The following is a 115,343-nucleotide window of genomic DNA, read 5'->3' as shown; positions in this document are numbered from 1 at the left end:
ATCCCGATGGTGAGCGTCTGGTGGTGGCGTCCCGGTGCATTTCTGCACATATGTGCGGGGAGGAAAATGTCGGCTGGAACCTGTGGCGCGTGAACCTGAACGGGCTTGAACCGCCTCAGAAACTGACTGAGCCCCAAAAGGGTATGATCCGCTGGAAGCCCTATATCTCGCAGGACAACACCGTTTATTACGTTGTGGTTGAAGAGGGGGGCTATATCATTAACAATGCAAGCGCCATTGCCAAACTGGATCCTAATGGAAACGAGGTCGCAGTTTTTCCAAGTGATGCTTTTGAATTTGAAACCGGTTTTTCTTATAGGAAAACGGTGTTTTTACGTGGGGTGTTCCTCCAACAACTTTCTATAATTTATGTGTCCAAAGACGAACTATTATTTAAAGGTCGGGCTATGAATCGTCTGAGCTTAGAAACGCTTGAAAGGTACAAGAAATATAAACGGGGACCAGATCAAATAGCTTGGAACTATAAACCCAAAGACCCACGAGTTCTAAAGCTGTCGGCATGGATGCGCGGTCAGGAGCAAACAATCGCGCAATCGGATGCCATTATGTCGGTAAATGAAACCAAGATGACCCTGTTTGAGGTGACAGCCGATACCGCCAAGCGGTCTGATCTTATCAGTCCCACGCTACAAAATCGCCTTGGGCAGCGTGATTTATTTAGCTTTAGACTTGGAGACGTTGCAGGAAGCCATTTTGGAAAATCAGGTTTTGTTCAGCGACCCCGGGATTGGTGAAACTATGCATACCCTTTGGGGCGTTGAAAATGGTGAGATTGAAGCAATTACCAAAATCCCAGATACATATTTTATTGAAGCCTCACAAAATGATCGATTGATCGCGGTCAGCAGGATCCCCACCTGCAGAAAAGAGGGAAGTTATTACGGCTATGGGTATGCCCCACTGGTTATCCTTCAGGATCGAGAGCATTTAAGCGATAAATTCCTTATCACCATTTTGGAGAAACTCGAATGACTGCCAAGCGTTGCTGATATAAATCTGGATAAAAAGACCAATGGGCTGGATACCGGATCAAGCTTACGTTTGAGTTTAGTTTGGCCTGTAAGCAAACACCAGCGTCACTCCGCACTTGATGCGGAGCCCAGTTTCATCCGAGTTAGAAAGTGATTTCCTATAGGTTCCAGATAATGCGGCTTGGTTATTAGAATTACATGGAGTTGTTATGCTGCGAGTAGTCGAGCTTTTTGGGGACGTCTTTTTTTGCGAACAGGACCATTTCGCGGGGGAGGCGGTAGCCGTCGGGGTAGTCTTTGACTTCATCCAAAGCGGTGCTTGGGTCGAAGTTCAAGGGCCAGTCGAAGACGTTTACTTTCCTGAAAGCCCCGCTCACAATGTTCTTGTTGGCCACATTGTTGTGCTCGGTATAGGTGTTGATCGCTAGGTATTTGTAGTTGGCGCTGGATAAGTTGGTGAGGAACTTGCCAATATCTTTGAATGAAAGATGAATGAGCAGATCTCTAACAATTAGAAGGTCACAGTCCGGCAGAGGGTCTTCGCAAATATCGTTGCATTGAAAGCTGATGTTTTTGCTTGGGAACTTCTCTTTATTTCGTTCAATCAGGGCTTCCACGATATCAACGCCGTAATAGTGTATGTCCTTGTGTTCAGTGAAATGCTGCATCCAGTTAAAGTCACCGCACGGCGCGTCCACAATACTGTGAATGTTGTGGGCCTCGATGACGTGATCAAGCCATTTTCGCAGCCGCTCTGTAAACTCTTTTTCAGAACCTATTCCGCTGGTTGATTGCTTATTTTCCCCCGCATTTTCCTCGTATTTTTTTGTAAAAACGCCTTTGAGAGTGAAACTGCTACTCATTCCTTCCCTCCAATTATATTTGGGAGTTATTCAGCCAACGGGTAAAGAGTTCCTTAGGGGCCGATTGATTGTTCTGGACGTATTTGAGTTGGTTTTCATCCGGCCCGTTCCAAAAGTCTGGGATCGGTGAACGGATTATCAGCCAATTCGCAAACTGTATCGCCAAATTCCTAATGACGAGCGAAGGACCTTTAAAGGGGATGCGCCGCGTTTGGGGAATCCGGGCTGGGAGGCTGAGCGAATGTTATTCGCGGCCGCTCCGGTTTTGAGGTGGCTATAAGTATTTGTGTATATAGTACATATAGTTAACCAAAATCAAGTTGCTCTGATCACCTCATGCCTACTTTCATTTTCTAGAGTTAATTGCGCGGCTTTGGTGCTGCGGATGACTCTGGCAATGTTTGTTTATGCGTGCTTTCGAAAAACTACTCCCATTTTCAATAGGGTACGCTCGCTTTCTTGAGGAAAGGCATAAATGATGAGCGACAAGACATTATACGAGCGGCTGGGTGGCTATGATGCGGTTACAGCTGTGGTCAATAACCTGCTGCCGCGCTTGCAAAATGACGAACTCCTTGGCCGTTTCTGGCAAAACCGCGGTGATGACGGGATAGCGCGGGAAAAACAATTGCTGATTGACTACCTTGCCAATGCAGCCGGTGGGCCAATGTATTACACGGGCCGTGATATGGTGGCGACGCACAAGGGAATGGGGATTACTGACTCTGACTGGAGCGCATTCCTTGGCCATCTGAAAGCAACCCTGTCGTCCTTTGATGTCCCGCAAGTGGAGTTTCATGATGTGGTTGCATTCATCACAAGCTTGAAAGATGAAGTGCTGGTATAGCTTGAACCTTCCTCAAAGGCCTTCAATCTTGAATGTGAGACCAAAGGGGGGCGATGCTACGCCATTGTCTCCCAAAATAGGCAGGTCCACTGACAACCCTGCGGTGGCTGCGATGAGGTTCTGGGCGATCTGTATAAAGGCTTGCCCTGTGGGGGCAAAGTCATACTCCAGCTCGTAGTGGGAGCCAAATTCGAAAGTAGCCCCTGCCACCGCATCCAGATCCTGAGCAATAGATAAGAAGTCTTGCGCAGTAACAGCTTGCGGCTCGTTGGCCATGACCTTTGCAATGGATGCCAGATCGTCAACGACAGTGGGGATATTTTCGCCAGAAGTACTTTCCATGGTAAAGGGCATGTGCGCTTTTGCTATGGCCTCGGAAATAGTGTTGATATCGCTGGCGATGGAGGAGAGCATGTCGGGGGTTACAGTTGCCTCTATGCCGTTTGTCATTGTTTGCGAAATAGAGAAAAGATCCTGAACTGCAGATGAGAAACCGGCATGAGCGGGCATAATGTAGCTCCTCTATTAACTCTTTGGTTACCTAGAGCAGAGCCTTTATTGTGGGCATTAGTTTGTCGTGCCGATTACATCTTGGTAATTATTGTCCAGAAGAGGTGCCGGAAAAGGCCTTTAAGATACGGCCTGCTATGTCAATAAACCGGCTAAACGTGGCCTTTTCGGCCCTTTACCCATTTGCGAGCATGTCTTGCTCTTAGGGTGCCGCGGGGCATTCACAACGCGTAGTCTCTAGAAAAAGGGGCGGGGAGGGCGTAAACAAAAGTAAACTAGTTTCTTCATTAAATGAAGTCTAACCTTTCTGTTTGGAAAGACTATGGACTACCGCCGAAACATTCCATTTTCGCGCTCTGTTCTGGCTGCGATCAGCGGTGATATGCTTGAGTGGTTCGATTTCACTGTCTATGGATTTCTTGCCCCAATTTTCGCCAGCCAGTTTTTTCCCGGTGATAACCGGAGTGTTGCGCTTATCTCGGCCTTTGCCGTTATGGCAGTGGGCTATGCGGCCCGTCCTGTGGGCAGTTTGATTTGTGGTCATCTGGGCGATAAGTGGGGTCGGAAGCCGGTCTTGATCCTCTCTGTTATTGTTATGGGGGCTGGCTCGGTCAGCATCGCTTTGCTTCCCACGTTTGGACAGATTGGGCTGACAGCTGTTGTTCTTCTGGTGGCTATTCGCATTATTCAAGGAATTGCGGTTGCTGGAGAATACACAACATCAGGCGTTCTTCTTGTGGAGCAGGCCCCGCAGGGGCGACAGGTTCTGACGGGTTCCTGGGTTGCCTTTGCCATGATTACGGGATGCGCTTTGGGGGCTGGGGTGCCAATGGTTGTGAGCTGGTTTTTAACCCAAAGCCAGATGGAAATCTGGGGTTGGCGTATTCCGTTCCTGCTTGGCGGGGTTGTTGCGCTTATAAGTGTACTTATGCGCCGCTCGCTTATGGAAAGTCTGCCATCAGAAGGTGAGGAAGTGCGCAATCCGGTCCTCCAGACATTTGTTCAACACCCCTTACTCGCCCTTGAGATGGTTGGGCTTATGCTGCCGGTTGCTGTGATCTATTTTGCGGTATTCGTGTATGCCGCTTCCTTTATTGGCAGTGAACCACTCTTTTCTGAGGCTCAGGCTTTAAACATCACCACCTTGAATCTGGTGGTGTTGGCCGTGCTTATTCCGGTGAATGGCCATATAGCGGACAGGATTGGAATTCGCCCTTTCCTTATTGGCGCATCCGTTTTGCTGTTTCTTCTTGTGGGGCCGCTGTGGTGGCTTATGTTACAGTCTCATTTGATTGATGTTTATCTGGGCCAACTCGGCTTTGTCTTGATTTATTCGCCCTTTATTGCTGTTTCCGTGACCCTTTTGACCCAAATGTCTCCGGTCCATCTTCGCTGTAGTACCGTGGCGATTGCCTATAATTTTTGTATGGCAGCCTTCGGGGGAACAGCCCCCATGGTCATAACGTACCTGATCGATAAAACCGGAAATTTCTATATTCCCGCCTATTACGTACTTGCGGCGTCCTTAATTGCGTTTCTGATTGTATGGCGTATTCCAGTGCACATAAAGCGCTCTGTTGAGGCGGAAAAACTCCGCCTTGGGGAAACTTGAACGCCAGTTCTTCTCCGTGAGGCTATAGTTGCGAAAAAGAGGATTTCGTGGAGACTTTTTAGTTAATTCCGTTGGCCTGCTGCACTTCGCGAATATAGGCGATGATGTTGGCGACCTCTTTGCGGCTCACCCCTTCAATGGGAGGCATGTTGCCAAAGCGCCAGTGGTGAGCTCTGACACCTTGCGCCACGGCCCGCTGAAAACTTTCGTCTCCGTGGTGTCCGGGCTCATAGATTTTATGAATAAGGGGTGGGGCTACCCCGTTTTGTCCTGCGGCGTTGGCACCGTGGCAGGCAGCGCAGTTTTCTTCAAACCCTTGCACGCCCCGTTTGGCTTTGCCGGAAAAACTGGCGGGCAGTGTAACTGCAACGAGGGGAACGGCCTTGGTGGAAGATTGGAGGGGGCTGGAGGGTGTGTGCCAGTAGTAAGCTCCAGCGAAGACAAATGCAGCGCAGGTTGCGCCAATTCCAAGTTTACGCATGAGTAGCAGGCCTTTCAGGGCGCTTTTGCACGCCGATAATTGAGGAAAACGGGAGAGAAAAAAACAGCACCGGCTTAAACGGCAACACGAACACCGCAGAGTGTGGGCTGTGCGCTGCGGGGTAAGTATGTGATGGTCTTCATGGAACTCTCCTTTACAAAAAGTGGGGGCCAAACTAGGCTTTCCAGTAGGTGGAAGGTCAAGAGGTTTTAATATGAATATATCGCAAGCAGCAAAAGCGGCGGTGCTTCCCACAAAAACGGTACGATACTACGCAGATATTGGTTTGGTGGAGCCGGAAGGGCGCTCATTGGCGGGCTACCGAACCTATAGCGACAGGCAGGTACGCAAGCTTGTTTTTATTCGTCGGGCGCGGGAATTCGGCTTTTCTATTGATGAATGTCGGGAGTTGCTGGGGCTTTATCAGGATAAGGAGCGCACGAGCGCCGATGTGAAGCGCATTGCATCCAAAAAGCTTGCGGAAATTGAGGCCAAGCAGCGGGAGCTCCAACTGCTGCGCGAGGAACTGGCGTTTGTGGTGAGCTCGTGTAAAGGCGATGACAGGCCGGATTGCCCCATTATTGACCGGTTAAGTCTGGCGGGGGAAAACACTGCGCACCCAAAGTAGAAACCTGTATTATTATGCTGGTAGGGCATAGGGAGAGGGCGCGACCCTTTATCTTTATGCTCCCTGCTTGGTGTTCCTCTTAGCTTTCATTAGAGAGAAAAGGCTCGCTATGAAGATTGAGTTTAGGCAGGCTGAACTTTCTGACCTTGACGTGGTTCATGCCATCACCAAGGGAGCGTATGCAAAATGGCTTCCTGCGCTTGGGTATGCGCCATATCCTACCGAAGAAGATCACAGTCTGTGGATCAAGAAGGGTCAAATTACGCTTGCCTGTGAGGCCGGGCGTACCCTTGGACTGATTATTCTGGAACTGGACAAGAACCCCGCTTACATCGTCAGTATCGCTGTTGACCCTGAAAACATACGCAAGGGAGTGGGGCGTAGTTTGATGGCACAAGCGGAGCTGAGTGCCCGGCTGGAAGGAAAAGTAGCCATCAAATTATATACCAATTTGCTGATGGAAAGTAACATTCACCTCTATGAGAGCTTGGGCTATCACGAGTGTGGCCGGGGGGAACATCCCATGAGGCCCGGTTTCACTATCGTTGCCATGCAAAAGGAACTCACCTAGGGGCTTTGCGTGTGTGGCTGAAACTGGCGGCAGTCCAACAGTAAGGGCAGGGGTGGTTTGAATGTTGGCCAAGCGGTCAAAAAATATCTTGACCCTCCAGTTACTGGAAGCTGTAGGGTGAGGCAAAAGAGTGAATGAGTGGTGATCGCTATGAATAAAATGGCTTCCCTTAGTTTCCAGGTTGAAGGAATGAACTGCGCCTCTTGTGTCGGGCGTGTCGAGAAGGCTTTGGACACCATTCCCGGCGTGGCTGACAGCGCTGTGAATCTGGCAAATGCCAGTGTCCGGCTCAGGCATGATGGAACTGTGAAGACAGATAATGTTTTCAAGGTTCTGGAGCAGGCGGGGTATCCAGCTGCCGCCAGTGAGGTAACCTTGCAGGTGGACAATATGTCCTGTGCCTCTTGCGTGGGGCACATTGAAAAGGCCTTGAAAGGAAACGAGGCGGTTGTGGAGGCTTCGGTAAATCTGGCAGCCAGCACAGCAAGTGTCAGGTACCTTGACGGCATAACCACGCCGGAGGCCGTTGCCAAGCTCATTAGTGATGCGGGGTATCCGGCATCTGTCAGCATTGCGAGCCAGAAAACTGCGGATGAGCGGAAAAATCAGGAAATTGTTGATCTTGCCCGCCGCACTGCCCTTGCCGCTGCGCTGGCTCTTCCTGTGTTTTTGATCGAGATGGGCAGCCACATGTTTTCTGGTGTGCACACGCTTGTCTCTCAAACCATTGGAATGCAGAACAGCTATTATCTCCAGTTTGTTTTGACGAGCCTTGTTCTGATCGGACCGGGGCGCTCGTTTTACACCATGGGGTTTCCCGCCCTGTTTAAAGGGACCCCGAATATGAACTCGCTCGTGGCTCTTGGCACCAGCGCTGCCTATGGCTTTTCTCTCGTTGCAACCTTTGCTGCATACATGTTGCCGCAAGGAACAGCCAACGTGTACTACGAGGCTGCCGCAGTTATTGTGGTTCTGGTGTTGCTTGGCCGCCTTTTGGAAGCGCGGGCAAAGGGAAGCACTGGCGAAGCTATTCGCAAACTCGTTGGGTTGCGGGCAAAAACGGCCAGAGTTGAAGTGAACGGGGACGTGATTGAACGGCCCATTGAGCAAATCATAGTGGGAGATATTGTTCATGTGCGGCCCGGTGAGAAAATCGCCGTTGATGGCAGGGTTCTGTCGGGCTCCTCTTATGTCGACGAGAGCATGGTGACCGGTGAACCTGTTCCGGTTGAAAAGAAGCTGGGCAGTGAAATTGTGGGGGCCACGGTCAATGGTACAGGCGCACTGACATTCCGCGCAGAAAAAGTGGGCAGTGATACCATGCTGGCCCAGATCATCCAGATGGTTGAACAGGCGCAAGGTGCAAAGTTGCCGATACAAGGGCTTGTTGACAAAATCACCGCGTGGTTCGTGCCAGCTGTCATTACTGTTGCATTGATCACAGTTGCCCTGTGGCTTGTGTTTGGACCAGAACCTGCCTTGAGCCTTGCCTTAGTGGCGGGTGTTGCTGTTTTGATTATCGCGTGTCCCTGCGCAATGGGGCTGGCGACCCCGACCTCTATCATGGTGGGAACGGGGCGGGCTGCCGAAATGGGTGTTTTGTTCCGCAAGGGAGACGCCCTTCAAGCCCTGCAAAACAGCAGTGTGGTAGCTTTGGACAAAACCGGCACAATAACCGTTGGCAGGCCCGAGCTGACTGATATGGAACTTGCTGGCGGGATGGACGAGGCGATGGTCTTGCGCTTGGTTGCTTCAGTGGAAGAGCGCTCTGAGCACCCTATTGCAAGGGCAATTGTTAAGGCCGCCAAAGACAAGGGGCTTACGCTGGCAGAGGTGGAGAATTTCACTTCCCTAACAGGCTATGGAGTGCGGGCCGATGTTGAAGGGCGAAGCGTTCTGCTTGGCTCTGACCACTTGATGGACCGTGAAGGAATTGACCTAGAGCACTTGGCACAACCGGCGAGAGCCTTGGCCGAGCAAGGCAAAACCCCTTTGTTTGGCGCGATTGATGGCCAGATTGCAGCAGTTATGGCTGTGGCTGACCCCATAAAACCCACCACTCCTGCAGCGATCAACGCCCTTCACAAGCTAGGCGTGAAGGTGGTGATGATTACCGGAGACAACAAACAAACAGCCCAAGCAATTGCGAAGAGTGTAAACATTGATCACGTGGTTGCTGAAGTTTTGCCCGACGGTAAAGTGAATGAAGTTGAAAGGCTGAAGACGCTGGGCTCGGGTGTTGCGTTTGTCGGTGACGGGATTAACGATGCTCCGGCGCTGGCGGCGGCGGATGTGGGCCTTGCGATTGGCGGCGGCACGGATGTTGCCATTGAGGCGGCAGATGTGGTGTTGATGTCCGGTGATCTGAACGGTGTCGTCAATGCGCTTGATCTCAGTCAGCGCACAATGCGAAATATCAAGGAAAACCTGTTCTGGGCTTTTGCTTATAACCTTGTGTTGATTCCGGTTGCCGCCGGTATTTTGTATCCCTTTGGCGGTCCGCTTTTGTCTCCGGTTCTGGCGGCGGGTGCTATGGCGCTGTCCAGCGTGTTTGTGGTTACCAATGCCTTGCGCCTGCGCTGGATTAAGCCTGTCGTGAAACCTTGAGGTCATTGAGGTCTTGTGCCGCGCAATGAGACAGGAGCGCCGCTCCGGTCTCATTGCTACCAAGCCTTCCAGACATTTCACAGTTGGAGCCTTCGACTGGTTCGGTAAACTGGGCGGGGCTGTGGCACGAATGCCAAGCTGTAGTATTTGGAAACTATAGGAAGCCGCTTTCGAAGCCGGAAGGCACTGGACCCCTGATCAAGTTCGGGGTGACATTCTTGTCTCTTTACGAGGCCATCCCGTCCACCAAGACGGAATCCAGAAGTAATCCTATAGGCTCCCTTAATTGCTGATTGGTCGAAACTGGCAGATTGGAGAAAGCAGCGTGGATGAATTTGGAAACTGGAAGCTGGACCACATTGTTGTGACCGCCAGAACTTTAGAAGAAGGCGCGGCGCATGTTAAAGAGCAACTGGGTGTGGATGTGCCCGCTGGCGGCGAGCATCCACAAATGGGAACCCATAACCGGGTGCTTACTTTGGGGTATCGGCAGTATCTGGAAATTATCGCAATTGATCCCCAAGCGCCTGCACCGGAAGGGGCAAGATGGTTTAATCTGGACCAGTTTGATGGCGAGCCCACATTGAGTACGTGGGTGATCAGGTCCAAGGACGTGAAAAGTGATAGTGACCATGCCCACCCGCACAGTGGGGAGGTGCACCGGATGTCTCGCGGGAGAATGGAGTGGCTGATTACGATTACTCCCGATGGCCTGATGCCTATGGAAGGGGCTTTTCCAACTTTGATTGAATGGCCTAGAGGGGTACACCCAACTGCAAGCATGCCTGATTTGGGGTTTCGCCTGCTCTCTCTCACGATTGAGCATCCACAAGCTCAGGACTTGCGAGAGCTTATCGGCAGGCGGCTGAACATGTCAAAGATTGATATTCGCGAGGGTAATGAGAAAAAGATACGAGCGGAAATCGTGACGCCGGGAGGACTGCGGGTTCTGACTTAAAGCTGTTTGCGGCTCAATGGAGACACTTCACAGCTTTAACCTAGTGTTTGCGTGTTTCTTTATCCAGTTAAATGATAAGTCTTTCAAAAATGATAGGAGATCCCGATACGCACGATGTCGGCGTCCAGATCTTGTTTGAAGCGTTCGCCATCCAGTGTGAAGTGCCGACTACCATATTCAATGTGCTTGTAATCTGCGCGCAGGGAAATGTTTTCGGCGACCATGACTTCCACACCGCCACCTGCGGCCCAACCTGTCATCTGGCCTTTGTCTGAGCTGTCCTCCCACAGTTTGTTCCGGACTTTCATACGGGAGGTGGCCACACCGATGTCCACGTAGCCCAGAATGTACTCCCAGATAAGACCGGCACGAAATGTTGCAGCCAGCATATAATCGCTGTCAAGCTCGATACCCGCCCCATCGGCACCGCTGAAACCCCAAATGTTTCCCTCGACCTCTGCGCCGATGAAAATGTTTTGAATTACATAGTTGTAGCCACCAAAGAGGCCGCCAATGCCACCATTGTAACCGTGAGTTTCGTCAAAACGGTTTCTGCCATCCAGATGGGCATAGGCACCTTGAATACCGGCGTAAAATCCGCTCCAGTCATTCAAGGGTTTGATGGTGATGTCCACGTCCTCATCGTAGTAGATATCTCCATCTGGGTAGATGACTTCCTCGGTTTCCTCGTCAATGGTAATATCGACGCCTTCAATTTCCTGCGCCAGACTTTGATGATTAAAGGTCAGGCTGCTCAAAGTTGCAAAAGCAAACCAGTACGCGCACTTCATCATTACTCCTGCCTTCCCTGATCCAGCAAGCTGGTACTCCCCCGGTTGAGACCGGTTTCATGCAGGAAAGGATAGGCCTTGATGATTGATAAACCCTTGAAGGTGCAGTTGAAATTAATAGTGAGTATTTTTGCGGAAATATAAATCTAAATATAGCTAAATTGAGATGTAATTCTTACAGGCGCTTTTCTAACCCCTTTAATATGAGCATTACCACACCCGTGCATTCTTCCCGCAAAACTGCAGGGTCTTCCTCGCCAAACAGCTGCGCATAGCGGAACTTGGTGGTGGCAAAGTGGATGAGTTTTGACGTGCGCCGGACATCTTGCACATCAAATTCCTCGGAAAAATTTCCCGATCTCAAAACAGTCTCTATGATGGGGCGCGACTGGTATCTCAATTTATCGAAATAGCTGCGGCGTTTGCTGGCAATGGCCTGCATGCAGCTTGCAAGACCGGGGTTTTGCTCAAGCAGGCGGAAGGTCTCTTGAAACTCAAAGAGCAGAACCTGTTTGAGGCGATCTGTGGCACTGGCGTTATGGTCTGCCGCGTTTTCCAGCCGGGCGATCATCTTCATCACCTCGTTGCCAACAACAGCGCACGCCAGATCCATCTTGCTTGGGTAGAAATTGTAGATATGGGCCATGGATATATCGGAGGTCTCCGCAATTTTGGCAATTGCAGAGCCCTTGTATCCCTTCGTGAGAAAGGATTTGCGTGCAGCTTCCAATACATCAGCTGCCCGCCCTTGTACGGTTAAGTACTCCATTGCGGCCATATAAACGGTTTCCTGAAAAAAACGAGATAAAATCAGAAACCACACTTAGCGCCCTATTGCAACGCATATATGACTATTAGTCCCTATGAATGTACTGCCCAGTGCGAGGTGGGGGAGGGGGGCAAATTGTGTATGATGGCATCCCCGCTACGTGGAGAGTATGTGGTATTGGCCGCATTTGCTTTGTTCATGTGAGGGATCAGCAAAATCTCACCTCCATAAATTTGCTGTTTTGGGCCACTGGGGAATTGACCTCTCTTCATTTCTCTTTAATATAAGAAAAATCTAATGTAGAAATAACTAATGGAATGGGTATGACCGTAGAAAACTGGCCGGATTATCTAAAGGGCATGGATGGAAAGCTGGGCAAGCTGAGGCCAGAAGTGCCGGAGATCATGAAGGGCTTTGGGGCTATTGCAAAAAGCGCAATTTCTGAAGGGGCGCTGGACAGCAAAACCAAGGAACTTATGGCTCTGGCCGTGGGGATTGCCGCAAGATGTGACGGATGTTTGGGATACCACACAAAAGCCGCCATCAAATACGGCGCAACCCGTGAGGAAATCACCGAGACAATTGGTGTTGCTATTTACATGGGCGGTGGTCCATCGCTCATGTACGGCGCAGAAGCTCTTGCGGCCTTTGATGCATTTTCCAAACAGCAGGCAAACGAAACGCTGTAGTTTGCTGAAGAAATAGTGAACCGGAAATAACAGACTTCGCGCGGGTGTTAAGGTTGTCCGCAGCCTTGCGTTCCCCAAGTTTTCCGCGTCAGGTTTCCCATCTACAAGGTTCACTGTTGTGCTGGGGCATGCCTTTGAGTTTTATGAGGTATGCCCCACGCTCAGTGTTTTCCCGAGAAACTGGCGGACGTTGAAAAAGTCTTTGCTAGATCAGCCGGACTGAAACGCCTCCGTCTGCGGCCATAGCGCCTCCTGTCACAAAGCTGGAACGTTTTGACAATAAAAACAGGGCGGCTTCTGCGATCTCTAAGGGTTCTGCCATACGCTTCAGAGGATGAAGGTTGGAAATGAAGGTGTGCCCTTCGGGATCATCTCCGGCCATTGCGGTTCTGGTTCCCCCTGGAAGCAGGGCGTTGATACGAATGCTATCCGGCCCATGCTCTGCCGCGAGCGATTTTACAAGACCAACCAGCCCAGCCTTGCTTGCCGCATATGCGCCCATCCCCGGCATGCCGCTGTTGAGCGCACCAACAAAAGAGGATGTGAAAACGATTGATCCACTGCCGTTGCTTTTGAGGGCCGGAATTTGCGCTTTGGCCGCATAAAACGCACTGGTGAGATTGGTAGTCAGCACATCATTCCAGTTGGCGCTGTCCATTTGGGGGAGTGGAACCATCTCGCCCATCATGCCCGCATTATTGAAGGCACCATGAAATGATCCGAAAGTGTTCAGCGCATGCTCTACCAAAGCAGTGGCGTAAGTTTCCTGAGTGACGTCTCCTGCCAGATAAGTGGCCGCCCCGCCGTTCTGGGTGATCTTGTTTGTTAAGGCGTGAAGCTCCGGTTCCCGTCTGGCCCCCAAGACTACATTTGCCCCCTCAATGGCGAAAAGCTCGGCTGCCGCTGCACCAATTCCGCTGCTTGCACCTGTGATAATGATTGTCTGACCGCGTAATTCCATTGCACCCTCCTTCGGTTTGGATGGGGGAACTATTGGTCTGTACGCATGTCAAAACTACCCGATAAGCGAGTCTGCTTCTAAGTGCTTTGCGTGGTGCTGTCATGGGGCGGGTGTTTTGCGTGGATGTTTGCCCGTCTTGCCGGAGTGCCCATGCGAAACGGCTGTATCAACCCTAGGGCCGTGGTGGTGCCCCCATAAAATCATGGGTTTTAGGGGGAAAACTCATTTTTTTCAGCATCCGTTCTTTCCCTGTTTACGATTTAAGGGCAACTTTGCCGAGAGTTATTTTTTGTGGTTCTCGCGGACCGTAGACGGCAGGGAGAATTGCCATGAATCGCAGTTTGACACTTGCGCTGGTTTCTGTGCTGGCCATTTCGACAATGGCCTGTCAGCGCACCACATATACACGCAGTTACGTGACGCCTTTACCGGCAACGCCTGTTGCACCGGTTGGGGGGCAAAATCTGGCTCCGCTTGATCAGTCGCAGATGGGACAAACGGCGGCCAATAACACTCAAGTGGCTTCCGCACCAACTGACCTGCAGCCAGCAGGCTCGGGGCAGGTGGGACGCACCGATTTGCTGGGCGGCTGGAGCGTTTCTTCTGGAACCGATAGCTGTAAACTGTTTATGACGCTCACCACATGGAGTGGCGGCTACCGTGCCAACACCCGCGGGTGTGGCAATGACAACCTGTCGCGTATTGCCGCGTGGGACCTGAAAGGAAATAACGTTGTCTTGAAGGATGCTGCGGGCTCGGATCTGGCGACATTGTCCGGCGGCTCTGGCATGTATAGTGGCTCCACATCAGCTGGCGCGCCGATCTCGTTCTCCCGCTAGGGGTGATGCGAACACAATTTTTAAAAGGACCAGAGAGGGTGCTCTCTGGTCCTTTTTGTTTGGTTGCGAACTCAATCCTCGTGCAATACTCGTGACAACAAGAATGCCTAAAGCGTACCTTGGAAGATTGGGAAGAGCGGCTTTGGGATGAAAGCTTGAGAGAGGGCTAGTCTGCCTTTTTGGTTGGGGGCGCGTCATTCCGGGACTGGGTGCGCTTTGCCCGCGAGAGGGAGTCAGTCCTCAAGGTCTGTATCTGGGATGGGGAGAAAATCGCACTTTTGGGGTTGTGGTGGTTGTCGCACAAGTCCAGACTTTCCCCATAACATCCTTCGGGGTAACCGGCGGGATACCCGCCCGTTTCCTCATTGCAGTAGGAAACCCAGTTGTTATAGCATTCGCCCAAAGTGGAGCCCATGCCAGGCCCCTCTGCATTTGCAGTGGCAACAAAAAGAAGGCCTGCGAAAGTCGTAGCGGTTGCAGCGGCTGTGATTTTTCTAAAATGCATTCCATTTCCAATTTCATTTAGTGTGAATGATTGTATGAGGCGCTGTAGAGCGCTGATTTGCTCATGCGGTAAGCGCCGCTGCTTATGTCACTAATGAACTTGTTGAAAAATCCTCGCTTACACTCTGGGTATTTGTTGCAAAAAGGATGATATATATTGGCTGGTGACAAGTGGATGACAACGCATATCGCCTTACTCACCCAGCGCGCGCCTCACTCTAAGGGAAATTAAGTACGAGGTGAGTGGTCAGGAAAATTGAATCCTCCTCCCGACGTTACGCTAGGTTGCTTAAGCCTGTGGAAAACTGTGAATTGAGAGACCAGCTCAGTGCATACTGCCCTTACCACTGATAACGGAGTTCTTGTTTAAGAATTAAAGAAGTGCTGGCTGAGCGTATCCGCACAGCGCTGATGGAGTGGTATCTTGTGAGTGAAACGGTTCCTGTAATTTCAACTGTGGTTGGGCGCTATGAAAACATGGTCTCACAGGGAGAGATTGAGTCCGATCCGGCGCAGCGTGTTGTTGTCGAGAAATTTGATGCCCTGAATCTGCGCCTTCTGGAGACAAAGGTTGCCAGCAAGAAGAGCTCTTTGGGCTGGCTGTTTGGCAAGCGCAAGCAGGCGCTGGATGCCGTAACTGGCCTTTACATCTGGGGAGATGTGGGGCGCGGTAAAACCATGCTTATGGACCTGTTTTTCGAGATTTCCGCAGAGCCGCGCAAGCGCCGCCAGCACTTTCATGAGTTCATGGCCGAAACCCACGATAGGGTGTTTGAAGCACGCAAGAAAATCGAGAGCGGCGAGATCAAGGGCAGTGATCCGATCATCCCTGTTGCCAACGATATTGCGGCAGAAATCCGCCTGTTGTGTTTTGACGAATTCACTGTGACCGACATTGCCGATGCCATGCTTTTGGGGCGCTTGTTTACCAAGTTGTTCGAGCATGGGGTTGTGGTGGTGTGTACCTCCAATGTGGACCCCGAGGACCTTTATAAGGACGGCTTGAACCGCAATCACATCCTGCCCTTTATCGACTTGTTGCAGGAGAAGGTGGAAGTGCTGCGCCTTGATTCGCGCACCGATTTCCGGCTGGAAAAGCTAGCAGGGAGCGAGCTTTATATTTCTCCTCTTGGTGAACAAGCGGACGAAGAGCTGGCCGCTATTTGGCGCAACTTGAATCACGGCCTTGCCTCCCATGAGCAGGAGCTTGAGAATCATGGGCGAAAAATTCCGGTTCGTAAGGCTTGCTCCGGTTCCGCGTGGTTTACTTTTGATGAACTGTGCAATCAACCGCTGGGAGCTTCTGACTACTTGCGAATCGCTCACGCTTATCACACTGTTTTTATTGAAAATGTTCCGGTTCTTGCGCCGCAAAAAAGAAATGAAGCTAAACGGTTTATAAATCTTATTGATGCCCTATATGATAATGGCAACCGGCTTGTAATATCAGCCGCAGCGGATCCAACCGCTTTATATGTAGCACCCAGCGGGACCGAAGCGTTCGAATTTGACCGTACGGCCTCCCGTCTTATAGAAATGCGTTCTCCGGAGTACTTGTTTACTGCCGAAAATACTCAATTAGTGAAAAATTTGTAAAAAATTCAGAAATGGAATTTTGGACAACTTTGTGACCCTATTAGAAAAAAGGCGCATTTTTTCAAAAATGGGCTTTTTTGCGGGTATTTTACTTGCACCGACCTTTGAAACCAGCTACGCCTGCGACAAATAGACCTTTTAAAACCCTCGGTCTAGTTTACGTAAACGGGAGCTACTTGAATGGCACGGAACAAGATTGCGCTAATTGGTTCAGGTCAAATTGGCGGAACACTGGCCCACTTGGCTGGCTTGAAGGAACTGGGCGATATCGTACTTTTCGATATCTCTGAAGGTACACCACAAGGTAAAGCGCTTGACTTGGCTGAATCTTCACCAGTTGACGGCTTCGATAGCAAGCTGTCCGGTGCAAACACCTACGAAGATATTGCAGGTTCTGATGTTGTCATCGTAACCGCTGGTGTTCCTCGTAAACCAGGCATGAGCCGCGATGACCTCGTTGAAATCAACTTGAAGGTTATGGAGCAGGTTGGTGCTGGCATCAAAAAATACGCTCCGGACGCATTCGTGATCTGCATCACAAACCCGCTGGACGCCATGGTTTGGGCTTTGCAGAAATTCTCCGGCCTTCCAACCAACAAGGTTGTGGGCATGGCTGGCGTTCTGGACAGCTCCCGCTTCCGCTACTTCCTCGCTGACGAGTTCAATGTTTCCGTTGAAGACGTAACCGCCTTTGTTCTTGGTGGTCACGGCGACACAATGGTTCCGCTCACACGCTACTCCACTGTTGCCGGTATTCCGCTCACTGACCTTGTTAAAATGGGCTGGATCACTGCCGAGCGTCTTGAAGAGATCGTTCAGCGCACACGTGACGGCGGCGCGGAAATCGTGAGCCTGCTCAAAACCGGTAGTGCTTTCTACGCTCCTGCTGCCTCTGCAATTGCAATGGCCGAGAGCTACCTGAAAGATAAAAAGCGCGTTCTGCCATGTGCTGCACACCTTTCGGGTGAATATGGTCAGAAAGACGTTTACGTAGGCGTTCCGTGCATCATCGGCGAAAACGGCGTTGAGCGTGTGATCGAGATCGACCTGAACAGCGACGAGAAGACTATGCTCGACAAGTCTCTGGACGCTGTTGACGGCTTGGTTAAAGCTTGTAAGAAAATTCAACCGGCTCTCGCATAACCGGTTGCCGCATAAGACCGGTGTTTTGCGCCGGTCGCTCCCTAGTTAACAGGCAGGGCAAATGAATATTCATGAATATCAGGCAAAAGCAGTACTGAAAGAGTACGGTGCTCCAGTTGCCGAAGGTGTTGCGATTTTCTCCGCTGATGAAGCGGAAGCTGCAGCAAAAAGTCTTCCAGGTCCTCTTTGGGTTGTTAAATCCCAGATCCACGCCGGTGGCCGCGGTAAAGGTAAGTTCAAGGAACTTCCTGCGGACGCAAAGGGCGGTGTTCGCCTCGCGTTCAATCTGGATGAAGTGACTTCCCACGCAAAAGACATGCTGGGCAACACGCTGGTGACCGCTCAGACAGGCGACGCTGGTAAAGTTGTAAACCGTCTTTACATTGAAGACGGCGCGGACATCGACCGCGAATTGTACCTCTCCCTTCTGGTTGATCGCACATGTGGTCAGGTTGCATTTGTTGCATCCACTGAAGGCGGCATGGACATTGAAGATGTTGCGCACAACACGCCAGAGCTGATTCTGACACTGCCAATCGACCCGATCGAAGGCGTGACAGAAGAAAAAGCCTCTGCCCTGTGCGATACATTGAAGCTGGAAGGCGAAGCCCGTGCGGACGGCATGAAGCTGTTCCCGATCCTCTACAAAGCATTTGTAGAAAAGGATATGGCGCTTCTGGAAATCAACCCGCTGATCGTTATGGAAAATGGCCGTGTACGCGTTCTGGATGCCAAAGTATCCTTCGACGGTAACGCCCTGTTCCGCCACGACGACATTGTCGCGCTGCGTGATGAGACCGAAGAAGACGCAAAAGAGATCGAAGCTTCCAAGCACGATCTGGCTTACGTCGCTCTTGACGGAAACATCGGCTGCATGGTGAACGGCGCTGGCCTTGCCATGGCAACCATGGACATCATCAAGCTGTACGGCGCAGAGCCTGCAAACTTCCTCGACGTTGGCGGCGGTGCTTCCAAGGAAAAGGTAACAGCTGCGTTCAAGATCATCACATCTGATCCAAACGTGGAAGGCATATTGGTCAACATCTTCGGCGGTATCATGCGCTGTGATGTGATTGCAGAAGGCGTTCTGGCAGCTGTTAAAGAAGTCGGCTTGCAGGTTCCTCTCGTTGTGCGCCTTGAAGGCACCAACGTTGAACAGGGCAAGAAAATCATCAACGAGAGCGGCATGAACGTTATTCCTGCTGACGATCTGGATGATGCAGCTCAGAAGATTGTAGCAGCGGTTAAAGGTTAATCGGCGCAATATTCATAGCCATAGAAAGCGCTTTATGAAATCGTGTGTACTTACAATTGGAGAAATGTGGGTCTCTATCGCGTTCAGCGGTGGTTTCTCCGTTGTTGTACTTTCTGCCTTGCTGAACTTTGGTTTCAACATAGGCTTGATCGCGATGACAAAGCGCTTTTTCAGCCAAAGGGGCGTAAGAGTTGTCTTTACAGTTCTAAGCGTTGGCGCGGCCCTCTGGCTTGGCGGCCTTGAATATGTCTGTCACGAAATCCAATCGCTAGAGCCATATACTACCGAAGACGGTTTTGAAGTAGATTATGGTTTAAGTATGATGACTTTATTTTCTCTTTTTGGCCCAACTATTCCGGTCATCATTGTTGGATTTTTAGGTGCGGTTTGCGGGCTTTTCCTGCCAATAGGCAAGGCGAATAGCCGAGGATTGAAAGAGTAAACGGATATGTCCATTCTCGTTGACAAAAATACAAAGGTCATTGTTCAGGGTCTGACCGGTAAAACCGGTACATTCCACACTGAACAGGCTTTGGAATACTTCGGCACCAAGATGGTTGGTGGTGTTCATCCTAAAAAGGGCGGCCAAACTTGGTCGGGCGGCATTGAAGGTGCTGCCGAGCTGCCAATTTTTGCCTCCGTTAAGGAAGCCAAAGAGGCAACTGGTGCAAACGCTTCTGTTGTTTATGTGCCGCCTGCAGGCGCTGGCGCTGCCATTATTGAGGCAATTGATGCTGAAATTCCTCTCATCGTTTGTATCACGGAAGGTATTCCAGTTGCAGACATGGTGAAGGTTAAGGCGCGCTTGGACAAGTCCAACTCCCGCCTGCTCGGCCCGAACTGCCCCGGCGTTCTGACCCCTGAAGAGTGCAAGATCGGCATCATGCCGGGCTCCATCTTCAAGAAGGGTAACGTTGGTATCGTCTCCCGCTCCGGTACACTGACTTATGAAGCTGTGTTCCAGACAACGCAGGAAGGCCTTGGCCAGACAACTGCTGTTGGTATCGGCGGTGACCCTGTGAAGGGCACAGAGTTCATCGACATGCTGGACCTGTTTTTGGACGATCCTGAAACAGAATCCATCATCATGATTGGTGAAATCGGTGGTTCTGCGGAAGAAGAAGCTGCTGAATGGTTGCAAGAGCAAGCTAAAAAGGGCCGTAAAAAGCCTATGGTTGGCTTCATTGCAGGGCGTACAGCGCCTCCGGGCCGCACAATGGGTCATGCCGGTGCTGTGATCTCCGGCGGTAAGGGCGGAGCAGAAGACAAGATTGCGGCAATGGAAGCTGCGGGTATCCGCGTATCTCCATCACCTGCAAAACTTGGCAAGACGCTCGTTGAAGTTTTAAAAGGCGCTTAAGTTAAGCCTTTTGCCACCTAAGCTCTTTAAAAGAGGTAGATGGCACCAAAAATTGGGGGACGCGTTCGCCAATGCGTCGCCCACATTGAGGGGTAGCTGGCCACCAGTTTTTCAGCTACCAAAACGCGGTTCCGGGTTCCAGATGCTTGATTATGCATCGGCCCATAAGAAAGCAGGGCGAAGCAAAACTTCGCTTTAAAAGCATGGCACGGCAGGACGCGAACAATGTATTCGCGCTGACGTCGTTCCTTTACGGCGCCAACGCTCCTTATATTGAAGACCTATACGCTCAGTATCAGGAAAACCCCAGCTCACTCGACCCCGAGTGGCAAGAATTCTTCTCATCTTTGCAAGATAACCCGGCTGACGTTATCAAGGAAGCTCGTGGAGCAACCTGGCAACGCCCCGATTGGCCAATTCCCGCCAACGGTGAACTGGTGTCTGCACTGGACGGCGATTGGCCGGCCGAGCAAGTCGTTGAAAAAAAGATCAAGTCCAGCGCCAAAAAAACCGGCGTTGAACTGACAGATGCTGAAGTCCAGCAGGCTACACGTGACAGTGTACGCGCACTGATGATGATCCGTGCTTACCGTATGCGCGGCCATCTGCATGCCGACCTTGACCCGCTGCACCTTGCAACACCCGGTGATCATGAAGAGCTGCATCCGGCAACCTATGGCTTCACCGAGGCCGATTGGGATCGCAAGATCTTCCTCGACAATGTTTTGGGCATGGAGTTTGCCAGTATTCGCGAGATGCTGGAAATCCTGAAGCGTACCTACTGTTCCACCCTGGGTGTGGAATTCATGCATATTTCCGACCCTGCGGCAAAGGCATGGATTCAGGAACGCATTGAAGGGCCGGACAAGCATGTGGCCTTTACGCCGGAAGGCAAGAAGGCGATCCTCAATAAACTGGTTGAAGCCGAAGGCTTTGAAAAGTTTCTTGACGTCAAATACACCGGCACCAAACGTTTTGGCCTTGATGGCGGTGAAGCGCTTATTCCGGCTCTTGAGCAGATCATCAAGCGTGGCGGTGCGCTGGGTGTTCAGGAAATTGTTCTGGGCATGGCGCATCGTGGCCGTTTGAACGTGCTTTCTCAAGTAATGGGCAAACCGCACCGGGCGATCTTCCACGAGTTCAAGGGCGGCTCCTACGCGCCGGACGATGTGGAAGGTTCTGGTGATGTGAAGTATCACCTTGGGGCCTCTTCGGACCGCGAATTTGATGGCAACAACGTTCACCTGTCTTTGACAGCGAACCCCTCGCACCTTGAAATCGTGAATCCGGTTGTTCTGGGTAAGGCCCGCGCCAAGCAGGACCAAGAGTCTGGCTGGGTGGAAACAACCGAGACTGACCGCTCCAAAGTGCTGCCGCTGCTGCTGCACGGTGATGCGGCGTTTGCAGGTCAAGGTGTTGTGGCTGAATGTTTTGGCCTTTCTGCCCTGCGCGGTCACCGTACTGGTGGTTCGATCCACGTGATCATCAACAACCAGATCGGCTTTACCACCAACCCGCGTTTCTCCCGCTCCTCGCCTTATCCGTCAGATGTGGCGAAGGTGATTGAAGCACCGATCTTCCATGTGAATGGCGATGACCCTGAAGCGGTCACCTATGCGGCGAAAATCGCCGTTGAGTTCCGCCAGAAGTTTGGCCGTCCTGTCGTGATCGACATTATCTGTTATCGCCGCTTCGGCCATAACGAGGGCGATGAGCCAGCGTTCACGCAGCCAATCATGTACCGCAAGATCCGCAAGCATGAAACAACCTTGCAGATTTACGGCGACAAGCTGGTAAGCGAAGGTTTGATTGCCGCTGATGAAGTGGACAAGGCGAGAGCCGAGTGGCGTACGCATCTGGACCACGAATTTGAAGTGGGCAATGAGTATAAGCCAAACAAGGCTGACTGGCTGGATGGCAAATGGTCAGGCATGAAGATTGCCAAGCAATCTGACGAGCCGCGCCGTGGCCAGACATGTATTGCCGATGACAAGCTCCTTGAGCTGGGTCATATGCTCTCTACTGTTCCTGAAGGGTTTAATGCTCACCGCACGATCCGCCGTTTCATGAACAATCGCGCCAAGATGATTGAGGACGCGAAGGGCATTGACTGGGCCATGGGTGAAGCACTGGCATTTGCCGGACTTCTGGATGAAGGCATTGCAGTTCGCCTGTCCGGTCAGGACTGTGAACGCGGTACATTCTCCCAGCGTCACTCCGTGCTGTATGATCAGGAAAACGAAGACCGTTATATCCCGCTCAACCACGTTGCCAAGGGGCAGGCCCGCTACGAAGTCATCAACTCCATGCTGTCTGAAGAGGCTGTGCTTGGGTTTGAATATGGCTACTCCTTGTCTGAGCCAAATGCTCTAACCATGTGGGAAGCGCAGTTCGGTGACTTTGCAAACGGTGCGCAGGTGCTGTTTGACCAGTTCATCTCTTCTGGTGAACGCAAGTGGCTGCGTATGTCGGGCCTCGTGTGCCTGCTGCCGCATGGCTATGAAGGCCAAGGACCGGAGCATTCCTCCGCACGCCTTGAGCGCTTCTTACAAATGTGTGCAGAAGACAACATGCAGGTTGCCAACTGTACAACACCGGCCAACTACTTCCACATTCTGCGCCGTCAGATGAAGCGTGACATTCGTAAACCGCTGATCCTGATGACACCGAAATCTTTGCTGCGTCACAAGCGTGCCGTTTCGCATCTGGCAGATTTTGGAACAGACAGCTGTTTCCACCGCTTGCTGTGGGATGATGCCCAGTCACATCCTGGTTCAACGGTTGCCTTGCAGGCTGATGACAAAATCCGCCGTGTGGTTCTGTGTACTGGTAAGGTTTACTACGACCTGCTGGAAGAGCGCGAAAAACGCGGTATTGACGATGTCTACCTGCTGCGTGTGGAACAGCTTTACCCGTTCCCGACCAAAGCGCTTTGCACCGAGCTTAAACGCTTTAAGAACGCGGATGTGGTGTGGTGTCAGGAAGAGCCGAAGAACATGGGTTCATGGTTCTTTGTTCAAGAATATATTGAATGGGTTCTTGAACATGTTGGTGCCAAGGTTACGCGCCCACGTTATGTTGGCCGCCCAGCTGCTGCTGCAACGGCAACCGGCTTGATGTCTAAGCATCTTGCCCAGTTGCAAGCCTTCTTGGACGATGCGTTCTCAGTGTAGAGCGCACCACCCTTTGGAATTTTATTTTAACGGCCCCTTTGGCCCATAAATGAGAAGAGACAGAAAATGGCGACGGAAATTCGTGTGCCCACACTGGGAGAATCCGTAACCGAAGCGACCATTGCTCAATGGTTCAAAAAGCCGGGTGATGCAGTAAATGCTGACGAGCCTTTGGTGGAACTGGAAACGGACAAGGTAACTGTTGAAGTGCCTGCTCCTGCTGCCGGTACTTTGCAGGCCATCATGGTCAATGAAGGTGATACGGTTGAAGTTGGCACATTGCTTGGTGAACTGGCTGAAGGAGCTGGCGCTGCTGCACCAGCAGCAACTGCCGCCGCTCCTGCCGCTACAGCACAGGCAAACGCAGCTGCTGCTGCCCCTGTTGATGTTCTGGTTCCACATGCTGGCGAGAGCGTCACCGAGGCTGAAGTGGGCGAATGGTCCGTTAAAGTTGGTGATGTTGTTAAAGCCGATGACATTCTGGTTGAACTGGAAACAGACAAGGCCGCACAGGAAGTGCCAAGCCCTGTGGCTGGCACTGTGGTTGAAATTGCACAGACAACCGGCGCAACTGTTGAGCCGGGCAACCTGCTTTGCAAAATCGCACCGGGTGCCGGCGCTGTTGTTGCCCCGCAAGCTGCTGCTCCTGCACCTAGCGCACCGGCGCCTGCAGCACCTGCGGCAACGTCCATGCCTGCTGCGCCTTCTGCTGCAAAGATGATGGCGGAACAGGGCATTAACGCTGGTCAGGTTGCCGGTTCAGGCAAGCGCGGTCAGGTTCTCAAAGGTGACGTGATTGCAGCTGTTGCAAGCGGCGTGAATGCAGCCCAGCCTGCATCAACTCCTGCGGTCTCCGTTCGTGCACCATCTGCACCTGCAGATGAACAGCGCGAAGAACGCGTACGCATGACCAAACTGCGCCAGACAATCGCGCGTCGTTTGAAAGATGCCCAGAACTCCGCTGCCATGCTGACCACTTATAACGAAGTGGACATGAAGCCGATCATGGATCTGCGCAAGCAGTACAAGGACATCTTCGAGAAGAAGCACGGCGTTAAGCTTGGCTTCATGGGCTTCTTTGCAAAAGCAGTGACCCATGCCTTGAAAGAAATCCCAGCTGTGAACGCCGAGATTGATGGCACTGACATCATCTACAAGGACTACGCCCATATCGGTGTTGCTGTTGGCACACCTAAGGGTCTTGTTGTTCCTGTGGTTCGTGATGCGGACCAGATGTCGATTGCCGAAATCGAAAAGAACATCGGTGATCTTGGACGCAAGGGCCGTGATGGCAAGCTTTCCATGGCAGACATGCAGGGCGGCACATTCACCATCTCCAACGGTGGTGTTTACGGCTCCCTCATGTCCTCCCCAATCCTGAACGCTCCGCAGTCCGGTATTCTGGGCATGCACAAAATTCAGGAGCGTCCTGTGGCCATCAACGGTCAGGTTGTGATCCGTCCGATGATGTATCTGGCTCTTTCTTACGACCACCGCATCGTGGACGGTAAAGAAGCTGTTACCTTCCTTGTGCGCGTGAAAGAAAGCCTGGAAGATCCGCAGCGTCTGGTGCTGGACCTTTAATAAGTTTTGCAAGTGCCCGGAGTGATCCGGGCATTTCCCGTTATGTGCCGGTGAAACCGGCTAAGAATAATTCTCAAGGATACTTATATGTCCTACGATCTTATTATTATCGGAACTGGCCCCGGTGGTTATGTTTGCGCGGTGAAGGCGGCTCAACTGGGCATGAAAGTGGCCGTTGTTGAAAAGCGCAAGACCCACGGCGGCACCTGCCTCAACGTTGGCTGTATTCCTTCCAAAGCATTGCTGCATGCCTCTGAGATGTTTGAGGAAGCTTCCCACTCCTTTGAGAAGCTTGGCATTAAGGTTGGCAAGCCCGCAGTGGACTGGCCAACCATGCAGGCCCACAAAACCTCTGTGGTTGACGGCAATGTTTCCGGTATTGATTACCTGTTCAAGAAGAACAAGATCACACCGCACATCGGCACAGGCCGCATTGTCTCTGCTGGCAAGGTGGAAGTGACAGCCGAAGACGGTTCTGTAAGCATTGTTGAGGGCAAGAACATCGTCATCGCCACCGGCTCTGATGTGATGCCGTTGCCGGGCGTGGAGATTGACGAGAAAACCATCGTGTCCTCTACCGGCGCACTGGAGCTTGAAAAAGTTCCTGCCAAAATGGTTGTTGTTGGCGCTGGCGTTATCGGCCTTGAGCTGGGTTCCGTTTATGCCCGCCTTGGCGCGCAGGTAACCGTTGTCGAATTCATGGACAAGATCCTTGGCGCAATGGACGCAGACGTTTCCAAGCAGTTCCAGCGTATGCTGAAAAAGCAAGGCATGGAGTTCAAGCTGTCTTCCAAGGTGACCGGCGTTTCCAAAAAGGGCAAAGGACACGAGGTTTCCGTGGAGCCTGCCGCTGGCGGCGAAGCCCAGACACTGGACGCGGATGTTGTGCTGGTTGCCATTGGCCGCAAGCCGTACACCGACAACCTTGGTCTTGCTGAGGCAGGTGTTGCGCTGGACGAGCGTGGACGTGTGATCACCGACAACCACTTTAAGACCAACGTTGAGGGCATCTACGCCATCGGCGACGTGATTGCCGGCCCGATGCTGGCACACAAGGCCGAGGATGAAGGCGTTGCTGTTGCCGAAATCCTTTCCGGTCAGGCAGGGCATGTGAACTATGACGTGATCCCGGGCGTTGTGTACACCTCTCCTGAAGTCGCTTCCGTTGGTAAAACCGAAGAAGAGCTGAAGGCCGCAGGCGTGAACTACAAGGCGGGCAAGTTCCCGTTCACCGCCAATGGTCGTGCCAAAGCCATGCTGAAAACAGAAGGCTTTGTGAAAGTTCTGGCAGACGCAGACACCGACCGCGTTCTGGGCGTTCATATTCTGGGCCATGGCGCTGGCGAAATGATTCACGAGGCCTGCGTTCTCATGGAATTCGGTGGTTCCTCCGAAGACCTTGGCCGCACCTGCCACGCGCACCCAACCATGTCGGAGGCGATAAAAGAAGCTGCACTTGCAACCTTCTCCAAGCCCATCCACATCTAGGTGCTACGCATAAAACTTCAAAAAGGGCTGGCCACTTGGCTGGCCCTTTTTTGTTCTGCCCCCGCAATTTGATAGGGCTTGGTGTAACAAGCCCTGTTGATTTGGTGGAAGATGTTTGAAGAACTGGGCTAAGTCCCATCAAAATTACCGTAACCGATATTTTGGAAAGCAAAATAAAGGCCATATGGCTTGGTCAAGGTAGGCTGGGTATGGACCAAGGACCCGAGGAGAAACCTTGATGAGTCGTTTCAAGCAGGTGATTGGCAACAAACTCCGGTTACGGAATGTCAAAAACCAAAGGACATGGGCTTGAGTTAGCATCACTGTTCTTAACATCATGGCCTCGCTCGGGCGCCTGCGTTTGATAAGGCTTCTGAATGACCACATTCTTGGGGTTGGGTCAGATTTAGGGTAAACTCGAATAGTGCAACACAGCTATGCTGAAGTTATATTGAATTGGTTAGACCATAGTATGCTTGTGAGCTTCCTAAGAAATTGCAAAATCACATCTTAAGGAAGGATTTTGGGTGGTGACAGTTTTAGATCAAGCACTTGAACATGGTTATTTTGCTTTTGCTGCTCGCGAGGCTAAAGACAATTCACCAACCTATGAACGATGGGCAAACCATATTGCCATATCACCAGAGTATCATGAATTTCTTGTCGCTTTACCGGAAGAAAAGCGACAACCCAATCTTCTTTTCGCCGCGATCAGATGGGCGGCAGGTCGTGTTCCCGAAGTCTTTGAGCTAAACGAGACCTTGCGCAATCATGCCTCTGCGATCAGGCAGGAAATGTTGCGTCGCAGCACACAAACCAATGAACCCGGTCGCTGTGCTGTCCTGCTGCCGCTTCTCTCCCGCTTACCACAGCCAATTGCATTGATAGAAGTGGGGGCTTCTGCCGGTCTTTGCCTGTTTCCCGATCTTTATGCCTATGATTACAACATGAACGCACATCAGCTAGGGCAGGACCCTGCCGAGCCTGATACGCCGGTGTTGCACTGTTCAGTGACTGGTGCCGCACCCTTGCCAGTTAAAAGACCAGATGTTGTTTGGCGTGCCGGGTTGGACCTGAATCCGTTGGATCTTGAAGACGAGGACGCAGTCCAATGGCTGCAAACGCTTGTCTGGCCGGATCAGGACGCTCGCTTGCTCCGCCTAGAAAAAGCAATTGCTGTTGCAAGACAACACAAGCCCAGACTTATCAAGGGCGACCTTCTCGACGATCTTCCAGCTTTACTGGAACAGGTCCCCTCGGGAACCACGCCAGTAGTTTTCCATAGCGCGGTTCTCTGCTATGTGCGTGATACAGATAAACGGGATGCATTCATTAAAATGCTACTCGGCTCTGATGTTCACTGGATCTCCAATGAGGGCTCCAGAGTCATTACCCGTTTTGCTGATAAGGTAGCTGGTCCTCACCCTTCAGGCCGGTTCCTCCTGTGTGAAAACGGCGAACCCTGCGCCTGGACAGGCCCTCACGGTCAGGCATTGGAATGGATCGGGTAAGTCTGCTTTCCAGCTGACGAGCTCACAAAAAGCAACGGTGTTACCGGTCAAGTACATTGACCGAGATGTCCCCCCATCTTGTAACCGCTATGAAAGTTCCATCTAGACATTTACGAAAATGGGTTCCCCATCGGGTAGGCTTTCACAACTGGATACACAAGGCCTCTGGGTGTAAAGCGGAATTCGCGGCGGGAATACTGTCCTTTGTAGGCGGGTTCGATAAAAATACTGATCTTCGCTTTCTCCAGTCCAAGACTTCAAACTTCAAACATTGGGCTGCTAAGCTGACATGTTAAGCATGTAGAAAAAGGGCCGGCCGTTTGGCTGGCCCTTTTTGTTAGAAGCCTTGGATACTATTGCTCGTTCCCATAGACCTGAGCAACGCGCTCTTGGGACATGAAGCAGAAGGGGTCGTGTTGGCAGCTGGTCACGGTAAGCGTGTGGGCGATGCCGAGCGTATTCAAATACTTGTCAAAGTTTGCCGTGAACTTGGAAGGGGCTGCCATTTTTCCAGAAAACAGCGAGACCTTAACTGGGTGTGCACTCGCGTTGTCCGCATAGTTTTGCGAGGCGAGCCACGGGGAGTGACTGTTGAAATCTGCTTCGGAGGCAAACATGTTTTCAACGATGTGATCACGCATGTTGTTCAAGCTCTCCCAGTTATGAATGGCTCCGTCCCAACTGGTGATTTTGGAGAATTTTTCGGGATACTTGAACCCGATTTTCGTTGCGCCAAAGCCCCCCATGGAAAACCCTTGAATGAAGGTATTCGACCGATCCTTTGACACAGTGTAGGTGGCCTGAATGTGGGGCATGATGGTGTTGAGGATCTGGCTCTCAATCATTTCATGACCGGAACTTGAATCCGACCACATGCTGAAACCAAAACCGTCATAGGGCGCGACGATGACAGCAGGGTCAGCGCGCCCTTCCTTCACCAAGGCTTCCATCTGGTTGGCGAGAACGCGGACATCCGCCTCGACCATGCCCTTCGCGACCTTCCAGGGAAACGGCATGGCACCGTGCAGGTGGTAGATGGTGGCGTAAGGCTGCGCGGGAGTGTCAGTATACCCTTCGGGCAGATAGACATAGTATTTCAAACCGTTTTCAGGTTCGAAAAGGGTTAGCTGGCCTTCGGGCCGTTCAGGACGATTTAAGAAATACCCTTCCACAAAAGACAGGGGACCGAATTTGATCGCCCAAAACGCAGCACTGCCCAGAATGAGCAGGATAATCAGAACTCCATAGAGCCACTTCATGTTAGCCTCATTTCTCTTTGGCCTTCAAAAGCCAATTAAAAACAACGCCCCCATTATCTATCGGTCTTTGTGCCTCCTATGGCACCCAAGACACCAGATCCCGTTGGCAAAAATGTGCACGGCCATCGGATTACTGAATGTAAATGCTCTGAAGTAAGTTAGAGCAGCCTCTGACCAATACAAGCCAGATGTAGGAATTCATATTATTAAATATAATTAAGGCATAAATGTAGTAAAGCGAATGAGCCGTATTAAAGGCTTCTCAATTATTAAGCCTCATAGGTGGCTTTAAAATAGTACCCTTACCCTGCATATGACCTGACTTTCCGAGCGGCTTCTATTCCTACCAATGGATAATGTTTTATATATAAAAAATTGTACAAATATAAGTAACACTCATATATTGCGGTTTTGAAAGTAGTGTTTTTCCGCAGTGACACAGATTCTGGACAAATTTTATGAGCTATAAATCTCCCGCTCCCTCTACAAAATCAGCGAATAACTTTGTATTCGAAGCAAGTGATGCACCTGATAGTATATTTACACCCTACCATATAGATGTTGGAGGTACTTTTGGGGGGGTGATAAATTCATATCATGATCACGACTTTATAAAGATTACATTGACTGAGGGAGAGGTCTATGAAATCTCTCTAACTGCTACGGTGGGTAACACTAGTCCAGATACCAGTCTGACTTTATATTCTCAATATGGAAATCCTGTGGCTTCGTACTGGGAGGACGGAATTAACAGCACTTCCCGTTTAGTATATAGAGCTTTTGAGACCGCCGTTTTCTATATAGAGGCTGAAACAATCTGGGATAGAGGTCATGGAGCCTATACTCTTAATGTAAATCCATTGGAAATAGTCGATGGTGGTATTTTTTCTAGTGATGAAATTAGTGCACAGTTGACCGATGGCTACTGGAACTCACAAGGGGATGAGCGCGCTTCATTTGATGTGAATCCAGGTGAAGCTCTGACTGTCAACTTGTCTTCCTTACCTAATAATGAAGCATATTTGGCCCAAGTAGCACTTGAAGCTTGGACTATGGTAACTGGTATCAATTTTAACTTTGTTCTTGGCACAGCAGATATTACGTTTCAAAATACAGAAGACGGAGCTTTTTTTGATTCTGCCTTTACAGGTGAGACACTTACCTCATCTGTTGTAAATATATCTTCAGATTGGCTAAATTTTTATGGATCAACCTTGGATAGCTATTCTTTCCAAACGTATCTCCATGAAATTGGTCATGCTTTGGGCTTAGGGCATGCTGGAAATTATGACGGTAACGCCACCTATGGGTTTGATAATCATTATGATAACGATTCATGGCAGGCCACGGTCATGTCGTATTTTAGTCAGGAAGAGAATACGAATATAGATGCCAGTTATGCATATGCCGTGACGCCTATGATTGCAGATATCTTGGCAATGCAAGAACTCTATGGTGTTGCGGGCAATATTCGCGTTGATGATACCACTTATGGAGAAAACTCTACAGCAGGTGGGTATTATGATCAGATCACCAATCTGGAACAGAGCGTCACGTTCACCATCCTTGATGATGGTGGATATGACACTCTTGACCTTAGCTCGACTTATGCGGATCAAAATATTTCTCTGCTAGATGAGAGTATTTCTGACGTCTACGGCCTGGTCGGTAACCTTTCCATAGCACGTGGAACAATCATTGAAGAAGTGATCTCCGGCTCCGGTAATGATACTTTGATTGGTAACGTGGCAGATAATTCCATTAACGGAGGTGCAGGTGAAGACTTTATGGCAGGCGGCCTAGGTAACGATACTTATGTTGTCAACAATATGGGGGACACAATTGAAGAGTTGGCGGGTGAGGGTATTGACCATGTTTTCTCGTCAGTTACCTATGTTTTACGGGAGCACTCACAGCACCTTGAAAATCTGACATTGACCGGTGACGCTGATGTGGATGCTATTGGCAATGGACAGAATAACACTCTTATCGGTAATTCCGGGGACAATATTTTAAACGGTGCATGGGGCGATGACACGCTAATAGGCGGTGCCGGGAATGACACTTTTGAAGACTTTGAAGGCGCTGACCATATGGTCGGAGGACTAGGTAGTGATACTTATATTGTCAACAATGCGGGGGACACAATTGAAGAGTTGGCGGGTGAGGGTATTGACCATGTTTTCTCGTCAGTTACCTATGTTTTACGGGAGCACTCACAGCACCTTGAAAATCTGACATTGACCGGTGACGCTGATGTGGATGCTATTGGCAATGGACAGAATAACACTCTTATCGGTAATTCCGGGGACAATATTTTAAACGGTGCATGGGGCGATGACACGCTAATAGGCGGTGCCGGGAATGACACTTTTGAAGACTTTGAAGGCGCTGACCATATGGTCGGAGGACTAGGTAGTGATACTTATATTGTCAACAATGCGGGGGACACAATTGAAGAGTTGGCGGGTGAGGGTATTGACCATGTTTTCTCGTCAGTTACCTATGTTTTACGGGAGCACTCGCAGCACCTTGAAAATCTGACATTGACCGGTGACGCTGATGTGGATGCTATTGGCAATGGACAGAATAATACTCTTATCGGTAATGCCGGGGACAATATTTTAAACGGTGCATGGGGCGATGACACGCTAATAGGCGGTGCCGGGAATGACACTTTTGAAGACTTTGAAGGCGCTGACCATATGGTCGGAGGACTAGGTAATGATACTTATATTGTCAACAATGTGGGGGACACAATTGAAGAGTTGGCGGGTGAGGGTATTGACCATGTTTTCTCGTCAGTTACCTATGTTTTACGGGAGCACTCACAGCACCTTGAAAATCTGACATTGACCGGTGACACTGATGTGGGTGCCATTGGCAATGGACAGAATAATACTCTTATCGGTAATGCCGGGGACAATATTTTAAACGGTGCATGGGGCGATGACACGCTAATAGGCGGTGCCGGGAATGACACTTTTGAAGACTATGAAGGTGATGATCATATGGTCGGAGGCCTAGGTAATGATACTTTTTATAGTGGTATTGGAGATGACTTATTAGAAGGCGGTAATGGTCGTGATACTTTTATTTTCTCAAAAGGATCCGGGGTCGATACTATTACCGATTTTACTCAGGGAGAGGACCTTATTGAGTTAGATGAGACACTTTTTACTGACTTTAATAGCCTTATTTTGGCGGCGGAAAATAGAGGCTTAAGTACAGTTATTAACTTAGATGACGAATACCAGATAGTGCTAGAAGGTATTCAGGTAGTAGACCTTCAGTCAGAAGATTTTACTTTCGTTTAATTGTAATTAGAGTCATCAGCCATCAAGTTGAGTCATATCCAGCGTGAGTTATATAGTTTGTGCATTCATCCTGTGTGACTTGGCTCAGCGCCTTCTGAATGGCTTTACATAGAGTGTCGAAGCACGGCGCTTCGGCACTTCTGACCAACGCTTTAATTTTGGCAAAAAGCATTTCAATCGGGTTGAAGTCTGGAGAGTATGCGGGCAGGAAGCGTAGTTCTGCACCTTTGGCCTCAATAGCGTTTCGTGCTTCAGCGTTTTTGTGAACATTTAAGTTATCGCAGATGACAATATCTCCCGCTTTGAGAGTTGGGACAAGGGCCTGCTTTACCCAGGCCGCAAATGCCAAGCCATGCATGGGGCCTGACAGGAGCATCGGGGCATCAATGCGCCCTAGACGCAGGCCGGCGATAAAACTGTTGTTCTGCCAATGCCCATAGGGCACGGATCCGAAACAGGGTTGCCCGCGTGTCGACCGTCCCTGCAAGCGGGTCATTTTTGTATCAAAGCCGCTTTCATCAATGAAAACCAGCGATCCCAAGTCAAGAGTTTTCATTGCACCCTGCCACTCTTCGCGGGCCTTCGTGATATCTTCACGGGTTCGCTCTCTGGCAATAAGTGTCTTTTTTCGCGTTAAGCCGTGCCGGGACAGCAAATTGCTCAGGGCACTTTGTGAGGCTGAACTCCCTTTGGCCGCAAATATCAACGGCATTTATGATTGACCTACACTAGCCCAGTTTCTGTAGCCGATTGATGTGATTGTGTGGGGCTGTTGAACAAGCTTGTTCCAAGCGTTACAGGCAGCATCGACAATTTCCTGATAGTTTTCAAAGCTTCGATTAGAAAGCCAGTTTTGCCGTAAATACTGCCAAATGTTCTCAACCGGGTTGAGCTTCGGAGAACGGGATGGAAGCAATAAAATGGTTATGTTGTCAGGTAGTTTCAGTTTTGCTGTTGTATGCCAACCCGCCTGATCCATCAGGACCACCGCGGCGCCCCTTTGGTAATGTTTCGGCTGATCTCTGCCAGATGTAACTGTATGGCATTTGTATTGGCTTTGAGCAAAACAAGAGCAACCCCTTTGCCGTGGGCGGGGCAGATGGCCCCGAATACATAAGTTGATTGATAGCGCCCGTCGCTGGGAGCCCGTGGTCTCGTTCCTTTTTTTGCCCACCTTCTGGTGAGCCCATTTTTTTGACCAATGCGGGCTTCGTCCTGCCACCAGATTTCCATGGATGTTTGTGAGGGCAAGCGCGCTTTTATTTCTTTAAGCCGGGCATGGAAGTTTTTTTATATGTCTCCATAACTTGCTCGTCCTGTGCCGGGTGCTGTGGCCGAACGCTGACCCGAGAAAATCCCAGAACTGTGAGGAGGCTTGAAATAGCCCTTTCGCTATAGCTGACCCCAAACTTCTGCTCGATCACACCTTGCAGATCCCGCCGACGCCAGCGAATTACGCCGTGTTGTTGTAAATCAGGCCCAGCCTCAACCAGATCTGCAAATTCAGCCATTTGCTCTTTATTTAACCACCGGACACGGCCCGGGCTCTTACGATTGTACAGGCCGTGCGGCCCTTCTGCGTTAAACCGATGCACCCAGTCTCGCAGTGTTTGGCGGTCCATGCCGCCCATGCGTGCCGCCTCCAAGCGCGACAACCCATCATAAACAGCAGCAAGAGCAAGAAGGCGGCGGCTCTGCCTGACATCCTTACTTTGACAAGCAAGAGTTCGTAACGAAGAAGCATCATAGTCTCGGCGCAATGGGATCGCTGACATTGGGAATCTCCTTTCCCAATGTTGAATCACAATTCAAGTGATTTGGGAATCCTCATCCCGAGTCAAAAACAGGTGCCGTTGGTATAAGATACTCACCAGCTCATGTAAAAAGATATCTGGTTGGGAGCGAACACACGAGACAATGAAGGGTGCATGCCTTTCAAGGGAGGCGGAGCGGTGGTCCCCACCCATTGGCAGGGCTTCACAGCGGTTCTCCCTGCGCCAGATCCATGCCCAACGTGTAGCTGTAGAGCGAGCAATCATTAGCCTACGTCCCGCTGCACTTGCTGACATCCCCGTATCCAAAAGAATAATAAATCGTTTCCGTAAGTTTCGTGAATATGGCTTCCCCATTCATACCGACCTCCCTAAACGGCTGGTTGATTGAATCAGAAAAAACAGAAAGGGAATCTTACGACTCAAGCTGAAGCACGGTGACTCTAGAGTAGGTCAATCATAAATGCCATTGGTATTACTGAATAAAATACAAATGGGAAGAAGATAAGAAAAGTAACCAAATAGACTGGACGGAGCGCGCCAACACACGTTACTCCTCGTCCCTTATTTGAAAAGCATGCCCCACCGGACCTCTCCAGTAGGGTATGAGGTATATTGGATCACTGCGCTGACAGAGACTGTTTAACCTGCACTCCAACACTCTCGGGAACCCACGAAGTCCAAAGCGCTTCATTCTCTTTCAAGAAAGAGACAGCTGCGTCATCAGGCGTCCCCCCTGTCTCACGCATATAGGCAAGTGCATCAGAAACAACAGAGCTTGTGGTGTTATAGTTGGTGAGGAACTTGGAGATTTCCGGTGCCTCACTAGAGAATTTAGTATTGGCGAACACGTGTACGGATGCCAACGGGTACGGAGTTGCCTTCGTCACCTTTTCAGGGTCAGATTCAGCCAGAATCGCATCCCAGGTTGCCTGATCGAATTCAGGCTCCCGCAGCTGGTAAAGATCGTTTTGATATTTGCCCAACAGCCAGGTCGGCCCCCAGTAATAGAACAGAACCGGCTTTCTCCGCTTCAAGCTGGATTCAATTGCCGCAGAAAGCGCTGCACCACTGCCGGGGCGAAAGTTTGTAAAATCATCAGCCAACTTGTATCCAACCAGCCTTTTGGTATTGGTGACCTCACAGGCCCAACCCGGTGTACAATTATAAAATCGGCCCATTCCCGGCTCTTCAGGGTCAGCAAACAGCTCTTTGTACTGGGCGAGGTCTTCAACGCCTTTCAGCCCCTTTGCCGGTGCGTCGTCTCCCTCAACCAGATATTTGGGAATAAACCAGCCCTGCATGGAATCGGGATAATTCACACCAAGGTCCACAAAAGCGTTTTCGTTCAACCCCTTAATCAAGGCCTCGGGAGAGCTGCTTGGAACAATCTCCATGGTCACATCAACATTACCTCGGGCCATGCCGTTAATAAGGGGAATGAGAGAGCCTGGAATAATATCCGTTTCACAGCCATATCCCTCTTCCAGAATATACTGGGCAACAGAGTTATGGAACGCAGCTGAATCCCAGTCTAGTCCGGCAAAGACAACGGGTCGGTCGATTTCACAGCTGTCCGTACTTGCTGAAGCAGCACCCATAGATCCCATCAAAAGCGCAGCCAGTGAGGCGCAGGCAAATCCAATTTTTTTCACGTTCCCCTCCAATACCGAGAACTCATTCCATGTAACACTCAAAGGTTCCAGATTTATGCCAGCACCATCCGCCGCTACCCCAAACAGATAGTTCAACAGGGCTACTTCTATTGAGTAGGCCCTAAGCAGAATTGCCCACGACAAACCTAGGATCGGCCGCATATATGATATGAAACGGTCGTTTCAATGTTTTAGGTGTTACGTTTAAAGAACACAGTGTCTCATTGACTGAACAACAAGGTGCGACTGCCCTTGCTTTAAAGCATGCCCTGGAGAGAACACCGCGTTCCCTTGCTATCACGCTTTGCGCTCTAACCTACTTATTTTAAGAGAATTATTATTGTTTGATTGCGCCTGACGAGCGGACCGTGCTTCAGTTCATCCACTGGGCCAGTTCAACGGTAATACCCTCAGGCCCTGTCAGAAAGACCAGTTTCCTGTTGTTGAATTCCAGTATTTCCGTACGAGGTTGAATGCCAGCCTCCTCCAACTCTTCGACCTTCCCCTCAAGGTCATCAACCGAAAAGCACAGATGGTTGTAGCCAGTTTTATTCAGCGAGAGCGCATCAGATGCGATTGTAGGCTCAGGATTGCGATAATGCAGAAGCTGTATTTCAAACCGCGGTGAATGCCCCTTCAAAACCAGCGTCACATGGTCAGCTTCCATCCCCTCAACACCCATGTACGGTGAAAATGTATCCCCGTTGATGACCACCGCATGGGTTTCTTCAAAGTCCAGATGCCCGAAAAACAAACGCGCCTCGGCAAGGTCACGAACGACAACTGTAACATGATCAGGGTGCATTTTATTGATCCTTGTGAACTGCAAGGTTCGAGCAAGTAAGAAGGTTGGAAACGCATCCACACCAAACTTGCTGGCCAGAGTAACCTTTGCATCGGTGAGATGCTTCATTGAAACACTTCAACGATGGAAGCTTTTTGTTTTCGCGCGTACCTCAATTCGAAAACCGAAGCCCACTTTTCGGCGATATCCTATAGCCTAAAACAAAGATGCTAATGCGGCATAAACTCCAAGCGGCGGAAGGAGAAAGGTTGCTGTTTGCAGGGAAAGCAGATCTTGAGAACAGGTTCTGTGAAACACAACCTTAGCTCTCTTTCAAAAAAACAGAAAAACACATAGCTGAGAGCCCTCAAGTTTTTAGGGGGCACAAATGGAAGTATCAACACTTAGAGCCGGGTTCTTCGATCACAACCGAAGATTAACACGATTACCGTATTTTGGTCATTCAATCCTAATAGGTCTGACTGCACTTATTCTCTCGTTAGGCGGTTTAACCGTTTTCGCTCTCAACCAAGGTAGAATAATCTCTGTTGGTCCAAGCCAAGACGCATTAACACTCTCCTTCTATATGTTTTCAGCCCTTTTCTTGATTGTCAGCACAGTAAAGATTATGCAGCGCTTAAATGATCTCAAAAAGGACAAGCGGTGGGCATTCGTATATACAGCGATTTTTTCTGTACCTTTATACACCCTATCAATAGGGGGTATTTCATCTGTTACGACCGATTTTATCGGGCTTGTCGCAATGCTCTATCTCACTTTTGCCCCCTCTAGGTATAGAACTGCTGATGAGGCTTAGTGAAAGGTGGCTGAAGAAATTTGGACAAGTATTCGAAGTGCATTTCATTTCTGACCCACTTCGCCAAGCCCCATCAAACTCCACTATTGTATTCTACATAGGACGTATCGCCGGAAAGTGGATACCGGTTTTCGGTTAAAGATGCGCACCTAAAGGTAATCCCCTCGTAAATTGATCGAGTTTAGAAGTAGGGAGAAAGCGGTGTTCCGGTTGTTTAGCTGCACCACGAGCATGGTATGAGCGCACAGCGCTTTTATAAACAGTGGTCTGGATACTCCAATGATTTCGCAGATGAAGTCTACGCAAGACGAACTTCGCCGGTTTAAAAAGATGCCTGCCGAACTGTCTTTGCAAAAATAAGCTTTTGAAGGAAGCTCTGGCAAAAAAACTGAAGCCATCTCAGCGCAAGGAAATGGCTGTGTTTGCTATTGAGACAAAAGGAATTTCAATTGCTCTGGCGTGCTGCACCTTTGGTGTGAGTAAGCGCTGCTACCGTTATAGACGGCGCCTTTGCGACGAGAATACAGTCATAGCTGACTGGTTGGTGCGTTTAACGACAATCAATAGGATCTGGGGTTTTGGGTTGTGGTTTTTATATCTACGCAACCTCAAAGGTTTTAGCTGGAACCATAAGCGTGTCTATTGCATAGACTGGGAATTGGAGCTGAAACCGCGCAAGCGCCTGAAAAGCTGATGGTACCCTCCGGTATTAATCAGATGTGGTAGATGGATTCCATGTCAGACCAATTGGAAGACACCAGACGATTGCGTACCCTCAATATTCTGGATGACTTCAACCGGGAAGGGTTGTGTATTGAAGTTGACTTTTCTCTCCCCGCGCTCATGGTGGTGCGCGCGTTGAAGCAGGTAATTGAATGGCTAGGCAAACCACTTGTGATCCGTATCGATAATGGCCCGGAAAACATCAGTGAATCTCTGTTGTCATGGGCTAAATCGAAAGGGATCCAGATCCGCCATATCCAGCCAAGAAAGCCGGCTCAAAATGCCTATGTCGAGCGCTATAACAGAACAGTCAGGCAGGAATAGCTGGATCAAAACTGCTTTGAGACCATCGAACAAGCTCAAAGAGAAGCCACAAACTGGCTCTGGACATATAACAACTGACCTGAGACCCAGTTTTCCTCCACGTTTCGTGAGGATCCATGGTTTGTACTCAAGCCTCATGCGGCTATCATTTCCAGCCCTATCTGCCCTTCAAACTCGGCTGGGGTTAGGTTGTCCAAAGACAAGTGCGGTCTTTGAGTGTTGTAGTCGTATTTCCAAGCCTCAATTTCTGCCCTAGCTTCGCTCAGTGATGAGAACAGCGTTTCATTCAAGCACTCATCTCGAAAGCTGCCATTAAAACTTTCGACTAAAGCATTTTGCATGGGCTTGCCTGGTGCAATGTAATGCCAGTTAATATTTGTATCCTGACAGAACTTCAGCACCGCAGAACTGGTCATTTCAGTACCGTTGTCCGAAACTATTATCGTTGGCATTCCCCGCTTTGCGATAATGGCTTCAACTTCGCGCACAAGACGCGCTCCGAAGATAGAGGTGTCGGGAACAAGAGACACACATTCGCGGCTATAATCATCGACGACAGCTAGAACTCTAAAACGTCTGCCATCGGTAAACCCATCACTGGCTCCAACACTCATTGGTTTTTGACGGCACGACAATGGGCCTGCGAGTTCCAAGCGCGCGTTTACGACCTCCTCGTTTGCGCTCCTGCAGCCCTTCCTCTCGATACAAACAACTCAGCTTCTTCAGGGTCATAACCACCCCCTGACGTTTTAAAAGAATATGGATCCTGCGATATCAGAAACGGCGGCGTTCACTGGCCAACTGTCTGATAGCTTCACGCTACGGCTTGTCATCAGGACGAACACTTTTGTAATGCATTCTGGAGCGATCAACCTGAAGTCCAGAACAGGCCCGCCGCTCGCTCACACCAAAGCTCTGACATAAAAAGGCAACCGCTTGGCGTGAAGCAGCGGGCCCTACCACTTTCTTGAATTAACATCACGTAGCATAGCGTTATCCAGCATAGCTTCGGCAAGTAACTTCTTAAGCTTGGAATTTTCACCTTCCAAAGCCTTCAGCTTGCGGGCATCTGAAACCTCCATGCCGCCATATTTTGACTTGTACTTGTAGAACGATGCTGTGTTGATCCCATGCCTGCGACACACTTCTGCTGTTGGAACACCGCTTTCCTGTTCCTTGTTCATGCTGATGATCTGCTCTTCCGTAAAACGCGAACGCTTCATATCCCACCTCAATGTTAGGTAGAATCCTTCCACAAACTGGAGGAAATTCAGAGGAGCAGGTCAGGTTCTTTACGACTTCGACATCCGGCGATCACGGCCGTGCCACCATTGGCTTGGCAATGCTCACGAATACGATCGCCGTCATAGCCTCGATCCGCGATCAAAACCTTGGCGGCAGGTCCATCCCAGTCATAAAGGAGGCCATATGGAGCTCACCCCTAATTCCGGACAATCAAGTATACTCACTTAGATGTTTAGTCCCGCGAGCAGATGGTGTGGTTGTTTTATAAATCTGTCCGGCTCTTGTGTCCATTGTCTGGTAATATAGTCGAAGGGTGTTAGGCCCCGAAGAGCCTTGAGGCGCTTGGCGAAGTTATAGGCCTGAATAAATGTGTCCAGATGGGCTCTTAGTTCGTTGTGTGTGCGGTAATAGTAGCGCCGAACGGTTGCTTCTTTAAGGGTTCTGTTCATGCGCTCGACCTGGCCATTTGTCCACGGATGGGCTGGTTTGGTAAGCCGGTGGTCAATGTCATTTTGGGCACAAGCCAGAACAAATGCATGAGCACGAAACAACTGGCCTGTTGTGAGCAAATGTTGAACCTCACTGGCGTTCCAGCTGTACCCTTTGGGGTCAGTGAACTGGGTGCCGTTATCGGTCAGCACGGTATGGATCTTGTAGGGAACCGCTTCAATAAGGGCCCGCAGAAAGGTACTGGCAATCCTTCTGGTGGCTTTTTCAAAGAGTTTGACAAAGGCGAACTTTGAGGTTCGGTCAATGGCAACGAACAAATAGAGCTTGCCTTCTTGCGTACGAACCTCAGCAATATCAAGATGAAAGTAACCAATTGGATAGGCTTTGAAGCGTTTCTTGTTCGCTTTCATATCCGGTGGTGGCAGGCGCGAAATCCCATGGCGCTGGAATAAGCGATGCAGGGACGAGCGGGTCAACTTCGGGATCGTTTCCTGCAGAGCATAAAGGCAGTCATCGAGTGGCAATAAAGAGTGCTTGCGAAAAGCGACACACGCCGCTTCTTCTGCCACGCTCAGGACTGTGGAGCGGGGATTCTTCCGCCCCATAGGTTGATCTTCCACGCTATTGCGATATTTCCACTTCATCACCGTTTTGGGATTGATGTTATAGCGCCGGCTCAACTCTTTGATGGTTGCATCCGATTTTTGTATGGCTGATCGAACCGCGTGAGTAGTCGTGGCGCTGCCGTGTAATACCTGTCCCATAGCCCCTCCTTACAAGATGGTGTCAACGATAAACTGATTCCATCTTCTCGCGGGACTAAACATCTAAACTGCGGCAAGTTGAAGTCCTGACGGGGCAAGGAATGGCGCGCATGGATGGGTAGTGTCAATAATCTTTCGCACTTTTTGTTTTCAAGCAACGGCTCCGGTTTGATCTTCGGTGTCCTCGAAGAGTGGCTTCATGTTCATGTAGCGTTTTGTGGCCTATGTGGTTCCAGCGATGTGCCTTAATCTGGCGGCCGCTAGGTTAAGGCAGGACTTTCCGTCTGGAAACGCCCCAACTACCCGGGTTCTGCGACGAATTTCTTTCATGATACGCTCCAGTGGATTGTTTGTTCGGATCTTACGCCAGTGGCTGTCAGGAAAGGCATAAAAGCTCAGCGTCTCGCCAATGTGGTTTTCAATAAGTTCTGCGGCTTTCGTCATTTTCCGCGAACGTAGGTCAGCGATGACAGCCTCCGCTTTTTGCTGAGCCGCCTGATGGCTTTCCTACGCATGGATCGCCTTGAGCATATGGCTCACCTCCCGTACTTTGGTGGAGGGTAGTTAAGAAAATACATTACGGTAGCGAGAAGGAGCTGAAAACGATCCAGTGAATCGTTTTCCCTTGGAGCGAACCATACAACGCTGCCAGCGGGCCTCAGGCAAATACTCTTCAATGCTTTCAATCAACCCACGGCAGGCATCGGAAATGATTAATTGCACACCGGAAAGGCCGCGATCTATCAAATGGCGTAGAAATGACGACCAGCCAGACTTATCTTCCTTGGCCCCCTCTTTGATCCCGAGAATCTGGCGATATCCTTCTGAATTGACAGCCGAAGCCACCAGCAATGAAACATTGCGTACTTCCCCAGCCCAAGTGCGCTTCATCACAATGCCGTCCAGATACAGGTAAGGGTGGTTGCCCTCGATGGGGCGCTGGCACCATTGCTCGATCTTGGCATAGATCTTCTTATTGTGGTTGGATACTGTACCTGGCGACACCCGCGTGCCCCACAGAGCCTCGGTTATATCTTCTACACGGCGTACTGAGACGCCGGCCAGATATATCTCGATAAGCGCTTCTTCTACCGAGCTTTCCCGGCGCTGGTAACGCTCGATGATGGCCGTCTCAAAGGCTTGCTTGCGCAGCTTCGGCATCTTCAGTTTCACCGGCCCTGCCTTGATATGCAGAGAGCGCTCATAGCGTCCAGCCCCGCACAATTGGTCGGCTTCCGCATCCAGCATCGCATTCAAGGCCTCTTCAACCGTGCCACGCACCATCTCGCCAAGATGGTCCTTGATCCGCGCCTCATCAATGCGGATGACGTTGTTCAATTCCTTCTGCTTATCACTCTCATCCATAATTTGATCCCCTCATCCAGTGTGAGTGGAACCGAACTCAAAAGCAAATGTGATGGAGTGGATGCCCCACCCGGCGGCATCGCAATGTGCCATATTTACGATTGAAGCAATCGAAGATTGGGAAGGGACATCCATGGCAGAGGTTAGCATTATAGGTTTAGATTTGGCAAAGCACAGTTTTCAAGCTCATGGTGCGGCACCAGACGGCAAGGTTTTATTTCGACGGAAATTGTCACGCGGGCAGATGTTACCGTTCTTTGCCAAACAAGAACCTTGTGTTGTGGCAATGGAAGCTTGCGCTACTGCCCATAGTTGGGGGCGAGAAATTCGCGCTCTGGGGCATGATGTTAAATTGATTCCCCCAATCTATGTGAAACCATTTGTAAAACGTCAAAAAAACGATGCAGCTGACGCGGAAGCCATTGCGGAAGCAGCGTCGCGCCCCACAATGCGTACGGTTCCGATAAAATCAAAGGATCAGCAAAGTCGCGCCGTGTTATTCCGTAGCCGCGATCTTTTTGTGCGTCAACGTACTCAGTTGATCAACGCCTTGAGAGCTCATTTGGCTGAGTTTGGCTGCCTCGCACCAAGAAAGGCGATACACGTTAAGAAACTGGCTGAGGCTTTGAATGCTCCGAACAGTGACCTGCCTCCTGTGGTGCTTCAACTCGGTCAGATCTACCTGGAGCAAATTGCACTGCTCACAAACCGGATCCAGTCCCTGGAAAAGCAGCTTCGAATAGAAGCGAACCAGGACAAGGCTGCGCAAAGATTGCAAACCATGCCCGGAATAGGGCCGATAACGGCCATGGCGGTTACAGCATTTGCCCCATCAATGAGCACGTTCCGCCGAGGGCGGGACTTTGCCGCATGGCTGGGGCTTGTGCCAAAACAATATTCAACAGGGGGAAGGCAGATCTTGGGCCGAACCTCGAAAATGGGCCAGCGCGATATCCGAAGGCTTTTGATCATCGGAGCTATGGCACTCATTGGTGCTGCCCGGCGGACGGGGAGGCCAGAAAGCTTATGGCTTGGAAGAATGCTTGAAAGAAAACCAAGTATGGTGGTGGCTATCGCGCTTGCAAACAAAATGGCTCGTAGATTGTGGGCTATGTTGGTCAAAGATGAAGACTACCGAAACCTGTCCCCGGCTAAATAGGTGCTTCAGGACAGGTCCGTCGGGATGTGAGGAGGGCTTTGAGCAGTAAGGGTAAACGATCGACTAGATCCGACTTGGCATAACCAGTCTTTCGCACCGGGCAAAAAGCCCGCAAATGTGTATTGGAGCCAAGTTGCGTATCTCCATACCGGCCCGCGGCAAATGCAGCGCCGCACAACGAGGCCTGACAGATGACCGCAACCGATCACATGCCAAAATTGCTCGAAAAACAACTTGCAAAACACGGGGCATCCACAGATGCGAAAAATATTGTACGTTATCAAGCCGTCGGAGCCCAAACAGCCTACATTGAGCCAGGATCGCCTTGGGAAAACGGATATTGCGAAAGTTTCAATGGGCGAATGCGTGATGAATTATTGAATGGAGAAGTCTTCTACTCGCTACGTGAAGCCCAAATAATCATAGAACGCTGGAGGAAACACTACAATACCAAACGACCGCATAGTGCTCTGGGCTACCGCCCACCAGCTCCGGAAGTCATTATTCCGATAGACCAAAGGCCAACCATGCACTAACTTTCAAAGCGGACCACTCAATAGGGGTTGCTCAACCGGAATACCACTTTCTCCTTGCTTTAAGATTGCAATGATCTGCACATCGCTAAAACGAGATTTCTTTATAAAATAAGTCCTCAAATATGAAGCAACAATATCTCTACTTTTAAACTCGATCAAATTCCGGGGGGGAATACCCAGCTCATTTGCAACCTTGCCCAAAGTTACCTCTGTCTCATAAAGACGCTCCACAGCTGCTGCTTTATACTCGTCCGTGTACTTTCCCCGTTTCCTGCTCATTCCCATCTCCTGATACAATCAAGGTTACTATACTCGATTGTCCGGAAATTGGGGTCTCAGGTCACTGTCAGATCTAGTTTGAACTTCTACAAATAAGATATTCCTCAAACCTCTCGCCCAAGGCCATCCGAGACAATAAAGCGATCAATTCGGCTTTAGAAAAGTCAAACCATGCTTCTCGACACCATCGAGGAGTTTCGAATAGGGCTTGGCGTAATTCATGTTTTGTTTGTGGATGGCGTATAATAAGTTCATCCGCGTCAATTGAGGACATAAATTTCTTTATTCTGTCGTCAGTAGCGCCAACAAGCGCCGCCTCATAAACACCGGGGTAAATGAGGTTTTCCGAACCATTAAAGTTGTCCCTTCTGAAGGCCGGAAATGCAACGTAAAGTGGTCTATACCCTAGAGCAATAAACATTGAAAATAGCTCCAAACTTCTAGTGTCCTCATTACATTCTGCCCAGATTACAGGTTTTTTACTACGAATATAATCAGCATCACTAGCTAGGGCCTCCACTTCACTCCCTTCAATATCCAATTTGAGGAGAGAATAGTCTCCATGTTCTTCTCTCAAATGCCAAAGAGGTTGTGAACATATTGCGCCAACAGAGTTTTCATCACAAGTGATGAAAGATTGAGCTCCATTATTGTTTTCTTGATTTAAGGGCTGCGGACACATCCATCCATGATACTGCCCCACAGCACACTTTTCTAAAGCCCAAGGGGTGTCCATATTCTGATTGAGGTTCCACTCCAAATAGTCCTGAATATGAATATTCGCTTCCACAGCAAGTACTTTAGAAACCTTAGCATGATTCAGTAATCCTAGTGAAAAGGTGCCCAAAAAAGCCCCTAGATCAAATAGGGTGTCACTCTTGGTCACTAACCTTGAAAAAAGGGCGCTTTCTACCGCCCCCCATTCTCCTTGCTCAGAGATAGCCCTTACAATTAAGTCATCAGGCCAGTTGGGTATTCGAAGGTTGCCATACTTCGACGCCACATGTTTAACTTCACTGTTCATCATTTTATTTCATTTGGTAAAAGATTTGAAAATGTAGGAAACTTTGAGTACATAGACGTGAAACGTTCAGCCATAATATGAATAACGATATCTGGGTTTTCCTTCTGTATAACATCATCGTACACTAAGCCTTTGTGCCAAATAAACAAACTATCTGAGAAATGTTCGGCAAGAAGTTCTACTATATAGTCCGATGTAGAATCCCTGAATATCACAGCTTTGGGGAGAGACTTATCAGGTTGCGCAAATCGGAAAGTCTCTCGTTTACCAAGATGTTCCAGATATTTCGTATCTACAGAAATTCGCTTTGCTTTTTTCTTATCTGCAGGCAGTTGATATCTTACTAAATGCTCAAGTTTGTTATCTAAACTAATAGCTTTCCAAGCGCCATTAAAGACATCTTTCGTTTTTGGGTCCATCTGATTGAAGACATCTCCAGCATATGAGGCCAGAGTAGGGGTTAAATCATTCAAAGAGATCGATTTTCTTTTCTTTTTCTCCGTCTGACAGAGATCTGAATTATTAATAGCGTCAACAATTGCCTGATATACGAAGAATGCTCCCAACCAGTTTGTGTGGCTATCACCTTTAAAGTATACGAAACCTCGTGACTTTGCGTCCTTTAGCAGACCCTCAAGATAATATACGAAATCAAGTGATTGTAGTTGTTTTGCTGGACGATTGTGGTTCTCTTTTTTGTCAGAGAAAATTTTGGGTAAGTATTCAGGGTAAACAACCGATTTCTCCGGTATAATAAACTTTAAATAATCAATAGACCTTTTTTGAAGACTCGTAAATCGTTTTTGCAAGACATTTTTTGCACTATTTACTTGGTCAGTACTCCAACGATTATCTCCATATAAAAAGTCAAAGAACTCTGCACTATCGTTTATTAGATAGGTCCATCCGAACTCTGATAACATACCTTTATAAGGAGAAATTTCTTGCTTTATATAGGACAAATAATCATTGCAGCTTGTATTATAAAAAGTCGCTCGTGAAGACCAAATACCATTTTCGTAATCGTTCGTTCGATTTCCCCACCCTAAAGGGAAGCTTTTAGGAAGGTTTAGAAAATCTGATATAATCTGCCCATTCTGATCGGTTGGATCATCAATACATATCTCACAGAACTTTAGACCTTTTTGAGAAGCTAAGTTACGTATATCTTTATTAACCGACCTACAGCGCTTTGTTAACTCATCAATGTTTTGATCTATTTTGAATTGAGAAAAAATACTTTCCATACTCTTTTTCCAAATGGCATTACTGCTTCTGGTCGAGAGAATAAAGTAAGCATCAGGATAAAGTTTGATTAGATCTTTATAGAAAATTCTCAACTGACAATCAGAGAATGCATTATATGCAGAATTATCAATAAAACTCTTCAATTTATGCAAGTTTTCTTCGTAATATAAATGAGCAAGCTCTGAAGTGTCACTTTCATTAAAAAAATTATGAATTAAATTAAATCCAACCGTTTTTAGGAATTTGTGAATTGTAGTTATTCCAGTTCGGGACTCCCCAAGGACAAACAACAAATCTTTCATTTTAGTTACCAATCCAAAAAATCAAGTCATGTGAATTAAACGGCTTCAAAACCCCTTTTGCCCACGTCAGTAAACAGGCTTGTGTTCGTTTCTACCCAGCTGTAGTAGCTGTTAGTGCCTGTTCTCAATGGCTCACAAAACGCTTTCTGTAAATCTTTCCGACGTCTATACAATTCTCTTACAGCTTTAGGAATTTTTGTGCCATTATCGAAGGTACCATAGTACCACCAGCCTTTTGGAATGCCCGCTTCACTAGCCACAATCACTTGATTTTGGTACCACCACCACAACTCATATATCTCGGTATTGTTCTTGGCGTAGCGCTGGGTCATCGCGTCCCCTACCGGTCCAAGCTTTGTGAAGTGGTAAAACCTTAAAGGTACGCCATTTATCAACGCATTTCCATCTTCATCATAATGCATGGTTCTATGACTCAGATTCCAACTTGCTACATTATAACCAGGATCTCTGAGTACTTTAACTCGATCAAAGAAACATGGTACAAGGTTGCACCATTTTTGATCTACGAAAAGTCCAATGTCCAACCGGTCATGGCACCAATCAGTTAATCTTTCATCCCACCACTGCGCAAAGCGCCTGCCTTCATGATCGCTTTTGATTGCAACAAATCCCAGATTAAACACACCATAATCAAGCGATGTAATCTCGTTATCTCGAATGGCTGTTTTATGGTCCTTAGGGTCAGGTTCTGTTTGGTGCGGGGTAAGAACAATCGAATATTCATCTAGCAACGACACAACATCATTCATATCGTTAAAGACTGCTATATCTGGATCAAAATAAAACAGTTTTTCACAGTCACTTTTGTCTAAAATATGAGTACTTGCACGCCCCTTTACTGCTGTGCAGGCTTCCACGATATCATGACCAAATAACCACTGTTCAGTTTCTTCGCCAAATAGCTCTTCTGCTGTTAATACCTGATCATAATCCTCATTCGATAAATCGAGTGTAAAATTTTCAGGTTCCTTATCTGTCAGAACCAGCCATATGGTCCAATCGGGGTGGACCCTGCGTAGTGATGAAGCAAGAACACGTGCTCGATTGAGATAACTGAACGAACAGCTCGTAAATGCGTGAATTGCCATTACTATTACTTCCCCTGCATATTCTCTATGGCGTCAAATGTTAGTTGGCTGTGGCGAGGCCGATAGAATGAATGTGCACGCCTATTTCTATTTTCTTCTACCAATTGCATGAGATGTCCCTGCTCTAAACTGGATACAAAGTCTTCTTCATTCTCGAAAACAGCACCTCGGGCTAAACGAGTGACTGTTGCAGCGACATTCCCTGATATTTCATTAGTCAACACCGCAGCACCACCTGCGATCGCTTCGAAAGTCGAGAACGAGAATGTTTCTGGCCAACTCGCCCAGTGAAGCACGAGGTCAATTTCGTGTTCGCTGATAGCAGATGTCATCGCCTCAGGATTCTCAGCCGTAACCCAAACGGGAATATGATGAATACCAGACAGATTAGGTGTGCTTGTCCCTAAGTAGTAAAATTCATAGTTAGGATTTGTACCAAATTGTTCCACTAGCCTGCCAAACAGGTGCCACCCCTTATGTGGTGCTGGAGTGCCTATAAACGCAATTTTTGTCGCAGAAGATGCGACTATCTTTTGATCATCTCTATTAATAAGCTCTAATGTAGTATGTGGCAAAACTTGCACAGTTGCAGGTGACAGTTTGGTTTTCGTCTGCCATAAATCGGCTGCGACTTGAGATGGAGCAATAACATGGCAGTTAATTCGCTCGAAAAATCTAGAAATGCTCTTTAAGTGCCTTGTTCTCTCGCTCCCGAATACACAAAGGGTGCAAGCGTTGGAAGTTGGAACAGGAGAACCGCAAAAAGATACATTATTTCTTTGAAGTGCATAGCTCGGGCACAGGCTGAAAAAATCATGCAACCAGAACATACTTTCGCTCTTCCCAGCAGCGTTTATGAGATCAGCAATAGAATCTGAAGCATGTCCTAAGAGGTGATGTATAACAAAATTTATGTTCTCGTAGGCGCCCCTTATAGCCTTTAATGCTGTACATAATTCAGTCATTTGGCAAGTACCAATAGTGCTCCCGTTTAGAATAAGAGACACCAATGTTTCTTCACCATTTGGGCTTAGTACTGGTAAGGGCTGCCTAGGAAAAACGTAAAGATAGTTACAGTCATGAAACTTAGATTGTAACTCTTCGCGATCTTCACATAACTGAACACCGCCACTAACTTGCTTATAGTTATCGTGCCCGAAAGCGACCAATAGTGAATTGGCAGAAGACAGTTCATTATTTACCAGCCGAACTATTTCCTCGCTATCAAGAAACTCTGTCAATTCCTGAGCGAGGGAATGTTTCTGACTTTGTAAAGAAAGTTCTTTTAAATTGCTAAGTATATCTGCTTTGTACCCTCCAGGATGTTTTGGAAGCCGACCTTCAGCTTCTCCTGCAACTAAAAAGTGATAAAGTGGGTTTATGGCTGCTTCTTCAACATCAGGATTGGTAGAAAGATAGTATTGTGTTGAGAAAGAAAGGCACGGATTGCGTCCTTCTTTCCAACCAGTGGAGCAATAATGTTCTAAGGGGGGAACCCCTGCATTCTTAACATCTTCATACTCACCCAAATAATAAACTTCATCAAAAAAAGATTTAATAACTTCCACTTCGTTCTGTAGTGGAACCTCATTGGACGACTGATTACAAGTTCCCATTGTCTGCCGCCCCTCTTCTCGTCCTGCAACGAGGTAGTGCCAGAATGGATTTATGTTTGCATCAGAAACATCTGGATTACAGCTTAGATAAAACTTTGTAGAAAATTCTGAGTTTGGATCTCGACCTTCTCTCCACCCATACAAAATGAAGTGCTTGAGTGGATCTATTCCACTTTCAGCAACGTCGGGATTATTAATCTCATAATACTTCGCATCAAAACTATCTTTCATGATTTCATGATGGTGATCAAAGTAATCAGGCAACTCTCTATCGTTCTTTTGGTATAAATTGGATCTACTCTTGTATTTCAACCCAACCATATTTCTAATAATACTCGTAAGCATATTTATTTCCGTAAATTGCTTCAATTTTTATTGGTTAAGTGCTTCAATACTAAATTGAGAGCATGCTTCCAAGGTTTGAGCTCTAATCGAAATACTTCCGCAGCTCTAACACCAATCAACCTGGAATTGAGAGGCCTTTTTGCAGGTGTTGCAAATTCAGCAGTCGTAATCGGATGTACTTTACATTCTATTCCAGCGGCTTTGAAAGTCTCTTCAGCTAAGGCACGCCAAGTTGCTTCGCCGCCACCACACAGATGATAGACACCTCCATAATCTCCAGTAGGATTCTCCAATACCTCACTAGCAATTTTGATAATTGCCTCAGCAAGATCTAAAGCACTTGTCGGGCAGCCATACTGATCATCAACTACAGAGATTTCACTACGCGTCTCAGAAAGTCGTAGCATTGTCTTGACGAAATTATTTCCGAAAGGACTATAGACCCAGGAAGTGCGCAGAATTACTGTTTGGGGATATTCCTTTAAGACCCCCTCCTCACCTGCCAGTTTACTCTTACCGTACACTCCTAGTGGGCTCGTTGGATCACTTTCCCTATAAGGGCCGTCGGCCTTTGATCCGTCAAATACGTAATCTGTGGATATATGAATAAAGGGCAGATTGTTTTCTCGAAGCAAGCCCGCGAGCACTGTGGGCCCAACTGAGTTCAACGCATAAGCTGCTTCTTGATCATTTTCGGCTTTATCTACTGCCGTATAGGCAGCCGCATTAACCACGATAGTTGGTCGGAAACCTTCCACCTCTACTGGCATTCTTGCCGCCCGCGACAGATCGTACTGCTCTCTTCCCACACAGAGTATTGGAATACCTTGCAGCTCTGCACGATATTGTAAGCTTCTAGCCACCTGCCCATTTCTACCGATAACTAGGATGCGTAGCGAACTCATGCGACATTACTCTCTTTCAACAGCCCTAGCCGTTCACCACTGTAACGGCCATCCCTGAGTGGGCGCCACCAATTTTCATTTTCTAGATACCACTGCACCGTTTTGCGTAGTCCAGTGTCAAAGTTTTCTTGAGCTTCCCAGCCGAGTTCCGTCTCCAATTTGGTTGCATCAATTGCATATCTAGCATCATGCCCAGGACGATCCGCTACAAACTCTATTAGGTCCTTATGTGAATACTCTTTTGGTGCAAACTCATCCAATAACTCACAAATACCCTGAACAACTTCGAGATTCGTGCGCTCATTACGCCCGCCTACATTGTACTTTTCACCCGGCAAACCACCCATCATAATTTTGAATAAGGCACGAGCATGATCTTCAACGTACAACCAGTCACGCACATTCAAACCATCACCAAAAATTGGGAGTCTCTTACCTTCAAGCGCATTCAAAATCACAAGTGGTATCAGCTTTTCAGGAAAGTGAAAGGGGCCATAATTATTTGAACAATTAGAAATAACCACAGGAAGGCCATAGGTTCTTTGCCACGCCATTGCCAGATGATCCGAAGCAGCCTTAGAGGCGGAATAAGGTGATGAGGGATCATAGGCGGTCTCTTCAGAGAAGTGTCCCTCCCCCCCCAGCGATCCGTAAACTTCATCGGTAGAGACATGAAGAAAACGAAAATCCGTTTTTCGGTTTTCTGGCAGGTTTACAAAATACTCCCGCGCTGCTTCAAGAAACGTGAAAGTTCCACCAATATTTGTTTCAATAAACTCTGCAGACCCAGTAATGGATCGATCAACGTGACTTTCGGCTGCTAAATGCATGACTGCATCAGGTTGATACTTGGAAAAGAGACTACTTAACGCCTGCCGGTCGCACACATCTACTTTTTCAAAAAAATAAATTGGACTATCTTCAATTTCCTTAAGAGAATCTTGATTGCCCGCATAAGTCAACTTGTCAATATTGACTGTCTCAACATTCAGCTCTTTTACCAAGTACCGACATACCGCGGAGCCTATAAATCCCGCTCCTCCAGTTACAAAAACTTTCATAACAAATCCTAAGTTTTAATTAAATTAATAGGTAAAATATTCTGGCAACTGGCGCAACCTAGGATGTTGACGATCTTTTTCGGAAAGAATTGGCCCAACATTTGAAATAGGCCAGTCTATTCCAAGATCTGGATCATCAAATGCGAGTCCGCGATCACACTCTTTCGAATAGAGGCCTGTTACTTTATAAAGAAATTCAACTTCTTCGGTTAAGGTGCAAAAGCCATGAGCAAATCCAACTGGAACCCAAAGCTGTTTCCAGTTCTCGGCAGAAAGCTCAACCTTAATATGTTGCCCATAAGTTGGCGAACCTGACCGAATATCGACAATCACATCTAGCACGGCACCTCTGGTCACTCTGACCAACTTTCCTTGAGCGTGCGGTTCTGTTTGGAAATGAAGCCCCCGAATGACTCCCTTCGAAGTTGAAAAAGAGTGATTATCTTGAACAAAATCCGCTTCCAGTCCTGCTACTCTGTACCTTTCTGCATTATAAACTTCAGAAAAGAAACCGCGATCATCCCCAAACTTGCTAGGAGTAAATGCTATTGGACCATCAATTAAAAAACGTTCGGCATTCATAAAATTATTGCTCTTCCATCAGTGTGAGCGCATATTGCTCTTTGTTCACAAGAAGGGTGTGCAAATATTCACCGTAAGAGTTACGATATGATTGGGCCAGTTTACCCAAATCACCATCACTAATGTATCCAAGCCTCCAAGCAATTTCTTCAGGGCAAGCGATCTTAAATCCTTGGCGTGTCTCTACAGTTTGAACAAAATTTGCCGCAGCAAGCAGGCTATCAACCGTACCAGTATCAAGCCAAGCCGTTCCACGGTTGAGTTGAATGACATTCAGTAGCCCTTCACGCATATAAGCTTCGTTAATGGAAGTGATTTCCAATTCACCCCGCTGAGAAGGCTTCACTTTCTTCGCTAATTCTACAACTCTTTCATCATAGAAATATAACCCAGTGACCGCGAGATTACTTTTTGGTTGACACGGCTTTTCTTCAATTGAAATTGCCTTTCCATTTTCATCCATTTCAACAACACCAAATGCACTTGCGTTTGCCACCGGGTAAGCAAAAACACTAGCGCCATTTTTATTTAATGCAGCCTGTCTTAACAACTTAGAGAAGCCAGCAGCGTGAAAGATATTATCTCCCAACGCAAGAGCACATGATTCTCCATCAATAAACTCCTCTCCCAGTATAAAGGCTTGCGCAAGCCCATCTGGCTTTGGCTGTGCCACATACGAAAGTTCAACTCCCCACTGTTCGCCAGTCCCCAAAAGAGATTGATATAAAGATAAGGCTTGGGAGGATGAAATAATTAGTATTTCCTTTACACCCGATAGCATCAAGGTTGAAAGAGAATAATAAATCATTGGCTTATCGTAGACAGGAAGCAATTGCTTACTCACAACCTGCGTTACGGGATGAAGACGAGTACCTAAACCACCAGCTAGTATTATACCTTTCATTTAACTAATTACTCCCAATGACTTTAAATCTTCAACATACTTATAACGAAATCTATCATTTATTTCATTTGCTTGTTTTTTAAACTTTATCACTTCTTGTTTAAACTTGAAATTCGCCGGCAGGTGAGTGATATTACCTATAGCAGCTTCTGGACTTTTCACCAGTTCTTCATAGGTTAATTGAAACTTTCGGCCATCTATTTGCTTAAAGTAATTGTCAATTAGTTCATATTGATGAGTAAAGTACTTAATTGCATTGTGAATAGCATTGAAATCATAGGTAATTACATTAGAAGAATTTTTTTGAAACGATGCCCACTGCTTTGTTTGCTGAGCTATTACCCAAGAAATCGCTTGACCTAATATATCCTCTCTTTTTATAGAGATCCAATCTCGGACTTCTACACCAGATTCGAATAATCCAAAATAGTCTAACATTTTGACTTGGTTGATCGATGCCTTTATCCCTAGCGTACAGCCACTATCACTTTGCGATAGGAATCGAAAATAGTCCGCAAAACTCTCAATTTTATTATTTTTCGATCGAGTAATAACAGTGTCATAGTTTAAAAACTCTTCGAATCCAAAATATTCACTAGTTGAAGCGAGATAATTTCCAAGCAAATTAGAGCCACTTCTATTTGTAAAAACAAGTAAAGTAATGGAGTGACATTCTAGCCCCAACGTTTTTAGGTCACAGTTGTGTTTTCCGAAGAATTTCTCAATATTTTCTTTATGTACACAGAATTCTGTCAACTTTTCACGGTCCATAATTTGCTCGTTTAATTTATATCTAATTTACTTAAATTAATTTTTTCGATCAAAGATGATATTAGTCGATCAGCGCTTTCCAGATTACTCTCATCATTCGGCTTCAATATTTGCTTTTCAGCATACACTGACTGATCCCACCATCGTTGATCGTTCTCGATTTTTTGCCACATTTCTCTTGTGATTTTTTTCTCCAGAGTTAATTGATCACCTCTCAAATGAGAAAGGGCTCTTTTCTGAAACTCCTCGGGGAGGACCCAAGGGGCTTGGGAACGCTGCAGGTTGAGAAATTTATTTACTACAAATTCATAGTGAGGGTGATGAGGCCCCTCTCTGTATTTTCGGTTTCTCAACAGGAATCTAAGCAAATCAGGACTTGAACTAAAGTTATTTGAATGAGAAATTTTAAACTTGTCTACTTCTAGAAAAGACATAAAGTCAGCTACGACATCTGTCGTCGCAAGCCTCACATTAACACTTTTAACTCCACATACTTTCTCCCATTTATCTATATAACGAGACCAGTTCGCCTTCTCGATATTGGAGTTAAGCCAACGATCCAATGTTGCATTAGTCCAAGCGCCCCATTGCCAAAAAGCACTATTTAGCCACTCAAGAGGAGGCCGAATATACAAAACTATATCGGCATCCACATCAAGTCTAGGAAACAACTCAGACTGGTTGATTTTCTCAAACAGATTAACCCATCCTTCACATGAAATAATAGGTACTTTTCCCTGCTCGAGACGAGCGAATGATTCAATAGATTTATCTAGACTTTCTATAGAGTTATCCGATGTGCAATATCCAAAAACTGAACTATCTGCAGTTTTGGTAATTTGCGATCCTGACATGACTTTCGAATTAGATCTAAGGCACAGATATTCAAAAGTTATACCAGCTCTAGATTTGAGTAGTGTATTTTTAGAAAGGAAACTCTGCAAAGAGGAACTACCGCATTTACCTGCACCTATATGAACTATAGCGCGCCTAGACATTAGTGTTTACCCTTTGTGTTTACTAGCGTCATATGAGCGCCCTTTATAGTATCAAAAATCATACCGTACTCGTTAGCATGTGACAAACTTAGCAGCCGCCCCTTGTGGTAACTCTTTACCCTTTCCGCAGGCGCCCCAATATCAAAGGCTACGATTGGCATCTTCATTGTCATAATTTCTTCTGTGACATAAGAAAAGGTTTCAGGCCATATGGAAGGCATAAGGCAAACATCAACGCTATATTTTTCAACAAGATCTGGTAGATCTTCGGTTTTATACCTTCCATGTATTCTTAAGGCACGACTGGCTTTCCCACCGTTTAAAACACCCAGAACTACTATCTCAGCGTTGATCTCATTTTTCTGAATATAATCAACTAGGCCTTTCACTACCTCGCTGCCTTTTTGGTATCCAATAGCCCCGATTACACCAATTGTGAGCTGACCGGTTACCATAACTTTTGGTATTTTATTGAATTTTGCGGGTAACTTATGAGGCTGAACGACAACTGCATCAGACAGCTCTGGGAAAATTGAGAGAAGGTGCTCCCGGCTATCATTAGAATAGCAAGTGATCTTGGACGCTTTACGTAGGAGATGCCCCCATATATCTCGCCATTTATTAATTGCATTATGCTGAGGGTTGTTAGCATATATATTTTTAGGAATGCATTTGTGGCAAACCGATTGCGCGGGAAGGTCACAAAACCGCCCATCATGCCCAATTAATGTTTGAGATGGGCATAAAGTATAGAAATCATGATAAGCCACTGAAAAATCAGCACCGCTTCTGCTCTGTAACTCTCCTAATATTTTTGCAATTTTGAGTGGGTCAGAATAACTATAGGCGTTATTAAAGAATATTTTCTTAGGCTCCAAAACGCTACTAAATACATATAAAAAATTTTGAAGACTGACAGTAAATATATTCTTGTCGCTTACACTCGTCAACAATTCAATGATAACTTTGTCCTGTTTGTTTGCTGGGTATACAAGCGCAACCGCACCGTTACTGGCTATGAGATCAGAAATAAGTTTCTCTCGGAATACATTAGCTCCTCCACCAACATTGTGGTCCACTATTAGTGTTAGATTGTTCTCTCTAAAGTCCAGCAGATATTTGGCAATTGCGCGATAAACTTTTAAAGAATCCTGGGCAATAAACTCTTTGACTGAATTGTCGTACCCAGAGTGCTTAGCATTAAGCTTAATTAGGTTTTGCTTTAATAGTAGGGCTTTTTTCTTGGGGCCAAATGAGCCGCCATGGTCATGCTGAACAAATAGATTTCTAGCGATTACATTTCTGTAACCATGAGCAATAGCGCGCTGACACCAGTCATTTTCCTCACCATAACCCAAGCCAAAAGTTTCTTCATCAAAACCTCCAATTGTGCGCCATACACGACCATTTATGGCCATACAAAATCCGACGCCTGTTGGAATTTCATCAGGAGATTTAGCAAACCCGATTTTTTGAAACGCTTCGTCAATCTCCTTAACTGAGTAACCATTGTACATTTCACTGTCTTTAGGAAAATCGGGAAAGCTCAAAATTGTAGCGGAGTTTGAAAACGGTGTAATGCTTGCAACTCTTGCATCGTTGTATAATGGCGCCATCAAACGCTCAAGCCAATTCGGTGGAACAACAACGTCGGTATTTAGTACAATAAAGTCACCATCCGCATATTTGCTAGCTTCATTCACAGTCGATACAAAGCCACGGTTCTCATACCGATCAATAAATTTGCAATCTTCAAAATTTTTTAAGTGGAGATTAAGAATTTTACTCACAAGCGGGTCAGAACTTCCATCATTAATGACGATAAGTTTGAACTTTCCAACTGTGTTTTTATGCAAGCTCTCGAATAATTTTTCTAAGTATTGGGATCCGTTATAGATGGGGACTATAATGGCGACAGTATTGCAATTATTATGAGAAGATAGCTCGACCTCAGCGATCCTGTCTAAACTAAGTAACTCTTCGCCTTTTTCACTAAATGCCTGTTCTAAGATATACTTTCGAATACCTTTCCAGTTACCCATGAATAGCATTTTTGTTGCTGATTTAAGATTCTTTATTGAAATTATTTGCGTATTTGCAAATATTGCTTTTGGAGTTAGGAATGGGTCACGGTACAATCTAAGTCGGATTCTGCTTGATTGCCCAGCACTCGAGTGAAAGCATATCTCTACATTTATCTGTTGTTGCCCATGGTCCTCTAGAATAAACCTAAAACCAGATAAAGATGCATATGCGTTATTGAAATGCTCACCAATGTCATCACGTCTTTCAAGCTTATCCAATCTAACTATATGATCGATATCTTCCTCACCTTTATAAAGTGGAACAAGGTCAACAGATATGATCTGACTATCAAGGAAAAAAGCCCAGCCATTTATATATGTCAATGAGTTTATGCTGCAGCGTTCAATACCGAAATGAAAACTCTCAGGGTGAAACTTCTGTTCCAAAATTGAAAATGATCTTCGCCTAAAAATACTAAGTACAGTATTTGAAACGAATCGACGTATAAGCGCTTGCCTAGCCACAAACTTTCCTCATTATATAGGTACGTTAACCAAGGAATCTTCAATTATAGTGCTGTTCAAATAGTGATGCTTAGAGATGTTATTCTGCCCCCAATGTCACAAAATATCACTCTTGCATACTTTCTCCGAGAATCAGCGTTTATTTCTTTGAGATCCCTTTCGATTATGTAGGGTCTAGAATATTTTGTACCTAAATTAATATTTACAGTGAGCAACTCTATATACATTTCTTTCTATGATATGAAGTTTATTTGTTACTCGTTTTCATCGAAGCTGAGGACCTCTATTAACTCTGGAGTTTTCGCAGGTATTCTGATTCAATTATCCTGACGACTGAGGGGGTATTGATGGATCGGGCATCGCTTGACCTTGCAGCTACAAGGTTAAGACACATAGCTGGAACCACTTGGGCGACGTAGCGCTATATGAACATGAAGCCACTCTTTGAAAACATAGAGGATCAAACCGGAGCCGTTACTTGAAAACAAAAAGTGCGAATGTTTGTTGACACTACCAACTTACCTGAAGCTGTTTCCACTAGGGTCCAGACTCATAACCAGTAACAGATAGCGGCGACTAGACTGAGCGCGGAAAGAAAGTTCTTTGCGCTTCGATCATATCTAGTTGCGATCCTGCGGAAATCCTTGATCCTACAAAACATCCGTTCAATGGCATTGCGATCCTTGTAAAGGGTTGGTGAAAAGCAGTTTTTCCACTTTCGATTGGCTTTTGGCGGGATGTTGGGTACAGCGCCTTGTTCTTCGATTTACTTGCGTAAAGCATCACTGTCATAGGCTTTATCAGCGTGTAGCATACGGCACTCAGGCAGTTTTTCCAACAACAGCTTTGCCGCAAAGCAGTCAGCCACTTGGCCGCCTGTCAGTAGAAACCTGAGGGGGCGGCATGCTGCATCCGTTAAAGCATGGATTTTTGTTGTCCGGCCACCGCGTGAACGGCCTATGGCCTGAGTTTTCGCCCCCCTTTACCGCCTGAAGAACAGCGGTGTGCTTTCACTGCTGTGCTATCGATCATGATATGGGCGGGAGGTCCGTCTGCCGCTGCTAAAGCCGTAAACAGTGATTCCCACACGCCTTTCGCCGCCCAACGAACAAACCTGTTATAGAGCGTCTTTCTGGGGCCATAAATTTCAGGAGCATCAACCCAACGACATCCGGATTTGAGAACATGAATAATACCACTGATTACGCGGCGATCATCCACCCGAGCTTTACCCCGTGTGTTGGTAGGAAGGTATGGTTTTATTTGATCAAACTGGTCTTGTGAAAGCCAAAAATGGGAACACGGCATTATTCTCTCCTGTTGGAGAGCTTGAATCATAACTCAGTTTAAATGACAAATACTTTTATGGGTCCGGAGCCTAATTCTAGATGTTTAGTCCCACAAGGAGATGGTCTGGCTGTTTTATGAACCTACCGGGCTCTTTTGTCCATTGCTTGGTGATGTACTCAAAGGGCGTTTGTCCTTTGAGAGCCTTGAGGCGCTTGGCAAAGTTATAAGCCTGTATGAACGTTTCCAGATGAGTGCGGAGTTCGCTGTGTGTCTGGTAATAATAGCGCCGGACAGAGGCCTCTTTGAGGGTGCGGTTCATGCGTTCGACCTGACCATTCGTCCAGGGGTGAGCTGGTTTTGTTAGCTGATGATCGATATGGTTTTGGGCGCAAGCCAGAACAAAGCCATGGCAGCGAAATGGCTGGTCAGTAGCGAGCATATGCGTAATGTCCTTAGCGTTCCAGCTGTCGCCTTTGGGATCGGTAAAATGGGTGCCCTTGTATGTCAGAACGGTGTGGATTTTATAGGGGACTGCCTTGATGAGGCTACGTAGGAAGTCTCCAGCAACCCTTCTGGTCGCTTTTTCATGCAGCTGCACAAAGGTAAATTTAGATGTGCGATCAATGGCCACAAACAGATACAGTTTGCCTTCTGCAGTTCGTACTTCCGCGATATCAATGTGAAAATAGCCGATCGGATAAGCTTTGAAACGTTTCTTATCCTTATCCTTATCTGGAGCTGGAAGACGCGAGATTGCGTGACGCTGGAATAGACGGTGGAGGGATGAGCGGGTCAACTTCGGGATCGTTTCCTGCAGAGCATAAAGGCAGTCATCAAGCGCTAACAAAGAGTGCTTGCGAAAAGCGACACATGCAGCCTCTTCCGCCAGAGTAAGGACTGTAGAGCGTGGATTTTCCCGTCCCGTGGGTTGATCTTCTACGCTGGTCCGTTTCTTCCACTTCATCACCGTTTTAGGGTTGATGTTATAACGGATGCTTAATTCCTTGATTGTAGCATCCGATTTTTGGATGGCCGATTGAACCGCGTGAGTAGTCGTGGCGCTGCCGTGCAATACTTGCTACATAGCCTCTCCTTACAAGATGACCTCAATGATAAACTGATTCCATCTCTCTGCGGGACTATACAGGATTACCTTACCTGTTCTAAGGTGGCTCGTGCCAAACTTTACACGACCAAAACCCCAATCACTACTGTGGATTTGTTGAGCGATCAGGTTCTGCCCCTCTTTGCCTCTCAAAGTCTGCTACTATTACGGATCTTGACGAGTCGGGGCACGGAATACTGCAGCAAAGCAGAAAGCCACGATTACCAACTTTATCTGGCCATGAACGATATTGACCACACCAAAATCAAGGCAAAGTCACTTCAAACGAACGGTATTTGCGAACGCTTTCACAAGACAATCTTGCAGGAGTTTCATGCTATCGCATTTCGCAAAACTATTTTTGAGAGTATTGATCAACTGCAAAATGAGCTTGATTTATGGTAAAGTGGTTTGATAGGAAAAGAATCTGAGCTGAACTTAAACCGACAGGCACCACAAAAGCCGTTGCCTGTCAGACCAAGTCTGAAGTTCTACAATTTAGCGCTACCGAGGAACCAAACTCACTTATACCACCTGTCTATATTCTATAGGACACTTCAGGCAGCCTCAGTCTCACTAACACTTTGTGATTTCACGAATGCGATTGGTAATTGAAAATCTGATGCCGAGTGGGTTGGGCACCTACCCATGTGTCCTTTTCATAAATTTCTAGTATCACTTATAAGTAATTTTCAAGATCATTTGAGATGAGTACGATTGTGGGTAAGTGACTTTGAAGGGTGATAGGTTGAAGATAAATTGATGAAAACTCTGCAATCCAAGGCATATAATGTATAATTTGGAGTGGTTCATTCTTCAACGTGTACCGATGCATAAGGGAGGGGTGAATCTTTGTTGTGATTTCCCTGCTACATTGTGTAAATCTACTTTTTTGACGCCCAGTAGAGAAGAGAGGGAGTACTCTCATCACTTTGTCGGCGGCAAATGGTCTGGTATTTATGACTTTTTCAAGAGCTATCCTGAACTGCTTGATAAGTTCGAGTACTTTTGGTTTCCAGATGATGATATTGAAACGACGTCTGAGGATGTAGAGCGGTTTTTGAAGATTGTTTTTCGAGAAAGGTTTCAGTTGGCGCAGCCTGCGTTGAAGTCGGATAGTTATTATGCATATCGTATTACCCTAGCAAATCCTCGGTTTCGTTTTCGTAGAACTAATTTTGTTGAGTTAATGATGCCTATTATCCATAGGGATTTGCTGCTTCAGGTCCTGCCTGTCTTTGCAAATAGGCACTTTGCGCAGGGCATGGACTTTATTTGGCACCAATTGGCAAGGGACCCACTGAGGGACGTTGCTATAATAGATGAAGTACCGATGGGGCATTACCGACCAAGGCAAACTAATCTCAAAGGTAATATGTCCAAGGCTGGTGTCGATATGATGGCAGAACGCGAACGAACTTTTAAAGAGCTATCTATACGAAGGCCAATTCTGAGAGTTCAGTCTGGGTTGCTAAAGGAAGGTCTTGTATTGAACAAAGGTCCACGTCTCACCTTGGAATTATTAAAAGGGCTTCTTGAGATATCGAAAAGTTGTAGTAATCCACCTATGAACTCACTCCATATCTTACACTCGATTGCATATCAGTACGTGGGCCGATCAAATGTATCTACATTTGATTATAGTTCCCTTTCTCAGATACAACGCAACTTTTCTTTATTCAGTTAGAATTACCAAATACATATTATGCTAAAGTAAATTCTTCATATCCTGACTCAATACTAAAGCAGTGAGACGTTTTATTGAAACAGTTCATTGCTTTAGTCTATTGTTTAGGTCCTGTTTACAAATAGGATTCACAAACCCAATAATTTGTGATTCAGGGTAATTTTTTGAGAGGTTACCTTGGTACGGACTTGATGAGTGATGATGAATAGACGTTTTTTGAGCAGTTTGTCGCTGCCATACGGGGACGAGGTGGTCGTAAACCGAAGGACCATCGCCGTGTTCTTGACGGGATCTTTTGGATTGCCAGAACTGGTGCACAGTGGCGCGATTTGCCCGAAGAGTTTGGGAAATGGATCAGTGTGTACCAACGGTTTCGTCGGTGGAGCCAAGCAGGGCTGTAGGAGTTGACCCTGTCCGTGTCGAATGACAGTAATGCAATGGAGTTCGTCCCAGTTTCCGGACAGTTTGATTAAACCGTTTATGCAGCCATTTTCCAAGTCCTTTGTTCAAATGCCTGACAAGGCGTATTGTACCCGATACCCGATACCCGATAGCCGAATGACGGCGTTGGCGGTTGTAAAATATCTCAATATATTCGGAGATCGCGGCCTTCGCCTGTTTTCTTGTGACGAATATTGTGTGGTGGACCAACTCCTTTTTCAAGGAGGTATCGAGCCTTTCCATGGGTGCGTTGTCCAAGCACTGGCCTTTGCGGCTCATGGGTTGTTTGACGTCAGCGGTGTACAGGATTTTGCGATATTCTTCGGAGCAATATTGCGACCCGCGATCCGAATGGTGGATAAGGCCCGCCACTGATCCCCGCCTTGCCAAAGCCATCATCAGCGCATCACAGCAAAGACTGGCTTTCATGTGCCGGTCCATAGCCCAGCCAACAATCTCCCGTGTTGCCATATCCTTGATGGCGGCCATGTACAGCCAGCCTTCTTCAGTAGCGCAATACGTGATGTCAGCGAGCCAAACGGTGTTGGGCGTAAAGCACTTGAGCAGCCCCTATTGAGTGGTCCGCTTTGAAAGTTAGTGCATGGTTGGCCTTTGGTCTATCGGAATAATGACTTCCGGAACTGGTGGGCGGTAGCCCAGAGCACTATGCGGTCGTTTGGTATTGTAGTGTTTCCTCCAGCTTTCTATGATTATTTGGGCTTCACGTAGGGAGTAGAAGATTTCTCCGTTCAATAATTCATCACGCATTCGCCCATTGAAACTCTCGCAATATCCGTTTTCCCATGGCGAGCCTGGCTCAATGTAGGCTGTTTGGGCTCCGGCGGCTTTGATCCACTTTTGAACCGCCTCCGCCACGAGCTCCGGGCCGTTATCTGAACGAATATAGGCAGGTATGCCGCGCAGGATAAACAGGTCCGTCAGCGCATCGATGACTTCGCTCGCATTCAGCTTTCGCTTCACCCGAATAGCAAGGCATTCACGCGTATACTCATCCAAAATATTCAACGTTCTGAATGCCCTGCCATCATCAGTGCGATGATGGACAAAGTCATAGGACCACACGTGATTGCGATACTGTGGCCGGAGACGTATGCAAGACCCATCATTGAGCCAGAGCCGCCCCTGTTTCGGTTGCTTCATGGGAACTTTCAGCCCCTCTCGTCGCCACAGACGTTCAACACGTTTATCGTTCACTTGCCATCCAGCCTCTCGGAGCAAAGCGGCAATGCGACGGTAACCGTAACGGCCATATTGGCGTGCCAGCTCAATCATATCTGCAACCAGCTGATCTTCATCCGCTCGCCCTTTGGGGAAGCGACGCTGTGTGGAGCGATGCTGACCAAGAACACGACAAACACGCCGCTCGGAAACCTTCACCTGACTGCGTATATGGTTAATGCAGGCTCTGCGACGAGCAGGGCTCAGAAGTTTCCCTTTGCAGCCTCCGTAAGGATCAGCTTGTCCAATGTCAGATCAGAGACCGCACGGCGCAAACGTTCATTTTCTTTCTGCAGCCGCTTCAGTTCCTTGAGTTGCTCCGTACCCATTCCGCCATACTGCTTCTTCCAACGGTAATAGGTTTGCTCGGTAACGCCGATCTGGCGGATCGCATCCAAGCGCGCCATTCCTTGCCCCATCAGGACTTCAACTTGCCGCAGTTTAACGACAATCTCTTCTGGTTTGGTCTCTTGATTCCCATATCGAGTCCTCCGTTTTCCTAATCATAAACGTGGAGCACTTCTTTGGGGGAGGCTCAAGGATAGGAAACGCTCTGTGCATCAATGAATTGAATTTTCAAAGACTTGTTTCCTTGGCGAAGAACGCTGCCGCTTTTTTGGTAACTCCCTTTCCTGACGAAGAAGCGTGACTTCCTTACGTAGGCGAGCAAGTTCTTTCTCAACATCATCATGCGGCCCCGATAGCAGATCCTGATCCCGATACTCGCGGCTCCAGTGGTTTAGATGTATAGTCCCGCAAGGAGATGGAATCAGTTTATTATTGATGTCATCTTGTAAGGAGGGGCTATGGGACAGGTATTACACGGTAGCGCCACGACTACTCACGCGGTTCGATCGGCCATCCAAAAATCGGATGCTACAATCAAGGAATTAAGCATCCGTTATAACATCAACCCTAAAACGGTGATGAAGTGGAAGAAACGGACCAGCGTAGAAGATCAACCCACGGGACGGGAAAATCCACGCTCTACAGTCCTTACTCTGGCGGAAGAGGCTGCATGTGTCGCTTTTCGCAAGCACTCTTTGTTAGCGCTTGATGACTGCCTTTATGCTCTGCAGGAAACGATCCCGAAGTTGACCCGCTCATCCCTCCACCGTCTATTCCAGCGTCACGCAATCTCGCGTCTTCCAGCTCCAGATAAGGATAAGGATAAGAAACGTTTCAAAGCTTATCCGATCGGCTATTTTCACATTGATATCGCGGAAGTACGAACTGCAGAAGGCAAACTGTATCTGTTTGTGGCCATTGATCGCACATCTAAATTTACCTTTGTGCAGCTGCATGAAAAAGCGACCAGAAGGGTTGCTGGAGACTTCCTACGTAGCCTCATCAAGGCAGTCCCCTATAAAATCCACACCGTTCTGACATACAAGGGCACCCATTTTACCGATCCCAAAGGCGACAGCTGGAACGCTAAGGACATTACGCATATGCTCGCTACTGACCAGCCATTTCGCTGCCATGGCTTTGTTCTGGCTTGCGCCCAAAACCATATCGATCATCAGCTAACAAAACCAGCTCACCCCTGGACGAATGGTCAGGTCGAACGCATGAACCGCACCCTCAAAGAGGCCTCTGTCCGGCGCTATTATTACCAGACACACAGCGAACTCCGCACTCATCTGGAAACGTTCATACAGGCTTATAACTTTGCCAAGCGCCTCAAGGCTCTCAAAGGACAAACGCCCTTTGAGTACATCACCAAACAATGGACAAAAGAGCCCGGTAGGTTCATAAAACAACCAGACCATCTCCTTGTGGGACTAAACATCTAACGTAGAGCGTGGGACACCAAGCTCGTCGGCAATCTCTGCAACCTTTCGTCCACTACTCACTACCAAACGTACAGCTTCCGGTTTGAACTCATCTGTATAATTCTTTTGCCCCTATCGCTTCATGCGACCCTCCTGTTGCTACTTTAACAGATGGGATGGTTGCCGCCCTCCCCAGACGACATTGCAATGTGTCAGGATGACGATCTTTAAGATCCAAGCAGAGAGGACAGCAATATGAAGACCATTATGATTGGCGTGGACCTGGCAAAGAATGTCTTTTGCCTTCACGGGACTTTAATGAATGGAGAATTGCTGTTTCGTAAGAAATTGGCAAGAAGTCAGTTTCTCAAGTTTATGGACAGGCAAGAACCGGCTGTTGTTGTGATGGAAGCCTGCGGGAGCGCTTCTTGGTGGGCGCGCGAATTAAGCACGTTGGGCCATCAGGTGAAGTTGATTGCCCCGCGCTATGTTAAGCCCTTTGTCAAACGTCAGAAGAATGACGTCAATGATGCCGAAGCGATTGTAATTGCGGCACAACGCCCAGAAATGCGTTTTGTCGAGCCCAAGACGGAACAACAGCAGGCCAGAGCGGTCCTGTTCCGTGCGCGCGAACGCTTGGTTCATCAGCGCACAGAGCTTGTGAATGCGCTTAGAGCCGTTCTTTATGAATTCGGTCATATCGTTACCACGGGGATCGGTCAGATCAAGCACATTAAGGCGCTCCTTGAAGATGAGGGGTGTCGTCTTCCCGCCTGCGTGAGCGAGGAATGCCATGATCTGCTTGTACAGATCGAAGAAAAAACAAAGCGGATTGAGGCCAAAACGCAAAAGGCAAAGCAACTGGCGGCGCGTACAGAGACTTCACGTCGTCTGCAGACGATGCCGGGGATTGGTCCAATAACTGCTCTTGCGGTGGAAAGCTTTGCTCCTGATATGAAGTCTTTTCGGTGTGGTCGAGACTTTGCGGCCTGGTTGGGGTTGGTGCCCCGCCAGTTCTCATCAGGGGGTAAGGAACGATTAGGTCGTGTCTCTAAAGCTGGGCAAGCCGACATACGGCGCCTTCTCATCGTTGGGGCAATGTCGCGGCTGAACTGGTTGGGGCGTAAGTCAATCAAGCAAGGCTCCTGGCTCGCTCGACTGGCAGCACGCAAGCCAAGGTTGCTGGTGGCGATTGCACTAGCCAATAAGATGGCACGACAGATCTGGGCAATGGTAACAAAAAAGGAAACCTTCAGAGACCCGTCGCTGAAGGCTGCATAATGTGCTTAGTGCACATCATGCCAATCGCCAGCGGCGCTTGACGGGAAGTGTAAGAAGCCGATGACCTGAATGGGCAAAATGATCGAACAGATCCGGACCGTGAAAACCAGTGCACTTCTAAGAGTATAACAGCTCGCTTAACAGATTTGGAAACGTTCCGCAGATCACCATACCGGCCAGCAGCTTTTGGAAGTGCTGCAAACAAAGGCCTGACAGAAGACTGCACTCGATCACTTGTCTGAACAGGAAAAACTTCTTGCATTACGGGCGGCAACCACAGAAGAAGTGCCTCCACTTTTACGGGGTAAGTCCAGTTTCCTCTTCATCTCCGTTTTCGGATTGACGTTAAAGAGCAGGCGCAACTCGTTGATTGTAGCATCCGATTTTTGGATGGCTGATCGAACTGCGTGAGTAGTCGTGCGCTGGCGTGTAATACCTGTCCCATAATTCCTCCCGAAAGGATGAAGTCAATGTTAAACTGTTTCCATCTCCTCGCGGGACTAAACAGCTAAGTATGTTAAAATAGCAACCTACACCATATTTCTCTTTGTTCCTGTTTGTTGTTTAGGCATATTGCCTCCTTGAGGAACTGATTGAACGCTACTGTTAGATATGTAGGTTTATCAATAAGATTGAGAATTAACTCTGCCCATGCACTGGAATCACGAGCACAAGTAAAACCATTCTGACCATTTTGAATATGCTTCGCGTATTGCCAATCGTCAGTACAAAGGCTGACGCCTCCCGCAACCGCATGTTCAATGAGTTTATTTGGTGAGCGACCCTTATTAAAGTTATTGTTTAGTAAGGGATAGAGACATATATGCGCTTTTATATGCGGTAAAGTCTTTCTATATTCGCTCCAAGGCATACTCGGCAGCAAATTCACGTTCTTGTGGTTCGCCAAGCTACTATCACGCATGTTAGAATGGGCAAGAATGACTTCAATATTTTTCGTATGGGGTATAACCTTCAATAATACTTGATCAACAAAATGATGATCCGCTTGATGCGTAAAAGAGCCAAGAGCAGCGATGCGTACGGGACACTTCTTTTCTTTCAAGTTTTCAAAGTGAGCAACACCTGATAGAGGCTCCGACCAATAAGGGCGAAGAAGAGTAACCTTTTTCTTGTTTTTAAATTTTTTCTGAAGGTATTCACTGGAAACCAGCAGTTCATCAGCTTGATTGACCAACTGCGAGTGCTGTTTTTTATGAAACCGTCTTAATTCTTTCCTATAAGTTTGAGGTAATGCTCGGTCCTCCATACCGCCTTCAATATCGTCATCAATGAGATAAACAAGCTTGCGTTTCTTATCTCGCAACACTGCGTTAATAATAGACTCGGTGTCACGCCGCAGTATGATATTATAATGTTTGGTGCAAAATGTATTAGCACCAATTCGAATTATTGGTTTTCGTGACATAAGACCTGATGGTCCCACAAGGTCCTGGCATGCATTTAAGAAATACAAATCACAAGTTGGTATCGATCTAGGTGTTTGTAGCCATTTAGGAATTTTTTTTTTATATGCAAAGGTTTCTTCTTATCCGAAATTAGTAATAAACTTAGCCATTGTTTCCAGTTAACAGCCGTATTTAATTATATCACATTTTCCTATGGCGCATCAAACTGAGGGGGGGAGAAATGTTTGGGCAAGTATAGTCCTCCTCATTTGTGGTGGAGTTTAGCAGTAGAGTTATACCTCCGGATTTATTGTAGTTTATAGTGCAACTTAAAAGTGTCTAGAGTCATCAGCCATCAAGCTGAGCCATATCCAGCGTGAGTTATATAGGGCACCTCTAAAAATTCCAATTCTGCTTTTTTGTTGTATAGTCAATGACTTGAAACGACGAATTTGAGGGTTCATGGGGCAGCTTGGATTTTTTGATATTGCCACTCGCTATAAGGATCTCGACGCAAGCAATGATCCGCTGGCAAAGATCGATACAGTCATTCCATGGGAGAGTTTTCGCGCTCGGCTTGAAAGCATCTGGCGTCAGCGCTCAGATGGTCGCAAGTCCAAAGCGGGGCGCAAACCCTGGGATGCGGTCTTAATGTTCAAGGCGATCATCTTGTGTGCCCTGTATAACCTGTCGGATGATCAGGCTGAATATCAGCTGCGTGATCGCTTGTCATTCATCCGCTTTTTAGGGTTGGGACTAGAGGATCGTGTTCCCGACGCCAAAACCATTTGGATGTACCGAGAGCAGCTGGCTCAGGCGGGTGCCATCCAGGCGTTGTTCGATGATTTTGATAGCTACTTGAAAGGGCAAGGGTATCTGGCCATGGGCGGCCAGATTATTGATGCTTCAATCGTTCCAGTCCCAAAGCAGCGCAACCTGCGGGAGGAAAACGCAACGATCAAGTCTGGAGAAACTCCCAAGGACTGGGCCGACAAAACCTCTAAGCTTCGCCAAAAAGATACGGATGCCCGCTGGACGAAAAAGCGAGGCCAAAACCATTTTGGCTACAAGAACCACATAAACATTGATCGTCGACATAAGTTGGTGCGTCGGTACGAGGTGAGCGATGCAGCGCTGCATGATAGCCAAACTCTGGACGCGCTTCTGGATGAGAATAATACCTCTTCGCAAGTGTGGGCTGACAGCGCCTACCGCTCAGCTGAGGTTGAGCAAAAGCTGGCAGACAAAGGCTTGAAAAGCCAGATACACCGCAAAGGCAAGCGCAACAAGCCGCTGAACAAAAGGCAGCAGCAGGGCAATAAAACCCGCTCATCGGTCAGAGTTCGTGTTGAGCATGTCTTTGGCGCACAAAGCAATGACATGGGCGGGACACTGGTTCGATCCATCGGCTTGATCAGGGCCAAAGCCCATATTGGACTGAAAAACCTGAGCTATAACATGCGACGTCTGGTACAGCTTGAGCAAAATACTGCCTATTCTCGCGCTACATCCTAGGACCACGGCAGCAATAGCTGCCTGTTCCCTGAAGAAACACCCTGTACACCCCCGCAACGGGAAAGCTCAACGCGAATGGCCGGCCCTTGGAAAAGAGCGGGCGTTCTTTAGTCGTGCAAAAATTCTAGAAAAACTGTTTTTCAGAGGAGCCCTATAGTTTGTGCATTCATCCTGTGTGACTTGGCTCAGCGCCTCTTGAATGGCTTTACATAGAGTGTCGAAGCACGGCGCTTCGGCACTTCTGACCAACGCTTTAATTTTGGCAAAAAGCATTTCAATCGGGTTGAAGTCTGGAGAGTATGCGGGCAGGAAGCGCAGTTGTGCGCCTTTGGCCTCAATAGCGTTTCGTGCTTCAGCGTTTTTGTGAACATTTAAGTTATCGCAGATGACAATATCTCCCGCTTTGAGAGTTGGGACAAGGGCCTGCTTTACCCAAGCCGGCGATAAAACTGTTGTTCTGCCAATGCCCATAGGGCACGGATCCGAAACAGGGTTGCCCGCGTGTCGACCGTCCCTGCAAGCGGGTCATTTTTGTATCAAAGCCGCTTTCATCAATGAAAACCAGCGATCCCAAGTCAAGAGGTTTCATTGCACCCTGCCACTCTTCGCGGGCCTTCGTGATATCTTCACGAGTTCGCTCTTTGGCAATAAGTGTCTTTTTTCGCGTTAAGCCGTGCCGGGACAGCAAGTTGCTCAGGGCACTTTGTGAGGCTGAAACCCCTTTGGCCGCTAAGATATTCACGAGCTCATGTAAAAAGATATCCGGTTGGGAGCGAACACACGAGACAATGAAGGATGCATACCTTTCAAGGGAGGCGGAGCGGCGGTCCCCACCCATTGGCAGGGCTTCACAGCGGTTCTCCCTGCGCCAGATCCATGCCCAACGTGTAGCTGTAGAGCGAGCAACCATTAGCCTGCGTCCCGCTGCACTTGCTGACATCCCCGTATCCAGAAGAATAATAAATCGTTTCCGCAAGTCTCGTGAATATGGCTTTCCCATTCATACCGACCTCCCTAAACGGCTGGTTGATTGAATCAGAAAAAAAACAGAAAGGGAATCCTACGACTCAAGCTGAAGCACGGTGACTCTAACCTGACTGAAAATACTGCATGCCTGTCCGGTGCCCACTTTTCGATGATACGCTTTAGTGAGGCATGCTTTCAAAAACGGGGAGGCGGAGACCGCTCGTGCTACCGCACCCTGTACCTTCTAAGCGGTGATTTTTTCCTATCTTCATGAGGGTTGGCGCACACTATATTCCTAAGGGGAATGAGACGGGCTGAAGACCCAGATTTTCCACTGGGCAGATGAATAGAATTCAGCTTCAGATAAGTTTTCTCTGTCATGTGAGATAAATCCATTATATGGAATCTTAGTGCGTACCTATGGGTCAATGATAAAATAGATTTCAATACATAGGCGCAAAATATAATTTTGTTTCACTGTCAAACTTCCGGAAAACCTATGAAAATCTTTCAATTACTGGCTCTGTGTGCCTGTATTGCGCTTGCTGCCTGTCAGCAAGGAGAGACAGAGGCTGATGCGGCTGCCAAGCTGGACATCTTTCCTGCTGAAGCTTCTGGCAAGATCCTGATTGCACCCTACAAGTTCGAAGATAAGGGTGAGATGTGCCAATGCCAGTACATCCTTAAAAACACCAGTGACAAGACACTGCAAAGCTTCCGCTCCACTGTTTACGTGACAAACGAAAATGGACGGTTTGCCTGCGATATTGGTGTAATGGGGGACAAAGTTGAGGCAGGGGAGACGCAAATTCTCACCAATATGACCAATGCCCAGAAATGCGGAAATGTTCAATCTTTGGAGCATTACTACAATGACCGCTGTTCCTTCAAAAAAGGGTATGGAAATGATTGTTCAGATGAGGATTTGAACTTCATGAATAACGCTGGCATCAGCTGGACACATGATGCAGATTCCGGCGAAATTATCTCAAAGTAATCACAGGCCTTAAGAAGAAAAAGCCGCCTATCTGTGGGGCGGCTTTTTATTTGTCTTTCACTTGATCTTGAGAAAACCTATTTCGATAATCGCGCGGTGTCAGGCCGACGATTTTGTGAAAGAGCTTTCTGAATGCCGAGATATCAAAATATCCCACTTGCATTGCAATGTGCTCGATGCTGGACGGGCTGAGCTCCAAAAGTTCACGAGCTTTGGCAATGCGCAGGTTTTGAAGGTACTTTGAGGGGTTCAAGCCTGTTGCAGTTAGGAAGCGGCGCACGAATGTCCTCTCTTCCAGCCCTGCGGTGCTGGCCATTTCGGGCACGGTGAGCGGACCCGAGTACTGCGCTTGCAGCCAGTGCTGGGCTTTTAGGATGGCCGTGTCGCCGTGGGACAGGTTTGGAGAGAACAGGTTATAATAGCTTTGTTCGCGCTCGCCCGGGTCAATCAGAAAATAGCGGGCTGTTTCTAGCATGATTGCTGGTCCTAAAAACCGCGCGATGAGTTTCAAGCCCAAGTCTGTCCATGCCATGACACCTCCTGCGGTAATTATGTCCCCGTCATCAATGATCAGGCGATCCGGATCCAGTTTTACATTGGGGAAGCGGTCTTTGAAGGATTGCGTCAACGCCCAGTGGGTTGTTGCGCGCCGGTTATCTAAAAGACCGCTGGCTGCCAATGGAAATGCACCCGCACATACGGAACACATCAGCGTTCCTTTCTCGTGTTGTTGTGTAATCCAGCTTAGCAGTTTCCCGTCTATTTCTGCTGATGAGCCCCCGTCAAGTGAGGGGGGAAGAATGATTGTGGTGTAGGTGTATTGTTCAGGCTTAAGGGCATTGAAGTCTTCGATAATGTCGCACAGCAGTTGTGGATGAGACGAGGTGTGCTCTGCTTCGAACCGGCTGGCTGTCTCAAACAGATCCTGCAATCCGTAGACTGCGGCCTTTTGAGCGAGGGGGTAGGCGGCAATCCCAATGCGGTAGACGGGCCTAGTTGAGTTCATTTGTCTGATTTAACCCGAAATATGTCAGATGCACCAATCACGGTAACTTGGAGTCGTTTCTATATTCATCCTCGGTTTTAACGAATGGAGAACAAAATGTCTAAACGTGCTCTTATTGTAATTGATGTGCAGAACGATTATTTCCCAGGTGGTAAATGGGAACTGCATAACATTGAAGCGTCTGCAGCAAACGCTGTGCGTGTTCTGGAAAACGCCCGTGCAAACGGCGAGACTGTCATCCACGTTCGCCACGAGTCCGTGGAGGATAATGCCCCATTCTTTGCTCCGGGCTCCTTTGGCGCTGAATTCCACTCAACTGCAAAGCCTCAGGCAGGTGAGCTGGAAGTACTGAAGCACCATGTGAACTCCTTTAAGGAAACAAACCTCAAGCAGTTACTTGATGAGCGTGGCATCACGGATGTGACCATTGTTGGCGACATGAGCCACATGTGCATTGACGCTGCAACGCGTGCTGCAGCTGACTATGGATACGTTGTTACGGTTGTTGAGGATGCTTGTTCTTCTCGTGATCTGGAGTTCAACGGCGAAATTATTCCTGCGGCTAACACCCATAAGGCCTACATGTCAGCGCTGGGTTTTGCCTACGCAACCATTACAACAACAAGTGAATACGTAGCTGCAAACGGCTAATAGGCTCATGACTCCTCATCGACCTGACCTTACCCTACCTCGCACAGCGGGGTAGGGTTTGTGTCATTTCAGGGCTTCAACGTTGCCAGTTTTGCGCCAAAGCCGATGAAGACCATGCCTGTTACGCCCTTCAAATATCTTTGAAAATTACCATTGCGGGCCACGCCGCTCAGCTTTGACAGCAGCAGCACCATGGAAGTGAACCAGATGGCGTTCAAGACGGAGTGAATGAAGATGAGCAGGATTGAGGAGGTGATTGTCGCATCACCCATTGAAATGAACTGGGGGAATGCCGCAAGGTAGAACATGGAGACTTTGGGGTTGAGTGTGTTGGTCAGCAAGCCTTCGAAGTAAGCGCTGGAAAGAGTCATTTTCTTTTTGGAGGGTGTGGTTTCAGCGGCAGGTTCAGCGCCTTTGAAAGATGCATAAAGGGCCTTTGCTCCCACCCAGCACAAATAGGCGGCACCAATATATTTCACAATGGTAAAGGCGGTTGCGGATTGAACCAGAATGACTGAAATGCCCAGTACGGCCAGTAGGCCATGTAGGTAAAACGCTGAAACGAAGCCTGCTATGTTTGCAAAACCGGCGCTGCGCCCGGATGTGGGCACTGTTTTGGCGATGAGAACCCCATTCGGGCCGGGGGAGATGACCAGAAGTGACGTAATGATTGTGAAACTGATGATCTCTGACCAACCCATGCAAGCTATCCTTTTATGTAAGGCTCTTCGTTTACTATGAGTACGTAATAGTCACAAGCTTTTATCAGCTGCAGTGGGGAAGTGGTGTTGGCACGGCCCCTTGGAAAAAGTGTCTTCCAAAATGTCCCGATAAAGAGTTCTATCAGCATCAATAGCCACGTTACAGTTGGGGCGTACTTTACCCCGCCAGTCCATGATTGTGGCTCCCAATGTGTGATCGCCCTTAAGCTCCACATCTATCCGGCAGGGCTTTAGCGTTACCACCTCTCGTTTTATGAGGTGAGCAATGCACAGCCCGTCATGGACAGGGGAAGAGGTTCCTTGAGGGGGGCCGTTGATCTGGTTAAAGGTCTGGATTCTCTGTTCTATGAGCTGTGCGGCGTGCAAGCCTGCGGGTGTGCCTAGGGACGCAAAACGGGTGCAGTCATTTAAAGACACCTGCGCCTTATAGGTGGCATCCAGAGGAATAACCGTGAGTTTTGGAAAGCCCGCGTTAAACACCAAGGATGCGGCTTCCGGATCTACCCAGATGTTGAACTCGGCGGCAGGTGTGGCCCCGCAAATGGCATGGGAGCCGCCCATAAGGACAATTTCCGCTATCATGTCTTTGAGCTTTGGTTCCAGCGTGAGAGCGCTGGCAATGTTGGTGAGTGGGGCGGTGGGCACAAGCACGATCGGGTCACTGGTACTTCTATATGTCTCGACAAGAAACTCCACTGCACTTTGTGCGTGCTTTTGGATAGTTGCTGGGGGAATATCCAAATAGACACCTTTGGTTTTGCCAATAAGGCCGCACTGCACGCGAGGGACTGGAAAGTCTGGCCGGATCAGAGGGCGGGCCTGCCCCTCATAAACGGGAGTATGAGAGTGGCCGATTGCCTCCAGAACCCGCAGGGCATTTTGGCTGCAAAACTCGACGGGCGCATTGCCGTTAACTGTCGTTATACCAATGAGATCAATCTCTTTGCTGAGCGCTGCCAGCATAATGGCGATGGCGTCATCCGTGCCTGGATCGCAGTCGAGAATAACTTTCTGGGGCATGTGTTTTCTCTCTTGAACCTACAACGACTGGAGGAATTATAGTGAGTCCCACTTAAGGATTGGAGGGGAAAATGCTTAGGAAAACGGGTATAGATAACAACGTCTATCTGAGTGAAACGAGGCTGCTGGATTTCAAATGCAAAGACATTCAGAAACTGTTGAATGAGCGGGGCTGGAAAACACTTAACATCTATGAGCGGATCGGGGCGGCCTATGACTTTGTGCGTAATGAGGTCAAGTTCGGTTACAACGCTTCCGACGATATTCGCGCAAGCCATGTGTTGAGCGATGGCTACGGGCAGTGCAACACCAAAGGCACTTTGCTTATGGCTTTGCTGCGCGGGCTGGGTATTGCCTGCCGCCTGCACGGGTTTACCATTCACAAATCCTTGCAACGGGGTGTGGTGCCGGAACTGGTTTACCGTCTGGCTCCAGACAATATTCTGCATTCGTGGGTGGAAGTTCAGTTCGAGGGGGAATGGCGCAATCTGGAGGGCTTTATTCTGGATGAGGAGTTCCTGAGGTCCTTGCAAAATGAGTTTGCCCCAAAAAGCCCGAGCCTTTGCGCCTATGGTGTAGGTACAGCCTGCCTCAGCTCACCGCCTGTTGAGTGGATGGGCAGCGATACCTACATTCAAAAGACCGGAATTAACAATGACTTCGGTGTTTATAACAGCCCTGATGATTTTTACGCCGAGCATATGCAAGGCTTTTCACCCCTTCTGCGCATAGCCTACGCCTATGGCATCCGCCATTGGATGAACGCCCGCACACGGGCCATCCGGCACGGGCGTATTCCGAAGATTCCTGCTTAAGTGAGATGGACTGTACATGTGGGGCTAGCGTACACTCCAACTTACAAACAGGTAATACTCCCTAAAATTCAGGGAGAAAAGTATGACGGTAAATCAGGTTACATTATTGTTGGTGCTAGTGGCGGTGTTCGGGTTTGTCATCGCAATTTATGTACAAATTTGGCGAGAAAAAAAGCAAGGTAAGCACAAAGTACATGGCCCACATACGCCTAGTGTGGCCTATGATCAGAAAGAAATAGTACGCAGCACGCAAGTAGTATCCGATAGAACGCTTGAGCGTTAACAGAAGTCAATAGGTGAAATAAGGCGGTAATATCCAGATTTATCAGGGCAGTAGATATCTGTCTGCCCTAATATTACCGTTACAAAAATGCCGTTTTTTCACCCTCTGAGCGGGTTGAATTCCCCCCCCTTTTCCAAGGCTGTTTTGTAGGCGGGGCGTTCGTTCACTTGGCTGATATACCCTTTGATATTGGGGTACTTGTCTGTAAGGCCAAGGCGTACGTGGGCGACTTCCAGAGAATAGGCAAGGACGATGTCTGCCGCAGTCAGTTCGTTGCCCGCGATCCACTTGGTACGGCCAAGCTGGTCTTCAATGTGGGCGAGCATACCGTTCAGGCGTGGTTCCAGAAAAAGGGCTCTGACCTTGGAGGTAACCGCTTTGATGATTGGGCGCATGAAAAACGGCGGTTTGGTTTCCATGCGATTGAAAATGAGCGTGTCCAGCAGGAGAGGGGTGAGGCTGCCCTGACAGGCGTGGAACCAGTAGAGATAAAGCGCCCTGTTTTCGGTCCCAGCTTCTGGCCTGAGTGTTTTATTGGGGTATTTGTCCAGAATGTAATCAACAATGGCGTTGGTTTCGGGAAGGACCAGATCCCCTTCAGTGATGATGGGAGCGGTTCCTACAGAGTGGAGGTGTTTATACTCCTGCGGGGCTAGAGATGTTGTCTCGTCGCGCTTGTATTTCTTCAGATCATACTCAGCGCCCAGCTCTTCCAGTAGCCACAAAATGCGAATGCTCTGTGAGTTTTCAAGGTGATGTAAGGTAATCAAGTGTCTGCCCCGTCCCGACTTATGAAAATGCTCTAAAGGAATCCTATGGGTTTCAATACTATAGGTTTTAATGGAATTGGAAAGAGCAGGAGGCGCGGGTGGCTTGGCTTCTTATTTCTCAACCAAAAGGGTGGAGAACACGACCTGCTTAATTTGAGTATTGGCCTGAATGTGGTTCCAGCCGCATTGGTGGACCAGAAGGTCCCAGCTTTGCATGGAGCTGAGGCTCCATAAAAGATCTACGGCAGTTTTTTTATCTAAATCAGCTCGAAGGATACCAGCTGTTTTCAGCTCTTCTACCAGTTGATGGTAGAACTTTTTCAGTTCGCTCATACGGTCATTCCACGCGGCGGCGGCGTCTTTGTCATTCGCCAGCGAGCCTATGAGGTGCATAGCAACAGGGTGTATTTTAGGCACGAACGCCAGCCATGCATCCAGACATCCCTCCAGCTTTGCAAGTGCTGATGCCTTTGACATGGCGGCTGTGAAGCCTTCCCAGATGCAGAACGTCTCGTCGGCATGGCGCACAAGAGCTATGAGCAGCCCGGCGCGGGTACCGAAGTGATTGTAAACCGACTGACGGGTAACCCCTGCCTCAGTGGCGATGACCTGCAGTTTAACCGCAGCCCCTTCGCGTGCGATTACCTCCCACGCAACATCCAGAATTTCCGATTTGGTTCGATCTGATTTTTTAATTTTTGACACGTGTAAAAAAATCCACTATTTGACACATGTAAAATTATTATAGAGGGATTGCTATGAGTGCAATAGCCAGTGACACACAGCGCATTGAAACATTGCTGCAACACTATGGAGACGGAACAAAAGGGGATGCACCAACACGGACCCAATGGGAAAAGATTCTTGAACGTGGGCAAGATGCCCCGATCACCCTCATAAACTTTTTCAAGTTTTATGAAACCGCTCGGTACGCTGGGGACAGCGAATTAACCGGCAGCGGGAAGGAAGCCTTCGAACGCTATGCCAGTGTAAGCGGGCCGGCACTGCAAAGGGCAGGGGGCAAGTTTCTGTTAGTCGCGCCATTCGAGCACATGTTTGCTGGAGAGGAGGAGGACTGGGACGTGATTGCCATTGGTTCCTACCCCGGAACGACTGCGCTTCTGGACCTGTTTGAAGACAAAGCTTACCAAGGCTGTTTCTTTCACAGGACCGCGGCTTGTGCAAAACAGAAGGTCTATATCGCCAGCGCGTGAGTGTACTGCCAGTTACTACTCCATTAATAGTTTACGTTAGGGCGCTTAGAGTTGTGTGCCCTAACGTCGTGCCTGTTACAGCGCCGCAACATCCCTTTGTTTTAGCCTGAAATCGGATCTTTTTCAGCCATGTCAATGTTTACCATTTGTTAACCTTTGGCTATTTCCTCGAGATCAATCAGGCACTAATAATTCGGAAAAAAATGAAAAAGTTTGCACTCGCTGTTGCCGCGCTCTCACTATGCTCTGCCTCCTCTGCTTTTGCGCAGGAAACTCTTGGCCAAAAACAGGAACCACTTAGTCTAAAAGACGGCTGGTATGTTGAAGCCCTTTCGGGTGTGAGCTTAGGTGAAATGACTTTAGAGTCTAATAGTTCAGATTTTAATGCCGATGAAACCAGCTTCATTGGTCGTGTCGCAGTCGGTAAGTCCATCAGTGAAAATCTGCGTGTAGGCTTAGAAGGATCCTATTCTCCTGCCTACTCGGAATCTTACAATAGCAATGGGGTTTCCGTAGATGAAGAGATGGATGTTTGGTCTATTTTGGCAGTTGCTTATTATGACTTTCAAAACAAGACACGCTTCACACCATTTGTAGGTGGTGGTGTTGGTATTGGTATCATTGATACAAAGTTCACTGCTAGCAATGGGAGTGCTAAAGCGTCACTTTCTGATACAACGACACATGCTGCTTTGAAACTTGCTGCTGGTGTATCTTTTGATCTTCATGAGAATGTGAAGGTTGTTGCTGATTACAGCTTGAACTACCTCCATGATGCCGAAGCTTTCGATTCAGTTGACATAACAGGCATTCAGAATACCTTCAATCTAGGTCTTCGTTACACATTTTAAGTGAACTCCAGCTTTAGCTGGTTGGAAGCCCTCGGAACACAGGTTCCGAGGGCTTTTTTATGAGGTGGTATGCTGCCAACTATACGCCTCTTGTTTCCTTGATAGTCTGCGCCAGCTCTCTGCTGGCCTCAGCCGGGTCACTTGTCCCGCAAATGGCTGAGATGACAGCCACACCATCAGCGCCGTTTTTAATCACCTCTCCCGCATTTGCCAGATTGATGCCGCCAATGCCGACTACGGGGAGTTTGCTGTTATGGGTCAGAGTGCGGAACAAGTCCTGATCCAGATATTCCGCGTCGTCTTTGCTGCCCGTTGGAAAACATGCGCCAAGGCCGATGTAGTCGGTGATTTTCGGGTCGATTGCCTCGAATTCCTTCCTAGTGGAGGCGGAGACGCCGAGGATGAAATCCGGCCCCAGAAGCTCACGCGCTCGGGCCGCTTGCAAATCGCTTTGCCCCACATGAGCGCCATCTGCGCCGATTTCCAAGGCAATGTCGACGCGGTCGTTGATAATCAAGGGAACTTTGAGGGGTGAGAGCGCCGCTTTCAAGCGCTTTCCAAGTGCGACTTGCTCCCCGCTCCTTCCACTCTTATCCCGCAGCTGCACCATTGTCGTGCCGTTGTTGGCAGCTGCCAGTGCAATGTCTACGGGATCAATGCCGTTGCAGTCCTGCGGACCCAGAACCAGATAGAGGGAGAGGTTAAACGGAGGCTTCATTGATCTTCACGCGGGCAGTTGTTTTGATTTGCTCGTCACTAAGTTGATAGAGGCCGTTGATAATATCCAGTTGCAGGCTACCGGGGCCTTTGGTGTCTTTGGCCGCCAACTCTCCGGTGATGCCGAGGAATAGCATGGCGTGGGTGGCGGCAAGAAACGGATCATCATTCACCGCAAGGGTCGCGCCAGTGAGGGCGGTGGCTGTGCAGCCGAGGCCAGTGACATAAGGCATCATGGCATCGCCATTTTCCACCAAGGCCACACGGGAACCATCGGTGATGTAATCCACCGCACCAGAGACAACCACAACCGCGCCTGTACGCTGGGACAGCTCCTTGGCGCTGTCAAAAGCGGCTTCCGAGCTGTCGGTGCTGTCAACGCCTTTGCCGCCGCCGCCTTGTCCGGCCAGCGCCATGATTTCGGAGGCATTACCGCGAATGACGGTGGGCTTGCTTTCCAAAAGTTCTACTGCAAGCTTTGTACGGAAGGAAAGGGCGCCCACGGCCACAGGGTCCAGAACCCACGGTGTACCTGCCTGTTGGGCGGCCTTTACCGCAAGTTTCATCGCCTGGGCCTGTGCCGGTGTTACTGTACCCACATTTACAACCAGTGCACCCGCCACACTTGCCAGTTCCGGCGCTTCTTCAGGGCCATCTACCATGGCAGGGGATGCGCCCAGTGCTAGAAGCGCGTTCGCTGTGGTGTTGGCCACCACAATGTTGGTCATGTTATGAACAAGCGGGCTTTGCTCGCGAAGAGTTTTCAATGTGGTGCAGGCACTTTGAGCAGGGTTCATCGTCAATCCTTGAGTGTGGTGGCAAAGCTGTCTTTTACGCGTCTATTGAGGAACTTGGCAGGGCGGAAGGCTCTGCCAGCTTCAACGTTCTCGTTTTAGGAGTAAGGTTTAGCGGTGCGCGTTAGGGAGTGCAAGCGGTTGGAGTGCTCTAGCGCCTGCGGTGAGCCTTGTCGTAGGCGTCAAGCAGATGGCCGCTGTTCACTTCCGTATAAATCTGGGTGCTGGAAAGGCTTGAGTGGCCCAATAGCTCTTGAATAGAGCGCAAGTCACTGCCGTTGGAAAGCAGATGGGTGGCGAAGGAGTGGCGCAGGGCGTGCGGGGTTGCCGTGTCTGGCAGGCCCAAGGCGCTGCGTATCTTTTGCATGGCTAGCTGAATAAGGCGTGGATTGAGCTTGCCGCCGCGCACCCCGCGAAACAAGGGGCTGTTGCCATCCAGATGATGGGGGCACTGGCTCTTGTAGTCTTCAATCGCCTCAATCACCACCGGCAGCACCGGCACCAAACGCTCCTTGTTGCCTTTTCCGCGAATGCGCATGGAGGACTGGCCCTCTTTGGGGGCTTGGTTGACGTTAAGGTTCAAAGCTTCGGAAATACGCAGGCCGCAGCCGTAAAGTAAGGTGAAAACAGCTGCATTGCGCGCCTCTACCCACGGTGTATCTTCAAATCCCAAATCCTTGGTGATGATGGTTTTGGCTTCTTCCACCGGCAAAGGTTTGGGCAGGGAGCGGGGAAGGCGCGGGGTTTTGATGGCAGATGCACCGGCGGCATTGGCTTGTCCGCGCCGCTCCAGAAAGCCCAGAAACGAGCGAATGCCTGCAAGGCCGCGGGCCAAGGTCCGCGTTTGTGCCCCTTCATGGCGCCGGTTTGCTAGAAACGCTCTGAACTGGGGGGGCTTCAAATCCCCCAGATCCTTGATGGCTGGTGGTCCGCCTTGATAGTCTGTCATAAACCGCATGAACTGGCGCATGTCCCGCTCATAGGCGATGACAGTGCGCTCGGATAAACGGCGCTCGGATTCCAGATGGGACAGCCAGTCCTCAACCGCGCTCGCAAGGTCTGGCTTGCAGATAATCAGCAGGTCCTCTGAATTCCCGATGGGTGCGCTCATTTTGTTCACTTTATGTTTTAGTTGCCCTGAAAGGGTTATTGCGCGTTTTTATGGCTGTTTCAAACTGATTATCGGTTTGGACTGGGGGAGCTGCGATAAAAATTCAAAACCCGGCTCCAACATACGGGTTGCCATTACCTTGAGCTGCCTGAATTTTGGCATTGCGCTCCAACTCCCATTCGGAAATGGGATCGCTGCCCCGCCATTGCTCAAACATGTCCTGCTCTGCCTGTGTCAGCTCAAGGCCATAGGTTGCTTGCATGTAAAAGTAAGTCCTAGCGATATCACCGCGGACTGGCTCGTCCGGCTCCATAAGGTCGGCAGCAAAGTCAATTTCAAAGTCACAGGCACCATAGGAACGAGTCTCGCCGTCCAAAATAGCCATTCTATAGTTGGAGCGGTCGCCGTTCAGCTCGCCAACGGCGGGCACAAGGTTGTTGAGGTCTGCTTCCATCATGGCAAATTCCGGATCAACTTTCGTGCAGCAGCGGCGGCCTTTGTAGGCCTTGCCCTTGGAGGTGGTGCAGGCGGGGTGGCCTTCCTGCCAACAGGCACGGTAAGAGCCAAAACGGGAGGCGGGGACAACGTGTTCCCACTCGATGCGCTGGCCGCGCTTGGCGTTCTTGCGTGGTTCGTAGCCACAGGAGGCAGAGTTGACTTGCTTCTTGTCGGAATAGGTGCAGCCACAATAAAAGCTGATCCGCTCGTCCTCGTCTTGATAGATATCCCGCTCCAGAATTTTCTTAGCGGTGCTGAACTTGAAATCGGGCTCGGCAAGGGAAGGTGTGCCAAGCAGGCATAGGCAAAGGACAGTGATAAAAGGGCGCAGAAGGGCCATGTGTATTCCTTGGTTTCTTCTTTGATACCAAGGTGCATAGGGCTCTTTAAGATCGTGTTAACCATAAATTTCGGATTTGTTTATGATTGTTGGTTTATAGCCACAAAAAAGCGCGGAAACCGAGTGGTATCCGCGCTTATGGCCACCTTGCTTTAAGGGAAGTTTCTTCAGCTTTTAACAGATGAGTTTATGGTGTGTCTGAGCTAGCTCCCGGCACGGGGGCCGGGATTATGTTTGAGAAAGGACTTTGCGCCTTGTTCTCGGGCTCAGGGATAAACTCTACTGCGATTAAGCCTTAAACGATGCTCTGGCCTGTTTTTGCCCAGTCAGCCATGAATGTTTCAAGGCCTTTGTCTGTGAGCGGGTGCTTTATGAGACTTTTCAAGGTTGATGGCGGAATTGTTGCAACATCCGCGCCAAGCAGTGCGCAGTCTTTCACGTGGTTTGCTGTGCGGATAGAGGCCGCCAGAATTTCTGTGTCGAACAGGAAGTTGTCATAGATCTGACGAATGTCGGAGATCAGGTCCAGACCGTCCACGTGGATGTCATCCAAGCGGCCGATAAATGGAGAAATGTAGGTTGCGCCAGCTTTTGCAGCCAAAAGTGCCTGATTTGCAGAGAAGCAAAGGGTTACGTTTGTTTTAACGCCTTTGTCTGCCAGCGTGCGGCACGCTTTCAGGCCATCCAGAGTAAGAGGCAGTTTTACACAAATATTGTCGGCAATTGCTGTCAGCTCTTTTGCTTCGGTCAGCATTGCTTCTGCTTCCATTGCAACAACTTCAGCGGAAACAGGACCCTCGACAATATCGCAGATTTCAGCGATTACCTCTTTCATTGGCCGACCGGACTTGAGGATCAGGGACGGATTTGTCGTCACACCGTCCAGAAGTCCTGTTGCTGCCAACTCTTTAATCTCAGCTGTATCGGCTGTATCAACGAAAAACTTCATGCCAAAAGGGCTCCTTATAAGGCCTTCTTCTTTCCAGTTTTGGTGAAGAGAGCGAATGCGATGGGTAATTTATCGCCCCTGTTTAGCCTAGACTGTACCGCGTGAACAACATTAATGTGCAAGAACACGGAAGAGGAATGGTATTTTGAGCGCTGAGCCCAGCTTCTTTACCCCCAGTGAAACGGGAGCGGATGAGGTGATTGTGCCTGTCTTGGTGCCGGTTGCCGTGTCGGGTGCTTATTCCTACAAGGTGCCCGCGGGTATGCAGGTTCGCCCCGGTAGCATTGTACGTGTGCCCCTTGGTCCGCGTGAGGTGGTCGGCGCGGTTTGGGACGGGGAGCCAGATGCGGGCGTCAACCCAAAAAAGCTGAAATCAATTCTCCACATCTATGATGCCGCACCCCTGCAGGATGACCTGCGCAAATTCGTAGACTGGATTGCCAAGTGGACGCTGGGCTCGCCCGGCATGGTTCTGCGCATGGTATTGCGCTCGGAAGCAGCTCTTGAAGCCGAGCCCATGCTGGCGGGCGTGCGAAGAGTGCGCGGGGTGGAGCCCGAGCGGGTGACACCGGCGCGGGGCAGAGTGCTGGAGCTGGTAGATGAAGGGATGGCGTGGACCAAACCCGGCCTAGCAGGGGCCGCTGGTGTCAGCTCCTCTGTGGTTGAGGGCTTGAAAAAGCAAGGCGTTCTGGAAACCGTGATGTTGCCCGCAACGCCGCCGCTGCCCGACCCTGACCCTGAAATGCCCGGCAGGAAACTGACGGAGCAGCAGATAACAGCGGCGAATGCGCTGATCAGCGGCATTGGTAAGGGCAGCAAAACCTATCTTATTGACGGGGTGACGGGATCGGGTAAGACGGAGGTCTACTTTGAGGCTATTGCCGAAGTGATGCGTCAGGGACAGCAAGCCTTGATCCTTGTTCCCGAAATTGCTCTGACCAATCAGTTCCTGAACCGTTTTGAAGAACGCTTTGGCGCAAAGCCCGCCGAGTGGCACTCGCAGGTGCCACCAAAACGACGGGAGCGCACATGGCGCGGCGTTGCCAATGGCGAGGTGAAAGTGGTGGTGGGCGCTCGTTCCTCTTTATTCCTGCCCTTCAAGAACCTTGGCCTTGTGGTGGTGGATGAGGAACATGACGCCGCATACAAACAAGATGACCGCGTCTCTTATAATGCACGGGACATGGCGGTGCTGCGTGGGCATATTGCCAAGTTTCCCGTTGTGCTGGCCAGTGCCACCCCAAGCGTTGAAAGTAAGGTGAATGCCCAAAACGGGCGCTATGAACTGGTGAGCCTGCCGGAGCGGGCATCGGGCGCTGAAATGCCAACGCTGAAAAGTGTTGATATGCGCGTTGAGGGACCGGAGCGCGGGCGCTGGCTGGCTCCCATGCTGGTGCAGGAGATTGCAACGGCGCTGGGCAATGGCAATCAGGCACTGTTGTTTCTTAATCGGCGTGGCTATGCGCCGCTCACCTTGTGCCGCACCTGTGGCCATCGCTTTCACTGTGAAAACTGCTCTACATGGTTGGTGGAGCACCGTTTTAGAGGCAAGCTGGTATGCCATCATTGCGGTTACAGCCAGCCGGTTCCCGAAAAGTGCCCGGAGTGCTCCAAGCCTGATACGCTGGTGGCGTGCGGCCCCGGTGTGGAACGCATTGGGGAGGAAGTCTGCAGTTTGTTTCCCGATGCGCGGGTTCTGGTGCTCTCCTCCGATTTGCCCGGTGGCGCAGAGCGGGTGAAACGGGAAATGAAGCTCATTGAAGAGGGGCAGGTGGATGTTGTCATTGGCACCCAGCTCGTGGCCAAGGGGCATAACTTCCCGTTGATGACCCTTGTCGGGGTGATTGATGCGGATCTTGGTCTTGCCAATGGTGATCCAAGGGCTGCAGAGCGTACTTTCCAGCTGCTGGCGCAGGTCACAGGGCGTGCGGGGCGTATCCACGGTAAGGGCATTGGCATCTTGCAAAGTTACAGCCCCGACCAGCCCGTCATTAAAGCTCTGCTGTCTGGCCGCCCCGATGAGTTTTACCAAGCAGAAATCGAGTCGCGTCAACATGCCGGTCTTCCACCATTTGGCAGACTTGCGGCCATCATCGTTTCGGGGACAGACCGTGGAGAAACTGAAAAATATTCAAAAATACTTACAAGTGTTTTACCTAGGGGTGGTGATGTTACCGTGCTGGGCCCGGCTGAGGCGGCCCTTGCCCAAGTGCGCGGGCGCTTTCGTTTTCGCCTGCTGGCAATGGCGCAAAGGGGCTTTGATTTGCAAGGGTTTATAAGAGCATGGCTGGCTGCCAGCCCTCCGGTAAGGGGAAGTTTACGGGTTCAGGTGGATATTGATCCGCAAAATTTCTTTTAGAAAGCCTGTGAAAAACCTCGTCTCATAGACAGGAAAGGAATGGACAGCCTGTATTGCAAGCCTGTGAATGCTGTGCTATGCGGAGCGCGGCTTAATGGGTAAAGCAATCCTGTTTTACCCTATAAACAGATTTAAACGCGACATATCAAAGCATTGGAATTGGGCACTTATCGATTACTTCCAATGGTTTGAGCGCGCCGGAGAGCACGGATCCAGTGACTGACAATGTATCTCTCATTTCTGGCGTGGCCTTGCGATATGCTTCCGCTTTAATGGACCTTGCTGAAGAGCAGGGAAAAGTGGCGGAAGTTGAGAAAGGCCTCGATCAATTTGAAACTCTCGTCAATGAGAGTGCTGATCTCGGCCGTCTCATCAAGAGCCCCGTTTTTAGTGCTGATGCACAAACGAAAGCGCTAGATGTTATTTTGGAAAAGGCCGGAATTACCGGCCTGACCGCAAATTTTGTGAAGTTGGTAGCCCAAAACAGGCGCCTCTTCGCCGTTCAAGGTATGATCCTGGGATTCAGATCGCTTCTTGCTGCGAAACGCGGCGAGGTTACTGCTGAAGTAACAAGCGCATCTGAACTGACACCAGCGCATACCGCAGACCTGCAGAAAGCGCTTAATGCTTCTACAGGCAAGAACGTGAACATTGTAGCGAAGGTGGATCCGTCCATCCTCGGTGGTCTCACTGTTAAAGTTGGCAGTAAGATGATCGATAGTTCGCTACGTACCAAGCTCAACTCTCTTAAGTTCGCGATGAAAGAGGTCGGCTGATGGATATTCGGGCCGCGGAAATTTCCGCAATCCTCAAAGACCAGATCAAGAACTTCGGACAGGAAGCCGAAGTTACTGAAGTTGGTCAAGTTCTCTCCGTAGGCGACGGTATTGCCCGCGTTTATGGTCTGGACAAAGTACAAGCGGGTGAAATGGTTGAATTCCCAGGTGGTATCCGGGGAATGGCATTGAACCTTGAAGCAGATAATGTTGGTGTTGTTATCTTTGGTAGCGACCGTGACATTAAAGAAGGCGACACAGTTAAGCGTACAGGCGCGATTGTGGAAGTTCCTGTCGGTAAAGGCCTTCTGGGCCGTGTGGTTGACCCTCTGGGTAACCCGATCGATGGTAAAGGTCCAATCGAAGCTACTGAACGCAAACGCGTTGACGTGAAGGCTCCTGGCATTTTGCCACGTAAGTCTGTTCACGAGCCAATGTCTACTGGTCTTAAAGCGATTGATGCTTTGATCCCAGTTGGACGTGGTCAGCGTGAGCTGGTCATCGGTGACCGTCAGACAGGTAAAACTGCAATCATTCTGGATACTTTCCTGAACCAGAAGCCATTGCACGCGTCTGACGACGAGAACGAAAAGCTGTACTGCATCTACGTTGCAGTTGGCCAGAAGCGTTCAACCGTTGCTCAGTTTGTGAAGACTTTGGAAGACGCTGGCGCGATGGAATACTCCATTGTGATTGCAGCGACTGCTTCTGATCCTGCGCCTTTGCAGTATCTGGCACCGTTTGCCGGTACAACAATGGGTGAGTTCTTCCGAGATAACTCCATGCATGCTGTGATTGGTTATGATGACCTTTCCAAGCAGGCTGTTGCTTATCGTCAGATGTCCTTGCTTCTTCGTCGTCCACCAGGACGTGAAGCGTACCCAGGTGACGTTTTCTACCTTCACTCCCGTCTTCTCGAACGTTCTGCGAAGCTGAACGAGGAAAACGGTAGCGGTTCTTTGACTGCACTTCCAGTTATTGAAACGCAAGGTAACGACGTTTCCGCGTTTATTCCAACCAACGTGATCTCCATCACTGACGGTCAGATCTTCCTTGAAACAGACTTGTTCTTCCAGGGCATCCGTCCTGCTGTGAACGTTGGTCTTTCCGTTTCTCGTGTTGGTTCTTCCGCTCAGATCAAGGCGATGAAGCAGGTTGCTGGCCCGATTAAGGGTGAGCTGGCTCAGTACCGTGAAATGGCAGCATTTGCCCAGTTCGGTTCTGATCTGGATGCAACAACTCAGAAGCTTTTGAACCGTGGTGCACGCCTGACTGAACTGCTCAAGCAGCCTCAGTTCTCTCCGCTTAAGACGGAAGAGCAGGTCGCAGTGATCTACGCTGGTGTGAACGGCTATCTGGACAACCGTCCAGTAAGTGAAGTTCGCGAGTTCGAGGATGGTCTCCTGCGCTTCCTGCGTGCCGACCATGCTGACCTTCTGGCTGCTATCTGGGAGAAGAAGGCGCTTGACGCTGGTCTCACAGAGAAGCTCAAAGGTGCACTTGACGCATTTGTTAAGACCCTCGGTTAATCGAAGCAACGGATAAGGAACGGGGGCGCCCATGGCGAGCCTTAAGGACCTAAAAAACCGCATCGCTTCGGTCAAAGCGACACAGAAAATCACCAAGGCCATGCAAATGGTGGCCGCGGCGAAACTGCGTCGTGCCCAGGAAGCTGCTGAAGCATCCCGTCCCTATGCTGAACGCATGGGGACAGTGCTTGGCAATCTCGCTGCCGGGTTTGAAGGTCGGGACGATGCACCGAAGCTGATGACGGGAACAGGCAAGGATCAGATTCATCTGCTCCTCGTCTGCACAGCAGAGCGCGGTCTCTGCGGTGGCTTCAACTCGTCCATCGCTAAACTGGCACGTGAGCACGCTAACAAGCTGATGGCCGAAGGTAAAACGGTGAGAATCGTTACCGTCGGCAAAAAAGGCTATGATGCTCTTAAGCGTGACATGGGTCAGTATGTCATAGAGAAAATCGAGCTGCGTGGCCTGAAGAAAATTAACTTCAGTGACACAAAGGCAGTCGGCGATCTGGTACTAAAACTCTTCAATGAAGAGCAGTTCGACGTTTGTACTTTGTTCTACGCGCAGTTCCAGTCTGTGATCAGTCAGATCCCGACAGCAAAGCAGCTTATTCCTGCCGTCTTTGAGGCGAAGGAAGAAGGTAACGCAGACGCTGATGGAAGTGATGCACTTTATGAATATGAACCAGATGAGCATGTGATTCTCGAGGACTTGCTGCCTCGGAACATTGCGGTTCAGATCTACAGTGCCATTCTTGAAAACGCTGCGTCCGAGCAAGGCGCTCGTATGTCCGCTATGGACAATGCGACCCGTAATGCTGGCGAGATGATCAACAAGCTGACAACGACGTACAATCGTCAGCGTCAGGCCCAGATCACGACTGAACTGATTGAAATTATCGCGGGCGCAGAAGCGCTTTGACCGAGTTGAAACGAGGATTTTAGTGATGGCTGACACCAAAGTCGGACGGATCACGCAGGTTATCGGCGCTGTCGTCGACGTACACTTTGACGGCGAACTGCCTGCGATCCTGAACTCACTGGAAACTGACAATGGCGGGAACCGTCTGGTTCTCGAAGTTGCTCAGCATCTGGGTGAAAATGAAGTACGTACAATTGCTATGGACGGAACCGAAGGTCTCGTTCGTGGTCAAGAAGTAAAAGACACAGGCGAAGCAATTTCTGTTCCTGTTGGTGCCGGCACATTGGGCCGCATCATGAACGTGATTGGTGAGCCGGTTGATGAAGCTGGTCCAATTCCGCACACAGCTAAGCGTGCGATCCACCAGGAAGCTCCTTCTTTTGTTGAGCAGTCAACAGAAGCAGAAATTCTGGTCACCGGTATTAAGGTTGTTGACCTTGTCGCTCCTTATGCAAAGGGTGGTAAGATCGGCTTGTTCGGTGGTGCGGGTGTTGGTAAAACCGTTCTCATCATGGAACTGATCAACAACGTTGCGAAAGCACACGGTGGTTACTCTGTATTCGCCGGTGTTGGTGAGCGTACCCGTGAAGGTAACGACCTTTACTGGGAAATGATCGAATCCGGCGTGAACAAAGAAGCTGGTAAGGGCGAAGGCTCTAAAGCTGCACTTGTTTACGGTCAGATGAACGAACCCCCAGGAGCACGCGCACGTGTTGCTCTGACAGGTTTGACTGTTGCGGAAAACTTCCGTGATGAAGGTCAGGACGTTCTGTTCTTCGTGGATAACATCTTCCGCTTTACACAGGCTGGTTCCGAAGTGTCGGCGCTGCTCGGCCGTATTCCTTCTGCTGTGGGCTATCAGCCTACTCTGGCAACCGACATGGGTGCCATGCAGGAGCGTATTACGACAACAACCAAGGGTTCTATTACGTCCGTTCAGGCCGTTTACGTTCCTGCGGATGATTTGACCGATCCGGCACCTGCTTCCACCTTTGCCCACTTGGATGCGACCACGGTTCTGAACCGTGCGATCTCTGAAAAGGGTATCTACCCTGCTGTGGATCCATTGGACTCCAGCTCCCGTATGCTTGACCCACGTATCGTTGGTGAAGAGCACTACAATGTTGCAACAGCAGTGCAGGAAACTCTTCAGCGCTACAAGTCGCTTCAGGATATCATTGCTATTCTGGGCATGGACGAGCTGTCAGAAGAAGACAAACTTACAGTGGCTCGTGCCCGTAAGATTGAACGCTTCATGTCTCAGCCGTTCTTCGTTGCGGAAGTGTTCACTGGTTCTCCTGGTCAGCTGGTACCACTGGAAGACACTATCAAAGGCTTTAAAGGCCTTGTTGAAGGTGAGTACGATCATCTGCCAGAAGCAGCATTCTACATGGTTGGTTCTATGGATCAGGTCATTGAGAAAGCGGCTAAACTGGCTGCGGAAGCTGCCTGATAACAGCTTTTGTAACGCAAATTTCTTGGGCGGCTCCTTGATTGGTGTCGCCTCTTGAAACGACAGAGGAAAAGCTAAATGGCTGGAACATTTCAGTTTGAGCTGGTTTCACCTGAACGCCTTCTGCTTTCGGCAGTGGTGACACAGGCGATCATCCCTGGCTCTGAAGGTGAGTTCGGTATCGGTGCTGGCCATGCCCCTTTTCTGTCAACCATGCGTCCGGGTGTTATCAAGGCATCTAGCGAAGATGGTACAACGTACGAGTACTTTGTACGTGGTGGTTTTGCAGACGTTTCAGCGTCTGGCATGACCGTTCTGGCGGAAGAGGCAATTCCAATGTCGGAAATTGAGGCAGACTATCTTGCCCAGCAGATTAAAAATGCTGAGGAAGATGTGGCTGACGCAAAGAACGACATTGAGAAGCAGAGAGCATCTTTGTTCCTTTCCCAGCTTCAGGAAGTTGAAGCGGCGATACGTACAGCGTAACGCGGTGAAAGATCAATGAAAATTAGAAAAGCCTCGGTTTTTGACCGAGGCTTTTTCTTTTGTACCCTGAGCATTGGAATGGTGTTTTATACCAACGGCACCTGTTTTTGACTCGGGATGAGGATTCCCAAATCACTTGAATTGTGATTCAACATTGGGAAAGGAGATTCCCAATGTCAGCGATCCCATTGCGCCGAGACTATGATGCTTCTTCGTTACGAACTCTTGCTTGTCAAAGTAAGGATGTCAGGCAGAGCCGCCGCCTTCTTGCTCTTGCTGCTGTTTATGATGGGTTGTCGCGCTTGGAGGCGGCACGCATGGGCGGCATGGACCGCCAAACACTGCGAGACTGGGTGCATCGGTTTAACGCAGAAGGGCCGCACGGCCTGTACAATCGTAAGAGCCCGGGCCGTGTCCGGTGGTTAAATAAAGAGCAAATGGCTGAATTTGCAGATCTGGTTGAGGCTGGGCCTGATTTACAACAACACGGCGTAATTCGCTGGCGTCGGCGGGATCTGCAAGGTGTGATCGAGCAGAAGTTTGGGGTCAGCTATAGCGAAAGGGCTATTTCAAGCCTCCTCAGAGTTCTGGGATTTTCTCGGGTCAGCGTTCGGCCACAGCACCCGGCACAGGACGAGCAAGTTATGGAGACATATAAAAAAACTTCCATGCCCAGCTTAAAGAAATAAAAGCGCGCTTGCCCTCACAAACATCCATGGAAATCTGGTGGCAGGACGAAGCCCGCATTGGTCAAAAAAATGGGCTCACCAGAAGGTGGGCAAAAAAAGGAACGAGACCACGGGCTCCCAGCGACGGGCGCTATCAATCAACTTATGTATTCGGGGCCATCTGCCCCGCCCACGGCAAAGGGGCAGCACTTGTTTTGCCCAAAGCCAATACCAATTCCATGCAGCTTCACCTTAAAGAAATCAGCCGAACCGTCGCCAAAGGGGCGCACGCAGTGGTCCTGATGGATCAAGCGGGTTGGCATACAACGGCAAAACTGAAGTTGCCTGATAATATAACCATCTTGCTGCTCCCACCCCGTTCTCCGGAGCTCAACCCGGTTGAAAATGTTTGGCAGTACTTACGGCAAAACTGGCTCTCTAACCGAACCTTTCAAGACTACCAGGAAATTGTCGATGCCGCCTGTTCCGCTTGGAATAAGCTTATTCAACAACCCCACACAATCACATCAATCGGTAGACGAAATTGGGCGCATACAGGTCAATTATAAGTGCCGTTGGTATTATTGACAGCTCAGCTGCTCAGGCCAGAGGACACAAGTACGTATCGTACCTACGACTTTCCTGGCCTAATACTGCTTTTGAACTTTGGCTGAAAACTCAACCCAAAAATCTAGGGTTTAGGCAGCAAGCCGCTTGGCTTGAGCGTTGGCAATGCGGGCCTGTTCGGCACGGGCTTTGCGCTGCTCCGGTGTTTCATACACAAGAGTGCGGTGATATTCGCAGTAGGAACCGTCACCACGTGGTTTTTTGCAAGGGAAGTAATAGCTGCCGCTGTCGCCTTCGGCCCATTTACACTGGCCTGTGCTTGGAAGATTAATTCCGGACATTTTTTGCCTTCTTTTTTATCGTTGTAAAACTATCTTTTTCAGGTTTTACAGTGCGAAGTACCACAGACAGGCTTTCGCCTTCTCTGGAACCACGCTTGTTTTTAAGAGAACTTCGACTTTAAAAGACGGCAAAGCAAACAGCTTAGCCAGTCGACGAAGATTATTTAATAGAGCTCACCGGTAATTTCTAGGATTTTTGCGAATCTATCAATCCTTTTCCATGAAAATATTTTGCTTATTTAGGTGCATCCTATCAAAATACGAAGCAAAACATGAACTTACCCAGCTAAATTTATAGGATTGATTTTTTGTAATGTGTTGAATTATTGCTATTCGAGCGTGTTTTCCAGTTCTATAACTGATTCTTCGATGGCTTTAGCGAATACTCTCCTGTTGTACCTCCGATATCTTTGAGATGCTGCAAATTATCTATGTCCTGACGGGCAGCACTCCCAAGTTCTACTGTGTAGACGGCCTCGGCATTTTGCTGCAACAGGGCTTTGCCGCCAATGTCGCCGTGAAGTGTTTGTAGGTCCGCAAAGAACTGCCGGTCCCACAAAACAGGGTTGCCTCTGCGCCCGTTCGCCATGGAAACGCCGATGAGGTGTTCGGGTGAACTGTGGTAAGCTTTGATAAGGGAGTTGATATGTTCGGCAGTGATCTGCGGCATATCTCCCAGTAGGATAAGAGCTGCATCGCAGGTGGCAGGGGAAGAGGCGCGCATGCCGGATTTTATGGAGGAAGACAGGCCTTGAGCGTAGTCTTTGTTCTCCACAAATTCTACCGGAAGTCCGTTAAGTGCCTGTTTCACGTCCTGTGCCATATGGCCGAGCACCACGACAAGGTCTTTCAGGTCACTTTGCAATGCTGCCTCTGCCGCATGGCGCACAAGAGGCTTGCCGTGCAAACGGGTGAGGAGTTTGTGGTGGCCTTCCATCCTGCTGGACTTGCCTGCAGCGAGTAGAATGCCGGTAACAGAGGGGGGGGAGCTTTTCTGCTTTGGTCGTGCTTCACGCGGCTGTGGTCTGCTGTGAATCTCCTTCAAAAGACCGCCCACACCCATTCCCATGATGTGCTGTGGAGTGACTATCATATCTGCAAGCAGGCGGTTCAAAATCCAGTCAAACCCGTTGAACTGGGGACTTCTGGCGCAGCCGGGGGCTACCACAACGGGTATTGCGTTCAGTTCTCCCAGAACAAGCAGGTTCCCGGGATCTACAGGCATGCCGATGTGGGAAATAGTGCCGCCTGCCAGCCTTATGGCCTGAGGAATGACGTCTTTGCCGTCCACCACGGCGGAAGCTCCAAACAAAATGACCAGATCGCACTCTTTGAAGCTGTCTGAGCTAAGTGCGTCTTCAACAGCATGTAAGGTATGCGGAGTTTCCACATGAGCGGTGATGCTTGAAAGGGACGGGGAGAGGCGTTCCCCCAGTATTTTCAGCGTCTTTTCAATGACTGAGGGTTTCAGGTGCGGCAGGGTGGTGGAGAGGACGCCTACACGCTTTGCCTTGAAGGGTTCTATGGAAAGAGCATTGGAGATGCGCCGTTTGGCTTCTTTCAGATGATGCCGGTTGGCAGCAAGAGGAATGATTTTGGATGTGGCCAGCATGCGCCCTTTTTCGACGCTGGCGTAGGGGGGCAAGGTGGCGAAGGTAATGGAGGCATCCACACTGTTGGCGTTGTTGATCTGGTCTGCGTTAAGTGTAAGGACGCCGCTCTCAATGGCATATAAGTTGGACCTGCCGGAAAACGGAGCGTCTACACGGATGTTCCGGTGGGCAGCGGCCTGCGCAAGTGAAAAGGCAGCCTCATCCTCATGCAGGTCCTCCGGTTCCAGACGGGCGGCTTGAACGTGCGTTATTCCCGCGTTCAGGAGCTGTACTACGTCCTTTTGGGTGAGGCGGTGCCCTTTGCTGAAGTGTTGGCCTTCGCACTTGAGGGAGTGGGCCAGATAGCAACCACTGGCTTCAGAAACGGAAATTTCGCCAAATAGCATCAGGTCTGATCCCCTTGGAAAACGTGGGGCTGTGGGTTGCGCAGAAAAGCAATGATTTGGGAAAGAATGGAGACGGCAATTTCGGCTGGCGTTGCCGCACCGATATTCAGGCCAATGGGCGCCGAGATCCTGTCGATGAGCGGTTCGGGTATACCCGCTTTTGCAAGCCGCTCCCGGCGGCTTGCATGGGTTTTTTTGCTGCCAAGGGCACCAACATAGAAACACCCTGTGTTGAGCGCCTCCATAAGCGGGGTGTCATCTATCTTTGGATCATGGGTGAGTAGGGCAACCGCTGTGTAGGGGTCCAGCTTGATTTCTTCCAGAACATCCTGCGGCCATTGATCATATAATGCCACTTGGGGGAAGCGCTCCTTGGTGGCAAATGCGCTTCTGGGGTCGATCACGCTCACATCAAAACCGGTGCTTTGGGCCATGGGAACAAGCGCTTGCGCAATGTGTACGGCGCCCACCACAATAAGGCGGGGGGAGGGGATTTGAACGGTGAGGAACACGGACTGACCGTCCTTAATGGATACCAGACCGGATTTTCCCGAGTGAAAACGCTGCGTAATCTCCTTTTGCAAAAGAGGGGAGGTCACGCTTTCTGGTGAAGAGACCAGAGTATGGGTGTTCTCCTCCAGATTGGTGAGAAGAATGGCGGGTTTACGCTGTGCGCGGGCGGTGTTCAAGTCTTCGATAATTTGTGGCAGGTTGGTCTCGAATACGGGCTCCACGCGAATGGAAATTTTGCCGCCGCAAGTAAGCCCCACCTGCCATGCGGTTTCATTGTCCACGCCAAATTCCAAGAGGGTGGCTTTGCTTGTCTCTATTGTCTCCAGTGCTTCAATAATCACTGCCCCTTCCACGCAGCCTCCGGAGACCGAGCCTTCAAAGTTTCCGGCTTGATCTATGAGCAGCGGACTGCCAACGGGGCGCGGCGCGGATCCCCATGTCTGTATGACAGTTGCCAGTGCAAGGCGGCGGCCTTGAGCCAGCCAGTCCTGCGCGATGGTGAGGACATGATGGGCTGGAGCATATTTATCTTGCAAGGTCATGGAGCCGATTCCCTTCCGCAAACGTGATCAAGGGCAATTATATGGCAACTCCTGTCCAGATAAACCAGAGGGGTCAAGCAATATTGGCAATAATGGTGAGGTGGTGGAGAAACGAAAAAAGCGCTTCCCGTAAGAAGCGCTTTTGATAGGTGTGCTTGGAGTAAAAGGCTTACTCTGCTGCGTTTTTCAGGATAGGGGCCGCACCAAGAACTTCTTCGTCTACGTATGCTTCGAAAATATGGAAATTATCGGCAAACATATTAACCAGCTTGGCGGCCTGAATGTCGTAGTCATCTGGGTTTTGCCATGTGCTGCGCGGGTCCAGAATAGACGTGTCAACGTTAGGAACGTGGATCGGAACCTGAAAACCGAAGTTGCTGTCCGTTCTGAATTCCGAATTATTCAAAGAGCCGTCAAGGGCTGCACGCAGCAGGGCTCGGGTTTCCTTGATAGGCATGCGGTGGCCAACGCCGTAAGCGCCGCTTGTCCAGCCGGTGTTCACCAGCCAGCAGTTCACATCATGTTTGTGGATCAGATCTTTCAGCAGTTTGCCATACTCGGAAGGGTGACGGGGCATGAAAGGTGAACCGAAGCAGGTTGAGAACGTAGCCTGTGGTTCTGTAACGCCCCGCTCGGTACCGGCAACTTTGGCTGTGTAACCGGAGAGGAAGTGATACATGGCCTGCGCGCTGGTGAGCTTTGCAATAGGTGGCAGAACACCAAAAGCATCGGCAGTCAGCATGATGATATTTTTGGGATGCGGCGCTGTTCCACTATCACTTGCATTGGGAATAAAGTGAATCGGATAGGCGCAACGGGTATTTTGGGTCTTGGAACTATCATCAAAATCCGGCTTGCGGTTCTCGTCAACAACCACGTTTTCCAGAATTGTTCCAAAGCGCTGTGTTGTGGCGAAAATCTCCGGCTCGGATTCGCGGGAAAGCTTGATAGTCTTCGCGTAACAGCCACCTTCAAAATTGAAGACACCCTGTGGTCCCCAGCCATGCTCGTCATCACCGATCAAGGTGCGAGAGGCGTCGGCGGACAAAGTGGTCTTGCCAGTGCCGGACAGGCCGAAGAAGACAGCTGCATCTCCCTCATCTCCCACGTTGGCAGAACAGTGCATTGGCATGATGCCGTCGGCTGGCAGGAGGAAGTTGAGCATGGAGAAGACAGACTTCTTCATTTCACCGGCATATGCAGTGCCGCCAATCAAAACGATTTTGCGGGTGAAGTCACAGGCAATCACTGTTTCCGAGCGGCTGCCATGTCGCGCTGGGTCAGCTTTGAAGCTTGGCAGGTCAACAATTGTCATGTCCGGCAGGAAGGACGCCAAGGTGCTGCGCTCTGGACGGATAAGCAAGTTGCGGATGAACAGGGAATGCCATGCATATTCTGTATAAACGCGAACCGGCAGGCGGTGGGCTTTATCGGCTCCGCCGTAAAGGTCCTGAGCAAAAAGATCCATGCCTTTTGCGTGGTCCAGCATGTCGGCAAGCAAGGTGTCGAAGTTGTCCTTGTTAATTGCTCCGCTGTTATCCCACCAGACAGTATCTTCAGTCAGGCTATCCTTAACAATGAATTTGTCATTTGGAGACCTTCCAGTGTGCTTTCCGGTTTCAGCAAGGAGTGCACCACCATCAACAATCTGTGTTTCGCCGCGCTGAATGGAATACTCATAGAGTTCAGCAGCCTGCAAATTCCAATACAGATTTTTGACTTGCGTAAAGCCAAAGTTCTCGCTCCCAGATTCGGAATTTCGTAAACCGAACTCATTCATTTCTTTTTCCTCAGAAGATCTGATTGATGTTCCTAACAATCACGTAATGATTTATTAGGATTGTCCGCTCCGTTCTACTTAAGCGAACTAACTATTTATGCCACGAAAACGATGGGAACAAGGCAAAGGATTTTATCTAAAACGATTGAATAAGTTAAATTGGCAAAAAGGTTAATTATTATGGTTGATAAACTGGGGTGCTATTTATGGGTTACTACTCACGTATAGGTCATTTACTTTCGGATATATTCGAAAATATTCACGTGGTTTCACTTTAATTTCAAATGAAACCCGTTTTGAGAGTACATAAAATTTGCAAAACAGGCTTTTGCCTTATTTCAAGGATAATAGTCCCTTTCGGCGCAAATCTATAGTAGTACTGTCTTGTAGTGAAAGAGGATTAAGGTCCGCAATATGCCAACGATTGCCTTGGTCGATGATGACCGAAACATACTGACTTCCGTGTCTATCGCTCTAGAATCAGAAGGGTATCGGGTGCAAACCTATACTGATGGAGCGTCGGCACTGGAGGGGTTGCAAAGTGATCCGCCAGATCTGGCTATTTTCGATATCAAAATGCCGCGAATGGATGGTATGGAGCTACTTCGGCGGCTACGGCAAAAATCTGACCTACCTGTAATCTTTCTTACTTCCAAGGACGACGAGATTGATGAGTTGTTTGGTTTGAAGATGGGGGCGGATGATTTTATCCGTAAACCGTTTTCCCAGCGTCTCATGGTGGAGCGGGTCAAGGCTGTTTTACGCCGCTCGCAGGCCAAAGACGTGGTGGGCGCTCCAAGTGAAGCCAGCAAGACACTGGAGCGTGGCAGCCTTGTTATGGATCAGGAGCGACACACCTGCACATGGATGGGTCGGCAGGTGATTCTGACTGTTACAGAATTTTTGATTCTGTTTGCTCTGGCTCAGCGTCCGGGTGTGGTGAAAAGCCGGAATGCCTTGATGGACGCCGCCTATGATGATCAGGTCTATGTGGATGACCGGACTATTGACAGCCACATTAAAAGGCTGCGCAAGAAGTTCAAGGTTGTCGACGATGATTTCGATATGATCGAAACACTCTATGGAGTTGGCTACCGTTTCAGGGAAGGCTAAACCGGACTGATCCATGGCAGTTGAGAAACAACGTGGACCTGAACAAGGTCTCGAAGAAAATAGCGTGCGCGCATCTGGCAAAGGCGTAAAGGTTTCCCCCTTGCGCTGGTTACGGCGCAAGCAGGTGCGCCGCCGGGTGTTCTCCCGCTGGCGCGACTTTATGGGAACCTTTGTTCTTTCTTCCCTGACCCGGCGGATTCTTATTTTGAATCTGTTTGGCCTTGTGGCCATGGTGGTGGGTATTTTGTACCTGAACCAGTTTCGTGCGGGTCTTATTGATGCGCGTGTGCAGTCTCTCCTCACTCAAGGGGAGATTATTGCCGGTGCCATTGCAGCTTCTGCCACAGCCGATACGGATACCATTACACTGGACCCCGAGCAGCTTTTGCGGCTTGAAGCAGGGGAAAGCGTCAGCCCGCGTGGCTCCATTGGTAATCTGGACTTTCCTATTAATCCCGAGCGGGTTGGGCCGGTATTGCGCCGTTTGATCTCGCCGACCAAGACGCGGGCCCGTATCTATGATCCAGATGGAACGCTGCTGCTCGATTCCCGTCACATCTACGATTATAATCAGATTTTCCGCTACGATCTGCCCTCTCCCGATGAGGAGCAAGAGAGCTGGTACATCAAGCTCTGGCAAAAAACCAAGCTTTGGATGCGGCGGAGCGAGTTGCCTCTCTATCAGGAAGTGGGGGCAGCCGATGGTCTGGAGTATGCAGAGGTTGAAGCAGCTCTTTCGGGAACGCCAGCCAGTGTGGTTCGCCTTTCAGACAAGGGAGAGATGATTGTTTCCGTAGCTGTGCCTATTCAAAGGTTCCGCGCTGTTCTCGGGACACTTCTTCTTTCTACGCAAGGGGGTGATATTGATAGCATTATTGCCGCAGAGCGTTGGGCAATCCTGAAAATATTCATGGTAGCGGCTGTTGTGGTGATTATTCTGTCAGTTCTGCTGGCGGGAACCATTGCCGGTCCTGTACGGCGCTTGTCGGAGGCGGCACAAAGGGTGCAGCGAAGTATCAAGTCCCGTGAGGAGATTCCGGAATTTCCGGGCCGTCATGATGAGATTGGCAACTTGGCTCGTGTTCTGCGGGGGATGACCAACGCCCTTTATGGCCGTATGGATGCTATCGAGAGTTTTGCCGCAGATGTGGCTCATGAGCTTAAAAACCCGCTCACTTCTCTTCGAAGTGCAGTAGAAACCATGCCGCTTGCCAAAAACGAATCCTCACGGCAGCGATTGCTGGAGGTGATTCAGCATGATGTGCAGCGTCTGGACCGGTTGATTACGGATATTTCCGAGGCATCGCGTATTGATGCAGAAATGGCGCGTGAGGAAACCGAAGAATTCGATCTTTCTATCCTGCTCAAGACAATTGTTGAAATTGCCAATGAGCGCACCCGTAAAGGTGAGGCGCATATCGAGTTGGAACTGGCCTCCTCCAAAATGCAAAAGCCCTATGTCATGTCAGGAAATGACGAGCGGTTGGGGCAGGTCTTTAACAATCTTATCGACAATGCCCGCTCGTTTTCACCTTCCGGTGCTTCGGTGGTGGTGCGCGCTAAGCGGGTAGGCGGCAATATTGTGGTAACGGTAGAAGACAGCGGGCCGGGGATTGGCGAGGATGTCATGGAAAGAATATTCGAAAGGTTCTATACTGATAGGCCCGAGACGGAAGGTTTCGGGAATAACTCCGGTCTTGGCCTTTCAATCTGCCGCCAGATTGTAGATGTCCATGACGGGACAATCACTGCGCAGAACCGCTTGGAAGAGAGCAGCCAAAACGTGCTGGGAGCAATCTTTAAGGTCGTTTTGCCCTCCCGCTAGGAGTAAAAGAATGGACAATCCGGCCCTACATGGAACCTGCGTCCTTTTACGGACGGAAGCTGTTTTTATTCGTGGGGTTTCTGGATCGGGAAAGTCCACGCTGGCGCACATCTTGATGAATCATGAACGCAGTCAGGGACATTTTGCCTGTCTTGTTTCAGACGACAGGGTATATGTTCGCTCGGTGAACGGGTTCCTGATCGCCTCTGCCCCGCCAGCTATTGCCGGTTTAATGGAGGTAAGGGGGCGTGGTCCTGTTGAAGTTCCCCACCTTAACAACGCTCTGGTGAGTCTTGTAGTTGAATTACTGCCTATCGCGCTCGTAGAGCGAATGCCGGAAGAAGAAAACATGACAACGGAGATTCACGGCACCAAAATTCCCTACCAAGCTGTTCCTGTTGGCGATTTAACTGCAGCTCAACGGCTTGTTGAGGCCGCTTTGAGCTTTATTCGCCTACAAAAGTAGCATACAACTAACAACGTGTTACCGATTTTCCTTGCACTTCTTGCCGCGCTAAAACACAGTGAGGCAAGAATGAATGTAGTGTGTAGTCTCTCTAAATTTACGGAAAGTGAATGATAGGTCTGGTTCTTGTCACACATGGTCGATTGGCAGAAGAGTTCAAATTGGCTCTGGAGCACGTTGTTGGTCCTCAGGAACGTATTTCAACAATTTGTATTGGCCCAGATGATGATATGGAACAACGTCGTCAAGATATTGTGAAATCTGTAGAGAGCGTCAATGACGGATCGGGCGTTGTTCTGCTGACGGATATGTTTGGAGGTACGCCCTCCAATCTGGCGATTTCTGTTATGAATGGGGGAACAATCGAGGTTGTTGCCGGTGTAAATCTTCCCATGCTCATCAAACTTGCAAGCATAAGACATGAGTTGCCTTTGGCACAGGCTGTTGAAGAAGCCCGAAATGCGGGGCAGAAATATATCTCAGTCGCAAGTCAGGTGTTGTCTGGCCAAGGATAGTTTTTTTTTGATGTCGAATGAATATAGTGTGGGGCGAAGCCTCACCATAGTGAACTCTCGTGGACTCCATGCCCGTGCCTCCGCAAAGCTTGTGAAACTGGTGGAGGCCTTTGATGCCCGTGTGGAAGTTTCTAAAGATGGGCAGACTGTGGGCGGTACGTCTATTATGGGGCTGATGATGCTGGCCGCTTCCATCGGGTGTAGCATTGAGGTGAGCGTGTCGGGTAAGCAACGTAATGAGGCGCTCGACGCCATTGCCGAGCTGGTTGAAGACGGCTTTGGAGAAAGAGACTAAAGAAGTGGCTGGAGAGTTATTGTACTCCCCATTTTCATTAGTTTCCTAAAGTACTGAAATAAATACTATTTTTATCTGATATAAAGAAACCTTTATATCTTGATTGCTTTCTCTCTTTTCAACTTGGTATAATTGCGCATTCGGTTGACGCCGTAGATTCGGCGCCCAAATACCACTGCGGACTTTCAAGGTCCATGCACCGGGAAAAGAGAGAATGGCACAGTTTTCAGATTACATTGTCAAAGATATCTCGCTGGCTGATTGGGGCCGTACGGAGATCGAAATAGCGGAAACCGAAATGCCGGGCCTTATGGCATGCCGCGAGGAGTTTGGAAGGAATAAGCCGCTCAAGGGTGCGCGCATTGCAGGTTCGCTGCATATGACAATCCAGACCGCTGTTCTGATTGAAACACTCGTTGAGCTGGGTGCGGAAGTGCGCTGGGCCTCCTGTAATATCTTTTCTACTCAAGATCAGGCCGCTGCCGCAATTGCTGCTGCCAATATTCCCGTGTTTGCTGTGAAAGGCGAGACACTGGAAGAATACTGGGAGTATGCCAGTCGGATCTTCGACTGGGGCAACGGCGAAACCGCCAATCTGATTCTGGATGACGGGGGGGACGCCACCTTGATGGTTCTGTTGGGCGCACAGGCCGAAACAGACCCTTCAGTCATCTCCTCGCCTAGCAATGAAGAGGAAACGGCTCTTTACTCCATCATCAAACGTCGCCTTTCTGAAGATCCCGGCTATTTCTCGAAGATTAAAGCCAATATTCAAGGTGTTTCCGAGGAAACCACAACCGGAGTGATGCGCCTTTACGAGATGGAAAAGAAAGGGGAGTTGCCGTTCCCTGCGATTAATGTGAATGACAGCGTCACTAAGTCCAAGTTCGATAACAGGTACGGGTGCCGTGAATCTCTGGTGGATGGCATTCGCCGTGGCACCGATGTGATGATGTCCGGTAAAACTGCGGTTGTGTGTGGTTATGGGGACGTGGGTAAAGGCTCCGCCAAATCTCTGGAAGGGGCGGGCGCCCGGGTGATCGTTACGGAAATTGATCCGATCTGTGCTCTTCAAGCTTCTATGGATGGGTATGAAGTACGCACACTGGAACAAGTGGCACCAACCGCTGATATTTTTGTAACCGCGACCGGCAACAAGGACATCATCACCGCTGACCACATGCGGGACATGAAGGACATGGCCATTGTTTGTAATATCGGGCACTTTGATAACGAGATTCAGGTTGCTGCTCTTCGCAATTTCAAATGGCGTAATGTGAAGCCACAGGTGGATATGATTGAATATCCCGATGGCAAGCGGCTGTTGCTGCTCTCCGAAGGACGTTTGGTGAACCTTGGCAATGCCACTGGACATCCAAGCTTTGTGATGTCTGCAAGCTTTACAAATCAGGTGCTGGCACAGATGGAGCTGTTCTGCCGTGGGGATAACTACGAGAATAAAGTCTATGTTCTGCCCAAGCATCTGGACGAGAAAGTTGCACGTTTGCATCTGGAGAAGCTGGGCGTGAGCTTGACGGAGCTGACGCCAGACCAGTCTGAGTACCTAGGTATTGACAGGAATGGGCCTTATAAGTCCGTACAATATAAGTACTAATTGCTTAGCAATTGCTCTCCGCTGTCTGGCGGAGAGCTTCCTCGGGAGGGTTACCTCCGTCAAATAATGGTATTCCATTTCAATAATAAAAATATATCCTGTTCACTAGTCGCGATGAAGTGCTTATTACCGAATCGTGATGGCGTTATTTTGGTTATTAGTTTGTTTGGCGTTCATGGGCCCACAAATTCTGGCCTGTACGTTTCCCGCAAACAGCCAAGAGGGGGCGCTATGCTACAGGATATTCCTGACCGTCTACGAAGTCGTAGGAAACGGCCAACCGGTATGCGCAAATCCCTCTCAATCCTGAGCACTGTCTTCTTCTTTGTAGTAACCACATCCGGCTGGGCTCAATCATCATCAAGTGGTTCTTTCCTTCTTCAAGAAACCTCTGGCCTGTTTCAGCTGTTTTTAGTTGTTTGCACGATTGCCTCAATTCTTGTTGCCTGCGGGGTGTCCATATTCTTTGTTCGCTACCAGCGCCGCCAGCTGGGTAGCTATTTCAAGATGGAGGAGGAAGTCCTCTCCCTGCGTACCCAAGCACAACAACTGCAAAATTTGGTGGAAAGTGAAGGGACTTTGATTGTTCTATGGAAGCGGTTGGGCCAGACGCCGGTTCTGACCGGCCAGATGAATAAGGAAATCAACTATCCTATTGAACCCGCTGAGTTCCTGAAGTTTCCTACTTGGCTGGAGCATCAATCCGCGCGAGAGCTGAAGGAGCATCTTGAGGCACTGTTTGAAAGTGCTACTCCGTTCACAGTTTCCTTGGTTACGCAGGAAGGGATCTATCTGGAGGCCACTGGAAAAGCTGTCGGGGGCATGGTGGTTTTACGTCTGCGGGATTTGAGCGGCGATCAAAGGCGTGGTGTTCGTCTGGATGAGCGCAATAGAGGACTTGAGGAACGGCTGACCACTTTGCGAACGTTGCTCAACGCACAGTCGGGACCAGCTTGGCAACGGGACCCCAATGGAAAACTGATTTGGGCAAATGATGCGTATGTGGACGCGGTGGAAGAGCGCTCACTGGAAGATACACTAGAAAAATCTGCGGAATTTCTCGATGAACGGGGCCGCCGCCGGGTGGCCATGATGCGGGGAACCGACGGTGTATTCAACTCTCCTCTTTCTGTCGTGGCGGCTGGAGAGCGGCGTGTTTTTGATATTACGGATGTGAAAAGAGATTCTGGCAGTGCAGGGCTGGCCTTTGATGTGAGTGAGCTGGAAACAGTACAGAAACAGCTGCGCCGTACACTTGGCTCGCATCGGCGTACATTGGAAGAGTTGCAAACGGCTGTTGCCATCTTCGGACCGGACCAGAAATTGCAGTTTTATAACTCAGCCTACCGCGAGCTATGGAAGTTGGACCCGCGCTTGCTGGAGGCTACTCCTTTGGAAGGGGAAATTCTGGACAGTATGCGGGCAAACCGTAATTTGCCCGAACAGGCCGATTACCAAAGCTGGCGGGAAAAACACCTGCGCAGCTATCAATCTCTGGAGGCCAATGATTTCTGGTGGTATTTGCCCGATGGGCGCACCATTCGCGTGATTGCCAACCCCCATCCGCAGGGCGGCGTGACCTATATCTACGAGAACGTGACGGAGCGCCTTGACTTGGAAAGCCGCTATAACGCACTCACGCGGGTTCAGGGGGAAACGCTTGACAACCTTTCCGAAGCGGTTGCTGTGTTTGGCTCCAACGGGCGCTTGCGGCTTAGAAACCCCGCATTCGAGGAATGCTGGAATCTGTCCGCAGAGGATCTGAAAGAAGTCCCGCACCTATCCCAGCTTATTGGTGAATGCCAAAAGCTCTTCCCCGAAGACGGTGTGTGGCAGGATCTTTCAGGCAGTATTACCGGATTGATTGAAAACAGGCGCAGCTTGAGCGGGCGTATGGAACGCCTTGATGGTAGTGTGGTGGATTATGTAACTGTGCCACTTCCTGATGGCGGCACGCTGCTGACTTTTGTGAATGTGACCGATTCTGTGAATGTGGAGCGGGCACTGGTGGAAAAAAATGATGCGCTTCAAGAAGCGGATCAGCTGAAAAACACCTTTGTTCAGCATGTTTCCTATGAACTGCGTTCGCCGCTGACCACCATTATCGGCTTTGCACAACTGTTGTCCGACCCGAAATTTGGCTCGCTGTCTGCCAAACAGAGCGAGTATACAGACTATATCCTGTCATCCTCTGCGTCCCTGCTGGCGATCATCAACGATATTCTGGACCTGACGACAATTGATGCGGGTATTATGGAGCTGGATCTGGGCTCTGTGGATATTGCCGGAACCGTCTTTGAGGCGATCGAGGGGCTGAAGGACCGGATTGATGAGCGAAAAATCTCGCTAGAAACGCACCTTCCGCAAGGTATTGGTGGGTTTAAAGCCGATGGGAGACGGGTGCGGCAAGTGCTGTTTAACCTGCTTTCCAATGCCATTGGTTACTCTGAAAAAGGCGGCGTTGTGGCGGTTTCCAGCTGGCGTGAGAACGATGGGGTCTTCTTTCGTGTGGAAGACAAGGGCACCGGTATTCCAGAACATCTGCAGGAAAAGGTTTTCTCGCGCTTTGTGAGCCGTGGAACGGATGAACACCGTCAGGGCGTGGGCCTTGGGCTTTCAATTGTGAAGAGCTTCGTTGAACTGCACAGTGGGACGGTTGAAATTACCTCCAAAGAGGGTGTAGGCACCACTGTGACTTGCCGTTTCCCGCTGGAGCCAGAAATCCCAAAGCTGAGAGCGGCCGAATAAGCGGTAGGAATTGCCGAAAGAAGATTGAGGCCAGAATTAATCCATGGACTTTCACTTTAAGGACCAGCGCGAGAGCGAGCTTTTTGCCGCTGACTTAGCAGAGCTTTTGAAACAAGGGGATGTTGTAGCCCTTTCCGGTGATCTTGGTGTGGGCAAATCCACTATTTCACGGGCCTTGCTGCGCCATCTGGCTGCCGACCCGCACCTAGAGGTGCCTAGCCCCACGTTTACACTGGTTCAAGTCTATGATTTGCCACGGCTTTATGTTGCCCATCTGGATCTTTACCGCGTTGAGGAACCTGAAGAGCTGGAAGAGCTGGGCCTTGAGGATACGCTGGAGCAAGGAGCCGCGCTCATTGAATGGCCGGAAATGGGGGATCCTTCTTTCTGGCCCCATGCGCTTTACTTAGAAATCCGAGAGGGGGATACGCCCGATACCCGTGTTGTGAGTGCTTCGTCAGAAAATGAAGACTGGAATGCGCGACTGCAACGCCTGATAGCGCGCCGTGATATTGTGGCAAAGGCTGGCTGGGAGCATGCCCAGCGGCAGTATTTACAAGGGGATGCCTCCACGCGCAGTTATGTGCGCCTCATACAAAACGGTGAAACTGCTATTTTGATGGACAGTCCCGCAAGGTGTGACGAGCCGTTGTTGGCAGACGGGCAGGCCTATAGCCAAGCGGTGCATCTTGCCCAAAACATCGAAGGTTTTCTTGCTGTAGGGCAGGCGCTAGAGGTGCGTGGTTATACGGTTCCCAAAACTCTTGCAGCAAACAAGGAACGGGGTCTTGCTCTTCTTGGTGACCTTGGATCCCGATTTATTGTAGAAGACGGCGAACCTGTAACTGAACGCTACAAGCGGGCCATTGATGTGCTTGTTGACATGCATTCTAATGCGTGGCCGCAAAGCGTTGGGGTGCCCGGTGGCGGACGTTATACCCTTGGGAACTATGATGGCCAAGCACTGTTGCTTGAAGCGGATCTGTTTCTGGACTGGTATCTTCCCTATGCTAAGGGGCAACAGGCTTCAAGGGCAATGCGTGAGGAGTTTCACCGCCTCTGGAGCTGCGCACTGGCACCGCTTGCCGCACTACCGCAGGTGTGGTGCTTGAGAGATTATCACAGCCCCAACCTGTTGTGGATGGACCATGAAACCGGCTTGAAACAGATTGGTTTGATTGATTTCCAAGATGCTGTTATGGGCCCTTCCGCCTATGATGTGGCCTCATTAGTTATGGATGCGCGGGTAGGTGTGTCACACAAACTTCAGGATAGTTTGATAGATTATTACTGTACTCAGGCGCGAGAAAATCTGCTCTCGTTTGATGAAAAACTATTCCGCTATGGTGTTGCCGTTTTGGCGGCGCAGCGCAATACCAAAATTCTTGGGGGTTTTGTACGTCTTGACCAAGCCTATGGCAAACCGGAGTATATCCATAAAATTCCTGGAATTTTGAGCTATCTTAAAAGAGGTTTGGACCATCCTGAGTTAAAAGACCTGAAAGATTTTATGTTGGCAGTGCTTTCGTAAAATACGCAGAAAAACAAAAACACGCAGACCCTATCCTTGGCGTCTCGTTAAGCAAAAATAACTGAAGGCTTTCCATGCAAGCAAACAGCACTATCCAGCCAGAAACCGCAATCATCCTTGCAGCAGGTTTCGGCAAGAGAATGCGCCCCATAACCGCTACCACACCCAAGCCGCTTATTCGGGTCGCGGGGCGGGTTATGCTGGATGTGGCGCTGGAGCGCTATCGGGACGTGGGGGTGAAAACCTGTGTTGTAAACGTGCATTACCTTGCGGACCTTGTGGCAATTCACGCGGAGAACTTTGAGGGCGTTGACATTGTTATTTCTGATGAGCGTGAGGAATTGCTGGAAACGGGCGGCGGTATAAACAAGGCACTTCCCATGCTGGGAGAGCAGCCGTTTTTCACCACCAACTCTGACAGCTTCTGGCTGGAAGGCGTACGGCCCAACCTAGAGATCATGCGCGAGGCGTGGGATGACGAGACTATGGACATGCTTTTGCTGCTGGCTCCCACGGTAAATTCTGTCGGCTACGATGGCAAAGGCGATTTTTCCATCGACGGGCATGGGCGTTTGACACGCCGTGTAGGAGCGGAAGTCTCGGCCTATGCCTATTCGGGAACAGCCCTCATTCACCCGCGTGTTTTCAAGGATGTGCCTGAGGGCGCCTTTTCCCTGAATCTGCTGTTTGACCGCGCCATTCATGAAGGGCGGCTCTACGGGGTGGAAGGGGATGGCCTATGGCTGCATGTGGGAACGCCAGAAGCGTTGAAAGATGCTGAAAGAGCCGTTGCAGCCAGCGCCAATTGATGCCTAATAGGAACCTTGATTAGATTCTTTTAGGAGTGGGGCGTGCAGCACCCGAAACTTTACAGTATTGCGCCAAGTGTTCCGTTTTTGCCAACCGTGGTAGGAGAGCTGCTTGCCGGGCGGTTAATTCCCGGTTTTGATGCGGGCCGTGATCCGTTGGCACTGGCGGATGTGACCATTTATGTGCCCACACGCCGTGCCGCCCGCTCCTTGCCTGATATCTTGCGTGCGCAAATGGGAACCCGTGTAGCGCTGCTGCCTAAAATCCTGCCGCTGGGCGATGTGGATGAGGATGAACATATCCTGAAGGCCGAGCCCGATGGCACCGCACTGCCGCCGGCCCTGTCCACCATGGAGCGGCGCTTGGCCATGACCCAGCTGGTCTGGGCGTGGAAAGGGCACCTGCGCAAGGAACTGTTGAATTTGGGGGAGGACAACCCCTCCGCTGTTCCGGCGTCCAGCGCGGATGCAGCATGGCTTGCCAGTGATCTTCTCACTCTCATGGACGAGGTTCAGACGGAAGAGGCGGATTGGGGCGAACTGGTCAACCTTGTGCCTGATAACCATGCCCAGTACTGGCAGGTTACACTTGAGTTTTTGAAAATCGTTACCGAACAGTGGCCGTTGTATCTTCAGCAAATCAATGTGATGGACCCCAAGGAACGCCGTTCCGCCCTGATCCGGCGGGAAGCAAAGCGCTTGTCCATTGCAAAACCGCGCGGCCCTGTACTGGTGGCCGGTGCCACCGGTTCGGTGCCTGCCACCGCCGAGTTACTTAAGGCGGTATTGCAACTGGAGCAGGGGGCAATTGTGCTGCCCGGCCTTGATATGCATATGGATAAACCCAGCTGGGAAGCGCTGGGCCAAGGACACGGCAACACCCAGCGTGCAGGGCATCCCCAATTCAGTTTTCGCAAGCTTCTTTCTTCTCTTGGCGTGTTGCGCGAGGATGTGAAGGAAGTCGGGGAGGCTCCAGCAGAAGATCTGGTTGCCCGTGAGCGCATTTGCCATGAGGCTTTGCGCCCGGCAGAAACGACCGAGGCGTGGCAGAACTATTTTACCTCTCCACTGGCAAAGCAAAGTGTGAGCGCCTTTGAACGGGTTAAGTTGGTGAACGCCCGCAGCGAGGCGGAAGAGGCTCTGGCACTGAGCATCGCCCTGCGTGAAGCCATAGAAGAGGGCAAGCGCGTTGCCCTTGTTACACCGGACAGGAATCTCTCGCGCCGCGTGGCCAGCGAATTGACCCGCTGGAATATCAGCGTGGATGATACTGCGGGCCGACCGCTGGAGCTCACGCCGCCCACAGTGCTTGCCATGCTGGTGGCAAAGCTTGCCTTGACCGGCCTTGATCCTGTGGAGCTGCTGGCTCTTTTGAAACACCCCATGGCCCGTTTCGGGATGCCGGTAAAAGAGGTGCGTGCAGCTGCTCGTTCACTGGAGCGCGGTGTTTTACGCGGACCGCGAGCAAGGCCCGGCTCCTCCGGCTTGAAAGAAGCAGTTGCTGCCGCCTACGCGCGCAAAGACGCAGTGCATACGCCCCGCTGGAAGAAGCTGGTGGAGGATGACTGGACCGTCGTGAATGATCTGGTGGAAAAGCTTGCCGATGCTCTCGCCCCACTGGAGCAATTGCTGGAAAACCATAGTGATGTAAGCGTGGAAACGCTGGTGCGGGCGCATACGGATGCGCTTTTAAAGATCGCTGAAGGGGAAGATAGCACCCATGAGAAGCTGTTTGGGGAGGAAGATGGCAAGGCGCTGGCACAGGTGTTGACCGAGTTGCTGGATGCCAACGAGAACCACCTTGCCATTCCCGCCTATGAGTGGCCCGGTGTTTTCGCTGCGCTTATCGCAGGGGGGTCTGTGCGTTCCACAAAGCCTGCGGACCCGCGCATTCACCTGCTTGGTCCCATGGAATCGCGCCTGCAGAACTATGATCTTGTGATTTTGAGCGGTTTGAATGAGGGCACGTGGCCCCAGCGCACCCGCAACAGCCCGTGGCTTAACCGGCCCATGAAAGGGCAGATCGGTCTGGACCCGCCAGAGCGACGCATTGGCTCAGCCGCCCATGACTTTGTGAGCATGATGGGCATGGGAGAAGTGATCCTCTCCCGCTCGCAGCGGGTGGATGGAGCGCCTACAGTAATGTCGCGCTGGCTGCAACGCATCTTGACCCTTGCCGGACAGGATGTTGCAAAACGCATGCGTGCGGACGGGGAATGCTATATAGCCCTTGCCAACGGGCTCGACCGTGTTCAAACAAGTGTACGCCCCGCAAAGAGGCCGGAGCCCAAGCCGCCTCTTGTCGCCCGGCCGCAAAACCTCTCCGTCACCGCAGTTGAAACCCTGATCCGCGACCCCTACGCCATTTATGCCCGCAAGGTGCTCAAGCTGGATGAAGTGGAGCCTTTGGGCGGTGTGCCGAACCTTTCTGACAAAGGCACGATCATCCATGACGCACTCGCCAAGTTTCTGGATGAGTGGGATGGGCCGTTTGATGAAAAGGCCGTGCGCGCCCTGTTAGAGGAGGGGGGGCGGTTGTTCCGGCCGCTGGATGCCTTTCCGGAAATCAGGGCGTTGTGGTGGCCCCGTTTTGAGCGTATTGCCGAGGAGTTTGTAGCCTTTGAGCGCCGCCATCAAGGCCGCATTGAACAGCGGATGCCGGAAGTTGCGGGCGCGGCGGATATGAAGAGGCCGGGCTATACCTTCCAGCTGACAGGGCGGGCTGACCGTATTGATGTTTTGAAAGACGGCACCTTACGCCTCATTGACTATAAAACCGGAGCACCGCCCTCGCAAAAACAGGTTGAATCCCTGCTTTCCCCGCAGCTGCCTTTGGAGGTCGCCATGCTCAAACGTAAAGGATTTTGGGATGTTCCGCCTGATCGGCCTGTCTCCTCCATGCTTTATGTGCACTTGAAAGGGGCCAGAGAGGCGCTGCTGGAAAAGCCGGTGGACCCGCAAGAGCGTGACATTGCCGAGCTGGCGGAAGACGCATGGACAAAGCTGGAAAAGCTGGTGGCCGCCTATGAGAACCCCAAGAAGGGTTATCTTTCGCGGGCACGGGTTCTGAAAGAGCGGCAATGGGCAGGCCCCTACGACCATCTGGCCCGTGTGCAGGAGTGGTCCGTTGGCGGTGATGGGGATGAAGAATGATGCAGATACCGCAAAAAACCATTAATGATCAAAAACGGGCAGCCCATCCTGAAAATTCCGCGTGGGTGAGCGCCAATGCGGGCTCTGGCAAAACTTTTGTGCTGGCTCGCCGTGTGATCCGCCTGCTGCTGGCTGGCACCGAGCCGACCCGCATTTTATGCCTGACTTTCACCAAGGCCGCCGCCGCTGAAATGGCGACCCGTGTTTTCGAGATTTTGGCAGAGTGGACCCACATGGACGATGCGGGCCTTGCCAAGGAACTGGAGGTGATTGAGGGCCGCGCTCCCACACCGCCCATTTTGGCCCGTGCGCGGCGCTTGTTTGCCAAGGCACTGGAAACACCCGGCGGTTTGAAAATTCAGACCATTCACGCATTCTGCGAGGCGCTTTTGCACCAGTTTCCGCTGGAAGCCAATGTGGCGGGCCACTTTTCGGTTCTGGATGACCGGATGACTGACGACTTGCTAATGCAAGCCCGTGCCCGCGTGCTGCACCGCGCCGAGGTGGAGCCAGAGAGTGATCTGGGCAAGGCATTGATTTTGCTTATGGACTTGCTGCCGGATTCTGGTGTTGAGAGCGCGTTGTCCGAGCTTATTGGCAAGCGTGATACCTTCCGCCGCTGGGTGGAGGCCTGTGGCTCCCTTGAAAATGCGCTGGATGAACTGCACAGGGACTTTGGCTTGCAAACGGGCGAGACGCTGAGCGACGTGGTGAGCGCGTTTAAAAACGGCTGTTCCATGAGCGAGGGGGAGGTGAAAGCTTTTGCCGAAGCTCTGCGCACTGGCTCCAAGACTGATGGAGATCGGGCGGCCCTGATGCTTAGTGCCATTGAGCAAAAGAATGATGAGCTGTGGCGTGCCAACTGGTTTGAAGTTTTCCTGACCAAAACCCTTTCTCCGCGTAAAGCTCTTGCCACTAAAAAGATCAGGGAAACGTTTCCTGAGGTTCTGGAGCGCATGGAAGCTGAGCAAACGCGTTTGCTTGCTCTCATTGAAAAGCGCAATGCGGCGCAAACGGTGAGTGGGACTATTGCCATTTTGCATTTATCTGATGCGGTTTTGCGCCACTATGAGAGTGAGAAATCCCGTGCGGGCTTTCTGGATTTCGAAGACCTTGTGGTGCGCTCTGCCAAGCTTCTGGCCAACAGTGAGGCGGCCCAGTGGGTGCAATATAAACTGGATCAGGGCTTGGACCACATTCTGGTGGATGAGGCTCAAGACACCAGCCCACGGCAGTGGGAGGTGATCGGGGCACTGGCAGAGGAATTTTTCTCCGGTAAGGGCGCCCGTGAAGAAATCCGCACCATTTTTGCGGTGGGTGATGAAAAGCAGTCCATCTACTCGTTCCAAGGGGCGGTACCTGCCTACTTTGCCCAGATGCGCAAGCACTTTTCTAAGCGGGTAACCGAAGCAGACAAGCCTTTTGAAGCGGTGGAACTGACCCTTTCGTTCCGCTCCACCTCCGATGTATTAGGCGCTGTCGATAAGGTGTTTGCCACTCCGGACGCCTATAAAGGGCTCTCTCAGGACAATGTTGCGCCTGTTCACGAAGCGATCCGGCATAATGATCCGGGCTGCGTGGAATTGTGGCCGCTGGAGGAACCGGAGGAGACCAGTGAGCCGGAGGACTGGACGCAGCCGGTGGACCGTATTGGTAAATCCAACCCAATGATGCGTGTCGCCTCGCGTCTTGCATTGCAAATCAAGGATTGGGACGAGCGTAAGGTTGCAGACCCCGGTGATATCCTGGTGCTGGTGCGAAAGCGCGGGCCTTTTATCGAGGCGCTGAACAGAGAGCTGAAAAAGCTGGACATTCCCACCGCTGGTGCTGACCGTCTGGTACTTTCCGAGCATATAGCCGCAAAAGACTTGGTGGCCTTGAGCCGGTTTTTACTGCTACCTGAGGATGATCTCTCCCTTGCCTGCGTTCTCAAAAGCCCTTTTTTTGGACTTGGTGATGACGATCTTTTCGAAATTGCACACGAGAAGCCGGGAGTAACCCGCCCCGGAACCCTGTGGCACTCCCTTTTGAAGAAAAGTGAGCTCTCCGCAAAATGGCAGGACGTGCGCGAGCAGCTGGATACGTGGCGTGCCCGTGCGGACTATGCACCACCCTTCGAGTTCTTCTCCCGTATTCTTGGGGGAGATGGCTACCGCATGAAATTCCGTCAGCGTATGGGAACGGAAGTGGATGATGTTCTTGATGAATTTCTCTCCCTAACCATTTCCTATGAGCGCAACGGACCTCCCGGTCTGGAAGGGTTCGTGGCATGGCTGGATGCTAGCCCTACGGAAATCAAGCGTGAGCTGAACGCCTCCAAGGGCATGGTGCGGATTATGACCGTGCATGGCTCCAAGGGGCTGGAAGCACCCTATGTGATGCTGGTGGACGACTGCACTGCGCCGGTCTCTTCGAGGCATGATCCAGTGATGCTTGCAAGGCCGCGCGGGGACAGCTCTGCCGTTCCCCCCGGTCTTGTGTGGCTACCGCGTAAAGACTATCGCACCGCGTGGCACGGGGAGATTCTGGAAGAGCTGCGGCAGGGGCAGGTGGAAGAATATCGTCGCTTACTTTATGTGGCGCTCACACGGGCGAAAGACAGGCTTGTTGTATGTGGCTGGTCGCCAAAGCGTGGCCCCCATCAGGACTGTTGGTATCAAACGGTAGAAAATGCCTTGCTGAGTGAAGCACGAGAGGTGCGTGATGCCCAAGGAGCACTGGTAAGCTCCATCTGGACGCAAGGGGACGCCTCAAAGGCCGAGCCTGTCTTGGCACGAAAAGAAATTGCACAGCAAGACAAAGCCGTATCCTTGCCGGACTGGCTGCATAAACATGTGAGCCCGCCGGAGCGCCTGCGCCGTTTGAAACCCTCTGAAGCTTTTGAGGATATGGAAGCCAAGGATGGCATTGAACAGCCACCGGTAATGAATGCACTGGAAGCTGCACGGCAGACGGACAGTTGGCCGCTGGTGCGTGGCCGCCTGACCCACCGCCTATTGGAAATCTTGCCGGATATGCCGGAAGAGGATCGAGCCGAGGCTGTGGAGCGTTATCTGGCGGTTGCCCTGCCTGAGCGCTTTTATGACAACAAGGAAAAGCTTGTTGCTGAAGTCTTCAAGGTACTTGATCGCGAAGAATTGAAGGAATTATTTTCGCCTCAAGGGCGGGCGGAAGTGCCGGTGCAAGGTGTGTTGAGCGCGGAAGGGGTGAAGGACGCGCAGGTTTTTGGTGTCATTGACCGATTGATTGTTGGTGAAGAGACCATCCAGATTGTGGATTATAAAACAAACTCTTGGGTTCCAAATAAAGTTTCTGAGGTTGATCCCACCTATAAGGCACAGGTGGCAATTTACCGCAGGCTGCTAGGAGAACTTTATCCAAATCACCAAATACGTGGGTTTCTGCTCTTTACCGCCGGGCCCAAACTGCTAGAGATACCGGCTGAAATAATGGATAGTTTTAATTTTTAGGCCAAGGTAGGAAATTCGTTTCCTTGACCTTCGGGAGTTGGGTTCCTACTTTCTGTGCCAATGAGTCACGGAAGAGCCTGTGACCCGTACCAACAAAAAGATGAGAGGCATAACATGGCCACTGTGAATGTTAGTGATGAGACATTCGACGCTGAAGTACTGAAAAGCTCTTCTCCGGTTGTTGTTGATTTTTGGGCGACCTGGTGTGGTCCGTGTAAGATGATTGCACCTTCTTTGGAAGAAATTTCCGAGGAAATGGCATCAGATGTGAAGATTGCAAAACTGGATATCGATTCCAACCAGCAATCCGCCATGACCTACGGTGTGCGTTCTATTCCAACCATCATTTTGTTCAAGGATGGTGAGCCCGCTGCAACATTGGTTGGTGCTCAGCCAAAGGGTAAGATTGCCGAATGGATCAAGCAGTACTCCTAAAATTAGTTGGAAAAACTGTTATTGATGGGCATAGCGCCAAAGACTCCGGCTATTCAGGTAGCCGGAGGACTTTTGTTTTTTGAAAACTACCCCTAAATAAGATCGCAATAGATTTGTAAAGTGCTACTGGCTGAGCGAAATGAACGCTTTGCGTAGCTTTGAACGATTGGGATGAGAATGACGAACGAAAGCAAGACACCTAGCCCAGAAGAGACACCGGTAACATCGGAAGAAAATCAGGCCAAGGAAACTGATCAGACCATCGGGGCGCAAGAAACCGAAGCTGAGGCAGATACATTTGCTTTTGAAGACGCCTCTGAAACTCTGCGCACTGAAAATGCGGAAATGAAAGAGCGCGTTTTGCGGGTGATGGCCGAGATGGAAAACCTCCGTCG

Annotated in this window: 95 protein-coding genes and 11 pseudogenes (2 of these 106 cut by a window edge); 56 read left to right on the top strand and 50 right to left on the bottom strand. The window is 49.6% G+C overall.

The features are described 5' to 3' along the window. Together P6574_RS18735 and P6574_RS18730 are read left to right on the top strand one after the other, a co-directional pair. Positions 1-755, top strand: the 3' portion of a protein-coding gene (locus P6574_RS18735) for a TolB-like translocation protein (RefSeq protein ID WP_310621740.1). Its footprint begins 316 nt before the window's first position; the window shows 755 of its 1,071 coding nt (coding positions 317-1,071); the start codon falls outside the window, past its left edge; it ends in the stop codon at positions 753-755. Beyond that, entirely contained in the window at positions 715-993 is a 279-nt protein-coding gene (locus P6574_RS18730) for a hypothetical protein (protein WP_310621739.1), read from the top strand. Before P6574_RS18735 ends, P6574_RS18730 begins: the two co-directional genes overlap by 41 nt. A 193-nt stretch (positions 994-1,186) precedes the next feature. On the opposite strand, the gene P6574_RS18725 is transcribed toward P6574_RS18730, so the two are convergent. Beyond that, entirely contained in the window at positions 1,187-1,855 is a 669-nt protein-coding gene (locus tag P6574_RS18725) for a class I SAM-dependent methyltransferase (RefSeq protein WP_310621738.1), read from the bottom strand. Between the two features lie 478 nt (positions 1,856-2,333). Between P6574_RS18725 and P6574_RS18720 the strand changes: the two genes are divergently transcribed. Further along, positions 2,334-2,702 carry a group I truncated hemoglobin gene (locus P6574_RS18720; RefSeq protein WP_310621737.1) on the top strand — a complete coding sequence of 123 codons (369 nt, stop codon included), beginning with the start codon at positions 2,334-2,336 and terminating at the stop codon, positions 2,700-2,702. A gap of 12 nt (positions 2,703-2,714) precedes the next feature. On the opposite strand, the gene P6574_RS18715 is transcribed toward P6574_RS18720, so the two are convergent. Continuing rightward, a complete protein-coding gene (locus tag P6574_RS18715) occupies positions 2,715-3,212 on the bottom strand; it encodes a hypothetical protein (RefSeq protein ID WP_310621736.1) in 498 nt (165 codons plus the stop codon). A 322-nt stretch (positions 3,213-3,534) separates the two neighbouring features. Between P6574_RS18715 and P6574_RS18710 the strand changes: the two genes are divergently transcribed. Then, complete coding sequence (locus tag P6574_RS18710; protein ID WP_310621735.1) at positions 3,535-4,824, top strand: MFS transporter; 1,290 nt, start codon at positions 3,535-3,537, stop codon at positions 4,822-4,824. Positions 4,825-4,882: 58 nt separating this feature from the next. Here P6574_RS18710 and P6574_RS18705 read toward each other — a convergent pair whose 3' ends face one another. Further along, positions 4,883-5,305 carry a c-type cytochrome gene (locus P6574_RS18705; RefSeq protein ID WP_310621734.1) on the bottom strand — a complete coding sequence of 141 codons (423 nt, stop codon included), beginning with the start codon at positions 5,303-5,305 and terminating at the stop codon, positions 4,883-4,885. A 214-nt stretch (positions 5,306-5,519) separates the two neighbouring features. Here P6574_RS18705 and cueR point away from each other — a divergent pair, with 214 nt between their 5' ends. The 4 genes from cueR to P6574_RS18685 all read left to right on the top strand — a co-directional run bounded on the left by cueR (position 5,520) and on the right by P6574_RS18685 (position 10,069). Continuing rightward, entirely contained in the window at positions 5,520-5,933 is a 414-nt protein-coding gene (cueR, locus tag P6574_RS18700; protein WP_310621733.1) for a Cu(I)-responsive transcriptional regulator, read from the top strand. 109 nt (positions 5,934-6,042) lie between these two features. Next, a complete protein-coding gene (locus P6574_RS18695; RefSeq protein ID WP_310621732.1) occupies positions 6,043-6,504 on the top strand; it encodes a GNAT family N-acetyltransferase in 462 nt (153 codons plus the stop codon). Positions 6,505-6,654: 150 nt separating this feature from the next. Then, positions 6,655-9,111 (top strand): heavy metal translocating P-type ATPase, encoded by a 2,457-nt coding sequence (locus P6574_RS18690; RefSeq protein WP_310621731.1) that lies wholly within the window; start codon positions 6,655-6,657, stop codon positions 9,109-9,111. A gap of 325 nt (positions 9,112-9,436) precedes the next feature. Continuing rightward, positions 9,437-10,069: a VOC family protein gene (locus tag P6574_RS18685; protein ID WP_310621730.1), complete on the top strand. Its 633-nt coding sequence runs from the start codon at positions 9,437-9,439 to the stop codon at positions 10,067-10,069. A gap of 83 nt (positions 10,070-10,152) precedes the next feature. On the opposite strand, the gene P6574_RS18680 is transcribed toward P6574_RS18685, so the two are convergent. Further along, on the bottom strand, positions 10,153-10,860 hold the full coding sequence (locus P6574_RS18680) for an outer membrane protein (RefSeq protein WP_310621729.1): 708 nt from the start codon (positions 10,858-10,860) through the stop codon (positions 10,153-10,155). A gap of 175 nt (positions 10,861-11,035) precedes the next feature. Further along, positions 11,036-11,638 carry a TetR/AcrR family transcriptional regulator gene (locus P6574_RS18675; RefSeq protein WP_310621728.1) on the bottom strand — a complete coding sequence of 201 codons (603 nt, stop codon included), beginning with the start codon at positions 11,636-11,638 and terminating at the stop codon, positions 11,036-11,038. A gap of 314 nt (positions 11,639-11,952) precedes the next feature. Here P6574_RS18675 and P6574_RS18670 point away from each other — a divergent pair, with 314 nt between their 5' ends. Next, complete coding sequence (locus P6574_RS18670; protein ID WP_310622196.1) at positions 11,953-12,318, top strand: carboxymuconolactone decarboxylase family protein; 366 nt, start codon at positions 11,953-11,955, stop codon at positions 12,316-12,318. A 205-nt stretch (positions 12,319-12,523) separates the two neighbouring features. On the opposite strand, the gene P6574_RS18665 is transcribed toward P6574_RS18670, so the two are convergent. Continuing rightward, the gene (locus tag P6574_RS18665; protein WP_310621727.1) at positions 12,524-13,279 is read right to left on the bottom strand and encodes an SDR family oxidoreductase; all 756 of its coding nucleotides are present in this window, start codon (positions 13,277-13,279) and stop codon (positions 12,524-12,526) included. Positions 13,280-13,608: 329 nt separating this feature from the next. On the opposite strand from P6574_RS18665, the gene P6574_RS18660 reads away from it, so the two are divergent. Further along, a complete protein-coding gene (locus P6574_RS18660; RefSeq protein WP_310621726.1) occupies positions 13,609-14,118 on the top strand; it encodes an AprI/Inh family metalloprotease inhibitor in 510 nt (169 codons plus the stop codon). A 166-nt stretch (positions 14,119-14,284) separates the two neighbouring features. Here the strand turns inward: P6574_RS18660 and P6574_RS18655 are convergent, their stop codons facing one another. Further along, positions 14,285-14,623, bottom strand: coding sequence for a hypothetical protein (locus tag P6574_RS18655; protein ID WP_310621725.1), 339 nt, complete (start codon positions 14,621-14,623; stop codon positions 14,285-14,287). A gap of 410 nt (positions 14,624-15,033) precedes the next feature. On the opposite strand from P6574_RS18655, the gene zapE reads away from it, so the two are divergent. The 9 genes from zapE to P6574_RS18610 all read left to right on the top strand — a co-directional run bounded on the left by zapE (position 15,034) and on the right by P6574_RS18610 (position 27,732). Continuing rightward, positions 15,034-16,218: a cell division protein ZapE gene (zapE, locus tag P6574_RS18650; RefSeq protein ID WP_310622195.1), complete on the top strand. Its 1,185-nt coding sequence runs from the start codon at positions 15,034-15,036 to the stop codon at positions 16,216-16,218. 180 nt (positions 16,219-16,398) lie between these two features. Then, positions 16,399-17,361 carry a malate dehydrogenase gene (gene mdh / locus P6574_RS18645; protein ID WP_310621724.1) on the top strand — a complete coding sequence of 321 codons (963 nt, stop codon included), beginning with the start codon at positions 16,399-16,401 and terminating at the stop codon, positions 17,359-17,361. Positions 17,362-17,422: 61 nt separating this feature from the next. Continuing rightward, positions 17,423-18,616 carry an ADP-forming succinate--CoA ligase subunit beta gene (gene sucC, locus P6574_RS18640; RefSeq protein WP_310621723.1) on the top strand — a complete coding sequence of 398 codons (1,194 nt, stop codon included), beginning with the start codon at positions 17,423-17,425 and terminating at the stop codon, positions 18,614-18,616. A gap of 34 nt (positions 18,617-18,650) precedes the next feature. Then, positions 18,651-19,058 carry a hypothetical protein gene (locus P6574_RS18635; RefSeq protein ID WP_310621722.1) on the top strand — a complete coding sequence of 136 codons (408 nt, stop codon included), beginning with the start codon at positions 18,651-18,653 and terminating at the stop codon, positions 19,056-19,058. Between the two features lie 6 nt (positions 19,059-19,064). Further along, a complete protein-coding gene (gene sucD / locus P6574_RS18630) occupies positions 19,065-19,976 on the top strand; it encodes a succinate--CoA ligase subunit alpha (protein WP_310621721.1) in 912 nt (303 codons plus the stop codon). A gap of 203 nt (positions 19,977-20,179) precedes the next feature. Then, a complete protein-coding gene (locus tag P6574_RS18625; RefSeq protein WP_310622194.1) occupies positions 20,180-23,149 on the top strand; it encodes a 2-oxoglutarate dehydrogenase E1 component in 2,970 nt (989 codons plus the stop codon). Between the two features lie 66 nt (positions 23,150-23,215). Further along, positions 23,216-24,733 (top strand): 2-oxoglutarate dehydrogenase complex dihydrolipoyllysine-residue succinyltransferase, encoded by a 1,518-nt coding sequence (gene odhB, locus P6574_RS18620; RefSeq protein WP_310621720.1) that lies wholly within the window; start codon positions 23,216-23,218, stop codon positions 24,731-24,733. An 87-nt stretch (positions 24,734-24,820) separates the two neighbouring features. Beyond that, positions 24,821-26,221 (top strand): dihydrolipoyl dehydrogenase, encoded by a 1,401-nt coding sequence (gene lpdA / locus P6574_RS18615; protein WP_310621719.1) that lies wholly within the window; start codon positions 24,821-24,823, stop codon positions 26,219-26,221. 530 nt (positions 26,222-26,751) lie between these two features. Further along, complete coding sequence (locus P6574_RS18610) at positions 26,752-27,732, top strand: DUF2332 domain-containing protein (protein WP_310621718.1); 981 nt, start codon at positions 26,752-26,754, stop codon at positions 27,730-27,732. Positions 27,733-28,085: 353 nt separating this feature from the next. Here the strand turns inward: P6574_RS18610 and P6574_RS18605 are convergent, their stop codons facing one another. Beyond that, on the bottom strand, positions 28,086-28,991 hold the full coding sequence (locus tag P6574_RS18605; protein WP_310621717.1) for an alpha/beta hydrolase-fold protein: 906 nt from the start codon (positions 28,989-28,991) through the stop codon (positions 28,086-28,088). Between the two features lie 458 nt (positions 28,992-29,449). Between P6574_RS18605 and P6574_RS18600 the strand changes: the two genes are divergently transcribed. Continuing rightward, entirely contained in the window at positions 29,450-32,308 is a 2,859-nt protein-coding gene (locus P6574_RS18600) for a M10 family metallopeptidase C-terminal domain-containing protein (RefSeq protein ID WP_310621716.1), read from the top strand. A gap of 22 nt (positions 32,309-32,330) precedes the next feature. On the opposite strand, the gene P6574_RS18595 is transcribed toward P6574_RS18600, so the two are convergent. The 5 genes and pseudogenes from P6574_RS18595 to P6574_RS18575 all read right to left on the bottom strand — a co-directional run bounded on the left by P6574_RS18595 (position 32,331) and on the right by P6574_RS18575 (position 36,648). Further along, on the bottom strand, positions 32,331-33,020 hold the full coding sequence (locus P6574_RS18595; RefSeq protein WP_310621715.1) for an IS630 family transposase: 690 nt from the start codon (positions 33,018-33,020) through the stop codon (positions 32,331-32,333). Beyond that, positions 33,021-34,083, bottom strand: a pseudogene (locus tag P6574_RS18590) (IS630 family transposase). Positions 34,084-34,116: 33 nt separating this feature from the next. Further along, positions 34,117-34,437: a hypothetical protein gene (locus tag P6574_RS18585; protein ID WP_310621714.1), complete on the bottom strand. Its 321-nt coding sequence runs from the start codon at positions 34,435-34,437 to the stop codon at positions 34,117-34,119. A gap of 263 nt (positions 34,438-34,700) precedes the next feature. Beyond that, positions 34,701-35,897 carry an ABC transporter substrate-binding protein gene (locus tag P6574_RS18580; RefSeq protein WP_310621713.1) on the bottom strand — a complete coding sequence of 399 codons (1,197 nt, stop codon included), beginning with the start codon at positions 35,895-35,897 and terminating at the stop codon, positions 34,701-34,703. Between the two features lie 211 nt (positions 35,898-36,108). Further along, entirely contained in the window at positions 36,109-36,648 is a 540-nt protein-coding gene (locus P6574_RS18575) for a VOC family protein (RefSeq protein ID WP_310621712.1), read from the bottom strand. 259 nt (positions 36,649-36,907) lie between these two features. Here P6574_RS18575 and P6574_RS18570 point away from each other — a divergent pair, with 259 nt between their 5' ends. Continuing rightward, positions 36,908-37,336 (top strand): hypothetical protein, encoded by a 429-nt coding sequence (locus P6574_RS18570; protein WP_310621711.1) that lies wholly within the window; start codon positions 36,908-36,910, stop codon positions 37,334-37,336. A gap of 218 nt (positions 37,337-37,554) precedes the next feature. Then, positions 37,555-38,461: pseudogene (locus P6574_RS18565) on the top strand (IS3 family transposase); the annotation flags it as partial. Between the two features lie 56 nt (positions 38,462-38,517). On the opposite strand, the pseudogene P6574_RS18560 reads toward P6574_RS18565, so the two are convergent. The 3 genes and pseudogenes from P6574_RS18560 to P6574_RS18550 all read right to left on the bottom strand — a co-directional run bounded on the left by P6574_RS18560 (position 38,518) and on the right by P6574_RS18550 (position 42,207). After that, positions 38,518-39,606 (bottom strand): annotated as a pseudogene (locus P6574_RS18560) (IS3 family transposase). 246 nt (positions 39,607-39,852) lie between these two features. Continuing rightward, positions 39,853-40,842: an IS481 family transposase gene (locus tag P6574_RS18555; RefSeq protein WP_310621710.1), complete on the bottom strand. Its 990-nt coding sequence runs from the start codon at positions 40,840-40,842 to the stop codon at positions 39,853-39,855. A 150-nt stretch (positions 40,843-40,992) separates the two neighbouring features. After that, positions 40,993-42,207, bottom strand: a pseudogene (locus P6574_RS18550) (IS256 family transposase). Between the two features lie 133 nt (positions 42,208-42,340). On the opposite strand from P6574_RS18550, the gene P6574_RS18545 reads away from it, so the two are divergent. Next, complete coding sequence (locus tag P6574_RS18545; RefSeq protein WP_310622113.1) at positions 42,341-43,366, top strand: IS110 family RNA-guided transposase; 1,026 nt, start codon at positions 42,341-42,343, stop codon at positions 43,364-43,366. A gap of 284 nt (positions 43,367-43,650) precedes the next feature. Further along, a pseudogene (locus P6574_RS18540) lies at positions 43,651-43,902 on the top strand (integrase core domain-containing protein); the annotation flags it as partial. 153 nt (positions 43,903-44,055) lie between these two features. On the opposite strand, the pseudogene P6574_RS22175 reads toward P6574_RS18540, so the two are convergent. The 14 genes and pseudogenes from P6574_RS22175 to P6574_RS18470 form a co-directional block, all read right to left on the bottom strand. After that, positions 44,056-44,181 (bottom strand): annotated as a pseudogene (locus P6574_RS22175) (transposase); the annotation flags it as partial. Positions 44,182-44,254: 73 nt separating this feature from the next. Then, positions 44,255-45,205, bottom strand: coding sequence for an FkbM family methyltransferase (locus tag P6574_RS18530; protein ID WP_310621708.1), 951 nt, complete (start codon positions 45,203-45,205; stop codon positions 44,255-44,257). After that, complete coding sequence (locus P6574_RS18525; protein ID WP_310621707.1) at positions 45,205-46,755, bottom strand: sulfotransferase; 1,551 nt, start codon at positions 46,753-46,755, stop codon at positions 45,205-45,207. Before P6574_RS18525 ends, P6574_RS18530 begins: the two co-directional genes overlap by 1 nt. 35 nt (positions 46,756-46,790) lie before the next feature. Then, a complete protein-coding gene (locus P6574_RS18520; RefSeq protein ID WP_310621706.1) occupies positions 46,791-47,864 on the bottom strand; it encodes a hypothetical protein in 1,074 nt (357 codons plus the stop codon). A gap of 5 nt (positions 47,865-47,869) precedes the next feature. Next, positions 47,870-49,825: a glycosyltransferase family protein gene (locus tag P6574_RS18515; protein ID WP_310621705.1), complete on the bottom strand. Its 1,956-nt coding sequence runs from the start codon at positions 49,823-49,825 to the stop codon at positions 47,870-47,872. Positions 49,826-49,845: 20 nt separating this feature from the next. After that, complete coding sequence (gene rfbD / locus P6574_RS18510) at positions 49,846-50,730, bottom strand: dTDP-4-dehydrorhamnose reductase (RefSeq protein ID WP_310621704.1); 885 nt, start codon at positions 50,728-50,730, stop codon at positions 49,846-49,848. Further along, a complete protein-coding gene (gene rfbB, locus P6574_RS18505) occupies positions 50,727-51,791 on the bottom strand; it encodes a dTDP-glucose 4,6-dehydratase (protein ID WP_310621703.1) in 1,065 nt (354 codons plus the stop codon). Before rfbB ends, rfbD begins: the two co-directional genes overlap by 4 nt. A gap of 24 nt (positions 51,792-51,815) precedes the next feature. Then, positions 51,816-52,373: a dTDP-4-dehydrorhamnose 3,5-epimerase gene (gene rfbC, locus P6574_RS18500; protein ID WP_310621702.1), complete on the bottom strand. Its 558-nt coding sequence runs from the start codon at positions 52,371-52,373 to the stop codon at positions 51,816-51,818. A 4-nt stretch (positions 52,374-52,377) separates the two neighbouring features. After that, complete coding sequence (rfbA, locus tag P6574_RS18495; RefSeq protein ID WP_310621701.1) at positions 52,378-53,277, bottom strand: glucose-1-phosphate thymidylyltransferase RfbA; 900 nt, start codon at positions 53,275-53,277, stop codon at positions 52,378-52,380. Then, positions 53,278-54,048: a Stf0 family sulfotransferase gene (locus tag P6574_RS18490; protein ID WP_310621700.1), complete on the bottom strand. Its 771-nt coding sequence runs from the start codon at positions 54,046-54,048 to the stop codon at positions 53,278-53,280. Between the two features lie 11 nt (positions 54,049-54,059). Further along, positions 54,060-54,902: a hypothetical protein gene (locus P6574_RS18485; RefSeq protein WP_310621699.1), complete on the bottom strand. Its 843-nt coding sequence runs from the start codon at positions 54,900-54,902 to the stop codon at positions 54,060-54,062. Positions 54,903-55,045: 143 nt separating this feature from the next. Then, positions 55,046-57,595, bottom strand: coding sequence for a glycosyltransferase family 2 protein (locus tag P6574_RS18480; protein ID WP_310621698.1), 2,550 nt, complete (start codon positions 57,593-57,595; stop codon positions 55,046-55,048). A 550-nt stretch (positions 57,596-58,145) separates the two neighbouring features. Beyond that, positions 58,146-58,903 (bottom strand): annotated as a pseudogene (locus P6574_RS18475) (IS5 family transposase). Between the two features lie 76 nt (positions 58,904-58,979). Next, on the bottom strand, positions 58,980-59,957 hold the full coding sequence (locus tag P6574_RS18470) for an IS481 family transposase (RefSeq protein WP_310621697.1): 978 nt from the start codon (positions 59,955-59,957) through the stop codon (positions 58,980-58,982). Between the two features lie 84 nt (positions 59,958-60,041). On the opposite strand from P6574_RS18470, the pseudogene P6574_RS18465 reads away from it, so the two are divergent. From P6574_RS18465 to P6574_RS18455, 3 genes and pseudogenes are all read left to right on the top strand, one after another. Continuing rightward, positions 60,042-60,392: pseudogene (locus tag P6574_RS18465) on the top strand (IS481 family transposase); the annotation flags it as partial. Positions 60,393-60,780: 388 nt separating this feature from the next. After that, a complete protein-coding gene (locus P6574_RS18460; RefSeq protein ID WP_310621696.1) occupies positions 60,781-61,677 on the top strand; it encodes a DUF707 domain-containing protein in 897 nt (298 codons plus the stop codon). A gap of 236 nt (positions 61,678-61,913) precedes the next feature. After that, positions 61,914-62,075 (top strand): annotated as a pseudogene (locus P6574_RS18455) (transposase); the annotation flags it as partial. Between the two features lie 145 nt (positions 62,076-62,220). On the opposite strand, the pseudogene P6574_RS18450 reads toward P6574_RS18455, so the two are convergent. Together P6574_RS18450 and P6574_RS18445 are read right to left on the bottom strand one after the other, a co-directional pair. After that, positions 62,221-62,667 (bottom strand): annotated as a pseudogene (locus P6574_RS18450) (IS3 family transposase); the annotation flags it as partial. Positions 62,668-62,712: 45 nt separating this feature from the next. Then, a protein-coding gene (locus P6574_RS18445) for an IS3 family transposase (RefSeq protein ID WP_310622193.1) occupies positions 62,713-63,809 on the bottom strand; the annotation gives its coding sequence in 2 pieces (ribosomal slippage) (positions 62,713-63,575 and positions 63,575-63,809; 1,098 coding nt in all). A gap of 354 nt (positions 63,810-64,163) precedes the next feature. Here P6574_RS18445 and P6574_RS18435 point away from each other — a divergent pair. Next, positions 64,164-65,153, top strand: coding sequence for an IS481 family transposase (locus P6574_RS18435; RefSeq protein WP_310621695.1), 990 nt, complete (start codon positions 64,164-64,166; stop codon positions 65,151-65,153). On the opposite strand, the pseudogene P6574_RS18430 reads toward P6574_RS18435, so the two are convergent. After that, a pseudogene (locus P6574_RS18430) lies at positions 65,151-65,258 on the bottom strand (transposase); the annotation flags it as partial. The gene P6574_RS18435 and the pseudogene P6574_RS18430 overlap by 3 nt on opposite strands. 129 nt (positions 65,259-65,387) lie before the next feature. Here P6574_RS18430 and P6574_RS18425 point away from each other — a divergent pair. Beyond that, entirely contained in the window at positions 65,388-66,413 is a 1,026-nt protein-coding gene (locus P6574_RS18425) for an IS110 family RNA-guided transposase (protein WP_310621694.1), read from the top strand. Positions 66,414-66,930: 517 nt separating this feature from the next. Here the strand turns inward: P6574_RS18425 and P6574_RS18420 are convergent. Further along, complete coding sequence (locus P6574_RS18420; protein ID WP_310621693.1) at positions 66,931-67,839, bottom strand: glycosyltransferase family protein; 909 nt, start codon at positions 67,837-67,839, stop codon at positions 66,931-66,933. 442 nt (positions 67,840-68,281) lie between these two features. Here P6574_RS18420 and P6574_RS18415 point away from each other — a divergent pair, with 442 nt between their 5' ends. Continuing rightward, the gene (locus tag P6574_RS18415) at positions 68,282-69,334 is read left to right on the top strand and encodes an IS5 family transposase (protein ID WP_310621692.1); all 1,053 of its coding nucleotides are present in this window, start codon (positions 68,282-68,284) and stop codon (positions 69,332-69,334) included. A gap of 66 nt (positions 69,335-69,400) precedes the next feature. Here P6574_RS18415 and P6574_RS22170 read toward each other — a convergent pair whose 3' ends face one another. Both P6574_RS22170 and P6574_RS18410 read right to left on the bottom strand, forming a co-directional pair. Continuing rightward, complete coding sequence (locus tag P6574_RS22170) at positions 69,401-69,805, bottom strand: transposase (RefSeq protein WP_405048118.1); 405 nt, start codon at positions 69,803-69,805, stop codon at positions 69,401-69,403. Further along, complete coding sequence (locus P6574_RS18410; RefSeq protein WP_310621691.1) at positions 69,711-70,334, bottom strand: IS630 transposase-related protein; 624 nt, start codon at positions 70,332-70,334, stop codon at positions 69,711-69,713. Before P6574_RS18410 ends, P6574_RS22170 begins: the two co-directional genes overlap by 95 nt. A 465-nt stretch (positions 70,335-70,799) precedes the next feature. Here P6574_RS18410 and P6574_RS18405 point away from each other — a divergent pair, with 465 nt between their 5' ends. Then, positions 70,800-71,297, top strand: a complete 498-nt coding sequence (locus P6574_RS18405; protein WP_310621690.1) for a hypothetical protein — start codon at positions 70,800-70,802, stop codon at positions 71,295-71,297. Between the two features lie 46 nt (positions 71,298-71,343). Here P6574_RS18405 and P6574_RS18400 read toward each other — a convergent pair whose 3' ends face one another. Continuing rightward, complete coding sequence (locus P6574_RS18400) at positions 71,344-72,303, bottom strand: GlxA family transcriptional regulator (protein ID WP_310621689.1); 960 nt, start codon at positions 72,301-72,303, stop codon at positions 71,344-71,346. A gap of 96 nt (positions 72,304-72,399) precedes the next feature. On the opposite strand from P6574_RS18400, the gene P6574_RS18395 reads away from it, so the two are divergent. After that, entirely contained in the window at positions 72,400-72,954 is a 555-nt protein-coding gene (locus P6574_RS18395; RefSeq protein ID WP_310621688.1) for a cysteine hydrolase family protein, read from the top strand. 68 nt (positions 72,955-73,022) lie between these two features. Here the strand turns inward: P6574_RS18395 and P6574_RS18390 are convergent, their stop codons facing one another. Together P6574_RS18390 and P6574_RS18385 are read right to left on the bottom strand one after the other, a co-directional pair. Continuing rightward, positions 73,023-73,655 carry a LysE family translocator gene (locus P6574_RS18390; RefSeq protein WP_310621687.1) on the bottom strand — a complete coding sequence of 211 codons (633 nt, stop codon included), beginning with the start codon at positions 73,653-73,655 and terminating at the stop codon, positions 73,023-73,025. A 51-nt stretch (positions 73,656-73,706) separates the two neighbouring features. Next, entirely contained in the window at positions 73,707-74,696 is a 990-nt protein-coding gene (locus P6574_RS18385; protein WP_310621686.1) for a nucleoside hydrolase, read from the bottom strand. A gap of 71 nt (positions 74,697-74,767) precedes the next feature. Here P6574_RS18385 and P6574_RS18380 point away from each other — a divergent pair, with 71 nt between their 5' ends. Beyond that, on the top strand, positions 74,768-75,511 hold the full coding sequence (locus tag P6574_RS18380) for a transglutaminase-like domain-containing protein (protein ID WP_310621685.1): 744 nt from the start codon (positions 74,768-74,770) through the stop codon (positions 75,509-75,511). A gap of 82 nt (positions 75,512-75,593) precedes the next feature. Next, positions 75,594-75,794: a hypothetical protein gene (locus tag P6574_RS18375; RefSeq protein ID WP_310621684.1), complete on the top strand. Its 201-nt coding sequence runs from the start codon at positions 75,594-75,596 to the stop codon at positions 75,792-75,794. A gap of 98 nt (positions 75,795-75,892) precedes the next feature. On the opposite strand, the gene P6574_RS18370 is transcribed toward P6574_RS18375, so the two are convergent. Both P6574_RS18370 and P6574_RS18365 read right to left on the bottom strand, forming a co-directional pair. After that, positions 75,893-76,564 (bottom strand): glutathione S-transferase family protein, encoded by a 672-nt coding sequence (locus P6574_RS18370; protein WP_310621683.1) that lies wholly within the window; start codon positions 76,562-76,564, stop codon positions 75,893-75,895. 111 nt (positions 76,565-76,675) lie between these two features. Further along, positions 76,676-77,269, bottom strand: coding sequence for a TetR/AcrR family transcriptional regulator (locus P6574_RS18365; RefSeq protein WP_310621682.1), 594 nt, complete (start codon positions 77,267-77,269; stop codon positions 76,676-76,678). Between the two features lie 53 nt (positions 77,270-77,322). On the opposite strand from P6574_RS18365, the gene P6574_RS18360 reads away from it, so the two are divergent. Further along, positions 77,323-77,778: a DUF1330 domain-containing protein gene (locus P6574_RS18360; protein WP_310621681.1), complete on the top strand. Its 456-nt coding sequence runs from the start codon at positions 77,323-77,325 to the stop codon at positions 77,776-77,778. A 203-nt stretch (positions 77,779-77,981) separates the two neighbouring features. Next, positions 77,982-78,629: an outer membrane protein gene (locus P6574_RS18355; protein WP_310621680.1), complete on the top strand. Its 648-nt coding sequence runs from the start codon at positions 77,982-77,984 to the stop codon at positions 78,627-78,629. Between the two features lie 79 nt (positions 78,630-78,708). On the opposite strand, the gene thiE is transcribed toward P6574_RS18355, so the two are convergent. The 5 genes from thiE to fsa form a co-directional block, all read right to left on the bottom strand. Then, entirely contained in the window at positions 78,709-79,347 is a 639-nt protein-coding gene (gene thiE, locus P6574_RS18350; protein WP_310621679.1) for a thiamine phosphate synthase, read from the bottom strand. After that, on the bottom strand, positions 79,331-80,143 hold the full coding sequence (gene thiM / locus P6574_RS18345; protein WP_310621678.1) for a hydroxyethylthiazole kinase: 813 nt from the start codon (positions 80,141-80,143) through the stop codon (positions 79,331-79,333). Before thiM ends, thiE begins: the two co-directional genes overlap by 17 nt. A gap of 148 nt (positions 80,144-80,291) precedes the next feature. Then, positions 80,292-81,251, bottom strand: coding sequence for a tyrosine recombinase XerC (locus P6574_RS18340; protein WP_310621677.1), 960 nt, complete (start codon positions 81,249-81,251; stop codon positions 80,292-80,294). 103 nt (positions 81,252-81,354) lie between these two features. After that, entirely contained in the window at positions 81,355-82,089 is a 735-nt protein-coding gene (locus P6574_RS18335; RefSeq protein ID WP_310621676.1) for an endonuclease, read from the bottom strand. A gap of 295 nt (positions 82,090-82,384) precedes the next feature. Continuing rightward, positions 82,385-83,038 (bottom strand): fructose-6-phosphate aldolase, encoded by a 654-nt coding sequence (gene fsa / locus P6574_RS18330; protein WP_310621675.1) that lies wholly within the window; start codon positions 83,036-83,038, stop codon positions 82,385-82,387. A gap of 145 nt (positions 83,039-83,183) precedes the next feature. On the opposite strand from fsa, the gene P6574_RS18325 reads away from it, so the two are divergent. The 7 genes from P6574_RS18325 (at position 83,184) to P6574_RS18295 (ending at position 91,800) form a co-directional block, all read left to right on the top strand. Then, complete coding sequence (locus tag P6574_RS18325) at positions 83,184-85,397, top strand: primosomal protein N' (protein WP_405048117.1); 2,214 nt, start codon at positions 83,184-83,186, stop codon at positions 85,395-85,397. Between the two features lie 215 nt (positions 85,398-85,612). Continuing rightward, positions 85,613-86,173 carry a F0F1 ATP synthase subunit delta gene (locus P6574_RS18320; RefSeq protein WP_310622191.1) on the top strand — a complete coding sequence of 187 codons (561 nt, stop codon included), beginning with the start codon at positions 85,613-85,615 and terminating at the stop codon, positions 86,171-86,173. Then, positions 86,173-87,702, top strand: a complete 1,530-nt coding sequence (atpA, locus tag P6574_RS18315) for a F0F1 ATP synthase subunit alpha (protein ID WP_310621674.1) — start codon at positions 86,173-86,175, stop codon at positions 87,700-87,702. Before P6574_RS18320 ends, atpA begins: the two co-directional genes overlap by 1 nt. Positions 87,703-87,733: 31 nt before the next feature. Continuing rightward, the gene (locus P6574_RS18310) at positions 87,734-88,624 is read left to right on the top strand and encodes a F0F1 ATP synthase subunit gamma (RefSeq protein ID WP_310621673.1); all 891 of its coding nucleotides are present in this window, start codon (positions 87,734-87,736) and stop codon (positions 88,622-88,624) included. A gap of 25 nt (positions 88,625-88,649) precedes the next feature. Continuing rightward, on the top strand, positions 88,650-90,077 hold the full coding sequence (atpD, locus tag P6574_RS18305; protein ID WP_310621672.1) for a F0F1 ATP synthase subunit beta: 1,428 nt from the start codon (positions 88,650-88,652) through the stop codon (positions 90,075-90,077). Positions 90,078-90,155: 78 nt separating this feature from the next. Then, entirely contained in the window at positions 90,156-90,563 is a 408-nt protein-coding gene (locus P6574_RS18300; protein WP_310621671.1) for a F0F1 ATP synthase subunit epsilon, read from the top strand. Positions 90,564-90,736: 173 nt separating this feature from the next. After that, a protein-coding gene (locus P6574_RS18295) for an IS630 family transposase (RefSeq protein ID WP_310618446.1) occupies positions 90,737-91,800 on the top strand; the annotation gives its coding sequence in 2 pieces (ribosomal slippage) (positions 90,737-91,220 and positions 91,220-91,800; 1,065 coding nt in all). A gap of 129 nt (positions 91,801-91,929) precedes the next feature. On the opposite strand, the gene P6574_RS18290 is transcribed toward P6574_RS18295, so the two are convergent. From P6574_RS18290 to P6574_RS18275, 4 genes are all read right to left on the bottom strand, one after another. Next, positions 91,930-92,139 (bottom strand): hypothetical protein, encoded by a 210-nt coding sequence (locus tag P6574_RS18290; protein WP_310621670.1) that lies wholly within the window; start codon positions 92,137-92,139, stop codon positions 91,930-91,932. Between the two features lie 352 nt (positions 92,140-92,491). Next, entirely contained in the window at positions 92,492-94,138 is a 1,647-nt protein-coding gene (locus P6574_RS18285) for a molybdopterin-binding/glycosyltransferase family 2 protein (RefSeq protein WP_310621669.1), read from the bottom strand. After that, positions 94,138-95,193, bottom strand: coding sequence for an XdhC family protein (locus tag P6574_RS18280; protein ID WP_310621668.1), 1,056 nt, complete (start codon positions 95,191-95,193; stop codon positions 94,138-94,140). The genes P6574_RS18285 and P6574_RS18280 overlap by 1 nt, the downstream gene beginning before the upstream one ends. A gap of 169 nt (positions 95,194-95,362) precedes the next feature. Further along, a complete protein-coding gene (locus tag P6574_RS18275) occupies positions 95,363-96,973 on the bottom strand; it encodes a phosphoenolpyruvate carboxykinase (RefSeq protein WP_310621667.1) in 1,611 nt (536 codons plus the stop codon). 414 nt (positions 96,974-97,387) lie between these two features. On the opposite strand from P6574_RS18275, the gene P6574_RS18270 reads away from it, so the two are divergent. The 13 genes from P6574_RS18270 to grpE form a co-directional block, all read left to right on the top strand. Beyond that, positions 97,388-98,086, top strand: coding sequence for a response regulator transcription factor (locus tag P6574_RS18270; protein WP_310621666.1), 699 nt, complete (start codon positions 97,388-97,390; stop codon positions 98,084-98,086). A 13-nt stretch (positions 98,087-98,099) separates the two neighbouring features. Then, entirely contained in the window at positions 98,100-99,911 is a 1,812-nt protein-coding gene (locus P6574_RS18265) for a stimulus-sensing domain-containing protein (protein ID WP_405048116.1), read from the top strand. 10 nt (positions 99,912-99,921) lie between these two features. After that, a complete protein-coding gene (locus P6574_RS18260; RefSeq protein ID WP_310621665.1) occupies positions 99,922-100,377 on the top strand; it encodes an HPr kinase/phosphorylase in 456 nt (151 codons plus the stop codon). A 110-nt stretch (positions 100,378-100,487) separates the two neighbouring features. Further along, on the top strand, positions 100,488-100,892 hold the full coding sequence (locus P6574_RS18255) for a PTS sugar transporter subunit IIA (RefSeq protein WP_310621664.1): 405 nt from the start codon (positions 100,488-100,490) through the stop codon (positions 100,890-100,892). 10 nt (positions 100,893-100,902) lie between these two features. Continuing rightward, the gene (locus P6574_RS18250) at positions 100,903-101,187 is read left to right on the top strand and encodes an HPr family phosphocarrier protein (protein ID WP_310621663.1); all 285 of its coding nucleotides are present in this window, start codon (positions 100,903-100,905) and stop codon (positions 101,185-101,187) included. 214 nt (positions 101,188-101,401) lie between these two features. Then, positions 101,402-102,802, top strand: coding sequence for an adenosylhomocysteinase (gene ahcY, locus P6574_RS18245; RefSeq protein ID WP_310621662.1), 1,401 nt, complete (start codon positions 101,402-101,404; stop codon positions 102,800-102,802). A 231-nt stretch (positions 102,803-103,033) separates the two neighbouring features. Beyond that, positions 103,034-105,550, top strand: coding sequence for a sensor histidine kinase (locus tag P6574_RS18240; RefSeq protein WP_310621661.1), 2,517 nt, complete (start codon positions 103,034-103,036; stop codon positions 105,548-105,550). A 43-nt stretch (positions 105,551-105,593) separates the two neighbouring features. Beyond that, entirely contained in the window at positions 105,594-107,081 is a 1,488-nt protein-coding gene (gene tsaE, locus P6574_RS18235) for a tRNA (adenosine(37)-N6)-threonylcarbamoyltransferase complex ATPase subunit type 1 TsaE (protein WP_310621660.1), read from the top strand. Between the two features lie 74 nt (positions 107,082-107,155). Next, on the top strand, positions 107,156-107,890 hold the full coding sequence (locus tag P6574_RS18230) for a nucleotidyltransferase family protein (RefSeq protein WP_310621659.1): 735 nt from the start codon (positions 107,156-107,158) through the stop codon (positions 107,888-107,890). A 42-nt stretch (positions 107,891-107,932) separates the two neighbouring features. Next, positions 107,933-111,043 carry a double-strand break repair protein AddB gene (addB, locus tag P6574_RS18225; RefSeq protein WP_310621658.1) on the top strand — a complete coding sequence of 1,037 codons (3,111 nt, stop codon included), beginning with the start codon at positions 107,933-107,935 and terminating at the stop codon, positions 111,041-111,043. Beyond that, positions 111,040-114,513 (top strand): double-strand break repair helicase AddA, encoded by a 3,474-nt coding sequence (gene addA / locus P6574_RS18220; protein ID WP_310621657.1) that lies wholly within the window; start codon positions 111,040-111,042, stop codon positions 114,511-114,513. Before addB ends, addA begins: the two co-directional genes overlap by 4 nt. Positions 114,514-114,573: 60 nt before the next feature. Beyond that, positions 114,574-114,948 carry a thioredoxin gene (trxA, locus tag P6574_RS18215; RefSeq protein WP_405048115.1) on the top strand — a complete coding sequence of 125 codons (375 nt, stop codon included), beginning with the start codon at positions 114,574-114,576 and terminating at the stop codon, positions 114,946-114,948. A gap of 177 nt (positions 114,949-115,125) precedes the next feature. Beyond that, a protein-coding gene (gene grpE, locus P6574_RS18210; protein WP_405048114.1) for a nucleotide exchange factor GrpE crosses the window boundary here: on the top strand, positions 115,126-115,343 show its beginning. The gene runs 439 nt beyond the window's last position; 218 of the gene's 657 nt are visible here — the first part of the coding sequence; it begins with the start codon at positions 115,126-115,128; its stop codon lies beyond the right edge, outside the window.

This window comes from Pseudovibrio sp. M1P-2-3 (genome assembly GCF_031501865.1).
Lineage (GTDB): Bacteria > Pseudomonadota > Alphaproteobacteria > Rhizobiales > Stappiaceae > Pseudovibrio > Pseudovibrio corallicola.
Note: the sequence above shows the minus strand (reverse complement) of the source record. Positions and strands in the feature narration are given on the sequence as shown.

Bases quoted from the DNA above. Each gene is read 5' to 3' on its own strand.
- P6574_RS18725 (WP_310621738.1), bottom strand. From the start codon at position 1,855: ATGAGTAGCAGTTTCACTCTCAAAGGCGTTTTTACAAAAAAATACGAG.
- P6574_RS18720 (WP_310621737.1), top strand. From the start codon at position 2,334: ATGAGCGACAAGACATTATACGAGCGGCTGGGTGGCTATGATGCGGTT.
- P6574_RS18715 (WP_310621736.1), bottom strand. From the start codon at position 3,212: ATGCCCGCTCATGCCGGTTTCTCATCTGCAGTTCAGGATCTTTTCTCT.
- P6574_RS18710 (WP_310621735.1), top strand. From the start codon at position 3,535: ATGGACTACCGCCGAAACATTCCATTTTCGCGCTCTGTTCTGGCTGCG.
- P6574_RS18705 (WP_310621734.1), bottom strand. From the start codon at position 5,305: ATGCGTAAACTTGGAATTGGCGCAACCTGCGCTGCATTTGTCTTCGCT.
- cueR (WP_310621733.1), top strand. From the start codon at position 5,520: ATGAATATATCGCAAGCAGCAAAAGCGGCGGTGCTTCCCACAAAAACG.
- P6574_RS18695 (WP_310621732.1), top strand. From the start codon at position 6,043: ATGAAGATTGAGTTTAGGCAGGCTGAACTTTCTGACCTTGACGTGGTT.
- P6574_RS18690 (WP_310621731.1), top strand. From the start codon at position 6,655: ATGAATAAAATGGCTTCCCTTAGTTTCCAGGTTGAAGGAATGAACTGC.
- P6574_RS18680 (WP_310621729.1), bottom strand. From the start codon at position 10,860: ATGAAGTGCGCGTACTGGTTTGCTTTTGCAACTTTGAGCAGCCTGACC.
- P6574_RS18675 (WP_310621728.1), bottom strand. From the start codon at position 11,638: ATGGCCGCAATGGAGTACTTAACCGTACAAGGGCGGGCAGCTGATGTA.
- P6574_RS18670 (WP_310622196.1), top strand. From the start codon at position 11,953: ATGACCGTAGAAAACTGGCCGGATTATCTAAAGGGCATGGATGGAAAG.
- P6574_RS18665 (WP_310621727.1), bottom strand. From the start codon at position 13,279: ATGGAATTACGCGGTCAGACAATCATTATCACAGGTGCAAGCAGCGGA.
- P6574_RS18660 (WP_310621726.1), top strand. From the start codon at position 13,609: ATGAATCGCAGTTTGACACTTGCGCTGGTTTCTGTGCTGGCCATTTCG.
- P6574_RS18655 (WP_310621725.1), bottom strand. From the start codon at position 14,623: ATGCATTTTAGAAAAATCACAGCCGCTGCAACCGCTACGACTTTCGCA.
- zapE (WP_310622195.1), top strand. From the start codon at position 15,034: ATGGAGTGGTATCTTGTGAGTGAAACGGTTCCTGTAATTTCAACTGTG.
- mdh (WP_310621724.1), top strand. From the start codon at position 16,399: ATGGCACGGAACAAGATTGCGCTAATTGGTTCAGGTCAAATTGGCGGA.
- sucC (WP_310621723.1), top strand. From the start codon at position 17,423: ATGAATATTCATGAATATCAGGCAAAAGCAGTACTGAAAGAGTACGGT.
- P6574_RS18635 (WP_310621722.1), top strand. From the start codon at position 18,651: ATGAAATCGTGTGTACTTACAATTGGAGAAATGTGGGTCTCTATCGCG.
- sucD (WP_310621721.1), top strand. From the start codon at position 19,065: ATGTCCATTCTCGTTGACAAAAATACAAAGGTCATTGTTCAGGGTCTG.
- P6574_RS18625 (WP_310622194.1), top strand. From the start codon at position 20,180: ATGGCACGGCAGGACGCGAACAATGTATTCGCGCTGACGTCGTTCCTT.
- odhB (WP_310621720.1), top strand. From the start codon at position 23,216: ATGGCGACGGAAATTCGTGTGCCCACACTGGGAGAATCCGTAACCGAA.
- lpdA (WP_310621719.1), top strand. From the start codon at position 24,821: ATGTCCTACGATCTTATTATTATCGGAACTGGCCCCGGTGGTTATGTT.
- P6574_RS18605 (WP_310621717.1), bottom strand. From the start codon at position 28,991: ATGAAGTGGCTCTATGGAGTTCTGATTATCCTGCTCATTCTGGGCAGT.
- P6574_RS18600 (WP_310621716.1), top strand. From the start codon at position 29,450: ATGAGCTATAAATCTCCCGCTCCCTCTACAAAATCAGCGAATAACTTT.
- P6574_RS18595 (WP_310621715.1), bottom strand. From the start codon at position 33,020: ATGCCGTTGATATTTGCGGCCAAAGGGAGTTCAGCCTCACAAAGTGCC.
- P6574_RS18585 (WP_310621714.1), bottom strand. From the start codon at position 34,437: ATGGGGAAGCCATATTCACGAAACTTACGGAAACGATTTATTATTCTT.
- P6574_RS18580 (WP_310621713.1), bottom strand. From the start codon at position 35,897: ATGCGGCCGATCCTAGGTTTGTCGTGGGCAATTCTGCTTAGGGCCTAC.
- P6574_RS18575 (WP_310621712.1), bottom strand. From the start codon at position 36,648: ATGAAGCATCTCACCGATGCAAAGGTTACTCTGGCCAGCAAGTTTGGT.
- P6574_RS18570 (WP_310621711.1), top strand. From the start codon at position 36,908: ATGGAAGTATCAACACTTAGAGCCGGGTTCTTCGATCACAACCGAAGA.
- P6574_RS18555 (WP_310621710.1), bottom strand. From the start codon at position 40,842: ATGGGACAGGTATTACACGGCAGCGCCACGACTACTCACGCGGTTCGA.
- P6574_RS18545 (WP_310622113.1), top strand. From the start codon at position 42,341: ATGGCAGAGGTTAGCATTATAGGTTTAGATTTGGCAAAGCACAGTTTT.
- P6574_RS18530 (WP_310621708.1), bottom strand. From the start codon at position 45,205: ATGAACAGTGAAGTTAAACATGTGGCGTCGAAGTATGGCAACCTTCGA.
- P6574_RS18525 (WP_310621707.1), bottom strand. From the start codon at position 46,755: ATGAAAGATTTGTTGTTTGTCCTTGGGGAGTCCCGAACTGGAATAACT.
- P6574_RS18520 (WP_310621706.1), bottom strand. From the start codon at position 47,864: ATGGCAATTCACGCATTTACGAGCTGTTCGTTCAGTTATCTCAATCGA.
- P6574_RS18515 (WP_310621705.1), bottom strand. From the start codon at position 49,825: ATGCTTACGAGTATTATTAGAAATATGGTTGGGTTGAAATACAAGAGT.
- rfbD (WP_310621704.1), bottom strand. From the start codon at position 50,730: ATGAGTTCGCTACGCATCCTAGTTATCGGTAGAAATGGGCAGGTGGCT.
- rfbB (WP_310621703.1), bottom strand. From the start codon at position 51,791: ATGAAAGTTTTTGTAACTGGAGGAGCGGGATTTATAGGCTCCGCGGTA.
- rfbC (WP_310621702.1), bottom strand. From the start codon at position 52,373: ATGAATGCCGAACGTTTTTTAATTGATGGTCCAATAGCATTTACTCCT.
- rfbA (WP_310621701.1), bottom strand. From the start codon at position 53,277: ATGAAAGGTATAATACTAGCTGGTGGTTTAGGTACTCGTCTTCATCCC.
- P6574_RS18490 (WP_310621700.1), bottom strand. From the start codon at position 54,048: ATGGACCGTGAAAAGTTGACAGAATTCTGTGTACATAAAGAAAATATT.
- P6574_RS18485 (WP_310621699.1), bottom strand. From the start codon at position 54,902: ATGTCAGGATCGCAAATTACCAAAACTGCAGATAGTTCAGTTTTTGGA.
- P6574_RS18460 (WP_310621696.1), top strand. From the start codon at position 60,781: ATGTATAATTTGGAGTGGTTCATTCTTCAACGTGTACCGATGCATAAG.
- P6574_RS18435 (WP_310621695.1), top strand. From the start codon at position 64,164: ATGGGACAGGTATTACACGGTAGCGCCACGACTACTCACGCGGTTCGA.
- P6574_RS18425 (WP_310621694.1), top strand. From the start codon at position 65,388: ATGAAGACCATTATGATTGGCGTGGACCTGGCAAAGAATGTCTTTTGC.
- P6574_RS18420 (WP_310621693.1), bottom strand. From the start codon at position 67,839: ATGTCACGAAAACCAATAATTCGAATTGGTGCTAATACATTTTGCACC.
- P6574_RS18415 (WP_310621692.1), top strand. From the start codon at position 68,282: ATGGGGCAGCTTGGATTTTTTGATATTGCCACTCGCTATAAGGATCTC.
- P6574_RS22170 (WP_405048118.1), bottom strand. From the start codon at position 69,805: ATGGGCATTGGCAGAACAACAGTTTTATCGCCGGCTTGGGTAAAGCAG.
- P6574_RS18410 (WP_310621691.1), bottom strand. From the start codon at position 70,334: ATGGGAAAGCCATATTCACGAGACTTGCGGAAACGATTTATTATTCTT.
- P6574_RS18405 (WP_310621690.1), top strand. From the start codon at position 70,800: ATGAAAATCTTTCAATTACTGGCTCTGTGTGCCTGTATTGCGCTTGCT.
- P6574_RS18400 (WP_310621689.1), bottom strand. From the start codon at position 72,303: ATGAACTCAACTAGGCCCGTCTACCGCATTGGGATTGCCGCCTACCCC.
- P6574_RS18395 (WP_310621688.1), top strand. From the start codon at position 72,400: ATGTCTAAACGTGCTCTTATTGTAATTGATGTGCAGAACGATTATTTC.
- P6574_RS18390 (WP_310621687.1), bottom strand. From the start codon at position 73,655: ATGGGTTGGTCAGAGATCATCAGTTTCACAATCATTACGTCACTTCTG.
- P6574_RS18385 (WP_310621686.1), bottom strand. From the start codon at position 74,696: ATGCCCCAGAAAGTTATTCTCGACTGCGATCCAGGCACGGATGACGCC.
- P6574_RS18380 (WP_310621685.1), top strand. From the start codon at position 74,768: ATGCTTAGGAAAACGGGTATAGATAACAACGTCTATCTGAGTGAAACG.
- P6574_RS18375 (WP_310621684.1), top strand. From the start codon at position 75,594: ATGACGGTAAATCAGGTTACATTATTGTTGGTGCTAGTGGCGGTGTTC.
- P6574_RS18360 (WP_310621681.1), top strand. From the start codon at position 77,323: ATGAGTGCAATAGCCAGTGACACACAGCGCATTGAAACATTGCTGCAA.
- P6574_RS18355 (WP_310621680.1), top strand. From the start codon at position 77,982: ATGAAAAAGTTTGCACTCGCTGTTGCCGCGCTCTCACTATGCTCTGCC.
- thiE (WP_310621679.1), bottom strand. From the start codon at position 79,347: ATGAAGCCTCCGTTTAACCTCTCCCTCTATCTGGTTCTGGGTCCGCAG.
- thiM (WP_310621678.1), bottom strand. From the start codon at position 80,143: ATGAACCCTGCTCAAAGTGCCTGCACCACATTGAAAACTCTTCGCGAG.
- P6574_RS18340 (WP_310621677.1), bottom strand. From the start codon at position 81,251: ATGAGCGCACCCATCGGGAATTCAGAGGACCTGCTGATTATCTGCAAG.
- P6574_RS18335 (WP_310621676.1), bottom strand. From the start codon at position 82,089: ATGGCCCTTCTGCGCCCTTTTATCACTGTCCTTTGCCTATGCCTGCTT.
- fsa (WP_310621675.1), bottom strand. From the start codon at position 83,038: ATGAAGTTTTTCGTTGATACAGCCGATACAGCTGAGATTAAAGAGTTG.
- atpA (WP_310621674.1), top strand. From the start codon at position 86,173: ATGGATATTCGGGCCGCGGAAATTTCCGCAATCCTCAAAGACCAGATC.
- P6574_RS18310 (WP_310621673.1), top strand. From the start codon at position 87,734: ATGGCGAGCCTTAAGGACCTAAAAAACCGCATCGCTTCGGTCAAAGCG.
- atpD (WP_310621672.1), top strand. From the start codon at position 88,650: ATGGCTGACACCAAAGTCGGACGGATCACGCAGGTTATCGGCGCTGTC.
- P6574_RS18300 (WP_310621671.1), top strand. From the start codon at position 90,156: ATGGCTGGAACATTTCAGTTTGAGCTGGTTTCACCTGAACGCCTTCTG.
- P6574_RS18290 (WP_310621670.1), bottom strand. From the start codon at position 92,139: ATGTCCGGAATTAATCTTCCAAGCACAGGCCAGTGTAAATGGGCCGAA.
- P6574_RS18285 (WP_310621669.1), bottom strand. From the start codon at position 94,138: ATGCTATTTGGCGAAATTTCCGTTTCTGAAGCCAGTGGTTGCTATCTG.
- P6574_RS18280 (WP_310621668.1), bottom strand. From the start codon at position 95,193: ATGACCTTGCAAGATAAATATGCTCCAGCCCATCATGTCCTCACCATC.
- P6574_RS18275 (WP_310621667.1), bottom strand. From the start codon at position 96,973: ATGAATGAGTTCGGTTTACGAAATTCCGAATCTGGGAGCGAGAACTTT.
- P6574_RS18270 (WP_310621666.1), top strand. From the start codon at position 97,388: ATGCCAACGATTGCCTTGGTCGATGATGACCGAAACATACTGACTTCC.
- P6574_RS18265 (WP_405048116.1), top strand. From the start codon at position 98,100: ATGGCAGTTGAGAAACAACGTGGACCTGAACAAGGTCTCGAAGAAAAT.
- P6574_RS18260 (WP_310621665.1), top strand. From the start codon at position 99,922: ATGGACAATCCGGCCCTACATGGAACCTGCGTCCTTTTACGGACGGAA.
- P6574_RS18255 (WP_310621664.1), top strand. From the start codon at position 100,488: ATGATAGGTCTGGTTCTTGTCACACATGGTCGATTGGCAGAAGAGTTC.
- P6574_RS18250 (WP_310621663.1), top strand. From the start codon at position 100,903: ATGTCGAATGAATATAGTGTGGGGCGAAGCCTCACCATAGTGAACTCT.
- ahcY (WP_310621662.1), top strand. From the start codon at position 101,402: ATGGCACAGTTTTCAGATTACATTGTCAAAGATATCTCGCTGGCTGAT.
- P6574_RS18240 (WP_310621661.1), top strand. From the start codon at position 103,034: ATGCTACAGGATATTCCTGACCGTCTACGAAGTCGTAGGAAACGGCCA.
- tsaE (WP_310621660.1), top strand. From the start codon at position 105,594: ATGGACTTTCACTTTAAGGACCAGCGCGAGAGCGAGCTTTTTGCCGCT.
- P6574_RS18230 (WP_310621659.1), top strand. From the start codon at position 107,156: ATGCAAGCAAACAGCACTATCCAGCCAGAAACCGCAATCATCCTTGCA.
- addA (WP_310621657.1), top strand. From the start codon at position 111,040: ATGATGCAGATACCGCAAAAAACCATTAATGATCAAAAACGGGCAGCC.
- trxA (WP_405048115.1), top strand. From the start codon at position 114,574: ATGAGTCACGGAAGAGCCTGTGACCCGTACCAACAAAAAGATGAGAGG.